The 115,343-nt window shown below is 43.7% G+C and carries 95 protein-coding genes and 5 pseudogenes (2 of these 100 cut by a window edge); 55 read left to right on the forward strand and 45 right to left on the reverse strand.

What is annotated here, in order from left to right:
* The 12 genes from betI to Q5H80_RS14685 all read left to right on the forward strand — a co-directional run.
* On the forward strand, positions 1-457 hold the 3' portion of the coding sequence (gene betI, locus Q5H80_RS14630) for a transcriptional regulator BetI (protein ID WP_102362853.1). 146 nt of this gene lie to the left of the window's left edge; 457 of the gene's 603 nt are visible here — the last part of the coding sequence; the start codon falls outside the window, past its left edge; its stop codon occupies positions 455-457.
* A 115-nt stretch (positions 458-572) separates the two neighbouring features.
* The gene (betB, locus tag Q5H80_RS14635; protein ID WP_304570171.1) at positions 573-2,033 is read left to right on the forward strand and encodes a betaine-aldehyde dehydrogenase; all 1,461 of its coding nucleotides are present in this window, start codon (positions 573-575) and stop codon (positions 2,031-2,033) included.
* 70 nt (positions 2,034-2,103) lie between these two features.
* Positions 2,104-3,816, forward strand: coding sequence for a choline dehydrogenase (betA, locus tag Q5H80_RS14640; protein WP_192891628.1), 1,713 nt, complete (start codon positions 2,104-2,106; stop codon positions 3,814-3,816).
* 143 nt (positions 3,817-3,959) lie between these two features.
* Entirely contained in the window at positions 3,960-4,931 is a 972-nt protein-coding gene (locus tag Q5H80_RS14645; RefSeq protein WP_304570172.1) for a choline ABC transporter substrate-binding protein, read from the forward strand.
* A 108-nt stretch (positions 4,932-5,039) separates the two neighbouring features.
* Entirely contained in the window at positions 5,040-5,882 is an 843-nt protein-coding gene (choW, locus tag Q5H80_RS14650; protein ID WP_012600072.1) for a choline ABC transporter permease subunit, read from the forward strand.
* A gap of 2 nt (positions 5,883-5,884) precedes the next feature.
* Positions 5,885-7,099, forward strand: a complete 1,215-nt coding sequence (choV, locus tag Q5H80_RS14655; protein ID WP_192891630.1) for a choline ABC transporter ATP-binding protein — start codon at positions 5,885-5,887, stop codon at positions 7,097-7,099.
* A 363-nt stretch (positions 7,100-7,462) separates the two neighbouring features.
* Positions 7,463-7,945, forward strand: coding sequence for a MarR family winged helix-turn-helix transcriptional regulator (locus Q5H80_RS14660; RefSeq protein ID WP_102458739.1), 483 nt, complete (start codon positions 7,463-7,465; stop codon positions 7,943-7,945).
* 436 nt (positions 7,946-8,381) lie between these two features.
* Positions 8,382-9,038, forward strand: a complete 657-nt coding sequence (locus tag Q5H80_RS14665) for a Qnr family pentapeptide repeat protein (protein WP_304570173.1) — start codon at positions 8,382-8,384, stop codon at positions 9,036-9,038.
* A gap of 235 nt (positions 9,039-9,273) precedes the next feature.
* Positions 9,274-9,534, forward strand: coding sequence for a DUF5062 family protein (locus Q5H80_RS14670; protein WP_009845972.1), 261 nt, complete (start codon positions 9,274-9,276; stop codon positions 9,532-9,534).
* Between the two features lie 469 nt (positions 9,535-10,003).
* Entirely contained in the window at positions 10,004-10,537 is a 534-nt protein-coding gene (ectA, locus tag Q5H80_RS14675) for a diaminobutyrate acetyltransferase (protein ID WP_012600076.1), read from the forward strand.
* A gap of 35 nt (positions 10,538-10,572) precedes the next feature.
* The gene (gene ectB, locus Q5H80_RS14680; RefSeq protein WP_304570174.1) at positions 10,573-11,838 is read left to right on the forward strand and encodes a diaminobutyrate--2-oxoglutarate transaminase; all 1,266 of its coding nucleotides are present in this window, start codon (positions 10,573-10,575) and stop codon (positions 11,836-11,838) included.
* A 13-nt stretch (positions 11,839-11,851) separates the two neighbouring features.
* Positions 11,852-12,238, forward strand: a complete 387-nt coding sequence (locus Q5H80_RS14685) for an ectoine synthase (RefSeq protein WP_009845969.1) — start codon at positions 11,852-11,854, stop codon at positions 12,236-12,238.
* Positions 12,239-12,446: 208 nt separating this feature from the next.
* Here Q5H80_RS14685 and Q5H80_RS14690 read toward each other — a convergent pair whose 3' ends face one another.
* Positions 12,447-14,009 (reverse strand): PAS domain-containing methyl-accepting chemotaxis protein, encoded by a 1,563-nt coding sequence (locus Q5H80_RS14690; protein ID WP_304570175.1) that lies wholly within the window; start codon positions 14,007-14,009, stop codon positions 12,447-12,449.
* A 464-nt stretch (positions 14,010-14,473) separates the two neighbouring features.
* Between Q5H80_RS14690 and Q5H80_RS14695 the strand changes: the two genes are divergently transcribed.
* Both Q5H80_RS14695 and Q5H80_RS14700 read left to right on the forward strand, forming a co-directional pair.
* Positions 14,474-15,097 (forward strand): HAD family phosphatase, encoded by a 624-nt coding sequence (locus tag Q5H80_RS14695; protein WP_304570176.1) that lies wholly within the window; start codon positions 14,474-14,476, stop codon positions 15,095-15,097.
* A 56-nt stretch (positions 15,098-15,153) separates the two neighbouring features.
* Positions 15,154-15,993, forward strand: coding sequence for a hypothetical protein (locus Q5H80_RS14700; RefSeq protein ID WP_304570177.1), 840 nt, complete (start codon positions 15,154-15,156; stop codon positions 15,991-15,993).
* A gap of 99 nt (positions 15,994-16,092) precedes the next feature.
* Here Q5H80_RS14700 and Q5H80_RS14705 read toward each other — a convergent pair whose 3' ends face one another.
* On the reverse strand, positions 16,093-16,668 hold the full coding sequence (locus Q5H80_RS14705) for a sugar O-acetyltransferase (RefSeq protein WP_304570178.1): 576 nt from the start codon (positions 16,666-16,668) through the stop codon (positions 16,093-16,095).
* Positions 16,669-16,823: 155 nt separating this feature from the next.
* Complete coding sequence (gene add, locus Q5H80_RS14710; RefSeq protein WP_304570179.1) at positions 16,824-17,822, reverse strand: adenosine deaminase; 999 nt, start codon at positions 17,820-17,822, stop codon at positions 16,824-16,826.
* 120 nt (positions 17,823-17,942) lie between these two features.
* Between add and Q5H80_RS14715 the strand changes: the two genes are divergently transcribed.
* Entirely contained in the window at positions 17,943-18,902 is a 960-nt protein-coding gene (locus tag Q5H80_RS14715; RefSeq protein ID WP_304570180.1) for a LysR substrate-binding domain-containing protein, read from the forward strand.
* Positions 18,903-19,000: 98 nt separating this feature from the next.
* Here Q5H80_RS14715 and Q5H80_RS14720 read toward each other — a convergent pair whose 3' ends face one another.
* Complete coding sequence (locus Q5H80_RS14720; RefSeq protein WP_304570181.1) at positions 19,001-19,792, reverse strand: helix-turn-helix domain-containing protein; 792 nt, start codon at positions 19,790-19,792, stop codon at positions 19,001-19,003.
* A 98-nt stretch (positions 19,793-19,890) separates the two neighbouring features.
* Between Q5H80_RS14720 and Q5H80_RS14725 the strand changes: the two genes are divergently transcribed.
* Positions 19,891-21,024 carry a multidrug effflux MFS transporter gene (locus Q5H80_RS14725; RefSeq protein WP_304570745.1) on the forward strand — a complete coding sequence of 378 codons (1,134 nt, stop codon included), beginning with the start codon at positions 19,891-19,893 and terminating at the stop codon, positions 21,022-21,024.
* A gap of 230 nt (positions 21,025-21,254) precedes the next feature.
* On the opposite strand, the gene Q5H80_RS14730 is transcribed toward Q5H80_RS14725, so the two are convergent.
* The 4 genes from Q5H80_RS14730 to Q5H80_RS14745 form a co-directional block, all read right to left on the reverse strand.
* The gene (locus Q5H80_RS14730; RefSeq protein WP_304570182.1) at positions 21,255-22,763 is read right to left on the reverse strand and encodes an SgrR family transcriptional regulator; all 1,509 of its coding nucleotides are present in this window, start codon (positions 22,761-22,763) and stop codon (positions 21,255-21,257) included.
* A 10-nt stretch (positions 22,764-22,773) separates the two neighbouring features.
* Entirely contained in the window at positions 22,774-23,784 is a 1,011-nt protein-coding gene (locus Q5H80_RS14735; RefSeq protein WP_304570183.1) for a Gfo/Idh/MocA family protein, read from the reverse strand.
* Positions 23,785-23,897: 113 nt separating this feature from the next.
* A complete protein-coding gene (locus Q5H80_RS14740) occupies positions 23,898-24,797 on the reverse strand; it encodes a homocysteine S-methyltransferase family protein (protein ID WP_304570184.1) in 900 nt (299 codons plus the stop codon).
* 108 nt (positions 24,798-24,905) lie between these two features.
* Positions 24,906-25,862 carry an integron integrase gene (locus Q5H80_RS14745; RefSeq protein WP_304570185.1) on the reverse strand — a complete coding sequence of 319 codons (957 nt, stop codon included), beginning with the start codon at positions 25,860-25,862 and terminating at the stop codon, positions 24,906-24,908.
* 337 nt (positions 25,863-26,199) lie between these two features.
* Here Q5H80_RS14745 and Q5H80_RS14750 point away from each other — a divergent pair, with 337 nt between their 5' ends.
* From Q5H80_RS14750 to Q5H80_RS14765, 4 genes are all read left to right on the forward strand, one after another.
* Entirely contained in the window at positions 26,200-26,535 is a 336-nt protein-coding gene (locus Q5H80_RS14750; protein WP_304570186.1) for a Rid family hydrolase, read from the forward strand.
* Positions 26,536-26,700: 165 nt separating this feature from the next.
* Positions 26,701-27,048: an Imm8 family immunity protein gene (locus tag Q5H80_RS14755; protein ID WP_304570187.1), complete on the forward strand. Its 348-nt coding sequence runs from the start codon at positions 26,701-26,703 to the stop codon at positions 27,046-27,048.
* Positions 27,049-27,170: 122 nt separating this feature from the next.
* Positions 27,171-27,896, forward strand: a complete 726-nt coding sequence (locus Q5H80_RS14760) for a DUF2971 domain-containing protein (protein WP_304570188.1) — start codon at positions 27,171-27,173, stop codon at positions 27,894-27,896.
* Positions 27,897-28,030: 134 nt separating this feature from the next.
* Positions 28,031-28,759, forward strand: coding sequence for a Cthe_2314 family HEPN domain-containing protein (locus Q5H80_RS14765; RefSeq protein WP_304570189.1), 729 nt, complete (start codon positions 28,031-28,033; stop codon positions 28,757-28,759).
* Between the two features lie 380 nt (positions 28,760-29,139).
* On the opposite strand, the gene Q5H80_RS14770 is transcribed toward Q5H80_RS14765, so the two are convergent.
* Positions 29,140-30,165: an IS110 family transposase gene (locus tag Q5H80_RS14770; protein WP_304570190.1), complete on the reverse strand. Its 1,026-nt coding sequence runs from the start codon at positions 30,163-30,165 to the stop codon at positions 29,140-29,142.
* A gap of 153 nt (positions 30,166-30,318) precedes the next feature.
* Between Q5H80_RS14770 and Q5H80_RS14775 the strand changes: the two genes are divergently transcribed.
* A complete protein-coding gene (locus tag Q5H80_RS14775; RefSeq protein WP_304570191.1) occupies positions 30,319-31,407 on the forward strand; it encodes an SEFIR domain-containing protein in 1,089 nt (362 codons plus the stop codon).
* A 169-nt stretch (positions 31,408-31,576) separates the two neighbouring features.
* On the opposite strand, the pseudogene Q5H80_RS14780 reads toward Q5H80_RS14775, so the two are convergent.
* Together Q5H80_RS14780 and Q5H80_RS14785 are read right to left on the reverse strand one after the other, a co-directional pair.
* A pseudogene (locus Q5H80_RS14780) lies at positions 31,577-32,079 on the reverse strand (transposase zinc-binding domain-containing protein); the annotation flags it as partial.
* 11 nt (positions 32,080-32,090) lie between these two features.
* Positions 32,091-32,252, reverse strand: a pseudogene (locus tag Q5H80_RS14785) (integrase); the annotation flags it as partial.
* A gap of 224 nt (positions 32,253-32,476) precedes the next feature.
* Between Q5H80_RS14785 and Q5H80_RS14790 the strand changes: the two are divergent.
* From Q5H80_RS14790 to Q5H80_RS14800, 3 genes are all read left to right on the forward strand, one after another.
* Entirely contained in the window at positions 32,477-33,133 is a 657-nt protein-coding gene (locus Q5H80_RS14790) for a hypothetical protein (RefSeq protein ID WP_304570192.1), read from the forward strand.
* A 118-nt stretch (positions 33,134-33,251) separates the two neighbouring features.
* Positions 33,252-33,686, forward strand: a complete 435-nt coding sequence (locus Q5H80_RS14795; protein ID WP_304570746.1) for a GNAT family N-acetyltransferase — start codon at positions 33,252-33,254, stop codon at positions 33,684-33,686.
* Between the two features lie 122 nt (positions 33,687-33,808).
* Positions 33,809-34,510: a lipoate--protein ligase gene (locus tag Q5H80_RS14800; protein ID WP_304570193.1), complete on the forward strand. Its 702-nt coding sequence runs from the start codon at positions 33,809-33,811 to the stop codon at positions 34,508-34,510.
* 190 nt (positions 34,511-34,700) lie between these two features.
* Here the strand turns inward: Q5H80_RS14800 and Q5H80_RS14805 are convergent, their stop codons facing one another.
* Positions 34,701-35,354: a YopT-type cysteine protease domain-containing protein gene (locus Q5H80_RS14805; protein ID WP_304570194.1), complete on the reverse strand. Its 654-nt coding sequence runs from the start codon at positions 35,352-35,354 to the stop codon at positions 34,701-34,703.
* Between the two features lie 509 nt (positions 35,355-35,863).
* Positions 35,864-37,936: an alkyl/aryl-sulfatase gene (locus Q5H80_RS14810; RefSeq protein ID WP_304570195.1), complete on the reverse strand. Its 2,073-nt coding sequence runs from the start codon at positions 37,934-37,936 to the stop codon at positions 35,864-35,866.
* A gap of 188 nt (positions 37,937-38,124) precedes the next feature.
* Between Q5H80_RS14810 and Q5H80_RS14815 the strand changes: the two genes are divergently transcribed.
* Positions 38,125-39,039, forward strand: a complete 915-nt coding sequence (locus Q5H80_RS14815; protein ID WP_304570196.1) for a LysR family transcriptional regulator — start codon at positions 38,125-38,127, stop codon at positions 39,037-39,039.
* Between the two features lie 88 nt (positions 39,040-39,127).
* On the opposite strand, the gene Q5H80_RS14820 is transcribed toward Q5H80_RS14815, so the two are convergent.
* Complete coding sequence (locus Q5H80_RS14820) at positions 39,128-40,015, reverse strand: DMT family transporter (RefSeq protein ID WP_304570197.1); 888 nt, start codon at positions 40,013-40,015, stop codon at positions 39,128-39,130.
* Positions 40,016-40,224: 209 nt separating this feature from the next.
* On the opposite strand from Q5H80_RS14820, the gene Q5H80_RS14825 reads away from it, so the two are divergent.
* From Q5H80_RS14825 to Q5H80_RS14855, 7 genes are all read left to right on the forward strand, one after another.
* A complete protein-coding gene (locus Q5H80_RS14825; RefSeq protein ID WP_304570198.1) occupies positions 40,225-40,614 on the forward strand; it encodes a VOC family protein in 390 nt (129 codons plus the stop codon).
* 51 nt (positions 40,615-40,665) lie between these two features.
* A complete protein-coding gene (locus Q5H80_RS14830; RefSeq protein ID WP_304570747.1) occupies positions 40,666-41,190 on the forward strand; it encodes a hypothetical protein in 525 nt (174 codons plus the stop codon).
* 170 nt (positions 41,191-41,360) lie between these two features.
* On the forward strand, positions 41,361-42,800 hold the full coding sequence (locus tag Q5H80_RS14835) for a 6-phospho-beta-glucosidase (protein WP_304570199.1): 1,440 nt from the start codon (positions 41,361-41,363) through the stop codon (positions 42,798-42,800).
* Positions 42,801-42,910: 110 nt separating this feature from the next.
* Positions 42,911-43,909: a LacI family DNA-binding transcriptional regulator gene (locus Q5H80_RS14840; RefSeq protein ID WP_304570200.1), complete on the forward strand. Its 999-nt coding sequence runs from the start codon at positions 42,911-42,913 to the stop codon at positions 43,907-43,909.
* 271 nt (positions 43,910-44,180) lie between these two features.
* Complete coding sequence (locus Q5H80_RS14845) at positions 44,181-44,741, forward strand: sugar O-acetyltransferase (protein WP_192891696.1); 561 nt, start codon at positions 44,181-44,183, stop codon at positions 44,739-44,741.
* A gap of 213 nt (positions 44,742-44,954) precedes the next feature.
* Positions 44,955-46,103 carry an S-(hydroxymethyl)glutathione dehydrogenase/class III alcohol dehydrogenase gene (locus tag Q5H80_RS14850; RefSeq protein WP_146491086.1) on the forward strand — a complete coding sequence of 383 codons (1,149 nt, stop codon included), beginning with the start codon at positions 44,955-44,957 and terminating at the stop codon, positions 46,101-46,103.
* 164 nt (positions 46,104-46,267) lie between these two features.
* Positions 46,268-47,551 carry a dicarboxylate/amino acid:cation symporter gene (locus Q5H80_RS14855; protein WP_304570201.1) on the forward strand — a complete coding sequence of 428 codons (1,284 nt, stop codon included), beginning with the start codon at positions 46,268-46,270 and terminating at the stop codon, positions 47,549-47,551.
* A gap of 43 nt (positions 47,552-47,594) precedes the next feature.
* On the opposite strand, the gene Q5H80_RS14860 is transcribed toward Q5H80_RS14855, so the two are convergent.
* Entirely contained in the window at positions 47,595-48,092 is a 498-nt protein-coding gene (locus Q5H80_RS14860; protein ID WP_304570202.1) for a hypothetical protein, read from the reverse strand.
* 135 nt (positions 48,093-48,227) lie between these two features.
* Complete coding sequence (locus Q5H80_RS14865; RefSeq protein ID WP_304570203.1) at positions 48,228-48,794, reverse strand: dihydrofolate reductase family protein; 567 nt, start codon at positions 48,792-48,794, stop codon at positions 48,228-48,230.
* Positions 48,795-48,854: 60 nt separating this feature from the next.
* On the opposite strand from Q5H80_RS14865, the gene Q5H80_RS14870 reads away from it, so the two are divergent.
* Both Q5H80_RS14870 and Q5H80_RS14875 read left to right on the forward strand, forming a co-directional pair.
* Positions 48,855-49,424 (forward strand): TetR/AcrR family transcriptional regulator, encoded by a 570-nt coding sequence (locus Q5H80_RS14870; protein WP_304570204.1) that lies wholly within the window; start codon positions 48,855-48,857, stop codon positions 49,422-49,424.
* 206 nt (positions 49,425-49,630) lie between these two features.
* Positions 49,631-51,163 (forward strand): phospholipase D family protein, encoded by a 1,533-nt coding sequence (locus Q5H80_RS14875; protein ID WP_304570205.1) that lies wholly within the window; start codon positions 49,631-49,633, stop codon positions 51,161-51,163.
* A 121-nt stretch (positions 51,164-51,284) separates the two neighbouring features.
* Here Q5H80_RS14875 and nfsA read toward each other — a convergent pair.
* Positions 51,285-51,927: pseudogene (gene nfsA / locus Q5H80_RS14880) on the reverse strand (oxygen-insensitive NADPH nitroreductase).
* A 163-nt stretch (positions 51,928-52,090) separates the two neighbouring features.
* On the opposite strand from nfsA, the pseudogene Q5H80_RS14885 reads away from it, so the two are divergent.
* Positions 52,091-52,222: pseudogene (locus Q5H80_RS14885) on the forward strand (NADH oxidase); the annotation flags it as partial.
* A gap of 187 nt (positions 52,223-52,409) precedes the next feature.
* On the opposite strand, the gene modA reads toward Q5H80_RS14885, so the two are convergent.
* Both modA and Q5H80_RS14895 read right to left on the reverse strand, forming a co-directional pair.
* On the reverse strand, positions 52,410-53,150 hold the full coding sequence (gene modA / locus Q5H80_RS14890; protein WP_304570206.1) for a molybdate ABC transporter substrate-binding protein: 741 nt from the start codon (positions 53,148-53,150) through the stop codon (positions 52,410-52,412).
* A gap of 9 nt (positions 53,151-53,159) precedes the next feature.
* Positions 53,160-53,459 (reverse strand): cupin domain-containing protein, encoded by a 300-nt coding sequence (locus tag Q5H80_RS14895; RefSeq protein ID WP_304570207.1) that lies wholly within the window; start codon positions 53,457-53,459, stop codon positions 53,160-53,162.
* A gap of 410 nt (positions 53,460-53,869) precedes the next feature.
* Here Q5H80_RS14895 and Q5H80_RS14900 point away from each other — a divergent pair, with 410 nt between their 5' ends.
* Positions 53,870-54,106 carry a YdcH family protein gene (locus Q5H80_RS14900; protein ID WP_304570208.1) on the forward strand — a complete coding sequence of 79 codons (237 nt, stop codon included), beginning with the start codon at positions 53,870-53,872 and terminating at the stop codon, positions 54,104-54,106.
* A gap of 226 nt (positions 54,107-54,332) precedes the next feature.
* On the opposite strand, the gene glpD is transcribed toward Q5H80_RS14900, so the two are convergent.
* From glpD to Q5H80_RS14925, 5 genes are all read right to left on the reverse strand, one after another.
* The gene (gene glpD / locus Q5H80_RS14905) at positions 54,333-55,892 is read right to left on the reverse strand and encodes a glycerol-3-phosphate dehydrogenase (protein WP_304570209.1); all 1,560 of its coding nucleotides are present in this window, start codon (positions 55,890-55,892) and stop codon (positions 54,333-54,335) included.
* Between the two features lie 268 nt (positions 55,893-56,160).
* Positions 56,161-56,946: a DeoR/GlpR family transcriptional regulator gene (locus Q5H80_RS14910; protein WP_304570210.1), complete on the reverse strand. Its 786-nt coding sequence runs from the start codon at positions 56,944-56,946 to the stop codon at positions 56,161-56,163.
* 275 nt (positions 56,947-57,221) lie between these two features.
* Positions 57,222-58,742 (reverse strand): glycerol kinase GlpK, encoded by a 1,521-nt coding sequence (gene glpK, locus Q5H80_RS14915; protein WP_017108454.1) that lies wholly within the window; start codon positions 58,740-58,742, stop codon positions 57,222-57,224.
* Between the two features lie 59 nt (positions 58,743-58,801).
* Positions 58,802-59,656: an MIP/aquaporin family protein gene (locus tag Q5H80_RS14920; RefSeq protein WP_304570213.1), complete on the reverse strand. Its 855-nt coding sequence runs from the start codon at positions 59,654-59,656 to the stop codon at positions 58,802-58,804.
* Between the two features lie 448 nt (positions 59,657-60,104).
* A complete protein-coding gene (locus Q5H80_RS14925) occupies positions 60,105-60,536 on the reverse strand; it encodes a PACE efflux transporter (protein ID WP_304570214.1) in 432 nt (143 codons plus the stop codon).
* 129 nt (positions 60,537-60,665) lie between these two features.
* On the opposite strand from Q5H80_RS14925, the gene Q5H80_RS14930 reads away from it, so the two are divergent.
* Entirely contained in the window at positions 60,666-61,553 is an 888-nt protein-coding gene (locus Q5H80_RS14930; RefSeq protein ID WP_304570215.1) for a LysR family transcriptional regulator, read from the forward strand.
* An 87-nt stretch (positions 61,554-61,640) separates the two neighbouring features.
* Here Q5H80_RS14930 and arsB read toward each other — a convergent pair whose 3' ends face one another.
* Both arsB and Q5H80_RS14940 read right to left on the reverse strand, forming a co-directional pair.
* Positions 61,641-62,696 carry an ACR3 family arsenite efflux transporter gene (arsB, locus tag Q5H80_RS14935; RefSeq protein WP_304570216.1) on the reverse strand — a complete coding sequence of 352 codons (1,056 nt, stop codon included), beginning with the start codon at positions 62,694-62,696 and terminating at the stop codon, positions 61,641-61,643.
* A gap of 102 nt (positions 62,697-62,798) precedes the next feature.
* A complete protein-coding gene (locus Q5H80_RS14940) occupies positions 62,799-63,140 on the reverse strand; it encodes a helix-turn-helix transcriptional regulator (protein WP_304570217.1) in 342 nt (113 codons plus the stop codon).
* A 355-nt stretch (positions 63,141-63,495) separates the two neighbouring features.
* Here Q5H80_RS14940 and Q5H80_RS14945 point away from each other — a divergent pair, with 355 nt between their 5' ends.
* The 4 genes from Q5H80_RS14945 (at position 63,496) to Q5H80_RS14960 (ending at position 68,048) form a co-directional block, all read left to right on the forward strand.
* Positions 63,496-64,293 (forward strand): Cof-type HAD-IIB family hydrolase, encoded by a 798-nt coding sequence (locus tag Q5H80_RS14945; RefSeq protein ID WP_304570218.1) that lies wholly within the window; start codon positions 63,496-63,498, stop codon positions 64,291-64,293.
* Positions 64,294-64,406: 113 nt separating this feature from the next.
* Positions 64,407-65,600 (forward strand): winged helix-turn-helix domain-containing protein, encoded by a 1,194-nt coding sequence (locus Q5H80_RS14950; RefSeq protein ID WP_304570748.1) that lies wholly within the window; start codon positions 64,407-64,409, stop codon positions 65,598-65,600.
* 252 nt (positions 65,601-65,852) lie between these two features.
* Positions 65,853-66,191 carry a Fis family transcriptional regulator gene (locus Q5H80_RS14955; protein ID WP_304570219.1) on the forward strand — a complete coding sequence of 113 codons (339 nt, stop codon included), beginning with the start codon at positions 65,853-65,855 and terminating at the stop codon, positions 66,189-66,191.
* Positions 66,192-66,494: 303 nt separating this feature from the next.
* Positions 66,495-68,048: a hypothetical protein gene (locus Q5H80_RS14960; RefSeq protein ID WP_304570220.1), complete on the forward strand. Its 1,554-nt coding sequence runs from the start codon at positions 66,495-66,497 to the stop codon at positions 68,046-68,048.
* Between the two features lie 380 nt (positions 68,049-68,428).
* On the opposite strand, the gene Q5H80_RS14965 is transcribed toward Q5H80_RS14960, so the two are convergent.
* On the reverse strand, positions 68,429-69,328 hold the full coding sequence (locus Q5H80_RS14965; RefSeq protein ID WP_304570221.1) for a GyrI-like domain-containing protein: 900 nt from the start codon (positions 69,326-69,328) through the stop codon (positions 68,429-68,431).
* A 409-nt stretch (positions 69,329-69,737) separates the two neighbouring features.
* Between Q5H80_RS14965 and Q5H80_RS14970 the strand changes: the two genes are divergently transcribed.
* The 4 genes from Q5H80_RS14970 to Q5H80_RS14985 all read left to right on the forward strand — a co-directional run bounded on the left by Q5H80_RS14970 (position 69,738) and on the right by Q5H80_RS14985 (position 76,010).
* Positions 69,738-71,969: a hypothetical protein gene (locus Q5H80_RS14970; RefSeq protein WP_304570222.1), complete on the forward strand. Its 2,232-nt coding sequence runs from the start codon at positions 69,738-69,740 to the stop codon at positions 71,967-71,969.
* A gap of 56 nt (positions 71,970-72,025) precedes the next feature.
* The gene (locus tag Q5H80_RS14975) at positions 72,026-73,210 is read left to right on the forward strand and encodes a glycerate kinase (RefSeq protein ID WP_304570223.1); all 1,185 of its coding nucleotides are present in this window, start codon (positions 72,026-72,028) and stop codon (positions 73,208-73,210) included.
* 198 nt (positions 73,211-73,408) lie between these two features.
* Positions 73,409-74,860, forward strand: a complete 1,452-nt coding sequence (locus Q5H80_RS14980; protein WP_304570224.1) for a catalase — start codon at positions 73,409-73,411, stop codon at positions 74,858-74,860.
* A gap of 277 nt (positions 74,861-75,137) precedes the next feature.
* On the forward strand, positions 75,138-76,010 hold the full coding sequence (locus tag Q5H80_RS14985; protein WP_304570225.1) for a patatin family protein: 873 nt from the start codon (positions 75,138-75,140) through the stop codon (positions 76,008-76,010).
* 146 nt (positions 76,011-76,156) lie between these two features.
* On the opposite strand, the gene Q5H80_RS14990 is transcribed toward Q5H80_RS14985, so the two are convergent.
* From Q5H80_RS14990 to Q5H80_RS15005, 4 genes are all read right to left on the reverse strand, one after another.
* Positions 76,157-77,152, reverse strand: a complete 996-nt coding sequence (locus Q5H80_RS14990; protein ID WP_304570226.1) for a 2-hydroxyacid dehydrogenase — start codon at positions 77,150-77,152, stop codon at positions 76,157-76,159.
* 227 nt (positions 77,153-77,379) lie between these two features.
* Positions 77,380-78,183: a ferredoxin--NADP reductase gene (locus Q5H80_RS14995; protein WP_304570749.1), complete on the reverse strand. Its 804-nt coding sequence runs from the start codon at positions 78,181-78,183 to the stop codon at positions 77,380-77,382.
* Between the two features lie 366 nt (positions 78,184-78,549).
* Positions 78,550-81,684: an efflux RND transporter permease subunit gene (locus tag Q5H80_RS15000; RefSeq protein ID WP_304570227.1), complete on the reverse strand. Its 3,135-nt coding sequence runs from the start codon at positions 81,682-81,684 to the stop codon at positions 78,550-78,552.
* 9 nt (positions 81,685-81,693) lie between these two features.
* Positions 81,694-82,476, reverse strand: a complete 783-nt coding sequence (locus Q5H80_RS15005; RefSeq protein ID WP_304570228.1) for an efflux RND transporter periplasmic adaptor subunit — start codon at positions 82,474-82,476, stop codon at positions 81,694-81,696.
* Positions 82,477-82,664: 188 nt separating this feature from the next.
* On the opposite strand from Q5H80_RS15005, the gene Q5H80_RS15010 reads away from it, so the two are divergent.
* From Q5H80_RS15010 to Q5H80_RS15020, 3 genes are all read left to right on the forward strand, one after another.
* Positions 82,665-83,345 (forward strand): response regulator transcription factor, encoded by a 681-nt coding sequence (locus tag Q5H80_RS15010; RefSeq protein WP_304570750.1) that lies wholly within the window; start codon positions 82,665-82,667, stop codon positions 83,343-83,345.
* A gap of 59 nt (positions 83,346-83,404) precedes the next feature.
* Positions 83,405-84,673, forward strand: a complete 1,269-nt coding sequence (locus tag Q5H80_RS15015) for a HAMP domain-containing sensor histidine kinase (RefSeq protein ID WP_304570229.1) — start codon at positions 83,405-83,407, stop codon at positions 84,671-84,673.
* A 195-nt stretch (positions 84,674-84,868) separates the two neighbouring features.
* Complete coding sequence (locus Q5H80_RS15020) at positions 84,869-85,774, forward strand: acyltransferase (RefSeq protein WP_304570230.1); 906 nt, start codon at positions 84,869-84,871, stop codon at positions 85,772-85,774.
* Between the two features lie 103 nt (positions 85,775-85,877).
* Here Q5H80_RS15020 and Q5H80_RS15025 read toward each other — a convergent pair whose 3' ends face one another.
* The 3 genes from Q5H80_RS15025 to glgX form a co-directional block, all read right to left on the reverse strand.
* Positions 85,878-86,621 (reverse strand): tRNA (adenine(22)-N(1))-methyltransferase TrmK, encoded by a 744-nt coding sequence (locus tag Q5H80_RS15025; protein WP_304570231.1) that lies wholly within the window; start codon positions 86,619-86,621, stop codon positions 85,878-85,880.
* A 153-nt stretch (positions 86,622-86,774) separates the two neighbouring features.
* Positions 86,775-88,517, reverse strand: a complete 1,743-nt coding sequence (locus Q5H80_RS15030) for a diguanylate cyclase domain-containing protein (protein ID WP_304570751.1) — start codon at positions 88,515-88,517, stop codon at positions 86,775-86,777.
* 252 nt (positions 88,518-88,769) lie between these two features.
* Positions 88,770-90,782: a glycogen debranching protein GlgX gene (glgX, locus tag Q5H80_RS15035; RefSeq protein ID WP_304570232.1), complete on the reverse strand. Its 2,013-nt coding sequence runs from the start codon at positions 90,780-90,782 to the stop codon at positions 88,770-88,772.
* A gap of 433 nt (positions 90,783-91,215) precedes the next feature.
* Between glgX and Q5H80_RS15040 the strand changes: the two genes are divergently transcribed.
* Both Q5H80_RS15040 and Q5H80_RS15045 read left to right on the forward strand, forming a co-directional pair.
* Positions 91,216-92,544, forward strand: coding sequence for a carbohydrate porin (locus Q5H80_RS15040; protein WP_304570233.1), 1,329 nt, complete (start codon positions 91,216-91,218; stop codon positions 92,542-92,544).
* 80 nt (positions 92,545-92,624) lie between these two features.
* Positions 92,625-93,509, forward strand: coding sequence for a MalM family protein (locus tag Q5H80_RS15045; RefSeq protein WP_304570234.1), 885 nt, complete (start codon positions 92,625-92,627; stop codon positions 93,507-93,509).
* A 298-nt stretch (positions 93,510-93,807) separates the two neighbouring features.
* On the opposite strand, the gene Q5H80_RS15050 is transcribed toward Q5H80_RS15045, so the two are convergent.
* The 3 genes from Q5H80_RS15050 to Q5H80_RS15060 form a co-directional block, all read right to left on the reverse strand.
* Positions 93,808-96,669, reverse strand: a complete 2,862-nt coding sequence (locus Q5H80_RS15050) for an amylo-alpha-1,6-glucosidase (RefSeq protein ID WP_304570235.1) — start codon at positions 96,667-96,669, stop codon at positions 93,808-93,810.
* Between the two features lie 31 nt (positions 96,670-96,700).
* Positions 96,701-97,879 (reverse strand): maltose/maltodextrin ABC transporter substrate-binding protein MalE, encoded by a 1,179-nt coding sequence (gene malE / locus Q5H80_RS15055; RefSeq protein WP_004732148.1) that lies wholly within the window; start codon positions 97,877-97,879, stop codon positions 96,701-96,703.
* Between the two features lie 366 nt (positions 97,880-98,245).
* Positions 98,246-99,877: an alpha-glucosidase gene (locus Q5H80_RS15060; RefSeq protein WP_304570236.1), complete on the reverse strand. Its 1,632-nt coding sequence runs from the start codon at positions 99,875-99,877 to the stop codon at positions 98,246-98,248.
* 194 nt (positions 99,878-100,071) lie between these two features.
* On the opposite strand from Q5H80_RS15060, the gene Q5H80_RS15065 reads away from it, so the two are divergent.
* Positions 100,072-100,989, forward strand: a complete 918-nt coding sequence (locus Q5H80_RS15065; protein ID WP_304570237.1) for a LysR family transcriptional regulator — start codon at positions 100,072-100,074, stop codon at positions 100,987-100,989.
* 129 nt (positions 100,990-101,118) lie between these two features.
* On the opposite strand, the gene Q5H80_RS15070 is transcribed toward Q5H80_RS15065, so the two are convergent.
* The 4 genes from Q5H80_RS15070 to pulA form a co-directional block, all read right to left on the reverse strand.
* Entirely contained in the window at positions 101,119-101,364 is a 246-nt protein-coding gene (locus Q5H80_RS15070; RefSeq protein WP_304570238.1) for a hypothetical protein, read from the reverse strand.
* Between the two features lie 293 nt (positions 101,365-101,657).
* On the reverse strand, positions 101,658-102,197 hold the full coding sequence (locus Q5H80_RS15075) for a hypothetical protein (RefSeq protein ID WP_304570239.1): 540 nt from the start codon (positions 102,195-102,197) through the stop codon (positions 101,658-101,660).
* 502 nt (positions 102,198-102,699) lie between these two features.
* On the reverse strand, positions 102,700-104,466 hold the full coding sequence (locus tag Q5H80_RS15080; protein ID WP_304570240.1) for an alpha-amylase family protein: 1,767 nt from the start codon (positions 104,464-104,466) through the stop codon (positions 102,700-102,702).
* 254 nt (positions 104,467-104,720) lie between these two features.
* Positions 104,721-108,434 carry a pullulanase-type alpha-1,6-glucosidase gene (gene pulA, locus Q5H80_RS15085; protein WP_304570242.1) on the reverse strand — a complete coding sequence of 1,238 codons (3,714 nt, stop codon included), beginning with the start codon at positions 108,432-108,434 and terminating at the stop codon, positions 104,721-104,723.
* Between the two features lie 378 nt (positions 108,435-108,812).
* On the opposite strand from pulA, the gene Q5H80_RS15090 reads away from it, so the two are divergent.
* Entirely contained in the window at positions 108,813-109,202 is a 390-nt protein-coding gene (locus Q5H80_RS15090; RefSeq protein WP_304570244.1) for a DUF1294 domain-containing protein, read from the forward strand.
* A gap of 52 nt (positions 109,203-109,254) precedes the next feature.
* Here Q5H80_RS15090 and Q5H80_RS15095 read toward each other — a convergent pair whose 3' ends face one another.
* Positions 109,255-109,839, reverse strand: a complete 585-nt coding sequence (locus Q5H80_RS15095) for a LysE family translocator (RefSeq protein ID WP_304570246.1) — start codon at positions 109,837-109,839, stop codon at positions 109,255-109,257.
* Between the two features lie 141 nt (positions 109,840-109,980).
* Here Q5H80_RS15095 and Q5H80_RS15100 point away from each other — a divergent pair, with 141 nt between their 5' ends.
* The 3 genes from Q5H80_RS15100 to Q5H80_RS15110 all read left to right on the forward strand — a co-directional run bounded on the left by Q5H80_RS15100 (position 109,981) and on the right by Q5H80_RS15110 (position 112,907).
* Complete coding sequence (locus Q5H80_RS15100) at positions 109,981-110,421, forward strand: Lrp/AsnC family transcriptional regulator (RefSeq protein WP_009845852.1); 441 nt, start codon at positions 109,981-109,983, stop codon at positions 110,419-110,421.
* 26 nt (positions 110,422-110,447) lie between these two features.
* Entirely contained in the window at positions 110,448-111,377 is a 930-nt protein-coding gene (locus Q5H80_RS15105; protein WP_304570250.1) for a LysR family transcriptional regulator, read from the forward strand.
* A 294-nt stretch (positions 111,378-111,671) separates the two neighbouring features.
* Complete coding sequence (locus Q5H80_RS15110; protein ID WP_304570752.1) at positions 111,672-112,907, forward strand: tetratricopeptide repeat protein; 1,236 nt, start codon at positions 111,672-111,674, stop codon at positions 112,905-112,907.
* Between the two features lie 121 nt (positions 112,908-113,028).
* Here the strand turns inward: Q5H80_RS15110 and Q5H80_RS15115 are convergent.
* From Q5H80_RS15115 to rsgA, 3 genes and pseudogenes are all read right to left on the reverse strand, one after another.
* Positions 113,029-113,209, reverse strand: a pseudogene (locus Q5H80_RS15115) (hypothetical protein); the annotation flags it as partial.
* 161 nt (positions 113,210-113,370) lie between these two features.
* Complete coding sequence (gene sstT / locus Q5H80_RS15120; RefSeq protein ID WP_304570251.1) at positions 113,371-114,588, reverse strand: serine/threonine transporter SstT; 1,218 nt, start codon at positions 114,586-114,588, stop codon at positions 113,371-113,373.
* A 389-nt stretch (positions 114,589-114,977) separates the two neighbouring features.
* Positions 114,978-115,343, reverse strand: partial view of a ribosome small subunit-dependent GTPase A gene (gene rsgA / locus Q5H80_RS15125; RefSeq protein ID WP_304570252.1) — the 3' portion only. It continues 699 nt past the right edge of the window; only the last 366 of its 1,065 coding nucleotides appear in the window; its start codon lies off the right edge, out of view; the stop codon is at positions 114,978-114,980.

A 115,343-nucleotide genomic window follows, 5' to 3' on the forward strand; every position in this document is an offset into this window, starting at 1 on the left:
TTTTGGTGGGAAACATGGCCTGCTTGAAGAGACCATGCGAGAAATACTGCGTCAACTTTCGAATACCGTAACAACAGAATTAAAAGCGCTCCCTGCTGATGCTCACCAGCAAAGGATCAACGCTATCATCAACGGTAATTTCGAAGGTTATCAAGCGGAAAATAAAGTGTCGAAAACATGGCTGGCATTCTGGTCTTATTCGATGCATGACGCTCAACTAAAGCGCCTGCAAAGGGTTAATGAAAAGCGTTTGATTTCTCATTTACTTATTGAATTAAAATCGATTTTTCAACCTGAGCAAGCGGAATTGATCGCACACGGCATTGCATCATTAATTGATGGGATCTGGCTCAGAGGGACGCTCAACCCTGAAGGCATTAACGCCGATAAAGCACGTGCAATCATCAATGACTACTTAGACAAGCAGCTTACGTTTTACTCGTGTCAGCGCGATTAATGACTCGTTAAAAATTTTAGTGAGTGAGCTCAAAGGCTCGCTCTCAACAACGATATGCATTCACAAATACATAGACCGATAGAGTCTAACAACAATAATTAAGTCAGAAGATCAAATGGAAATGAACTCGTTATACATCGATGGTAAAGCGGTTGACGCTACCTCAGGCGAAACTTTCGTCAGCATTAACCCTGCAAACGGCGAACCTATCGCAACGCTTGGCCAAGCTTCTTCAGCTGACGTTGAAAATGCGATTGAATCGGCGAAGCGCGGATTTGCGGTATGGTCAGCAATGACAGCCGTAGAGCGCAGCCGTATTCTTTTGAAGGCAGTAGAAATACTTAGAGCTCGAAATGAAGACCTTGCAAAGCTTGAGGTTGTTGATACGGGCAAGCCATTGCAAGAAGCGATTGAAGTGGATGTGGCGTCTGGCGCTGATGTTATTGAATATTTTGCTGGCTTGGCTCCAACGCTGCAAGGTGACCAACAGCCGCTCAGCGAATCTCAATTCTTCTACACACGCCGTGAACCGCTTGGCATCTGTGCAGGCATTGGCGCGTGGAACTACCCAATTCAAATCGCGATGTGGAAATCAGCTCCGGCACTTGCCGCGGGTAACTCGATGATCTTCAAACCGTCTGAAGAAACCCCTCTCACAGCTCTAAAGCTTGCAGAAATCTTTACCGAAGCTGGCCTTCCTGATGGCGTGTTCAACGTGGTTCAAGGTGACTACCGTGTTGGTCAAATGCTAACGGCGCACCCAGACATCGCTAAAGTTTCTTTCACGGGTGAAACCGGTACGGGTAAAGCCGTGATGGCTGACAGCGCTAAAACGCTGAAATCAGTCACTATGGAGCTAGGTGGCAAGTCACCAATGATCGTGTTTGATGATGCGAAATTGGATGATGCAGTTTCCGCTTCGATGGTCGCGAACTTCTACACTCAAGGCGAAGTATGTACCAATGGTACTCGTGTTTATGTACACGAAAATATTTATGACGCATTCATTGCCCAACTTAAAACACGTACTGAGAAACTGATCATTGGTAACCCAATGGATATGGAAACTCAGATCGGTGCGTTGATTTCTAAAGAACACCTTTCAAAAGTCCTTGAAGCGATTGAGCTAGCTAAACAGTCGGGTGCAACCCTGCTGACGGGCGGTTATCAAGTGACAGACAATGGCCTTGAAAACGGCAACTTTGTTATCCCAACCGTGTTTGTGGAATGCGAAGACCACATGCCTCACGTTCAACAAGAGATCTTTGGTCCTGTGATGTCGGTAATGAAGTTTACTGACGAAGACGATGTGATTCGTCGTGCTAACGATACTAAATACGGCCTTGCTGCTGGCGTATTCACGCAAAACCTTTCTCGCGCTCACCGTGTTATTCATCAAATGCAGGCGGGTATTTGTTGGGTTAATACATGGGGTGACTCACCTGCAGAAATGCCTGTTGGTGGCTACAAACTTTCAGGTGTTGGCCGTGAAAACGGACCAGAGACTCTACTTCACTATACGCAGACTAAGAGCATTCTTATTGAACTTGGCGACTACGCCAGCCCTTATGCCTAACGCGTAACACTCAATTCAAGAGACTGGCTTACGAGCGAGTCTCACTGACTCATCTCAGGGAAAAGATAACATGGAACAACGCTACGATTATATTATCGTCGGCGCGGGTTCGGCCGGCTGTGTGTTAGCGGATAGGCTAACGGAAAGCGGTGAACATAGCGTTTTATTACTGGAAGCGGGTGGTACGGATAAGAGCATTTTTATCCAAATGCCGACTGCGCTTTCTTACCCGATGAATACTGAAAAGTACGCTTGGCAATTTGAGACTCAACAAGAACCGGGTCTTGATGGACGTGAACTGCATTGCCCACGTGGCAAGGTGTTGGGTGGCAGCTCATCGATCAACGGCATGGTTTATGTTCGTGGCCATGCTTGTGACTTCGACCAATGGGAAGAAGAGGGCGCTGCTGGTTGGAATTACCAAGCTTGCTTGCCTTACTTCCGCCGTGCTGAATCATGGAATAAAGGTGGTGACGAATATCGTGGCGACAATGGCCCTGTAGGCACTTGTAACGGTAACGATATGGAGCTCAACCCCCTTTACCAAGCGTTCATCGATGCAGGTAAAGACGCAGGTTACCCAGAAACTCAAGACTACAACGGCTACCAACAAGAAGGCTTCGGCACCATGCACATGACGGTAGACAAGGGTGTTAGAGCCTCAACCTCTAACGCTTATCTACGCCGCGCATTGAAGCGTTCAAACCTTACCTTGAAAAAAGGCATCGTGGCACGTCGTTTCTTACTTGAGACACAAGACTCAACAGGTCAATCAGGCTTGAAAGCCGTTGGTGTCGAGTTTGAAAAGTCAGGCAATACCCAAGTTGCGGTAGCGAACAAAGAAGTGATCTCTTCTGCGGGTTCTATTGGTTCTGTTCAACTGCTGCAACTTTCTGGTATCGGCCCGAAAGCAGTGCTTGAAAAGGCGGGTGTTGAGCTTAAACACGAACTCAGTGGTGTCGGTGAAAACCTACAAGACCACCTAGAAGTGTACTTCCAATATCACTGTAACGAACCCATCACGCTTAACAGCAAGCTTGGTTTAGTCAGCAAGGGCATGATTGGCGCAGAGTGGATTCTGACTCGTAAAGGTTTGGGTGCCACTAACCACTTTGAATCGTGTGCGTTCATTCGTTCTCGAAAAGGATTGAAGTGGCCGAATATTCAATATCATTTCCTACCAGCAGCAATGCGTTACGACGGTCAAGCGGCCTTTGATGGCCATGGTTTCCAAGTACACGTTGGTCCGAACAAGCCAGAAAGTCGCGGTACGGTGGCGATCACTTCGGCGGATCCTCATGCCAAGCCAGAGATTATTTTCAATTACATCTCGACCGAGCAAGACCGCCAAGATTGGCGTGATTGCATTCGTCTGACGCGTGAGATCTTATCTCAACCTGCTATGGATGCTTACCGTGGTGAAGAGATTCAGCCAGGTCTGAGTGTAACTTCTGATGAAGCGATCGATGAATGGGTTAAGCAGAACGTTGAAAGTGCGTATCACCCTTCTTGCGGCTGCAAAATGGGCGCTGATGATGACCCAATGGCGGTACTTGATGAAGAGTGTCGTGTTCGTGGCATTGATAGCCTGCGCGTTGTCGACTCGTCTGTTTTCCCTGTTATTCCAAACGGCAACCTGAACGCACCCACCATCATGGTCGCTGAGCGTGCCTCGGATTTGATTCTGGGCAAGCCCGTTCTAAAAGAGCAAAACGTTCCTGTATGGATAGCCCCGGAATGGGAAGAGACGCAAAGAATCAATAAGCCAGTACGAGAAGCGTAAGCCTCTGTTATTAGCTAAAAAATAGAAAAAGTAGCAAAGAATAAAAACAACAAGTAACAAAACTAATTAGTCAAAAGTCAGAAGAACTGCTCTCTATCGGTGTTGATATCGAGCAGCAAAAGGAAAGATAAAAAGGAACCATTATGACGACTCTAAATATTCAGAACGTGACTACGAAAACGTTAACAGTATTAGCCATCAGTTCATTTGCATTTGGTGCTAATGCTTCTGTTGAACCACAACAATGTGAAAACGTACGCTTCGCTGATGTAGGTTGGACAGACATTACAGCGACAACGGCTGTCACTTCAGAGCTACTGAAAGGTCTAGGTTACAAAACTAAAACCGACCTACTTTCAGTTCCGGTCACTTACTCTTCGATGGCCAATGGCGACATTGATGTCTTCCTAGGTAACTGGATGCCAACAATGGAAGGCGATATCGCTAAGTACCGTGAAGCAGGAACGGTTGACACTGTGCGTGCCAACCTTGAAGGCGCAAAATACACGCTTGCTGTTCCTAAATACGTGTATGACGCAGGCGTAAAAACCTTCGCTGACCTTGCAAAAAATGCCGACAAATTTAAAGACCGCATCTACGGTATTGAGCCGGGCAACGATGGCAACCGTCTAATCCAGTCAATGATCGACTCAGACGCTTTTGGCTTGAAAGATTTCAGCTTAGTTGAATCAAGTGAAGCGGGCATGGTATCGCAAGTATCTCGCGCTGCTCGTCGTAGCCAGTGGATCGTTTATCTAGGTTGGGCACCGCACCCAATGAACAGCAACGTTGAGATGGAATACCTATCAGGTGGTGACGACTTCTTCGGCCCGAACTACGGCGGCGCGAATGTTTACACCAATGTTCGTTCAAACTACGTGTCTGAGTGTGCAAACGTCGGTCAACTTCTGCAAAACCTAGAGTTCACTCTAGAGATGGAAAACCAGTTGATGGAAGAGATTCTTAACCAAAAAGTGAAGCCAGAAAAAGCGGCGCAACAGTGGTTAAACGCTAACCCACAACAAGTTGAAGCTTGGTTAGACAACGTAAAAACGCATAAAGGTGAATCAGCGACGCAAGCGGTTACTGAATACCTAAAACAAGTTAAAGCTTAGTTTTACCTAGCTATCGATCTATTTATCAAAGCTCTATAAATAAAAAAGGTGGGCTTGCCAATTTATCGATTGGTTTGAAGTAGCCCACCCATAATAAAAGGCAATATTGTGAATTTTATTACGGAAAACAAAATCCCTGTTGGTCAATGGATGGAAGCGGGTGTTGATTGGTTAACGATCAATGCAGCAGGATTCTTTGACGCTATTTCGATTTTTTTAGAAACCGTCATTATGTTTTTAGTCGATGTATTTAAGTGGATGCCGCCGGCTTTACCAATCGTTATTACTGCGGCGATTGCATGGTATTTACACCGTAAACCCTCGCTTGTGATTTTCGTGGTTGCAGCCTTGCTAACCATTTTAAACCTTGGCTACTGGCAAGAAATGCTGGAAACCTTTGTCCTCGTGTTTGCAGCGACAACGATTTCCGTATTAATTGGAGTTCCAGTTGGCATTATGGCCGCGCATCGCCCTTGGTTATATACGGTGCTTAGACCCATCCTTGATTTAATGCAGACGGTTCCAACGTTTGTGTATCTGATTCCGACTTTGGTTTTATTCGGTTTAGGTATCGTTCCTGGCTTAATCTCGACCATCATATTCGCCATTGCCGCGCCAATTCGTTTGACCTACTTAGGCGTCACCAAAGTGCCTGAAGAGTTGATTGAAGCGGGTAAAGCTTTTGGTGCGAGCCGCATGAAATTGCTGATGAAGGTGGAATTACCGGCCGCTTTACCAAGCATTATGGCGGGTGTAACCCAATGTATTATGTTGTCGCTTTCGATGGTGGTTATCGCCGCTCTTGTCGGTGCTGATGGACTTGGTAAACCTGTTGTTCGCGCATTGAACACAGTGAACATCTCACAAGGTTTTGAAGCAGGATTGGCGATCGTATTAGTCGCTATCATTCTGGATCGCTTGTGCAAAACACCAAACCAGAAGGAAGCTTAATCATGTCTATCTCTCAGGAACAAAAGTCTATGGATGCGATTACCATTAAAAACCTCGATGTTGTGTTTGGTGATAAGCCGAAGCAAGCGCTTGAGCTGCTCGACCAAGGTAAAACTCGCCAAGAGATCATCGATGAAACTGGCCAAGTCGTTGGCGTAGATAATGTGTCGCTGACCGTTGAAGAAGGCGAGATTTGTGTGCTGATGGGCCTGTCAGGCTCAGGTAAATCTTCTTTATTGCGTGCGGTGAATGGCTTGAATGAGATCAGCCGTGGTTCATTGGCGATCAAAGATGGAGACAAGCTGGTTGATTTAGGAGAACAGTGCGACGAAGCGACCTTACGTCATCTTCGTACTCACCGTGTTTCGATGGTGTTCCAAAAATTTGCCCTAATGCCTTGGTTAAACGTGTTAGATAACGTGGCGTTTGGTCTTGAAATGCAAGGTGTAGCCAAAGATGTTCGTCGTGCTAAAGCGCGTGAACAGCTTGAAATGGTGGGTTTGGCAGAGTGGGAAACCAAGTATCCTCATGAGCTCTCTGGCGGTATGCAGCAACGTGTTGGTTTGGCGCGTGCATTCGCGATGGATACTGACATTCTTCTTATGGATGAACCGTTTTCAGCGCTTGATCCGCTGATTCGTGCGCAGTTGCAAGATGAGCTAATCTTATTGCAAAACAAGCTTAACAAAACGATTCTGTTCGTGAGTCATGATTTAGATGAAGCACTAAAGATAGGTAATAACATTGCTATCATGGAATCAGGCAAACTGATTCAACACGGTAAGCCTGAAGAGATCGTACTTACGCCAAAAACAGAATACGTGAAAGATTTTGTCGCACACACTAACCCGTTGAACGTACTCAAAGGTCGTTCGTTGATGCAGCCTCTGGATTCTTTGAAACAAGAAGATGAAAGTTGGAAGATCTGTGACTCTAAAGACTTATGGATTGAGCAGAATGAAGGTACTTTGTCTGTAAAAGGTGAATCGACTTTAGCGCTTGTTGAGTGGAACGAATCTGACGATTTAACGGCTATCAGCGCGTCAAGTGTTGTAGTGGCAAGTCCAGAGATCGGCATGCGCGATGCGATTAAACTGAAACAGCTAAGTAATCACCCAATTTTGCTGGTGGAAGACAATAAACTGGTCGGTATTTTGGATAACAGTGAATTTTATAATGCGCTTACTGGTAACTTTCAGATGAATACAGCCGCGTAAAATTTCGTTTTTCAGCTTAGCTATTGGGGCTGGTTTTTTATTGGGTGGAGAGGGTTAAGTCTCTCTACCACTATGATTATTAAAATATATTATTCTTTGAGTTTGTATTCTCTGACTCATTATTTTTGCCTTCATTGAAGCTTTCATTCCCCCTTCATTAAGCAAAAGTGCCGTACCACGCAAGTTTAGTGGTATAGAAAAGATTGAGAATAGTATTAACATCAGTACAATGCGGAAAAATCAATGAAGTAAATTATCAATTTACAGTGTAATTCGGGCGAACCCAAGCTGTTCAGTTTGGAAAATCTCATCGCCACGGCACTGTAAAGTCACTCACAGTATATTAGTACAAAGGTCTGCATCTTGGATAAACATGACGAAATCTTGGTCGCTATTCGCCAAATTATTCGCGCTATCGATTTACACTCGAAAAAGCTGAGTAAAGAGTATGGTTTGACGGGCCCTCAATTGATTTTAATGCGCGCAATCCAAGAGATGGGTAATGTGACGATCAAAGAATTGTCTAATCAAACTAATGTGAGTCAAGCTACCACAACCACGATCATCGATCGCTTGGAATTGAACGGCTATGTACAACGTGTTCGCAGCTCGTCAGATCGCCGCAAAGTACACGCAAACCTGACTGAAAAAGGTCAAGAGCTACTTAACAATGCGCCACCTCCGCTACAAGATAACTTCGTTAAAAAATTCCAAAATTTAGAAGCATGGGAGCAAAGCCTACTGCTTTCTTCGATGCAACGTGTGTCTGCAATGATGAACGCCGAAGACATCGACGCAGCCCCAGTTCTACAGCTTGAAGGCATTGCAAACGTAGCCAAGAGCTAACGTAGTTTTAAATTGTCTAGCTAAAAAAAGTTTAAAGAGTTATACAATGGTCGCATTAAGCGGCCATTTTTTGATCTCGGCCTCCCAACTTTTCTGACTTTACTAATAAAAACCATCTTTTAGTTGTAGCCTATCGATATAAACTAAGGTTTTCGAAAGACTAAGTATCAAGCGAAGGTATCTATATAGGCTATTGCATCAAGTTTATGCTGACATATGATGTTCTTCTCCTTGTGCCCCCCCCGCTTCTAAGCGACAAAACTTTTTTCAAGATAATCGCATGCCATAAAACGAAAAGAACAGCCTTAAATGGCTTGTTTGATACCTTAAAATGGCCAAATTAGGGTGTTTTAAGTTGCTGTTTTCGTTGGTTTTTAATTTGATGTTTTCTTAAGATCACAATGGTAGTCTTAGCTTGATTTCTTTAGGGGGCTAAATGGACACCAATAACAGCACTTATCATCAGCACAGTTTTGCTCAGCAAGATCTATCAGAGCTTACATTTACAGCCTGTACGTTTATCCGCTGTGATTTCAGACGTTCGAACTTGCGTGATGCAACGTTTATTAACTGTAAGTTTATTGAACAAGGCGATATTGAGGGATGCCACTTTGATATTGCCGATTTACGAGACGCAAGTTTCCAGAATTGCCAGTTGGCGATGGCGAACTTTAGTAATGCGAATTGCTATGGGATTGAGCTGCGTGAATGCGACTTAAAAGGAGCGAATTTTACTCGTGCTAACTTTGCCAATCAAGTAAGCAATAGGATGTACTTTTGCTCTGCGTATATTACAGGCTGTAACCTGTCATACGCGAACTTGGAGCAGGCCTGCTTGGAAAAGTGTGAGTTGTTTGAAAACCGCTGGATAGGGGCTTACCTCGGCGGTGCGTCACTGAAAGAGTCTGATCTCAGCCGAGGCGTGTTCTCGGAAGACGTATGGGGGCAATTCAGTATGCAGGGGGCTAACTTGTGTCATGCGGAATTAGAAGGGTTAGACCCTCGCAAAGTGGATACGACAGGGATTAAGATTGTCGCTTGGCAACAAGAACAGCTGCTTGAAACCATGGGTATTGTTGTGATGCCTGATTGATTGGTTTTCTAATTCTGCATATCACGCTGTAAAACTCGGTTGTCGTATCACTCGGTGTAATCAACCACAGCCGTTAGAAGAAAAGCCCAAAGCTAATAACTTTGGGCTTTTCCGTATCTGGAGTCCGTAACCTGCAATTTATCAAAGCGACTCCTCAAACTGAGAGCGAAATAATCTTGTGAGTCTTTCGGTTTGATATACTCAGTGTTCATTCGATTAAGATGATGGAGATGATATGTCGAAAACCGCGAAGATCATTAATGAAGATAAATTGCTTAAGAAAGCTCTGGAAGTCGGCTCTAAAATGGCAAAGTTACAAGGCTTTGATTTGCCACACTCATCTCAACCTATAAAAGTTAAGGCTGTGTACTTGTTTCTTGTTGGAGTTAATCAGATCACGCCTTTACCTGAAAGTAAGCTTGATGGCGCGAATATTAAGAAGCGTTTAGCACTATGGATCCACAAGGCTCTGCCTGATAATGATCCCCTGAAGTAATTCGCGATTAACTCAAGTGATTCGAATTTGTTTCTTTTGGTTTATTGCCAATTTATGTTTACTTGAAAAACCTAGCTATCTCACGCTAGGTTTTTTTGTTTTAGGTATCTGCGTTTCAATATTAGAGCCTAAGCCATCTCTTTTTAGAGCGTCACTGTTTACCTTATTTAGTATTGGAGTCGTCGATATTTTTGCTGATTCCTACCCTTCCTACTCAGGCACTTGAACGCTGTATTTTATGAATTGCACTAACGATTTTCTTTCGTCTATTCCCTTGAAGACTTTCAAATTTATACCGACCCAATAAATACATTAGAACTCAAAGTATTGTTTAATACATACAATACTTATGTAAGTGTGATCTGTGTCGCTAAAATTTGATTTTTAGCGCTAATATGTTGATCTTTGTGTGCGGGAAATGCTCATAATTAAAAGGAATTTAATTAGAGTTCAAAGGAAATGTCTCGGTATGATTACGTCAGCGCCTTGGATCTTGTATCCAGAGGTTGTAGAAAAAATGATTGAAAAATGGAATTTTCGTGAGCCAGAAGTTTCGGATGGCAACAATATTTATCAATTAATTTCAGAGTGCCCTCCATTAGATACTAACTCTTCATATTGCAATTTCTTGCAGTCTACTCACTTTAGTAAAACTTGTATTTTAGTGGAGCATGAAGGTGACCTTGCTGGCTTTATTTCTAGTTATCAAAAACCCAGTGAGCCCAATGTTCTCTTTATTTGGCAAGTGGCGGTGGCGCCTAAGTTTAGAGGCAATGCTTTAGCCTACAAGATGCTAAACACCTTACTTAAACGAGAGGGTTTAAAGAGCATTGAAGCGATAGAAACGACTATCACTAAATCAAACCAAGCGTCTTGGGCATTGTTCAAAAAGCTGGACGAAAAAAACGGTAACACCGGGAAAGTGACTACTTTCTTAGATGAAAATCTTCACTTTAACGGGCAGCACGATACCGAATACCTCTATCGAATCCTCCTTAAATAATCAAACACTTATAGGAATTAAATAACGGCATTATCATGGATATTTTTAAAAAGCAGGAATCTAACGTACGTTCATACTCGAATAGTTTTCCAGTTACTTTTAGTAAATCAAAAGGCTGCTGGCTTGAAACAAAACAAGGTGATCGTTACATTGATTTTCTTGCTGGAGCAGGATCTCTCAATTACGGTCACAACAATCCAATACTTAAGCAAGCCTTGCTTGATTACATTGAAATGGATGGGATTACGCACGGTTTAGATATGCATTCAGAAGCCAAAGCTGAATTCTTAGAAGCGCTTACTCGCTTAATTCTAGAACCAAGAGATCTCAATTATAAAGTTCAATTTACAGGCCCAACAGGAACTAATGCCGTTGAAGCCGCGATTAAATTGGCTAAAAAAGTGAAAGGCCGAAGCAGCATTGTAGCGTTTACCAATGGTTTTCATGGTTGTACTGCAGGTGCACTGGCTGCTACGGGTAACCAACATCATAGACAAGGCGCGGGTTCAAACCTTAACAACGTTACGCGCTTGCCATTTGAGGGTTATGCTGGCATTGATGGATTAAAATTGTTCGAAACGATGTTAGCTGATAATTCTGCCGGTATGGATAAGCCAGCAGCCGTCTTATTGGAAACGGTTCAAGGTGAAGGCGGATTGAATGTCGCTTCAAATGAGTGGCTACAGCGCTTAAGTAAAATTTGTAAAGCCCACGATATCTTACTTATTGTCGATGATATCCAAGCGGGTTGCGGTCGAACGGGTACGTTCTTTAGCTTTGAACCTTCAGGTATCAAGCCAGATATAGTCACGCTGTCTAAGTCGATAAGTGGTTATGGCTTACCGATGGCCGTCGTTTTATTAAAGCCTGAATTAGACAAATGGCAGCCGGGAGAGCACAACGGCACCTTCCGTGGTAATAACCATGCGTTCGTTACCGCTACGAAAGCGATAGAAATGTATTGGTCAAATAATGATTTTGAAAATCATATTCAACGTAGCTCAAGCATGGTCGATGATGTCATTCAACGCAATATCAAGCGTTTCCCAGAGCTATTCGTTCAACGTAAGGGACGTGGAATGATGATTGGCATTGAATGTAAAGATGGAAACACGGCTGACGAAATTGCCAAAACGTGTTTTGAAAACGGTATGGTCATTGAAACAGCTGGCCCTAACGATGAAATAGTGAAGTTCTTTTGCCCACTGACTATATCTGAATCGGAACTGATGCAAGGTTTAACCATCTTCGAAGATTCAGTAGAAATTGTAGCAACTAAGTATTTCAAGAAAGTATCGTAATAGGGACAGTAAAATGATTGTTAGAACACTTGATGAATGTCGCAATAGCGAAAGACGTATTGTTTCGGATAATTGGGAAAGTACTCGCATGTTGTTGAAAGATGACAACATGGGTTTTTCATTTCATATCACGACAATTTATGAAGCGACGGAAACACATATTCATTACCAAAACCATTTAGAATCAGTATATTGCATGAGTGGTGAAGGCGAAATTGAAGTGGTTGGGGGTGAGACTTATCCCATTAAACCTGGGACGCTTTATATCCTTGATAAGCACGATGAACACTATTTACGTGCGTATAAAAACAAAGAAATGGTTATGGCGTGTGTATTCAATCCGCCAATTACTGGCGCTGAAGTTCACGATGAAAACGGCGTTTATCCTCTGGTTGATTAACCGACTTTTTCTGGGGTGAAATCTCACCCCAATTTCCATTTATCTAGTCTTTATTGCTTCTCTATAACTAAGGTCTTTTATGACATTTACCGTAGAAAAAATCGGCTTTGTTCTCGGTGTTTTATATGAAAAACCTAGCGATTTACCTACTAGGCTTTTTATGGATGGAGCTAAATATAATAGAGTTGGGTTTTATTCTGAGTTGACGTTATTTGAGGCATCGGAACTGTGACACTAATTTTCCTTGTGAGCTTAAGTTACTGACTAACCTTTCACACTCATCGCGGGTATCTGAGGCCAAGATGGTTGTTGTAGCAGTGACCTCACTAATTGATTGTACACTTGAGTTCATGTCTTCTGTCACACAAGCCATTTCCTCTACAGCCGCTGCTATTTGAGTATTTCTGTCTGAAATATCACTGACTTGGTTAATAAGTGTTTTCAGCTTTTCGCCAGAAATATCAGCACTGCTGACACAAATTTCAGACAGTTGATTGCCTTCGCTCATCATTTGTACGGCTCTTTGAGTGCTGTCTTGGATGAGTGAGATAACGTTTTGGATCTCTTGTGTTGAACCTTGGCTTCGTTGCGCTAGCGTACGAACTTCATCCGCAACAACCGCGAAACCTCGTCCTTGCTCACCTGCACGTGCCGCTTCAATGGCTGCGTTGAGTGCTAACAAATTGGTTTGTTCTGCAATGCTTTGGATCACGGTTAAAGCGAGACCAATGGTTTTACCATGCTCTTCTAGCTGTGTAATGACATCTGAAGCTTCGCTTAATTGAGTCGATAAAGCATGGATTGAATCAACGGTTTGTTTTACGGAGTCCATTCCTTCTGTGGCGGCTATGTTTGCTTGATCTGTTACTTCAGAAGCACTTTGTGCATTATGCGCAATTTCATTTGCAGTCGAGTGCATTTGGTTAATTGCAGCTGCCACTTGCTCTGTTTCTAAGGTTTGCCCTTCAAGGTTAGTTGCTGTGGTATCGCAGTTCTCAGAAGACGATTGCGCAGCTTGGCTAATTTGACTGTTAGAATCTTGGATGCGACCCACAACGGCGTTGAGTTCAGATTGGCGCATTTTTAGCGCCAACTGTATTTCTGAAATATCATCTACACGTTGGTTATAAACCAGCTCCATTAAGGGGTTATTAAAGACCTTACGAGCTTCTTCAGATACTGCTTCTAAGCGACGAGTTAGGGCATAAATACTGGCAATAGAACTAAGTGACAGTAGCCATACACCAGATCCTGCTAGTACAAATAGATCGATAGCTGCTGAAATAGCGGCAAGCGGTAGAATTGTAGCCGCAGCACGCTGCCAGAGGCGGCTTCGCAGGCCCTTAAGTTGACGAGGGGTGTTACCGGCTTTTATCTGAGCGTAAATCTTTTCGGCATTTTTGACATGCTGACGATTCGGTGCCAAGCGAACTGATTGATACTCAATGGTCTCCCCGCCTTCAATAATAGGTGACGCAAATGCATCCACCCAGTAATGGTCACCATTTTTGCATTGATTTTTGACGATACCCATCCAAGACTTACCCTCTTTCAGGTGAGCCCACATGTCTTTAAAAGCTTCCGATGGCATATCTGGATGACGCACAATATTGTGTGGCTGTGTTTTGAGTTCTTCTAAGGTATAGCCCGCAACGTCACAAAAATCTCGACTTGCGTAAGTTATATGACTGCTTGGTTTGGTTACTGACAGTAGGTTGTAGCTGGCTGGGTAAGTAACTTCTTTCTGTGTGGCAGTTTGATTCTTTACCATAATGCAACCTTAATCTAACAGTTGTTGATGTTATTGTTAATTTCATTATGCATCGTTACTAATTAAATACTGTGATTGATATGTAATGCAATGTAACGTATGTAATGAATGTAGCTCATATGGAGCAGCGTAAGCTTTGGCTATTATGTACAAGCGATAAGGTACACACGTCTTAGTAAGAGAGAGGCAAAGTCAGTAAGGGATTTTATGTTTCAATAATGTAAATAAGGCTGAATTTTACTCCCGGCCATTTTATAGGAGTGTTAAAACGAGTCAGTAGGTCAAGCCCCCTTAATTGGATAAAGCGTACTTTCTATATGATGGTTTGTAGGACTTTTTTTGTGCCTGCTCGTGATATATTGTGATTTCAGTCCTCATTCTGTAAAACAAGGTTATGAACTTTGAGGTGCGGCATTTAATGTCGGTGTTGTTGTTATTTCACGCGAATAATTCAGGAGTAAGGTATGAGTTCTAATCAAATAAAAAATGTGGTGTTTGACGTCGGCAATGTGATTGTACGTTGGTCTCCGCTAGAAATTACTCGCCTGATTTTCGGGGAACTTGATGATCTGGAAACCCAAGCGCGTTCAATTTTCCAAAGTACGATTTGGTTGGATTTGAACAAAGGGTTCTTAACTGAAAATGAAGCCAAATTTCGCTACCAACAAGAGCTAGATTTATCTTCATTAGAGTGCGATCGCCTGTTCTACTACGTTAAGCAAACGCAGATCTTGCTGTACGGTTCTGTTGACCTCATCAAGCAAGTAAAACGAGCAGGTTATGCCGTGTATGCGTTAACCGATAACGTGGTTGAGATTGTTGAGTACCTAAAAGCCACCTACGAGTTTTGGCCACTGTTTGATGGAGCAACGGTATCGGCAGAGTCGGGTATGCTCAAGCCTCAACCTGAAATTTATCATGCTCTACTGTCTCAACATGATCTTGAGGCCTCAGAAACGGTGTTCATTGATGATATGCCTTACAACGTCGAAGGGGCGAAAGCTGTAGGTATTACCGGTATCCAGTTTAGTGATGTGTTTCAGTGTGAAAGAGAATTGCTTGCACTGGGCATTGATTTGAATCGTTAATGGATTTGATGATTTCGAGTTAACGATTTAACTCTTCAGTCTAAGGGATGAACAAGATGAAAAGATACTCAGTAAGATCAATGATCACTTTTTTGGTTCTCGCTTTATCTGGATTGGTTCTTATTATGGCTGCAATACTGAAGATGCAAGGTGAAGAACCCTGCCATAATTGCTACGAATCAGATAAAGGGCAGTTTAAGTATGTCCTTTATGATGGAACCTCACCTTCGATAATTCCAAGTATTCACAACGAGCTATTGCTCAAACAGGCTCCTTTGATGAAGAGCTTCGGCCTTGATTCAATACCGGTCATAACGGTGAGAGTATGGCAAAACCAAAAGGCGTACTTGGACGAACAAGAGCGCAGTATTGGGCTGCGATACGCGTTTTCTACAGGCTATATCGAGCCTAAAAGTAATGAAATTAGGCTGCTTTATTTTGGTGGTGAGATCCATAAAACTGCCTTGCATGAGTTTGTGCATTTACTGACTCTGCAAGTGAATTCTAATTTTGCGAATAATCCGCGTTGGTTGTGGGAAGCTATCGCTATCTACAAATCTGAAGATTATTGGTTTCACATTAATAACAGGACAGCCATCAGTCGCCGTTTCGATGGGCTAGCTCAGGATTTATACCATAACCCGAACAGTAGCTCGTCTGTTTATGAGCTTGGGTATACGGTCGGTGAGTTTATTGAACGTTCATGGGGAGAGGGGGCGTTTGTTGATCTCATTAAGAGCAATGGGGATCCATCACAGTTTACCGATCAGCCAATAGAATCGCTGTTTTATGATTGGGAACAATTCGTCAAAACCACGTATTTGAGCGGCCCGAAAAGTGAGTATGAAAAGGCCATGGAGCGAAATCCATTCGATAGAAGAGACACGGCTAACTAATCAAAAAAGAGGTGATGCTTCATATGAACATCGCCTCTTTTCTATTTGTTGTTCTAAGTGGCTTCATTCTACTGATACGCTTTATTCTTCTATTTAGCTTTATTGTTCAGTATTCAGATGTCGAATCAACTTGGCTGGTGTACCACCGTATAAGCAGTCTGGTGGTACATCACTGTTGACCACTGAGTTGGCTGCGATAACTGAGCGAGCCCCAATCGTCACGCCTTGGTTGATCACTGAGTTACCGCCAACCCACACATCATCTTCGATTGTTATTGGTAAACAGAAGGTTTCCCATTTACGGCGGCTAAGATAGTTAAGCGAGTGTGAAGGAGTATAGAATTGAGCGCTTGGTCCTATCAAAACATTGTTGCCGATTCTGATGTTCGCGCCATCGAGCATCACCACATTCATGTTGATGAAGGTATCGTTGCCAACCTCAATGGTTTTGCCAAACTCACAATGAAAAGGGGACTGGATTAAGCTGTTACTGCCGACTTTACCGAGTAGTTGTTCTTGAAGTGCGTGTTGTTGGTCTGAATTTTGATGGTTGTTTAAGGCCATTAGTGCCTTTCTGGCATTGGAACGCATGGTATCAATTTCTTGGTCAGCACCATCATACACTTGTCCAGATAGCATCTTTTCTAGTTCAGTTTTATCGTTTGTATTACTCATGCTTGCCCACTTTCCGAGAGTCTCGGTTTAAATGACGAATACTGCAAGATTAGCGATTTTTTGACATAAAAAAAGAGAAAAGCCTCAGCCTTTCTCTTCCGGTTTTTTGTCACTAAGTGAGCCTTGCTAAGTTTTACCAAGACAAGCTCTACAAATTAGATTTGCTCAACGAAACCCATTAGGTGCTGCTTCACTTCGTCTGACGCAAAAGCGCTTTCTACAGAGTATTTGTAGATCTCTGCGTAGTCTTCTTGTGTTAGGCCGAATGTTTCACACACACGCTTCACTTCGTTGGTCATGGTTGTGTTCGACACAGTACGGTTGTCTGTGTTGATCGTCACAACGATGCCGTCTTTCTTGAATTCAGCAATTGGGTGGTCGCTAAATTTGTGAATACACTTAGTTTGCACGTTACTTGTTGGGCAAGTTTCAAGCGCAACTTGCTTCTCTTTAACGATGTTGTACGCGTCCTCGTTACCTTGGATGTGAACACCGTGGCCGATACGTTCAGCGTCAAGCATTGTCACTGCATCGTAAACGTTTTGACCGTGCCATTGCTCGCCAGCGTGCACGGTAATGCGGTAGCCTTTTTCAAGAGCGTATTGCGTGTACTCAGGGAATTCAGCACAGAAGCCTGGTTTTTCACCGCCTGCGATATCAAACGCAACCACGCCTTTACCTAGGTAAGGTTGGCCTGCATCGATTACGTCTTTGATAGAATCTTTAGGGAACATACGAAGCACAGACATGATGTAGTTGCCTTTGATGTCGTATTTCTCTTCAGCGCGCTTCATGCCTTTTACTGCACTTGCAATGATCGTATCAAGAGACAGACCTTTATTTACGTGAAGAATCGGTGCAAAACGAACTTCTAGGTACTTAACGTTCTCTAATGCAGCGTCTTCGTAAAGCTCGAAAGAGATACGCTCAATCGCTTCTTCTGTCTGCATCACTTGTAGTGGCAGGCTGAAACAAGCCAAGTACTCATCTAGGTTTTTACAATCTTCTGGCACCGTTAGAGATTGAACAACCGCGTCGCGATCTTCAGGTAGTTCGATATTGTACTGTTTTGCTAAGCCAATAATCGTATCTGGGCGAACACTTCCGTCTAGGTGGCAGTGTAAATCAATCTTTGGTAGTGCTAGAAAATCCATGAGTATTCCTTAATTCTATTATTCTTTGAGTGTTTTAACTCACATGCGCTAAATTTACCAAGACAATGATATGATTTAAAGTGACAATTAATCATCATTAACCTGAATTTAGGGAATATCATGGTAGATGTTAAAAGCTTACTTAAATGCGATATGAATTTGCTGCTTTGCCTACACGTTCTGATTGAAGAACGAAGCGTGAGCAAAACCGCAGAGCGACTCTTTTTGAGCCAGTCTGCGGTAAGTAAACAGCTCACTAAACTCAGAGCTTTGTTTGATGATCCGTTGTTTGAGCGTGAATCAAAGGGTCTATTCCCAACACCCAAAGCACTTGCGTTAGCGCCTAAGATCCACCAAATTCTACTGCAGATCGAAAAGCTGACTGTTCCCGAAGTCTTCGACCCTAAAGACAGTGAGCGTACCTTTACTATAGACCTTGTCGAAACCGCGTACACGGCGATTTACCCGCATTTTATGCCTACGGCACTTGCAGATGCGCCTCACATCACTATCAACAGTTCAACGTGGAGCAGCGATAGCTTCAAGCGCTTACTGAAACGTGAAGTGGATTTTGGTATCGGTATCTTTGAGCTGGATGAGCGCGCTTCTACCCACGTCCAGTGTATTCCTGACGAGCTGGATTATGTGGAACTGTGCTTGGACTACTCGGTGTGTTTGATGCGAAATGACCACCCAGCTTTGCAAGAAGAGTGGAACCTCGACACCTTCTTGAAGTATCGACACATACAGTTGGTGACGGGCGGAGCAGGTGATTGGCTTCTAATGGAAGTGCTAAATTCCAAGCAATTGGAAATTAACAAAGCCGCTAACGTGTCTGACATCACCAGTGCCATTAAACTGTGTAAGCAGAGTGATCTGTTGATGTGTTACCCATACAACTCGGTACGCGATTACATTGATAGCGGAGAGTTGGTGATGAAGCCTGTCCCGGTTGATTTGGTGCCAGGAGGCTTGTTCCTGTTGTGGCATAAATACTTCGATTCAGAGCCGAGCCATAAGTGGCTCCGAGATTTGATAGTCAATAAGACCCAAGACACTCCTGATGTCAGTCACAACTAAAGCACTTGATTAGTTGAATACCTATTAAAAAACCAGAACGCATATTCTGGTTTTTTGTTTCTGAGATTAGAGGGAATATGTGAATTTTGGAGCGAGAGTTAAGTTCTTAACTTAGTGAAAGCCAACGGTGTTTGCCCTGTTTGTTGCTTAAAAAAGGCAATAAAGGCGCTATCTGAAGAGAATTCAAGACGATGGGCAACATCACTGACAGGTAAGTGTTGAGCGAGTCGCTCAATCGACTTAATGAGTCGCCATTGCTGACGCCAGTCTTGATAAGTCATTCCTGTTTCAGCCCTAAATAATCGCGTGATAGTTTTAGTGCTCGCCCCAACCGATTGAGCGAGTTCATTGAGTGGTGGAACCAAGAAATCTTCTCTTCCAACTTGCTCGCTAAAACGTTTTAATCGGCGATCTGTCGGCAGTGGCAATACCAAAGATTGCTGCTTCGCTTGATTGAATTCTTCCCAGAACAACGTACAAGTTGTGGTTGTTTTATTCATGGTGATATCCCAATCCCACAGCGCCATTTTGTTGATCAGTGCTTTCAATAAATCATCGACTTTGACTGTTGTGATTTCTGGCGGGCACTCGAACAGAGTGGTATCAAAATATAAAGAACGATAAGAGACCACATTGGTCATCTGCGCTCGGTGCGGCACGTGTGGCGGGATCCACACGGCTTTGGTCGGCGGTAAAATACACAGTGCATTGTCAAGCGTGAGCGTAATACAGCCGTATGGCGCGTAAAGAAGTTGCCCTTTATTATGCTGATGGATTCCAGAATCATGCTGTCCGAGATCTGCAGCAATCCCCACGACGTTTGCTTTGATGCCATTTGCATCAACGATTGAATCTACGTCAAATACGGTTGTTTCATTGATGAATGCCATCTGTCCCAATCTTGATGTTTTTGGTTTTAATGTTGTTAATGAGTCAAGGTTAGTTTCCACTAGACTGCCCGTCAAGTTGATTGATATTGGAATAAATGATGAAAACAAAACCTTCGCTATGGCAGATGATGGTGCTACTGATGTTTCCGCAAGTTGCAGAGACCATTTATAGCCCGGCTTTAGCTTCTATTTCGCAGTCTTTTGCTGTGACCAACGCTCAAGCCGCCCAAACCCTCTCGGTTTACTTTTCGGCGTTAGCGATTGGTGTGGTGGTATGGGGAATCTTGGCGGATAAGTGGGGTAGACGACCAATCATGCTGCTCGGGTTAACTATCTTTGCTTGTTCAGCAATAACGGCAATGCAAACCGAAAGCTTTACTGTTTTGATGTTGGCGAGAGCTACGAGTGCATTTGGTATCGCCGTTGGTTCTGTGGTGACACAAACCATGCTCCGTGATGTGTTTAGTGGTGATGAGCTTGCTAAGGTTTTTAGTTTTATGGGAATTGGACTATCGATCAGCCCTGTTGTCGGGATGCTCTTAGGTGGTCAGCTCGTTCATGTGGGCGGTCACCAAGCAGTATTCTCTGCGTTGTTTGCATTGGTCATGTTAGTGCTAATTTACAATGTAAAGATGCTTCCAGAAACTCAGCAGTCAAAACAGCCAATGCACCTTAAAGCGCTGGGTTTTAAGATGTTAAAAGATCGCCAAATTTGGACCTCTGCCATGCTGGTGGCGCTGTACAACATCGCGCTGTTTTCTTATTATCAATTAGGCGCTTTTACTTTTTCAGAACTTGGGCTCAGTGCAGAGATGTTTGGGTATAGCGGCGTTGTTTTGGGAGCAGGTACATTCCTAGGTAGCTACCTGAACAAGATACTATTAGACAAAGGTTTTTCTCAAAATACATTACTCAGCGTTGCCTGCGGTTTGTTGATGTTTGGCTCTTTGGGCGTGTTAGCGATGCAGCATCATATTGGGTTCTTGTTGCCAATGATGTTGGTGGTGATGGCGTTTGGTATCGCAATTCCTAACGTTTTAAGTCGTGCTTTGGTTAAGTACCGTTCACAAGCAGGCAGCGCTGGCGCGGTGTTAGGTTTGCTTTATTATTTGATGATTGGCTCTGGACTGGCCGTTGTTGGTATGGTGCAAAACTTAGGCGTGAGTTTGGTGTGTTGCGCGCTAATTGTGGCCGCTATTACTTTCACATCCAAGGTTAGAGCTCGCTGTTAGTATTGGCTCAACGTTCGGCTAATTGATGATTTTAATACACAATCCTGCTTTTTGACCGAAGCAGGTTTTTAGGTTTTTCTCTAGAAGAAAGATCATATTGTCGCGGTAATACAACCAGTCTCTGCAGAGCGTATTGGTAGTGGCTCAGATTCAAGTCACAGCTATGCGATCGTCGGCTAAGCTCTATTATGTGAAAGTAGGTAAGGCTAGCAAACTTGTCTAGCCATAAATCACAAATGGTTGGTCCATAATTCATCGAGCTCACACCAACCAAAACCATTTACTTGTGCGCCGTGTATCTTTTCAGAAACCTCTAAGTTGAATGCCTCATGCTTGAGCTCAACCATAACCCCAGAGTCATTCAAACAATGTCGAAGCGCCAATAGTGCATTCATCGCTAACTCAAAGTTTGGCTGGTTTCTTATTGAGGCTAAGCCTTGTTCGATTTTCTTTAGCATCTCAGCTGGCAGTGCTAAGTCCTCAAACGGGAAGCGAGTGAAAAAGCTTAACCACGAAGTGAAGGTGTCGTTCTCATCAATAATGCTGCATAGCGCGACGTCTTTGGTAGTTAGGTAGTGTCCATATTCCACGTTGGTTTTGTGGTCGCCAGACTTAGACAACTGCTCGAAAAGGGTTTGGCATTCAGAGGTGTCTTCAACGGTGAACTCACGATCTGTTTTGATCAACGCTGGGTTTTGAATTTTGAAAAACGTTGAGCCGAAATCCGGTTGAGAAGAATGGTCATCGCCCCGCACGGTGGTCGTCTTTTCGGGCAGTTTCACGCACACCTGATTTTGAGCGCAGGCTTTGCTCTGTGCCCATTCTGGATAGACCCACAACTCGACTCGATTGAGAATGGGCGCGCTATGTGAATACGCGCAATTACGGCTTAATCTCAACATCTTGCTTGAGAAGATGTCTAATGAGAACGCGCCAGAACCAATCAACCTATCAGTCGGTGATGAGGGATCAAATACGGAGGCTTCAACTCTGGAAAGTAAGCGCGGTAAATGCCAATCAGGTTGATTCAATTTTACGACAACCACATTACCTGCGGAGACAGAGACCTCATCAATATGCTGATAACAGCGACGCCATATTTTGCTTTGGCAGAGTGAGTTAAGGTTGCGCGCTATGTCTTGAGGTTCGAGTGTTCGACCGTTATGAAAGCGAACGCCATTGCGTATTTGAAAGTGCCACTGTGTCGCATCTTCATTTGGCTGCCAATGATAAGCCAGATCGCCGCTGAGTTTGCCGTGCTTAACTGAGGTTAAGCGTTGGCAAATTTGCATCACTAAGAAACGTTCGGTGCGCCTAAGTACACGTGGAGGGTGAAGAGCCTCGAGTTTTCGGTGAAAGGGGATGTACGCGATATTCTGCGCCGACAGATTGGTATTGCTTAGAAAGGCTTGCAACTCAGCGCCAGCATTGCGGTCGTTGAAGCTTAAGGTGCTAAACACCTGTTCTATATTACCCGCATCGGCTTGGGTTTGCGCGTATTGGTAACACGCCTCAATGGGCTCAATCAGACACGTGAGTTGTGCTTTCTTGCTACGGCCTGAGCTAGCTTGCCAATTAATCCAACCTTGTGTTGTCATCGCTTTGAGTAAGGTTTGAACGTGACGCTCACTCACGTGCAGCAGTGTGGCCAGTTGGTTGACCTGACAGTGTGATACTCCAGGCCCAAAAGCCTGAAATATCTTTTCATACAGTTCAAGCTTACGCTTAAGGTTGCCCAATTTGCTTTTCCTAACGACTAGGTCGAGTTAAATGTGGATAGCCAGAGTTAATCAGTGCTTTTTCCATCGTATCGAGAACTCGAGAGGTTATCTCTGAGTTTAGGATATCCGATTCAGTTTTTCCTTGAAGGACTAACTCTGAAAAATGGTCGATTTCAAACTCGAATCCATTCCCTGTCACTCGGTAGTTAATAGTCGACTTGTTGCCTTGATGTTCAATCTCAATAAAGGCCGGATTCCACCATTTTTCGTGAATGGTGATCTTGGTATCAGGCCCACTCAAGTGTGCTGATCGGGGAAGGTTCTGCACCGTTGATGCCGATATTTTTCCGTTCATATCACCAGAGAATGTAAAGCATGCATCGGTATCAACATTCGCCCCCTCATAAAGACACGACATCTTTACCTGAGGTTTTGAAGGGGTCACACCCAGTGTTCTGCACAGATCGTAAAAGAACCAAAGCCCATAGACCCCAACATCAAGCGTTGCTCCGCCTGACAAATCCGGATTGAAGATAAACAAATCGGGCTCATAGTCGTGATGGTTACCAAAGCTGGCTTCGATGGAATCTATCTGAATGTTGTTGTCGATCAAGAATGATTGGAGCTCACGATACGCGGGAAACACCACTGTTTTCATTGCTTCTAGCAACATCACACCATTTTGATTTGCGAGAGCTTTCATCTCCAGCCAATCACCAAGATTGGTGAAAGCTGGCTTCTCGACCAATACGTGCTTATTGTTCTTTAGAAATAGTTCGGCTAAAGGCTTGTGGTAAGGATGAACCGTAGCGATGTAAACCGCTTCAACACTTGGGTCATGCGCCATTTTTTCATAAGAGCCGTAAGCCTTGTGGCAACCAAACTTGTTGGCGAACGTCGCTGCGCGGGAGTGATCTCTTGCGGCAACGGCATACAGCTCACCACGCAGGCAGTGCTCTGTGACAGCTGTTGCGAATCGATTGGCGATATTGCCTAGCCCTGCGATACCCCATTTAATTTTACGTTGCGTGTCGCTCATCAGTTGCTCCAAATCGTTGTTTTGTATCAGTGTACTTAGAGACGCGACATACAAATAGAGAACAGATTTCTCAACCTGTTCTCTATTTATTTTATTCTAGTTGAAGATCTGGATCAGCTCTGTGTGGAGCGTTTCCAATCGGCTAGGGCTTGAATGTGTTTTGGTCCAATACCGCAACAACCACCGATAATATTCGCTCCCAGCGTGTGCCAGCGTTTTGCGTAAACTAAATAACCTTGGCCATCCAGTTCACGTATCTCTTGAAGCATGTCATTAGCTTCATGTTCGCTGCTGATAGGTGCAAAGTTGTTGGCGTAGACACCAATTTCTAAATCACTACCTAGTTCACCAATCACTTTCTTAGTATCGATAATGGCTTGATCCATCACTTCAGGCACTGAGCAGTTAAACATTATGCCTGTCGCGTTTGATTGGCAGGCAAGTTTGATGGCGTCTGTTACGCTTTCGCCAGAACGAATATTGGCAGAGTCGCCTTTGGTGTCTTCCAAACTGAATGCGTAGTAACAAGGTTTATCTGACAGCTTAAGAACCGCATGAATGGATTCGAATTCTTGCAGGCTACAGATGGTTTCTGCTATCCAAAGGTCGATGTTCGGGTCTTGGGCATCGTAAAGCGTTTGAATGATTGGCGCTGCCTCTTCAACCTTAAACAAGTCTGGTCGGTAGCTGCCAAATGGTGGTGGAATCGCGCCCGCCACTTTCACGGTGTGAGAAGCATTGTCAGCAACTGCTTTAGCTAGCTCACCAGATAGCGCTGCGAGCTCAAAACCTCGTTGCTCGAACAGCTCTTCACCCAAATGAAAAGGCACACACGCGTAGCTATTGGTGATCAGGATTTCAGCACCTGCATCGACAAAGTTTTGATGAGCTTGGCTAACAAAGTCGGGTGCTTCAATCAGCGCTTGAGCACTCCAAAGCGGTTGAGAAAATGGCGCGCCGATTTCTTTGAGTTCTCGGCCCATGCCACCATCAAGTATGGTTAGTGTTTTCATATTCAATACTATCTAAACAATTGCTGAAGTTCTGCCGCCACCATATCAGACAATTTTCTCAGACAGAAGCCATCAAGACAAGGTTCAGCTATCGATGAGGGAGTTTCGTTATAGGCCGTCTAGCGGGCTGATCGTGCCACTAAAGTGTTGCCCAATAACGTGAGTGTATATTTGAGTTGTCTTAACATCACTGTGCCCCAGTAGCTCTTGAACGGTTCTGATATCGGATCCTGACTTTAGAAGTTGCGTAGCAAAACTGTGCCTGAAAGTATGACAACTAACTCGCTTGTGGCGCAATTTATTAAAGCTAGTCGCTTTCTTCAGCGTTTTTCGGAGTACCGAATCATGCAGGTGGTGTCGGCATACGATCCCCGACTCTGGGTGTTGAGTGACGGATTTTGATGGGAATAGATACATCCAAGCAAGCTGCCGATAGGCACTAGGGTACTTTTTACCTAATCGATGAGGTAATGATGGCCCAAACCCATTTAAGTTATCTTTAGCAAGCTGCTCAGCAACTTGTGAAATTTTGTCTTGAATAGCCTCAGTGAGTGAAAAGCTTAAAATTGTTACTCGATCTTTATTTCCTTTGCCATCGTGGACAGTGATAGAACCTTGTTTTAGATCTATATCTTGCACTCGAAGTCTCAGGCATTCCGATACTCTCAAACCTGAACCATATAACAAGCGGAAAAACAGTTGATATTTAGGATCTATTGCATTGATCACTGAAATAGACTCGGCATGATTGAGTACGCTAGGTATTTTTCGAGACCGAGTCGCATAGCTGAACCCTAAATCTCCTAGTGGCTGTTTGATAAATTGATTGTATAAATAGGCTAGGGCATTGAGCGCTACCTTTTGAGTATTGATGGCTACTTTTTGTTGATTAGCTAAATGAGAAAGAAAGGAAACAACTTCAGTTGCATGCATCTGTTCAGGGTGTTTCATTTTATGAAAATGAATGTAGTATTTAATCCAATAACAGTAGGCTTTGATTGTCCTGCGACTATAGCCCCGCATCGTCATATGTTCGCAAATTTCCTGCATGAATTGACTCGCCATATATCCCCCTCCAAAAGACTGTACACACAAACAGTTTATTGCTTGTTGAATAATTAATGACTTAAAAAAGAGTGGTTTTTAACTCTGAATGAGCACGAATTGAATAGTAAATTGATATTAAGTTGTTGATTTACATTGGCATTTGCGGATGGTTAAGAATGATAACGAGCGTTACATCGGCGGCAATATGTGCTTGCACGTTTTCACACTGAATGTTGAGACCCGATTTTATATTAAATGCATAGCATTCAGTTGGTTATAAGCAACCTTTTTGATATATTAAGCGGATGAATTCGTGCTTGCACGATATTAAAATGTTATACATCAAGGAGTCGTTATGAGCCGTGTTCTAGTTCCGAGTACAAGTCCCTATGCTTCTAAATTAGGTTTTTCTCGAGCAGTTAAAGTTGGTAATTTTATTTCTGTTGGAGGTACCGCCCCTATTGATGACAATGGAAATACAGTTGGTGTTAATGATGCTTCAGCTCAAGCAAGACAATGTATAAAAACTATTGAGATTGCGCTTAAAGAGGCCGGTGCCACACTCAATGATGTTGTTCGAACTCGTATGCTACTTACTAATATTGATAACTGGAAAGAGGTCGCTGAGGTGAGAGTATTTCAAAGATATTCTTCCTGTCGATACAGTCATGGAGGTAAGCAAATTTATTAACCCAGAGTGGCTAATCGAAATAGAAGTTGATGCAGTAGTGCAATCTTGATGTATAACAAGCCACTCAAGCAGGACAAATAACAGTTGGTTTTGTTCGCTTCGCTCTCTATTATAACCAACTATCATTTGCCTCTTAGTGGGGCGTTATACGGTTAAGGAGTATTCATGATACCTATCATTATCAGTTTTGATTGCACAGATTATGATCCAATAGATTCATGGGTATTTCATGACCCAAGGCGTGTTGATTTTTGGGTAAACTTTGTTATTGGTCCTGATCAAAAAGGCGGAGACAGTTTTCAGTTGAATGTTTTAACAACTAAAATGGCTCAGTCTAAAAAACCGATAGCTAATACCATTATGTTAGATAGTTACAGTTGGAATGCTGTTCTTCTAAAAGTTAACGAAATTCTTAAGCAGTGCAGTGGTGAAAACTGGGATGTGGTTAGCTCCAAATTATCTAAACATATGGCTTGGGAGTTTGAGGACTATAAAGTGTATAAACCGATATGAAAACCGTATAACAAGTCAATTTAAACGGAACTAAAACAGTTGGCTAGGTTCCGCTTCGCTCCACATTATAGCCAACCATTTTAGTCCGCTTAATGTGGGCGTTAAATGTCTAGGTGGAAATAATGGCATATAGAGATACGTTGAATATTCCCGAAGATAAGTTAGACCGGGAGATTTTTAGGATTATGCCCATTGACAGGCTATTAGAGATTTTTACAGATAATAAGTTAACTCTTGTTAAGCCAAAGCTATGGGATGACCCTTTTGAGAATATGCTGCTAAACGGTTTCGCTAAAACCAGTGAAGGTGAACTCGTAGATTTTGTGCCTATGAGGGAATCTGTTTATGGACAATGCTGGACTTTGCATAGTGAAACAGACGCAATGTGGAGAATATATTCCCATGATAAGCAAGGTGCAAAAGTTAAAACGACAATTCGTAAACTGTTAGAAGCATTGCAATCGAAAAGTGGTCAATACGCTCGTATTCAATGCTTTATTGGTGAAGTGCAGTACGCTAAAACTCAAAAAGCACTTGTTGAAACTCTTCAGAATATAGACCTTTTTAATACAAGTGGTTCTGGTACACCTGAATCATTAATGCACAAAAGGAATGAGTTTAACCATGAGCGAGAGGTTCGCTTAATCTATACTGGTGGAGGTAAGTTAGACATCCATCAATTTAGTATCGACCCGCATGAACTCTTTGATGAAATTGTATTCGATCCAAGGATAAATGATCACTTGTTTGATGCTTATAAAACAGCACTTGAAGCAAAAAATTTTAAAAAGTCCATTCGAAAGTCTGTAATGTATAAGCCTCCTAAAGCGCTGATGGTCAACATTTAACAAACAATTCAAGCAGATTCGCACCGCTCGGCATTTTTAGTCTGTATCAGCTTAAGTGATTACGGCACAATGTTTAAGGTAGGTGGTAGCGTTGCTCACTACTTAATTGGGCGTTATATTTGTAGGAGAGTGCAGTGCACGAAATTGAAACTTTAGTCCTTTTGGATGAAGAAAGTCCGTTGATGAAAAACGATGGAATCAGAGTAGAAGAGGGAATCGTTGTTTCTTACTCTAATGATTTAGAGCGATATATTGTCTCTGTAGGAAAGGCGCTATCTTCTTTGTCCTCATCACTAGATAAGGCTTTACTTACCTTATCATTACTTGAATATCAGCACTTAGAGCAAATCACTTATGGCAACGATCAGGAAAAGAGTGCTTATATAGAGTTATTAATTGAAAATAGCATAATTCGTGTTCAGTCCATCTATGATCGTGTGCTAATTTTTACAAATCGCCTATTAGATTTGGGAATGAGTAATGAGTCTATTGGGCATAATGCCTTGGTCACGAATGACCATGTAAAAGCATATGGGCTAGACACAAAACTCAAAGCAGTTAATAGACTTTGTAATGAATATCGTAATATTAGAAATACTGTAATTCATCATGATCGTTTTAGTGATGAAGAACTAGACAGATTAACTATGGTTTTACAAGCTGAAAGCCTATCACAGCGAATTAAAGGGACTGGGGTTATTGACCCTGAGTTGCTCAATCAGGTTACAGAAAATTACCTAACCACTAAGCAAGAAGAACTGGTTGACTATTTATCTAAGATTCAAGGTAAAGTATCTGAATTATTAACTGAAGCCGTAAAGATTTACCCACATAAGAAAGATCAGCTGAGAAAACAAATATAACAAAGCATTTAAGAGTGATTCCCAACGCATGGCATTTTTCATTCCATCTTTGAGTGTGGTGTTTACGGTGGTATGGTTGGGTTTCGTGGTTGCGTTGCTCACACCTTAATGCGGCTACATGGATTCCCCCGGTTGTCAAACATCCGCTAAACTTATTTTGATGGGTTTTGGACTGCCGCTCTACATTCGGCCTACTTATCGACGATTCGCATACGTCGTGGCTCTGATGACTTGCGCGACTGCGGTGCCTTATTCGTTAGATGACATCTAGTGTGTCCGCCGCATTAACAGGCTCTCCGCAAGTGGTCTTAACCTATCTCCATCATTAGCGTCTGCAATGACCCGGTGGGTTTAACTCTTTATGCTGCTTAGTTTTTTACTTAAGCAGCATAGTTTTCGTATTCTGTTTGATTGTGTAAAAGCGACCATATAATTCGTGCGTTCTTCGCGGCAAGTGCCACTATTGCTCGGTTCATTCCTCTTCGTTCCAGAACGCCTCTGCACCACTGACTTAACTTATCTTGCTTGTCGCCAAGGTTGGCAATTACGGTCCTTGCGCCATGAACTAATAGTGTTCGTAAGTATTTATCGCCATGTTTGGTTATCCGACCTAAGCGTGGCTTTCCTCCCGTCGAATATTGTTTTGGTACGAGTCCTAGCCAAGCAGAGAAATCACGGCTTTTATCAAATTGAGAGCCGTTACCTATCGAAGCAAGTATCGCAGTAGCGGTTTGCGGTCCAATGCCCCGAACTTTCATCACTCGTTGAACATTAGTGCTGACCTTAGCAAAAGAGTCGAAGACTTGTTCAGTATCGGCGATACGTTGATTCAATTCTCCAAGGTGGTGATAAGCATCGGCTATCACCGTTCTTGCGAGGTGTGGCAGTTCATTTTCTACGTCTTCGAGCATTAAGGGAACCTGTTTCATCAATGAAGAGCGACCAACAGGAATGATTAATCCGAATTCAGAAAGCAGGGCACGCATGCGATTCATAAGCGCGGTGCGTTCACGAACCCAATGCTCTCTTATTCTATGTACCGATAGGATGGCTTGTTGCTCGGGGGATTTTATGGGCACAAAGCGAGTCGATGGACGCTGAACAGCTTCGCAGATAGCGACTGCATCATTAAGGTCGTTCTTCCCTTTAGTTCGATAAGGAACCACGTATTTAACAGCCATAATGCGGGTGTCGTGACCGAGTTTATTGAGTGTTCTTGCCCAATAATGTGCGCCACCACACGCTTCAACGCCTATACGCATGAGTGGCATATTTGCTATTGTAGTCAGTAGTTTAGAGCGGGTTACTGACTTATGAAGTAAGACTTTACCATTTTGGTCTACGGCATGAAGGCTAAAGTGGTTTTTAGCTAGGTCGATACCGCAGAAATAAGAATAATCAGACATGGTGCCTCCGGTGCAATTAAGTACCACATAAGTGTGGCAGACCCTCGGTAGGGGGAATCCATGTCATTCGTTATGTAATTTGTCAGCTCAGCCTGCTTTAAGGCATTGTTCTAACATGATATTCTTTCCCTTTATATTGTTGTGGTTAAGGTTATGACCAAGAAAGTTTTTATTAGCTATGCCCATGAGTCTGAAGAGCTGTCTGACTCTGTTCTTCAATTCTCGAACTATCTTCGTAGCCAAGGAATTGACTCTGAAATTGACCAATACGAAGAGTCACCACCAGAGGGATGGCCAAAATGGATGATGAGGCAAGTTCAAGAAGCTGACTTTGTCCTAGTTGTCTGCTCTCGATTATTCTATGAACGCGCTAATGATTTCTCAGGCAGCACTCAGGGCGGTGGTGTGAAATGGGAAACTAACCTAATTTTACAGCAACTTTATAATCTAAATACCAATAACACAAAGTTTATACCAATCGTTTTTGAACGAGCATCATTAGACTATATTCCATTGCCACTTCAGCCATACACGCATTATTGTGTAGCGGAAGAACAGTTCAAGTTAAAGCTCAAAGATCGAATTCTTGGTTTGTCAAAGTCAATTCGTCCAGCTCTCGGTGAGTCTTCTACTCAGACAGTCCAGCCTGAGCCATTAGAGCCGAAAGAGCGTAAATCTATGTTCATCAGTACGATCATTGATTTAGATTTATGGAATAAAGCTGGCTGGAAAGCAATGTCGACGATTGTTGATCCTGCGTTTCAATCTCCACCTGTACTTGGGTTTGTATTTGGTGATAATCAGGTTGGCAATACTATTTTTCATCGCCTCAAAAAACAGTTTGGCTACTCAGATCATAAAAATGAAATACGAGTTAGTGTTATTCATGGTATTTCAAAATCTAGACCTCAGGATTATAAAGTTCATTTTGGCTCAAACTGGGAGTCTATGTTTGAAAAGCTTGAGTCAGCGGGTTTAAGCCCTGATGAATCATTGATTATGTCATTAAGCCGCATTCATGAAATGAATCCAAAAAACGATACTAGTATGGCAATGTTCAAGAGTTCGTTTGAATATTTCAAAGAGTTTTATATTACAAATACCATAATGGATAAGAAAAATGGTCTGCAGCCTTCAAACCAAAATATGATCAAAATGACAAATATCCAATTCCGCACGAAAGATGAAGTATTGGCTGACGAGCATGACCCTGATGCAGTCGTGTTTAGTACAAAGAAATAAATTACATAACAAAGCGTTTAAGACAGATTCCCAACGCATGGCATTTTTCGTTCCATCGTTGGGTTTTGTGTTTAAGGTGGCATGGTTGGGTTCAGTGGTAGCGTTGCTCACTACTTAACGCGGCTACATGGATTCCCCCCAGGTTGTCAAACATCCGCTAAACTTATGTTGATGGGTTGTATTGGCCTGCCGCCACAATAATGTGCAGGTGTGGGTGCAAGTTTCGTTGCCTACTGTGGGTATGCAGCACAGCGGTAAAGCCCAATTTGCCTTGCGACTGCCGGTTGGTAAAGTCCTTTAATACCCCGACGCCACCTTAAACATACCGTTATATATCGCTTTAGGTTGATGCCTTGCTAAGACCTTTAGTTGATACGGTAAAGTGAAGGTCACCATGAAATAGTGAACAGGTAACTGCTTTTGCTGTTGACGTTGTAGCCAGTCAGAAGTGGTGCGTTGTTGGCATTGAGGGCAGTGTCGGTGACCAAAAGAAAGCGGTAATCGGTCGTCGTGATGACAGTGACTGCAGAACCATTGTGAGCGACCTTGTTGCTCTGTTTTGCAACGGAGCATCGCCCCAATAGCCCGATGCATATCGCCATTCATCTGCGCATAATAGTGACGCTTAAGCGCAGAGTGATGTTGGCGAAGCAGCTCAATAAAGGTACTCATGTAATGCTCCACGTTGAGTCTAATGTATCAACTAATTGATCGTAATGATCGGTGTTCCGACGAACCGCACGAGAATAGGCATCAATAGTTGCAGGGCGTTTACCTTGCAGCTTTAGGTTGGTAAGGTGTTGTTCATAAAGGGTGTTGTAGCGTTTTAAGTCATCGGGCTTCATGGGGTTACTCCTGTGAATGACCATCAAGATGATGGTGTTACAAGAGTATGGCTTGCACTCGTTTTACTCTGCCGCGCAGCGGCTTCGTTCAACAAATTGCTCAAGACGGACTGCTAACGCTTGGCAGTTTTAGTTCCAATTGGCTTTGTGTTTAAGGTGCGTTGCTTTAGCTTAGGTGTTCGTTATCAGCCATTTAGCAAGGCGTTAGCTAACAAGAGGTAACCTTGAAGTACATAGAAAGAAAATTAATTTGGGTACTGTTGGTAGTATCGACATTTTTGCTGTTTAAATCCTCAGATGAAAGTGTGGTTTCCTTAATTGAAGATACGGCACTAGCTCCAGCCTTCTATCAATTTACAAATGGGAATTCGATAATTTTTAACCTAAGTGTTGGTTACATAGTCAGTTTGATGTTTTACATCATAGTTGTGGTCATTCCTGAATATCGAGAAAAGCAAAGCTTAAAAAACGAGCTGGGACAGGCTGTTTCATTTGTATTCGAAGCATTTTTTCATGAACGGCGTGATCTAGGAATTATGTTTCATTGGAGCAAGCATATCGTTCATTGCAAGCCCATCGATGAGCATTTAAAAGTAATAGATAAGTTTAAATCAGATGCAAGTTATGAACGTTTGGATGCAGCAAAAGCAAATATGCTTGTTCAATCAGTTCATGAAGTTCTTCCAACTTTTGAACAACTCGTGCCTGTAGCTTTTCAAATTTCCCATCGCCATGCAATGCTTTGGTTGAGCATGACTAACTCGTTACGTCAGATAGCATCATTATACGAAACTCCTTTAGACGAACGAGATTGGGGCATTCTAGATCTCAACTTGGGAGAGTTTGTAGGGTATGTGTGTGAATTTTACGAAGTTAGCTAACAGATAAGGATTAAGGTGTTGCGTTACACTCGGCGGTTTTGGTTCAGAGTTCGGTGTACTTTGCTAGTTCGGTGGGGAACACCTTATTGCAGGCGTTATGCCTCAAGGAGGAAAAATGGTGCAAGGATACAGAATCAGCACAGATAAAAAACACCTCGACTTTGAGGTGATTTATGAATTTATTTCAGGAAGTTACTGGGCGTCTGGAATACCAAAGCACACCTTAGAAAAAGCCATTTCAAATTCCTTTTGCTTTGGTGTCTATGACAGTCATGATTCTCAAGTAGGCTTTGCTCGCCTGATAACAGATAAAGCGACGTTTGCTTACCTTGCTGATGTCTTCATAGTAGAAAATCACCGAGGCAAAGGTTTGAGTAAGTGGCTTGTTGAAAACATAGTGTCTCATCCGGATCTTCAAGGTTTAAGGCGTGTCGTATTAGCAACAAGAGATGCGCATGGTTTGTACGCACAATACGGTTTCCAACCTATTGAAAATCCAGAGATACTGATGCAAATCTGGCATCCAGATGTTTACTGTAAGTCAGAGGAATAACAAACGACTATAGTGCCATAACTAAATTTTGGTGCCGTTTCTATCTTATATAGATCTATCTATAATCAACCATGCCAGAACGTTAAATGGTAGGTTTCCACAACCTGTAGAGGAAAAGTGCATTGAAGTTAACGAATAAACTCGTACGTTACCCGCACATTGATGTTGATCGTGCGTTTCAAAAAGAAGCTGAATTATTACAGCAAATACAGGCGGGTGAGATTGGACAAGCCTTAATGCTTTGGCAAGCAAAAACGCCAACACTCGTTTTGCCTGCGGGTAAAAAGTGGCCAGTGACGGTAGAGTCTAGAAAGCAACTTGCGGCACAAGGCTGGCAACTCACCTCGCGAAAAACCGGTGGCGCTCCTGTTCCCCAACTGCCGGGGATCATTAACCTGTCGCACATTTACCATTGGCCTCGTGATGAAGCCTACAACATCCAAAAAGCCTATCGACATTTATGCGACGTCTTAACCCTGTTTTTTAAAGAGCTAGGTATCGGTGTGGATGTACACGCAACCCCCGGCTCTTATTGTGATGGCGACTACAACCTCAATATCAATAAACAAAAAGTAGTGGGTACTGCTCAGCGCGTATTGCTTAAACAAGGGGGCGGCCAAATCGTACTTTCGCAAGCTTGTATCTTGTTAGACGTCGACTTAGAGAACATCGTTGCGCCCGTAAATTTTTATAATCAAATTTGCGATAACCCAACCGTGGTGGATGCGCAGGTTCATACTCCGCTGTACGCTCATCTGAAAACCCTACCCAACGTAGACTCGCTCTTTCAGCAGTTAAGCCAAGCTTTCATCAAGTATGCGTAATGCTTTTTGGTTCTTAACTTGAGGGCTCTCTAACAATGAAGTATTCATAGATCGTTGAGCCATCTGGTTTGGCAGTAAGGCTCTTTAAAAAAGGCGGGCGAAATAGAGTCTGCTTGGTTTCATGGTTTTATCGCTAATAAGATCTGAATCTTTGGTTAATAACACTAAACCTTGGTGAATGTGAGCATTTTTAATTTGGACTTAATTGAACCATCTTTAGGTCTGAATATACGGTGGAAGAGTAGCCTTTTATACTTTTCCCTTGTGCGAGTCTACTTGCTTCTTTTGCAGCTTTGAAATAAGACGGTAGATGATGAGGGAGTAGTTCTTTGATTTCTCCAACATTAGGATCGTAAAAGTCGACCGTTGTACCATTTGATTTAATGGCAGTCGCATGACTTCCACTTGATACATAATAATAATGATTTTTCGTTAGAGCTTTACTGAGTGACTTATACGGGTATTGGAAGTTTTTTACCTTTCCCGTAAGTGTGCAAGTGCCTGTTAGTGCTTTTTGTAAATCCTTTTGCATCAAATGTGATTTAACGATCTCTTGGCCAAATGTTGTCTTGTCTTTTGAACCTAGTACAGTATAAATCTCCATACGATGCTTATCTAGGCTCTCAATAAAATCCATATTTTTAATATCATATTCTATCCATTTAATAGCTAAACCTGCACAAATACCATCCCCTAAAGCTTGGTAATCACCATCTTTTAGCGCCCATATAAATGAGTGTTGAGCTAAATTCCTAGTTTTACCTTGAGTTTTGTGTGATAGCTTTGCAAATTCTATTTTATATCTATTTACTGCTTCGATTAGAATTTGTTTAGATATTGGCATTTAATCTATCCTCGTTTTGAAAAAATACAAAACTAACTATTGTCTGTTAGGTTGAAATCCTAAGTTATTTTCACTTAACTTAGTTTGATTTCGAATTATTTGGTAACTGTTACTCTTTCTGGTGAGCATTATGGTTCTAATCTCTATCATATATCCCTCTCTATTAAATTACCAAAAGGGATCTTACAGATCGCAGTCGTAATGGAATTGAAACGAAAACGGCCCAATGTATTAGATGACAAAGCAAGAAAGCCCCGACTAAAAGGTAGGGGCTTGTTGTGTGTTCTTTATCGAACGTTTTTCTAGCTAACTGCTGTCGTTTTTATCTATTTATACCAATCACAGTAAGTAAGTGATCAAACATAGCGTAGGAAAAAAGCTTGAGAACGAGGCTGAATTTTTCGATAAGTAGTTATTCTACAATCAAAAATTCTAACGAAGTTATCGAGGTTTTTAACAAGCTAGGGTGACCAGTTATTTACTACGATTGGTATTAGTGTATCGGGCGTTTAATGCGCGTGCATAGCTGAATCTTGGTATAGCTCAGCATCCACTTCTTCGCCTTTGTTTGGACGAGGAACAATCTCAAAAGAGGTATCAGCTTCAGTCAATGAAGACAGCAGTTTGTTCAACGATGTTTTGTCTCCTTTCACGCCCGCTTGGCCATCTTCCAATAATTGGTTGAGTGTCGTTTTCTTCAGTACGATGTCTGATACATCTGATTTGTTGATGATCAGTGTTGTATCCGCATCTTGCAGCTCTGATACTTGGATGTTGTTCAGGTTGCCATTCGACATCTCTACGTAGTAGAACTCTTTCACATCAGGTAATTGGATATTCATGGTAAACGGCGTGTTTTGCGCCTTCAATGAATCCACTTTAACTGCTAAGTAATCCAGCAAGTTTTCGATGGTCATGTTCGCCAATACATCCGGAGAAGCCGTTTTTGGTGCGCCCGGTTGTGTGCCGATACGCAGTTCTTGAGCACCTGTTAGATAGATGTTTCTCCAGCCTGCGCCTTCTGATTGATAGCCTAGCTGTTCATAAGTATCGGCCAATAAACCACGAGCTTTTTTGTTCTCTGGTTCCGCTTGGACAACCTTGTTAAGTGCCGTTGCAACGAAGCGATATTCACCTTCTTGGAAATCTTGCTGAGCTTTTTCGATCACCGCGTCACTGCCACCCATGTATTCAACAAACTTAATTGATTCTGGGTGAATTGGTAGCGGGTTCAGATTTGCTGGGTTCATGTCGAAGTAACCAAGGTACATGTTGTACACCGCACGAGCATTGTGAGAGTAAGTACCGTGGTAACCATTGGTGTGCCAAGACTGTTGAATGCTGTCTGGCATGACTTTGTAGATCTCGTCGCCAATGTCTTGCAAAACGACACCATTGTTCGCTAGGCGAAGTGTTTGGTTATGAGTGAAACCGTAAGCATCACGTTGCATTTTTAGGTAGTCAGAGATCTCTTGTTCGCCCCAAATTGGCGATGAGTGAGAGGCAAATAGAACCTCGGTATCCTCACCCCAAGTGACCAACATCTCGTTGATTTTCTTAGACCATTTCAAGCCATCACGTACTTTTGCACCGCGCAATGTGTAGAGGTTGTGCATGCCTTGGTACGTTAGCTCACCAGTCCAAAGTGCTTTCATGCTCGGAATGTAGGTCACCATTTCTGATGCCGCTTCAGTGCCTGATGCATCCATGAATTGCATTTCTAGGCCGTCGATAACCAGCGTTTCAATTTCTTCGTTATGGTTAAGTTCGTAATCCGGCAATACGTAAGTGATGGTGCCTGTCGACAAGCCTTTCGCGAGTGCCGCATCCACAATACCGTGCTCATGACGATTCAGTGTTGCGCCATATTGATAAGCGGTTCGTCGAGACATCGCATTACCTGCCAGTACGTTTTCGTCGACGATTTCTTTAGTGATGTTTTTAGAACCGTACACTTTTACGTCTGGGTAAGCTTCTTTGATTGCTCGTGCACCGCCAAAGTGATCGGCATGTGAGTGTGAGTAAATCATCGCTACGACAGGTAAGTCGCCACCATCAGGCACGTTGTTCTTAAAGAACTTTAATGACTTAGCCGCGGATTCCTTTGTGAGAAGAACGTCGTAAGCAATCCAACCCGTGTCACTGCGGATGAAAGAAATAGACGCCAGATCAGCACCACGAACTTGATACACTTTGCCCGGGACAACTTCGTACAAACCTTCAGCTGCTTGGTTCAGCACGGCTTGACGCCAAAGTGAAGGGTTCACTGAATCGGGTGCTTGATCGGCATTGTTCACGCTAGGGTCGATGAAGTTGAAGCTGTTGCGAATAATATCGCCAGTTTCTTGATCAAAGCTCGCAATCAACCCTTTGTTGTTATTGTCGAACGCGCGAGTGTCTTCGAAGTTAAGTGTTTTCGCGAATTCTTGGTTTGCTTTCTTCGTCATCTCGGTCGCGTCTTTGCCACCCTGATCGCCGATTTCGCTAAAGTGTGCGTGGTCATGGTTAGCTGCAACAGCTGGGAACGCAAGAGAGATTGCTAGGAATAGTGATGCATTTTTGAAAGTGCGTGATGGAGTCATAGGTGCCTCTTCAATTCGGGATTTCGTTTCGTTGAGGGAATTATATGACTAAGACATATAGCAAAAAATAAAGTAAGCTTTAGTTAATACATCACGATTGGCTATGTATTGAGTCGTGCAATGGTTAGGGAACGAAGATAAAACCTGACCTATGATTGATTAGGACCACATTGACAGGGAGAGTAACGGTGAGCGACGTGGAAAAGTTGGATTTAAATCTACTGAGCGTGTTCTTAGAAGTGTATCGATTAAAGTCGATCACGCTTGCATCAGAATCACTTGGTATGACTCAACCTGGAGTCAGTGGCGCTTTGAAACGGCTGCAAGCACAATTGGGTACAGACCTTTTTATTCGAGAGGGTAGAGGTATAACGCCGACCAATGCAGCGATGCAGTTGGCGTTACGTGTAGAGCCCGCATTGGACGGGATAACCAACGCTGTCAGTACCTTAAAGCAGTTTGATAATCAGCAACATCATGTGTTTCGAATTCTGGTTAACGAGATCGGTTTAACTAAGCTTCAGCCCCTTGTAGAAAAGGATGATACGCTTGGTAATATCTCAATTGAATTCAATATGGTGCCAAGTAATGAAGAAGATCTTCTACAGAGTTTGAGCATGCAGCAAGCCGATTTAGCGATCGATATTCACTACCCACAAGTGAATGGTTATATGAACCAGCAAGTGATTGAAGATGAGCTCGTGTTGATCGCCAAGAAAGGGCATCCAAGGATTGATGGCTCGGTAACGGAAGAGCAGTATTATCATGAGAAACACATCACCTTCAGAATGCGTCGCTCTCACCTTTACACCGCGGATTACTTTACAACAAATCCGATACAGCAGCGAAAAGTCAGTTCCGAATGTGATTCATTGATGACGATGTGTGTGTTGGTCTCTGGCTCCGACTGTGTTGGTAGCACATCTAGAGGCTTTGCTAATCAATTTGCGGAGCGATTCCAACTGCAAGTGCTCGAGCAGCCTTTTGAGGTGTTGCCCGTCAAGCAGTATATGATTTGGCATAAACGAACAGACTTAAACCCCGCACATCAATGGTTAAGAACCAAGATTCAGCAATACATGACGAGCTCTCAAAGCTGTTAATGATTCAATGAAAAACGGCCTCTATTTGGAGGCCGTTTTTGTCTCTGTTACTTGAGGGTTTTAATTAGGTTTTTTGGATTCAATCAACTTATTGTGCGCGTTTCTTACGAGCGGCTTTAAGCATTTTCATTGGCGGCATTCCTGTCACCAACATGGTGCCAGTGATAACCAGAATTGAACCAACAATCGTATTGATGCCAATTGCTTCATCTAAGAATAAGTTGCCCCAGAGAATACCAAATACCGGAATGATGAAGGTCACGGACAGGGCTGAAGGTGCGCCGAGTTCAGAGACTAGATTGAAGTAAAGTAGATACGCTAACCCAGTACATACCGCGCCTAATAAGATAACCGACGTAGTGATCGTAACGTCGGGTGTTTCTCTCATCGGAATAAAGAATACAAATGGCAAAACCAGCAACACTGCAGCCCACATGCTGCCATGAGCATTGTTGAATGCCTCAACTTTAGGGGCTTGTTTGGTATAGTTTGACGCTATTCCGTAGCTAAAGGCCGCCATCACTGCTGCAAAGATAGGAAGCATAGCCTCACGGCCAATGTTCATCGCATCCCAACCGACTAACACGCCAACTCCCGTTACCCCAATCCCAAGTCCCAATAGAACTTTCGCCTCGAGTGCTGTTTTGGTCCATATCGCACCAATGATTGCCGCCCATATTGGCGCGGTAGAGTTTAAGATGGCGAGTGTCGAAGCGTTCAGTGTTTGAGCCGAATAAGCGAAAAGTAAAAAAGGAAGAGTGGTGTTAAACAGCCCTAGAATGAAGAAGTGTTTAGCGTGATCATGAAAAGAGAGCTTCTTTTTTAAATAGAAAGAAACTAAAAGCAGAGTAAGTGCTGCAAACAGAACTCGCGCTTCAATCAAGACTGCGGGCCCTAATGGATTGGCCGCCATTCTCATGAAAAGAAATGAGCCTCCCCATATAGCCGCAAGTAGTATCAGTTTTAAAAAGCTCACAGTTTGAATCTCAGATTGTGTAAAACACCGACTATGGATCAAAGCGATGTATTGCACAAATTTAGGTGTTAATACTGTGCAGCTAATTGTTGGTATTTTGATAATGGAACTGACCATTAAATAGGAACACTTTTGATGAATTATGTTCTGTTTATCCTTCCTTGTCTGACGAGTAATCTGGTGTCATGTGTAAACATTAGGTGATAAAAATGAAGATCGAACACATCGCAATTTGGACCAAACAACTCGAAGTGCTTAAACGCTTTTATGAAGATTACTTTGGTGCTACGTCTAACCAGAAATATCACAATCCAATTAAAGGGTTTTCTTCATACTTCCTCTCATTTGAAACTGGAAGCCGTTTAGAGATTATGGAAATGGGCTCTGTCCCTGAATCGAAAGACGATATCTATGACCAGTTCACAGGTTTCATTCATATGGCGGTTTCATTAGGCTCGGAACAAGCGGTTGATGAACTGACTCAACGTTTGGTTGAAAACGGTTATGAACGCTTAGATGGCCCAAGAAGAACAGGTGATGGCTATTATGAGAGTTGTGTACTCGATCCTGATGGTAATCGCTTGGAACTTACCGTCTAATGTAGAGACTTAATTGAGTTACTCATCTACTAACGGAACGGAGGTATGACAATGATGAAGCTTGCTGTGACTTTCCTTTTTAGTCTTGGGCTTATGGGATGTGCTACCTCAGAACTGGTGTATGAGCAGGAGACGGACTCGAAACTTGAACCATCACTGCCAATAGGCTACCTCGGTTTTAAAGCTCACCAAGAGTGGGCCATTCAATTTAACGACTGTACTGTCTATGATCTAACAGGCGCACAACCTTACCAGTGGTTTGATCGCATTTCCGCCTCTGTAAGCTGTTATACGTTTAAGCCAAACGATGCTATCGAGCCTCTGTTGGTTTACTCCGATGCTGATTTCAATAGTAATAAACTCACCCCGATTAATCGCTTTCAAGAGCTGCAAATATCAGAATCAGGCTGGGGCAGTTTTCCTGCCGTCTACGAGACCAACGGCACCAATTGGCTGAAAGTCAAAGAGGGTTGGATTCACCTCATACTAGCCGATCAGACTTTGGTTCAGTTCTATCCCGGAACTCAAGACCTATCTGGCAAATCGCAGCATGATCAGTATTTTGAAGGGCACTGATTGTAACGCTGACTTTTGATTAGTCTGTAGTTCGATCAGAAAAAGATCGTTTAGTTATTGCTGAAACCGGTTTCAATCTGTATCTTGGCTTTTATTGAAATCGGTTTCAGAGTTATGAGCGCAGCTCTAATCCTGATCTTTTTTGCGAATAACTTGTAGCGAGTAATGGTATGAACAACGAATTTCCGAACGATTTTTTGTGGGGTGGTGCGGTTGCAGCACATCAGTTAGAAGGCGGCTGGGATGCTAATGGTAAAGGTGTGAGTGTCGTTGATGTATTAACGGCAGGTGCGCATGGCGTGCAACGTCGAATCACCGATGGCGTGATCGACGGTGAAAACTACCCAAACCAAGTGGCGGTTGATTTCTACCATCGCTACAAAGAAGACATTAAGTTATTCGCTGAGATGGGCTTTAAGTGTTTCCGCACCAGCATCGCGTGGACGCGTATTTTCCCTAATGGCGATGAAGCCGAGCCGTGTGAAGCGGGTTTAGCGTTTTACGATGATCTGTTTGATGAGCTTCTAAAATACAATATTCAGCCAGTCGTGACGCTGAGCCACTTTGAAATGCCTTATCATCTAGCCAAAGAATACGGTGGCTGGATGAACCGTAAAGTGATCGACTTCTTTGTTAAGTACTCGACCATCGTGATGGAGCGTTACCAACACAAAGTGAAATACTGGATGACGTTTAACGAGATCAATAACCAGATGAACACCTCGGCGGATATCTTTGGCTGGTTGTGCTCTGGTGTGAAGTTCCCACAATGTGAAAAGCCGCAAGAGGCCATGTACCAAGCGGTTCATCACCAGTTTGTCGCCAGTGCGTTGGTGGTTAAGAAAGGTCACGAGATTAATCCAGACCTTCAGATCGGTGCGATGTGTGCGATGGTGCCTTTCTATCCTCGTTCTTCAAAACCAGAAGACATCATGGTGGCACAGCAAGCGATGCGTGATCGCTACTTCTTCTCGGATGTGATGGTTCGCGGTCACTACCCAAACTACGCAAAACGCGATTGGGCCATCAAAGGCTTCAGTATTGAAATGCAGCCTGAAGATGAACAAATCTTGAAAGAGGGTAAAGCGGATTACTTAGGCTTTAGCTACTACATGTCGAATACTCTGGACTCCTCTTCTCACCAATCAACAGAGGAAGCGATGGACGGCGGCCATGAAAACTCGGTTGATAACCCGTTCATCCAATCAAGTGATTGGGGCTGGCCTATTGATCCAACGGGTTTACGTTTCTGTTTAGCGTCTCTGTATGAGCGTTATGAAGTGCCGCTGTTCATCGTTGAGAATGGCTTTGGCGCTGTTGATTCGATTGAAGATGATGGCAGCATCAATGATGACTACCGCATCGCTTACCTTGGCGATCACATCAAAGAGATGAAAAAAGCGGTCGCAATTGATGGTGTAGATCTCATGGGTTACACCCCTTGGGGCTGTATTGATTTGGTGTCGTTCACCACCGGTGAGATGAAAAAGCGCTACGGATTCATTTACGTAGATAAGCACAATGACCAATCCGGCTCTTTAGAGCGCAAGCGCAAGAAGTCGTTCGAGTGGTATAAAGGCGTGATTGCATCTAACGGTGCCACTATTTAAAATGCCTCTTACTGCGTCGTTCTACGTAATATAAAGATACGCGCAATATGAATGAACATTAAATTAGTCGGCTTATGTCGGCTAATTTTTTATATGAGGAAAAGAAGCAAATGGTGACAATGCTTGATGTCGCGAACCGCGCAGGCGTATCTAAGTCGACGGTTTCTCGTGTCTTAAACGGCAAGAATATCGTACGCCCAGATGTGGTGAAAAAGGTATTTGATGCGATTCAAGAAACGGGCTATCGACCAAACCTGTTAGCTCAGCAATTGGCGACCAAGAAGACTAACTTTATCGGCTTTGTTATCACTAATGAGCTGTTCAATGGCCCTTACTTTTCTTCCTTGATGTATCACGCGGCTTCATACAGTGAAAAGTCGAATCACCAATTGGTGATCACCGATGGTAAACACAGTGCTGAAGATGAGCGAAAAGCGATCAACTTCCTACTCGATATGAAATGCGCGGGCATTATCATCTATCCGCAGTGTTTAGGTGAAAGCGAGATTGCTCAAATCATCGAAAGTACGAATACACCAATTTTGGTGCTCAATCGTGAAATGCCGTCGAAGCCCAATCACGCAATTACCACCGATCATTATCAAAGTGCTTGTTTGATGGTTGAACACATCATCGAGCAGGGGCATACAGACATTGCGGTGATTCGTGGTAAAGCGGGTTCTTCAACGGATGAACAACGTTACCAAGCTTATCAAGATGTGTTAACCAAGCACGGTATTGCAGTGAATGAACTTAATGTCGTTCAAGGCGACTGGACGATGGAGAGCGGTTACCGTGCCGCGCGAGCTTTAGTGGAAAGCAAAGCCAACTTCACTGCGATCTTGTCTGAAAACGATGACATGGCGATTGGCGCGATTAAGGCGTTAACAGAGCTGGGTTACTCATTGCCTCATGATGTTTCTATCGTTGGATTTGATAACAGTAAAGTCGGTGCGTTTCTAACGCCAAGCTTAACCTCTGTCAGCGTGCCATTAGAGCAAATGACGCAAAAGGCGATCCTGAAAATTGTCGGTGATACTGAGCAAGCTGAGGCATTAAGTACTACTGGCAGCTTGGTTATTCGCGACTCGGTAGCCCAGCGTATCTAAGCCGCGTGCAACGCACTGAATTAAACCGGCCTTTGCTTGATAGCAAAGGCTTTTTTATTGGCACTATCTATGTTTCTTGCTTGGTTTAGAAGCAATTTAAATTGGCCGAACACTACAAATCGTGACTGGTAGCGCATCTCCGAAATCCTCTTTAAACCGTGCTTATTGTGAGAGTTAAAGATATGCGATATTGCGTTCTTTGGTCGATGAATTGACCACTATTAGTTAAGTTATGTGAAAACGGTAAGTAGTGTGAAAATAGGTAAGTAACGTGAAAACAGAAAAACAAAAAATGCTAGCAGGTGAACCATATCAGGCTTGGGATGAAGAGCTTTATTCAGCTCGAATTGAGTGTCGTAAGGTACTCCAAAAACTCAACAACAGTATTCCTGATACGTCTGAATGGAAAGCGGCAACCCAAGAGCTCATTCCTGGCTGTGAAAATGCGCATTTGGAGCCACCATTTCGCTGTGATTACGGCTCAAACATCAAGTTGGGCAAGAACTTCTACGCTAACTTTAACTGCGTGATTTTGGATGTGGCTGAAGTCACCATTGGTGACAATGTGCTGCTTGGCCCTAATGTACAAATCCTTACAGCAGGCCATCCATTAGATGTGAAAGGCCGAGTTGAAGACGGCGTTGAGTTCGGTACGCCAATTACCATTGGCGACAATGTTTGGCTTGGTGGTGGTGTGATTATTTGCCCCGGTGTCACCATTGGTGAAAACAGCGTGATTGGCGCCGGAAGTGTCGTGACCAAAGACATCCCAGCCAATGTGGTTGCAGTGGGAAATCCATGTAAAGTGCTGAAATCGATCGAAAACGACTAAGCCTGCGAATACAACCATCACCTGCATCATAGGCACTCTCTATGTGCAGGTGATGAACGAACCTTTACAGTTTAATTGTTACTTGTGTGTAATAATCATTTCCAAAAATAGGGGATTATCAAAATTGGTATCCCTACCTATACTAGCCCCAACAAAACGAGAGAGCGATAACAAACAAGCTCAACGTTGACTGACTAATATAGGAAATATCACATGACTATCGAAATTAAACCTGGTCAAACTCATATCCAATCTAAAGCTATGGTTGCTTGGAAAGCTGGTGAGCCGCTAAAGCGTGAAACGGTTGACGTTGAACTGCCAAAGGCTGGCGAAGTACTTGTTCGTATCGTTGCTACTGGTGTTTGTCACACTGACGCGTTCACTCTTTCAGGTGACGATCCAGAAGGCATCTTCCCTTCTATCCTTGGTCACGAAGGTGGCGGCATCGTTGAAATGATTGGCGAAGGCGTAACAAGCGTTGAAGTTGGCGACCACGTTATCCCACTTTACACAGCTGAGTGTGGCGAATGTAAATTCTGTAAGTCTGGTAAAACTAACCTTTGTCAGGCGGTTCGTGAAACTCAAGGTAAAGGCCTAATGCCAGATGGCACAAGCCGTTTCTCTATTAACGGTGAGCCAATCTTCCACTACATGGGTTGCTCTACTTTCTCTGAGTATACGGTACTTCCAGAAATTTCATTAGCGAAAGTAAACAAAGAAGCACCTCTTGAAGAAGTTTGTCTTCTAGGTTGTGGCGTTACAACGGGTATGGGCGCTGTACTGAACACAGCTAAAGTTGAAAAAGGCGACACAGTTGCTGTATTCGGCCTAGGCGGTATCGGTCTTTCTGCAATCATCGGTGCTCGTATGGCTGGTGCAAGCAAAATCATCGGTGTTGATATCAACGAGAGCAAATTCGAGCTAGCAAAACAACTTGGCGCGACTGACTGCATCAATCCAATGAACTACGACAAGCCAATCCAAGACGTTATCGTTGAGATGACAGACGGTGGTGTTGATTACTCATTCGAATGTATCGGTAACGTAAACGTGATGCGTCAAGCACTAGAGTGCTGCCACAAAGGTTGGGGTGAATCAGTTGTGATTGGTGTTGCAGGTGCAGGCCAAGAGATCTCAACTCGTCCGTTCCAATTAGTAACTGGTCGTGTATGGCGTGGTTCTGCTTTTGGTGGTGTTAAAGGCCGCTCTGAGCTTCCAGAAATCGTAAACCGTTACATGGCGGGTGAGTTCGGGCTACAAGAGTTCATCACTCATACTATGGGTCTAGATGACGTAAACGAAGCATTCGAACTAATGCACAAAGGCGAGTCTATCCGTACTGTTCTACACATGGATAAATAGCCTTAAATCTTAAACCTCATCTGGTTTTAATAAAGTCCGTTAGATTGAATCTAGCGGACTTTATTTTTTCCTAGGCATGCTTTACCAAGGAATATTTTTATTAAAGGTTGTTCCCTTTAATAAAGGTATCTGAATTGTCCTACAGGGTTACTGGAACCGTCCTTATGTTGACCAAACTTCGCCACTCTCTACCCCTTCAACTGGTGCTAGCTGCATTGCTTGCTTGGTTTCTCGCACAACTTATTTCTCCAACATCTGATGTAACCCAGTCGGGTTGGTATCAGTTCTTAATGCTTGGCAAAACTACCTATATCGGCTTGCTAAAAATGGTCGTTGGGTTAGTGGTTTTATTCTCGCTATTGCAAGGTATAACAAGCATTGGCTCGATAACTCGATTGAAGAAAATTGGCCGCAATACGGTGCTTTTTTATAGCTTCACGACGTTGGTGGCCATTTCTTTAGGCTTGGGTGCTTCACTGCTGTTGCCTGCTTGGGAACCTTTAACCAGCGTTGCTACGATTGGAGACGATGTTCAGCTTATCAGCGAAGATGCGGCAGGAGGAGCTGCTATTGCTAGCAAGCTGTTTAGCATGGCATTAGTGAACCCGGTAGCGGCGTTAACCAACGGTAACTTGCTCGCGATTGTCGTGTTTTCATTTATGTTGGGTATTGCGCTACTTTCTTCATTGCCAGAAAAACACCCGATTTTTGAGGTGCTTAATGGCTTGAACAAGAGCATCAATACCATTGTTGGTTGGATCATTCGTTTAGCTCCGCTAGCGGTTTTCGCCATTGTCCTTGATTTTACCGTTCGTGGTGGTGAGTCACTGTTTGAGCAATTGGCACTGTTTGCTTTGCTCGTGTTTGTGCTGACTGTGATCCACGGTGCGATTGTCTTACCGACTATTGCGAAGGTGATGACTGGGATTCGTCTCAGCACACTATTCAAAGGTATCTCGGCACCGATGGCAATGGCGTTCGCAACGTCATCAAGCTCTGCTACCTTGCCACTGGCGATGCAGAGTGCGGAAGAAAAGCTCGGTGTATCGCAAAGTACAAGTAGCATGGTGTTACCGCTTGGCGCAGTGATGAACATGGATGGTACGGCACTTTTCGAAGGTGTTGCGGCAATCTTCTTAGCTCAACTGTTTGGTGTGGATCTCACGACTTCTGGTTTGGTGATGATCTTCATTATGGCTATGGTCTCTTCTGTGGGTGCTCCGGGTATGCCATCTGGATCTATGTCTGGCATGCAGCTGGTGTTATTGGCCGCCGGTATACCACTGGAAGCGATCGCGATTCTGCTCATTATTGAACGCCCATTAGATACATTCCGCACTGCGGTTAACGTAGAAGGTGACATGATTGCTGCACTGGTCGTGGATAAATGGCAGTCAAAGCAGAACTCGTCAGTAGACTTGGCTATGAGCAGTTCTCAAACATCGTAATGATCAGTAACAAGCCCGTTAACTTAATGGGCTTGTTACTGGGTTAAAACCCGCCCGCCCAAGCATCGAAGTCATCAATATTATCGAGTTCTTGTTGGCTTCTTGGGGCTGGGTAATAAGGCAGTGCTAACCTCACAACAGAAGGTAGTAGCTCCCATTCTGGCGTCATCTTCAGGCGCTTCAATTCATCATTAAGACGCACAAACATGTAGTAGCCATCGCTGTGGGTATTGGCGTAGCTTGCGATTGTGGCGATATCTCCAGAGGGCAATTTTACGTCTCGGCCTAGTGGGTAGAGTTGATGAAGCGCAAAGCTCACTTTTGGATCTTGTAGTTTGCCTTGTTTAAAGCGTTGCAGTCCAATGGCGGTTGAGGTCGTGCGCGGCTTCCAGCCTGTGAGGAACAAGCCACTCAAGCTATCTTGAAACGGCTTGCCCTTTCGATTGCCTTCATTACTAATGAATTGAACCGTCAGTTTGTCTCCCGACTCTTCCAGAATTTCTAAAAACTGTTCACCAGTGCGATCGACCAAAAGTTTCATAAGACATAAATACCATTAAGAATGAGATGCGATAAATGGTACTACTTTTGGGTAGTATTGTGTAGGCGCTATTGAATCGATACTGCGTGAACAATGTTTACGATGCTGATAGTTACATTAGCAATAAGTAAATGCTTAGCGCTTACGTAAGTAGTGAGTGGTTACGATCTCATCAAGGTAAGTCGTGACACTTTTCAGCGTAAAGTCGAGAGGAGAGACTAGTTCACCAAATAGCGGAGAACCACCACCAAGAACAATAGGGATCGACGAGATAATCAGTTCATCAACCAGGTCTTCTTTCAGGAAGTTTTGAATGGTCACACCGCCATCAATATACAGATTGTTAAGGCCTTTGCTGTTTAGGTCTTCGACGATCTGAGTGAGCTCACCCTTTATCAAGAACACTTTACCTTCGAGTTCCTTAGGCACTTCCGTCAACGTATTACTCAAAACATAAACAGGTTTTGTGTAAGGCCAATCAATACCGAAGCTCAACACCATATCCATTGTGTTTCGGCCCATAACCAAAGCATCAATATGATCGATATGGGCGTTGTACCCCATGTCATCACCCTCTGGATTTGGGATTGCTTGTAGCCAATCTAGACCACCTTTTTTGTCTGCAATGTAACCATCAAGACTCGCACCGATAAAGACAATATTTGACATTGTTAACTCCGAAATTGAACTGGAACTTGGCATTCACGCTGAATTAAATTAAGATATTCTACAGTGTAGAAATTAAGTTTAAGAGGTGATGATATGGCTGTCAAGGATCAGAAGCGAGGTCGACCAAAGAGTGGATCAAGACAACTGAGTGCCGAAAAGATCTTAGATACGGCAAAGGGCATGATGCGCGAAGGCGGTAAAGTTCCGAGTATCAGAGGGTTAGCCACAGAGCTCGGCGTGGATGCGATGGCGATATACCATTACTTCAAAAACAAAAATGATCTCTTGGAATCGATCACTGTCTCTTTAGTCGGTGAAGTGGCACTGCCTGAGCTAAACCAAGTGTGGCAAGAGAATCTTTATCAGCTTAGCGTGAGTTACTTGTCGGTGTTGAATGACTACCGTGGGCTGCTAGAAACTCTACTAACGATGAAATCGCTTGGGCCTGTTGAGGTCTTTAGCGAGCGCTTTGAAGCGGTGTTGAGTCCGCTTAATCTCACATCGGAGCAAACCGAAGACGCCCTTCATTTGCTGGTGGACTATCTGCATGGCTATGCGCTAGCACTGAACTGCAACTCAGATAGAACGGAAATTACGGTTGAAATGGTTAGAAAGCCTTTAGGACTTTATTGCTTGGCTATCGAGCAACTGAAGTCATCGTGATTTGGCAGCAAAGATTGATGTTCGAATAAGGGACTTTGGTGATGTGTTGCTCATGATGAGGTGGTGATGTTTTATTTATACTGGATAATTACCTATAAATTTCCGAATTTAGCAGTAATAATCTATGGATAGACCTGAATAGCTTGTGAGTCGAAAGCTGTTAGGACAACTCTCAAAGACGTCATCGTGAAAAGGAAGTCAGATACATGCCTGTGCTCCAACGCATCAGTTTAACCTTAATTTTAGTCGCTATTCTTGGCGGCTGCTCTTCATTACCAGAAGGCATTGATCACCCTGTCGAACCGTACACCTCTTATGGACCAAGCACTTTGTCGGTTTTAGCGGATGAATATCAACCACAAGCATCAGAGCAGGCCACTACAGCTGTTCGTCTGCAAGAATCCGGTTGGGATGCGTTAGCTCAGCGATTAGCGTTGGTTGAAAGTGCAGAGCACACCATCGACATTCAATACTACATCTGGAACTCTGATGAATCGGGCAGATACCTAGCCAGCCGTTTGTTGGCGGCGGCTGATCGCGGCGTTAAGGTTCGAGTAATGCTAGACGACATCAACCTTAACGAGCGTGAAAGCTTATTATCGGCACTCGACGCTCACCCGAATGTCGAGATTCGAATCTTCAATCCAACACCAACGCGCCGTGGTTTTAGTAAATGGTTGAGCTTTGTCGGTGACTTTTCTCGCTTAAATCGCCGCATGCACAATAAGTCGTTTACCGTAGATGGTACCTTGTCTGTGGTTGGTGGGCGTAATATCGGTGACGAATACTTCGATCTTTCTGAAGAGATCAACTTCCGAGATCGTGATGTATTGGTGATGGGCACAGTTGTTACTACGATACAAACAAGCTTTATTGAATACTGGAACAGCCAATGGTCTTATCCAGTCGATATGTTGGGTGACGAAGAACAAACGGATCTCTCGGCGATTGATGATATAACCGTTCCACAATACAAAAACTACCCAGAGTTACCACTAAGTCGTGAAGCGGCCAATGGCTTGTTGAAAGAGGTTCTTGACGAGATGACTTGGGTTAATGCCAGTTTCGCTTATGATCGCCCTGTGCCTGTTGACTCAGATAATACCGATCAACCGAAAGCGACCGCGGTTCTGTTAGGACAGCTAGCAAGTGAATCTAAACAAGAGATCTTGTTGGAATCGGCTTACCTTGTATTCGATGACGGTCAGCTTGAAGAATGGCAGGTATTGAACAATAAGGGCGTTGAAATAAAAGCACTGACTAACTCAATGGCGTCAAATGACTTGGTTACTAACCACTCAGCCTATGCGGGCAGACGCTACGACATGTTGGATCATGGCATCGACTTGTTTGAGCTAAAACCAGATTCCAAGTTGTGTGAAGTATCTACCCAAGACGTGTCGAAGTGTGCCCCTGAGACTGCTTATGGCCTGCATGCTAAATCTGTCGTATTTGACCGCAGTATTGCGAGTATTGGCTCGTTTAACTTCAACCTGCGTTCAACCTACCTAAACACTGAATCGGTATTGATCATCGACAACAAAGCGATTGCTGAAACGTTGGCCTACACCATTGAGCAAGCGATGAGTGAAGATAATAGTTGGCGCTTGGAACTTGAAGACGGCGATGTGTATTGGTATTCAGGTGAGCAAAGTTGGGACAGCGAACCTGAAACGGGTAAGTGGGAACGAATGCAGTCAGGCTTCCTACAGCTTCTCCCGATAGAGAAGTATCTATAAGAGAATCAAAATCCTAGAAAAGAAAAATGTCAGCGCATAATACGCTGACATTTTTGTTTGTGATGACGAAAACGGAGCTCGTTCATCGGGATCTCTTTCTGTCTTTAGAGCTGCTCTAGCTTTATCGCTTAGCCAGCTGTTTACTGTTCAGATAAGGCAGAATATGTGGGCGAGATTCACCAGAAAGCTTTTGAGTGATCTGCTGTGACCAGCTGCTTTGCTTTTGATTACTTGAGCGGTTTGCATAGTAGCTTTGCATTGAATCGTCGTAGCGAGCAATTTCATCTAGGCTCAACGGCTGGTATTGGTTTTCGTGCATCACCACATGAGCAGGAAGGCGAGGTTTGATTTCTGGCTGTTGTGCTGGATGACCTAAACACATACCAAATAGTACAGCCGTGTGTTGTGGAAGTTCCAGTAGCTCATCGACTTGCTGAGTACTGTTACGCAGGCCACCAATGTACACGCCACCTAAGCCTAATGATTCCGCAGCCAGCATGCAGTTTTGCGCCATGATGCCCGAATCGACAGCGCCAATCAGGGTCAGTTCAGTAAAGTCGGTTTTCACTTCAGGGTTGATCTGAGCATGGCGTTGGTAGTCGATACAGAACACCAAAAACTCAGCCGCGTTCTCTACGTAAGCTTGATGATGAAGCCGCGAGGCCAGATTGAATAATCACATCAAGTTGTGCTTTTTCAATCGGTTGATTTGTATATTGACGAATGGAGCGATGCCCCAGAATAGTTTCAATCGTGCTGTTCATAACTCTCAGGCAATCCTTGTGGTGATGATGTAGAGAATCACAATAGCGACAATTACTATGGGCGTAAAGGGTGTTAGAGCCTTTCTTGTTCGCGTAATTCAGTCGTGCCAGAACCGTTTTTTGAGAATCGATTAATACCAACAGTTGTACGGTTTTTTAGTGGGTTTGGGATGAACATAAGATGTGGCGCATTGCTTCTGGCAAGAACGCTGATCCTAAATTAAGCGCATTAGGTGTGGTGTTAAAAACAATTCTCAGCGTCGGCTGGCACGCTTTCAAAAAGCGAAGAGCATAAGCAGTAGTGAACTTTTAAAGCAGAACTTTGAGGAATTTAAGTTCTGCTTTTTTCTTAATCTGATCAGTCAGCACAGGTTGAAAGGGCGGATTTTAGCCCAACCTGTCGTTGGGCTAATTTTTAGATTTGACGTTGGCTTGGTAATAAAGCTCGCCGTGGTCAATTTTCTTCATCGTATCCAGTCAAGTTACTTGAAACCATAACTCTCTATGATTCTCTGTGCCTTATCTGTTTTAAGAAACTCAATAAACCCATCAACAGTAGCTGTTTCGGTAATCTGAGCAAGTGGATAAGTAATCGGAGAGTGCATCGAGTCATCGAAGTTATGCGCAATTCTAACTTTATGACTAGCCATTGCATCCGTTTTGTAAACCATACCTAGTGGTGACTCTGCCAACTCAACTAGGACAAGAGCTACGCGAACATTTTTTGTGGGTGCAAGTTCGGTTTTGAGCTGCTCCCACACATTTAAGCTTTTTAGCGTTTCTTTTGAGTAAATGCCAGCAGGCACAGTATCAGGTTGACCGATCGCTAAACGTGAACCATTCAGGGCATTTATCCATTCAGTGCTATTAGTAACATTAAACTTAATGTTTGATGTTTTAGGTGTCACTAAAACAAGACTATTGCTCGCGAACTTAACTACGTTATTTTGTTTTATATGCTCACTTTTAACTAGGTGTTCTACCCATTTTTTGTTCGCTGAAATGAATACATCAGCAGGGGCACCTTGCTCTATTTGTCGAGCGAGCGATGATGACCCCCCAAATACGTTAATTATGTTCACGCCTGTTTGCTTGGTGTAGCTTTCAGATAATTCTGTAATAGCATTGGTCATTGATGAAGCGGCGTAAACTCTAATTTTTTCAGAGGCATTTACAGTAAATGATAAAGAGGCAGCCAGTATCAAAGTTGAAATTTTTTTCATGTAATAACCTTAGTTTTTTGTATTAATTTTGTCGTCGTGATACCAAAGGAAACCCTTCAAAATAGCTCCCTCAATAGGCTCCATCCAATGAAGAGTTCGTGGTGGGATTGTTACCAAATCACCAGCTCGAATAGGAATAATGTTTTCATTGTAATAAACGGTGCCTTCACCTTCTAAAACAAAGAATGATTCAAATTCCTTGTGTTTATGGTTACGTCCACTTTTTTCAAAAATTAGAAACTCAATAGTTGGCTTACCGTTGTTTTCTAATATAGTTTGCATGTTGCCAAATGATGTTTGTCTCAACATAGCGGTTCCTGATTGCTATTCGTTCAACTACTCAGTTACTTTTTCAGTATCTTTAACTTCAACTTTGCTATTTTCATCCAATTATCAATGGTTTAAGTGTTTTCTTCGAGTGTTGCTTGGAACCCATTTAGTTGGATTGGAGCACGTTGACACGTGGATTGTATCATTCAGAATATTTATGAAAGTAAGCTACTGTAAGTGAATATCGAAATATGGATGCTCTAAAGGAGTCGGTATGAAGTTGGCTAATTCAAGAGCCATGATGAAACTAATTTCTGTGCCTATTGTTGTTTTAATTATGTACTACGCTGTGTGCTAGATCCCATTTGTTATCTCTGCCAGTTGCTATGGTAATCAGAGAACATGTTTGAAATTTAATTCAATCACTTTACTCAACTTAAGAGGTTTCTATGCTAGGTGAAAATCACTCTCTTGTTCATGAATTTCCTGAAATGAAAGACAAAATTGCTGAGCTTGCTAAAACTGACGATGGCTTTGCTGAAGATATGAAGACATACGACAACCTTGATAAAGAGATTCGTAAGCTAGAGCTGAAAGATTCACCCATTGATGACGGCTCGATGCACCAATTGAAACATGAACGTTCTGAGCTTAAAGATTCACTGCATGCTCGTTTAACGGGTTAGTTAGCTTGTAACTTAGCTGATTAGCTAAGTTAAATCGTTAGATCGCTAAACGGTTACTGCAGATTGAGACAATAAAAACTCCTTCGGGAGTTTTTTGTTTTTGACTTCCCCATTTTTTATCTGAGCGCATAAGTTTGGGGTTTCTTTGGATATAAAAAAGCTTAGCGCGGGGGACGCTAAGCTTCGTGGTTAAGTATGCTCTTGAACTATGTTTAGGCTAGTGGATTTAGCCTACTTGAGAAAAGCTCACTACCTTGCTTTGTAGTTTCTCTTTCAGGTAATCCGTTACTGCTTGCTGCTCTGATTCACTCATGTACAGGCCAAGTTTGGTTCTGCGCCACAAGATGTCTTCGTCTGTCATCGCCATCTCTTCATTGATCAAGTAATCGATTTCAACTTGATAAACGCCATGGGCTTCGCTTGAAAATGGGATGCCAAGGTCAGCTTCGCAATTTGCGCCTTCCAGTAGCTTCCACGTGTAAGTTCCAAATTGAGTCACGTAACGAAGTAATAGCGCTTCAGGTGCCCAAGGGTATTTAGTGTGGATCATCTTCGCAAGCTGCTCTCTGCTGCAGCTGAAGTTACCACCTGGAAGCGTGTCGTTAGCTGTCCAAGGCGCACCCATGTTAGTTAGGTGTGGTTCCAGCTTCTTAAGTGCTGCTTCGCCGAGTTTACGGTAAGTGGTTAGCTTGCCACCGAAGACCGAAAGTAGTGGTGCTTGATCAAGCTCAGCATCTAATTCCAACGTGTAGTCACGAGTGATTGCTTGTGGTGAATCCGATTCGTCGTCACAAAGCGGTCTTACGCCACTGTATGTCCAAACCACATCTTCACGGCCAAGCTGTTTAACAAAGTGTTGGTTAACGATATCAATCAAGTAATCCACTTCGACATCATCAATGGCAACTTCGCGCGGGTCGCCTTTGTATTCAAGGTCAGTGGTACCGATGATCGAGAACTTATCTAGGTAAGGGATCATGAACACAATGCGATTGTCTTTGTTTTGCAGAATGTACGCTTGTGGTTCGTCATGAATGCGTGGCACAACAATGTGTGAGCCTTTGATAAGACGAATGTTACGAGGCGAAGCCTGCTCTAATCCATCATCAAAGAACTGTTTAACCCAAGGGCCCGCAGCGTTAACAAGCGCTTTTGCTTTGCGTTCAAAGCGTTGGTTTGTTATCACATCAAGGATCGTCACATGCCAAATGCCACCTTCACGGTGCGCTTTTTCAACACGGCAGTAGTTACGTACTTCAGCGTTGTTTTCTTTTGCTGCCAAAACGTTGAGCAATACCATTCGCGCATCATCAACCCAGCAATCTGAGTATTCGAAACCTGTCTTCATTTCTGGCTTCAGTAAACCTGATTTAGCCAAGTTCACCGTTTTACTTCCAGGAAGAGTGGTGCGCTTACCCAAGTTATCGTAAAGGAATAGGCCACAGCGAATCATCCAAGCTGGGCGTAAAAATGGTCGATGAGGTAAACGGAAACGCATTGGTTGAGCAACATGAGGTGCTTTTCTTAACAAGACTTCACGTTCCGCGAGTGCTTCCGAAACCAAACGAAACTCGTAATGTTCGAGATAGCGTAGGCCTCCGTGGATAAGCTTTGAGCTGGCAGATGAAGTTGCAGAAGCAAAATCATTTGCTTCGTATAAGCCAACGTTGAGACCACGACCAGCTGCATCTGCCGCGATGCCTGCACCATTGATGCCGCCGCCAATCACGATCAAGTCTAAAGTGGAAGATGTACTGTTGTTTGAATTATTTTGTTGAGCACTCATGATTTTGACCTCTTTCTGAGCGAACGAGCATTTTAGAACATAAGTGAATCCTATATTAACTTTCGTTTGCGGTCATTTATTATTTTCGTTTATGCGCGTTTTATGTGATTTGCGCATAAAAAAACCTCTGCTTATAAAGCAGAGGTTCAAAAAAGTCTAATTCGAGCATAGAAGCGACAGTGGTAGTGAGCAAGTTTTACTTTTTTAACTTTTCTATAAAGAATCGTGATTCATTTAAGAAAGTGGCTCACTAAGCACTTATGTTGAGTTATTCGCTCACAGGGCTAGCGGTATCAATCACTTCTAATGGTATTGCGGAATCTCTAAGGATGTTCAGAATCTCTTCTGGTGGCTGTTTGTTGGTAAACACCATATGCGCCTGGGAGATATTACCGAGCTTAACCATCGCGTTACGTCCAAACTTAGTGTGGTCGACGGCTAAGAAGATGCTGCGACTGTTTTCGATGATGGCTTGTTTCACACGAACTTCGTGGTAATCAAAGTCGAGTAGTGAGCCATCAAAGTCGATGCCACTGATGCCTAGAATGCCGAAGTCTAGACGGAATTGTTTTACGAAATCGAGTGTCGCTTCACCGACAATGCCACCATCGCGGTTACGTACTTCACCGCCCGCCAAGATAACTTTGATCTCTGGGTTCGGCAGAAGGATACTCGCAACGTTAATGTTGTTGGTGACAACTCTTAACTGTTTGTGGTTTTTGTTGAGCGCGCGGGCAACCGATTCTGGCGTAGTGCCGATATCAACGAACAGGGTTGCACCATCTGGGATGTGCTTAACCAGTTCGTCAGCGATCACGTCTTTTTCGTTGAAGTTAAGCGCTTTACGCGTGTTATACGAGGTGTTTTCTGAGCTTAAAGGAATGGTTGCACCACCATGATAGCGACGAATTTTGTTGCTATCGGCAAGTTCATTGAGATCTCGTCTGATGGTTTGTGGGCTGACATCGAACTTTTCAACGAGCTCTTCGGTACTCACATATCCTTGTGTTTTAACCAGGTCTACAATCTGCTGGTGTCTTGGTATCTGCTTCACTTAACTTACCACTCCCTGCACGCCAAAGGCTCTAGCGCGTCAAAATCGAAAATATAAACTCGCGCTATTGTGCTCGAATTGACGAAGAGAGAGAAGTAATGATGGTAAGGAATCATGTCTAAACCGCAAAAACGGTGCTCGTAACGTAAAATTTGAGCCTGAAACGCAAAAAAGAGCACAAAATAGTGCTCTTTTTAGTTTCGTTTACTGAGGTTCGAACAATCCAATCGACAAGAAAGTAATTATTCGAACTCCTCTGTTAACTCACGCTTAGATTACTCTTCGTCGTCATCGTGCAGTTCAGACCAAACCTGTGCACACTTGATCGCACGCTTCCAACCTTTGTAACGGCGGTTACGCTTCTCTTCGTCGTGGTGTGGCATGAACGTGCGGTTAAGAACGGCTTTGTCTTGAAGCTCGTCAATGCTGTCCCAGAAACCAACCGCAAGGCCAGCAAGGTAAGCGGCACCCAAAGCCGTAACTTCCGTTACTTCAGGGCGGTGAACTTCAGTATCAAGCACGTCTGATTGGAATTGCATTAGGAAGTTATTCGCTACTGCGCCGCCATCAACACGTAGTTTCGCTAGCTTGATGCCAGAGTCAGCTTGCATTGCGTCTAGTACGTCACGAGTTTGGTAAGCAATACCTTCCAGTGTTGCGCGGATGATGTGGTTAGAGTTAACACCACGAGTCAGGCCAACAATCGTACCGCGAGCGTAAGCATCCCAGTATGGTGCGCCTAAACCAGTAAACGCAGGTACTACGTAAACACCGTTCGAAGAATCTACTTTTGTTGCGAAGTACTCCGAGTCTTCAGCGCCAGCCAGTAGCTTCATCTCATCACGTAGCCATTGGATTGATGCGCCGCCCATGAATACTGCACCTTCAAGTGCGTATGCAGGTTCGCCTTTAGGACCACACGCTAGCGTAGTCAGTAGGCCATTCTTTGAGGTTACTTTCTCTTGGCCTGTGTTCATCAGTAGGAAACAGCCTGTGCCGTAAGTGTTTTTCGCTTGGCCTGCTTCTACACACATTTGACCGTATAGTGCAGCTTGTTGGTCACCCGCAATACCAGCGATTGGGATACGCGTACCGCCTTTACCACCAAGGTTCGTTTGACCGTATACCTCAGAAGAGCGCTTCACTTCAGGCATCATGACTGCTGGAATACCCATTTCATCAAGTAGCTTTTGATCCCAGCATAGGTCGTTGATGTTGAACAACATAGTACGTGACGCGTTAGTGTAATCCGTAACGTGAACACGTCCTTGAGTCATTTTCCAAACCAACCAAGTATCGACCGTACCGAACAGTAGTTTGCCAGCTTCAGCGTCTTCGCGAGCGCCTTCAACGTTGTCTAGAATCCATTTTACTTTGGTACCTGAGAAATACGGGTCAAGGACTAAGCCTGTATTGTCACGTACGTAGTCTTCTAGGCCACGTGCTTTAAGGTCTTCACAGATGTCGGCAGTTCGGCGACACTGCCATACGATTGCGTTGTAAACCGGTTTGCCAGTTTCTTTGTTCCAAACAATGGTGGTTTCACGTTGGTTAGTGATACCGATACCCGCTAGCTCGTCGCTGCGAATGCCTGCTTTAGCAAGTGCTTCAACCAATGTAGAGCTTTGAGTCGCCCAGATTTCCATTGGATCATGCTCAACCCAACCCGCTTTCGGGTAAATCTGAGTGAATTCTCTTTGAGAAGAGCTAACGATGTTTGCATCGTGGTCGAGGATTACAGCGCGAGAACTTGTGGTGCCTTGGTCTAGGGCAACAATGTATTTTTGCTCGGTCATGGTAAGAATCCTTTTTCTTTCGTTATTTATATTTTAGTAAATGTAAGGTCGCTTAGGGATTAAGCTTGAGCTTGTTCAGCTTCTTCTTCTGTTTCACATTGGTTTGGAATTGTGCAGCCTTGGCCTTCTACTGGTAGGTAAGCACCGATAACACGTGGGTACAACCAACCACCAAAACACGCACCAGCAATTGGAGCAAGAATTGGAACGATGAAGTAAGGAATATCACGAGCACCGCTTAGTGCGAAATCCCAACCTGCAAAGTAAGCAAAAAGTTTTGGCCCGAAGTCACGAGCAGGATTCATTGCAAAGCCAGTCAGTGGACCTAAAGAACCACCAATTACTGCGATAAGAATACCGATCAGTAGAGGATTCATTGCACCGCGAGATGCGCCGTTGTTCTCATCACCTAACGCTAAGATAGCGAACATCAAAACAGCAGTAATCACAAATTCCACAGCAAAAGCGCCAAAGAAAGAAAGTGAAGCATGTGGGTATGTTGAGAAAATACCTGCTGTTGATAATGCGTCTTGGCTGCTACGAACGAAGTTATGCGCAATTTCGTAATCAGTAAATAGGTTGCTGTACAGGCTGTAAACCAATGCTGCAGAGCAGAATGCGCCAAGCAGTTGCGAAATGATGTAAGGCACAACTTTCGCTTTATCAAAACCATGGAACATGGCCAGTGCGATGGTTACCGCCGGGTTAATGTGTGCGCCAGAAACGCCGGCAGTACAGTAAATTGCGATGGCTACGCCGAAGCCCCAGATGATGCTGACTTCCCATTGTCCGAATGTTGCACCGGTTAGTACCAATGCTGCCACACAGCCAACGCCAAAGAATATGAGTAATCCTGTACCGATAAATTCAGCCAAGCATTGCCCAAATAAAGAAGGGTGTTTGTTTGTTGTCATGTTCGAGTCCTTGTTAGTTTTGCTTATCTAGCACGTGTATTGTGCATATATTTGCGAACTCGAAAACAAACGAACATTAAAAGTGAGCGTTTGAGCATAAAATTGTTAATCAAAGTCACTTGAAATGTTAATCCGAACACTTTTGTTCGAAAAAGAAGCTCGCATGAACGTCATTACTCGAATTGATAGGCTCCGAAGTCGCTCAAACTACCTGTATGTAAATGAATGCACAACTGGTACGAGGAGTTTGTGTTTGGATTTGTGATGCTACTTCGTGAGTGGTGGATTATTAGACTTGCTTGAGAGGGGCTATGTGATGTTCTTGCTATGTTAGAAGGGAGTTAATAAATGAACTTATATGCATAAATGAATAAACTGCCAACTATGTTGTTGTTTGGCAGTTTTAATTTGGGTGTTTGTTCTTGTTATAAGTTACGAACTTACAACTCTAAACCAGGGCTGCAACTTTTCCTCTCGCAACTAACTGAGCTCGGATCGAGTCATACGCCCAGTTGAACGCAATCGCGTAAAGTACGAAGAAAATCACTAGGCCGATGTCCATGATCAGAACGGTTAGGAAGTCGAGTTGTAGAACCCACATCAAGACAGGTAGAGTTACTGTCATCAAGCCAAGTTCAAAACCTAATCCGTGCAGAACGCGTGTTTTTTTGGTTCTTTTGCTTCGATCTGCTCCGTAAATTTTGTCGTAGCCATAGTTGTAAACGTAGTTCCACGCCATCGCTATCAATGATATTGCGAGCGCTAAGCCTGCCATTTCACCTGCGCCGTTTCCTGTAATATAGGTTGCAAGCCCAGCCATTAAAACCAAAGCAACCAATTCAAATAGCACCATGTGCAACATGCGTTCTTTATGTGACATTTTTCTAACTCTCTTTCCGATTAAATAGCCGCTGATAGGCTAATGACTTGCCTAGATAATATCTATTTAAGTGATAATATAAAGATAGTTAGCATCACATATGGTGATGGTAAGGTTGGGAGACACCGAATGTACAACATAGAACAGCTGAAGATGTTTGTGTATGCCGTTGAATTAGGGTCATTTTCTGCCAGTGCTCGCGAGTTAGGTAAGGTGCAGTCGGCGGTGAGCCAAGGTATCAGTAATCTTGAAATAGATTTTAATGTTGAGCTTTTTGATCGTTCGACTCGAAAGCCTTCTCTAACCAAAGCAGGCGAGCAGTTATTTAAACAGGTGAAAGCAATCGTACTTCAGGTTGAAGATCTCAATGCTTCCGTTAGTGCGATAGGAACTGGCGAAGAAGGGATTATCAAAATCGCATTGGATGATTCCTTGTTGGTCCCCAATCTATCCAGAATCCTAAGTGAATTCAGTCAGTATTTCCCTGCTACTGAGGTTGAGTTGATTGCTTGTACCACAACAGAGGTCAATCCCTTCGTGGTTGACGAGAAAGCAGACCTTGGTTTGATGTTCACCAACTTGGCTTTTGATGTCGGTTCTGAACCTTGCTTTATTGGGCACTTACCGTTTGTTGCTGTGTGTCATCCAACCCATACTCTTGCAAAAACGGGTGTAGCGAAATTGTCGGATTTGCTGCCACATCGTCAGCTCATGCTGAGAGGCGATAAAGGTAAGATGATGGATCAATTTCCACTCATTGCGGGCAAGGTATGGTGGTCAAATAGCTTTATTGTTATCAAAGAGATGGTACTCGGCAGTGATATTGGCTGGGCATACTTACCTAAGCACCTCGTCGAAGAGGAGTTGAATAAGCAGCGTTTAGTGGAGATTAATGTCTCATTCGATCACAAAACATGGTCGCCGCCCGTTGATATTGTTTTGTCTAAAACACGATCGAAAGGACCTGCATTGCTTTGGCTTGAACAAGCATTGAAAGGCCTATTAGACGAAACATAAGCTGGATGAGACTTAAATTGGATGAATCTGAATAAAGAAAAGGCTCACAAAGTAATTTGTGAGCCTTTCTGTTTAAAGTAGCGAGTTCTAGTTCGCAGATTTCACTGTGAGACCGTTGTAGTACTTGTCTTTCATCTTAAGTGCCACGTTCACTAGGTAAATCAGCACGGGCACTTCAATTAGTGGGCCGATAATGCCTGCAAACGCTTGGTCTGAGTTAATACCGAATACTGAGATGGCAACGGCAATCGCTAGCTCGAAGTTGTTACCTGTCGCTGTGAATGCAATTGATGCGTTCTTGTCGTATTCAATACCCATCTTCTTACCAATGAAGAAGCTGATGAAGAACATCGCTGTGAAGTAGATAGTCAGTGGAACAGCAATCAACAATACGTCCATTGGCAGCTCAACAATCATCTCGCCTTTTAGGCTGAACATCAGAACGATAGTGGCCAGTAGTGCAATCAGTGTAATTGGAGAGATGCGTGGAATAAACACATCGTTGTACCACTGCTCGCCTTTCATCGATACAAGGATCTTACGGCTTAAGAAGCCCGCTAGGAATGGAATACCTAGGTAGATAAGTACACTGTGTGCAATATCGATCATCGAGATATCAACCAACATGCCTTCGTAACCAAACACTGGCGGAAGAACGCTGATGAATAGCCACGCCATAAAGCTGTAGCTCACCACTTGGAATGCACTGTTTAGAGCAACCAATGCCGCGCCGTACTCTTTGTTACCGCCGCCAATATCGTTCCAAACTAGAACCATTGCCACACAACGAGCAAGACCAATCAGAATCACACCGACCATGTAACCTGGGTGATCACCCAAGAACGTCAGTGCCAATACGAACATTAGGATAGGGCCAACCAACCAGTTCATGATCAGAGATAGTTTGATGGCTTTCTTATCTTTGACCACAGTGCCCAATAGGTTGTAGTTAACCTTAGCCAAAGGTGGATACATCATTAAGATAAGGCCAATCGCAAGTGGAATATTGGTTGTGCCAACAGACATTGATTCGTTCCACTGTTCGATTTGTGGGAACAAGGTGCCAAGCAATACACCAAGGCCCATGGCGATAAAAATCCACAGCGTTAAGTAACGATCTAGAAAACCTAATTTTGGCTTCATGATATTTTCTCTTTGGTTGGTATCGCCAATCGTCGAATGGCGATATTTAAAAGCAAAAAATACGCTTAGTTTATTGTGTTCGACAAACTAAGCGTGATAAATCTATTTTAATATGGTGTTGATAAGCGTCTCAAATTGCTGAATATTATCTCGATTAATGCGGTAGCACATCTTCGGTGGTATCGATTCAGCAGTGATGAAGCCTGAGGTTTTCAAGATTCTGAGGTGCTCTGATACGGTTGATTGCGCCAAACCTAATTCGCTAACCAAGTCACTGTTCAAACAACCTCCCGATTTTTCTAAAGCGGACAAGATACTAAGTATACGAATTCTCGCTGGATGAGCGAGTGCTTTTGCTAACGCAGCCATCTCTTTTTCTGCTTCAGTATTACTTGGCGGAAGAGGTAGAGAACAGCTATCTGTTGCTTGGCATGTTGCAGTCATACTTAGGTGGCTCACTTACTACTAATCGTTAAAAGACGATTGATAGTAAGCCTATTTCTTTTAGCGGTCAACGCGAAATTTAAAAGTCGGCTTAAACGGCATCTCAGATCAGTGGTTTTAGTTAAGCTTGATATTCGATTCTTATCTATTTTTACCTTCTTATTGCGCATAAACAAGATCTTAGATTTAAACAAAGAAATCGACCGAAAAGCATTGCATTCACTGGCTACTCTAGCGATATAATCGAACGCAGAACCGTTACACAAGATAACGAAAAATCATAATTTTCTATTTAATTTTCATACCAATCACAGTTATTTACTACGATTGGTATTACTTATAGGTAAGCCCTGAAATGCCACAACAGAACATCAAATTTATCGCTGCTGATATGGACGGCACTCTACTTAATGAACACGGAAAGTTAGACCCAGAATTTTTCAATCTTTATGAGCGCTTAGAAGCTCAAGACATTATTTTTGCTGCGGCATCGGGTCGTCAGTACTACAGCTTGATGGAGACTTTTGCCCCACTTAAAGATCGCATGATGTTCGTTGCTGAAAACGGCACATTAGTGATGCATAAAGGACAAGAGCTATACAGCTGCTTACTTGATACTGATGCCATCAAAGAGATCATTAAAGAAGCTCGTGCTATTGAAGGCGCGCATGTGGTGCTATGTGGTAAGAAATCGGCATACATTGAAACCAAAGATGAGCGTGCTTTAGCGGAGATCTCTAAGTACTACCATCGCCGTGCGCAAGTAGAAGACTTACTGGCGGTAGAAGACGATTTCATCAAGGTGGCTATCTGTCACTTCGATGGTTCACAAGAGAAAGTGAACCCAACTATTGATGCCAAATTCGGTGAGAACTACCAAGTGGTGGTCAGTGCAAAAATTTGGTTGGATGTGATGAACGCAGAGGCATCAAAAGGTGCGGCGATTAAGCACCTGCAAAACACACTCGGCTTCACTTACGAACAGACCATGAGTTTTGGTGACTACCTGAATGACTTGGAAATGCTTAAAGAGAGCTACCACTCTTACGCGATGGAAAACGCACATCCTAAGCTGAAAGAGACCGCTCGTTTTGGCGCGCCAAGTAACGTTGATGCAGGTGTGTTCCAAGTGCTAGAGAAGCTGCTAGCGTAATTCTTTTATGCTTTACTAAGATTTATTGAAAGTCTGCTCATCAATATAGGGTTCCATTTTTACTGCTGGTACGCCTAATTAATGGCATTTGGAATAAACAGAACTTGAATTGCATAGAATCACTTTCACTCGCCCAAGCGCAAAAAATTGTACTGCTTTCGCAAAAATTGCCACCCAAAAAGCAACGTAATGGGGGCGCTTTGGCGAACACGCTGTCTGCGATTGAAAACCTTGGCTATGTGCAAATTGATACTATCTCTGTGATTCAGCGAGCCCACCATCATACGTTGTGGAATCGAAATCAAGACTACCAACTGAATCATCTTGATAGGTTGTTAGAGCGTCGAGAGGTGTTTGAGTATTGGTCGCACGCTGCCGCTTATCTGCCTATGCGTGATTATCGTTTCAGCCTGCATCGAAAGAACGGGTTTGCGAGCGGTAAGCTTAAGCATTGGTATAAAAAAGATGACGCACTGATGGCGCATGTTCTCAAACGTATTGAGAGCGAAGGGCCATTAATGGCGAAAGACTTTGAAGGGGATAGACCAAACCCCGGCGGGTGGGGTGGAAAACCGGCCAAACAGGCACTCGAAATCTTGTTCATGCAAGGTGACTTAATGGTGCCGAGCCGAGTGAACTTTCATAAGGTGTATGACCTAACCGAGCGAGTCTTGCCGAGTGGCATTGATACCTCTGAACCAACGGAACAAGAGTATATTGAGCATCTGATCACGCGTTATTTAGAAGCGAACGGTGTGGGAATTGCGTCGGAAATGAGCTACCTCCTTAAGAACACCAAACCATTGATACAGAAGGCACTCCAGCAGATGCTTGAAGACAAACAAGTGGTGAAGGTGGATGTTCAAGGCTCTGATTACTACGTGTTGCCCGATGCTTTTGAACTGTTGAATCAACCTCTTTCTAGAACCAAGTTAAAGATACTGTCTCCGTTTGATAACCTGTTGATTCAACGAAAGCGAATGCAATCATTGTTCAACTTTGATTATCTTCTTGAGTGTTATGTACCTGAAGCTAAGCGTCAGTTTGGTTATTTTAGCTTACCGATTCTGTGGCAAGGTGAGCTGGTGGCACGAATGGATTGTAAAGTTGATAGGAAGAGTGGTTTGCTCAATATTCATAACTTGGTTGTGGAAGCACGAATTAAGAACCATGAGTCGCTGGTTCATGCTTTATGCGATGAGCTAAAACACTTCATGGTGTTCAACCAATGTGATGAGATGATCGTCCATAACACCACACCTTCTGATCTTGGTAAGCGCTTGATGAGCCATTGGCAAGCGGGTTAGTGTTCTTTTCTATTCAGAAGCACTTTCTCACATAGAGTCTCTATCGTAACTTATAACCTTGGTCGCAACTTAGAACCATGGTCGTTACTTAGGTAGTTCGTTGTTGCCCAATATAACATCTATCCAATACCTCACCTCTAGTGCTTCCCACAAATACTTTGCATTTGAAACAGCCACAGTGTCCAATGTCGGTTAAGGAAATATTGATCGAAAAACCTTATTTTTTAAGGTGTTAAATAGGAGCTTTGCTTCATGCGCAAATCAGATAAGAAGATCGAAAATCAAATCAGAGACGTGTTAACGGACGTTTGTGAAGATACGTTGAAAAGCTACGATGGTTTTCTTTGGGTGACTCACTCGGTCAACTTCTCTTCATTCCCGCAAAGTTTGAAAATCGTCTGCGTATTCGATACCAATCAGGATAGAACGAATTTTCTAAATGGCGAAGGTCAGCAGAGTGTCTCTGTTGCTATCCAAAAGGCGTTTAGTCAGGTTGGGATTACATTGAAGAATATCGATAAGCACGTCAGTTTCGATACACAAGAAAATTGCGACCGCGACCATCAAGGGAGGTGGAACAAGAGGTTGTAAATAGCCTAGGAGGGCGTTGACCTTACTGTTTAGGTAATGTGATGGGGAAGTCGAATTAAATTTTCCTAATCGATAGGGAAAGAGCCGGGATTAATGGATTGGGATTAATCTAATGTTAAAAATATTTAGTTTTTAAGCGTATGAGTTAACCCTATTTTGGTGTAAATATAATTGAGATGAATGGGTGTCACGTATATAAGTATCGCTAATTGAAATGAAAGTATTTTTATGATTAATAGATGAAAATACAATCAGTTGCTTCTTATGTGTGTGTAGGTGCATTTATATTTCAATGGTGTTTAAATGAACAAAAATAAAATTACCCTAACAATCCTTGCAATTTTACCTTTGCTTTCTGCATGTGGTAGCGATAGTAAGAGTACTGCCGCTACGACCCCTACGCCGGCACCAACCCCTGGGTTTACCTTGCCAAATGAATCGAGTTTGATTACCAATTACAATGTCGATAGTGCTTTTAATACGGTATTTCCAAGTAACTATCAGATAGCAAAAGATGCGGGCTTTGATTATTTTATTAAAATACCATTACGCTCAGATCCAAGTATTAGTATTACCATTCTCGCGACCAAAGGTAGTGATGAGGATCTGCGTCAAGCCATTGGTGTATGGACTTCTCTTTTATCCGAAAATGGAGCGAATACGGAGCTGACTAAACTGGATGTTTTTAAAACAATGAGTAAGCGTCAGGCTACGTTGTTTATGGCTAAAACGGAAGGTGATGTCGGTAATATTCAGCAAGAGCTACTGAGGTTGTTGAAAGTTCGTGAGCCTAAACTTGCTTCTGCTACGGCTGACAACTATCTAAAGTTGATAGCTTTAGATAATGATTTATTCAAAAAATATGGTTGGTTTGTACATAGCCAAGCGCTTGGTTATAACGAAACGATATACGTTGGTGAGCCTGAGTATTTCACTGGTCCTGCTAGTACAAGAGATGCTTCAATAGAGGAAATTCTTCATATAACTCAAGCTCAAGGAATTGCACCTTTAACCGGAGATGGTAGTAAAGGCGGACTACAAAAGAGAATAACTGAACATAGCTTGAGTATCTTCAAAGATTATCGGTATGACAGCGTAAAAGGCCTATATGTTTACGAGGATAAAGATCCTAGCAAAGATTATGTAGCTCGTAGTTCTATCTGGAGCCCACAAGCAAGTGGTGCGACTTTCGATGAAAAACGTGAAGAGCAATGGGATGGCGACTGGGGCGGTGATGATATAGGTAAAGACCTAGGAATGCCTGAACAATATAAGATGGGGCAAACTTTTTCTCATGAGTATTTTGCTGCACTAGTCGACACGTATTACGGACTGTACGGTGGGTTTAAAACTGAGTTTGGAGGAATGGATAACTACCGTTACGTTACCCGAGAAACTTTGCCTAGTGATAGTACTGGTTTTGCTATCGTCAAAGAATTTTTGCCTGAATATCATCAATATACGGCAAGGATTGATAGTGCAAAGGTCAATACGTATTTAAAAGCGAATCCGTCGTTAAATAATACATTTAAGATCCAAATTTCTTCTGATGATAAAGAAAAGTACACCTTTAAATCTCAATATATTAAAAATTTGAAAATCGTAGGTTCTGAGGCTTTAGATATACTTGGTAATTCACAGAATAATTATTTTGAGGGGAATTCTGCTAACAACACTTTCGATGGATCTGATGGTACCGATGTATTGAAGATAAATGGTAACAAAAACGATTATTCGATTGAAAATCTGGCTGGTGGTGTGACACAAATTTCTGGTAAATCGATTGGAACGGACAAGATTACCAATGTGGAATACATTAAATTTAACGATGAGGTTGTTAAGGTAGACAAAATCTAGCTAAAGCGACTCAAGCACCTAAATATATCCCTTCTATTTATTCCGTTGAAAACCACTTACATCCGTAGGTGGTTTTTATCGATTTTATACTGACACAGTAAGCCTAATCCGCGCTCATTTGGTTTTTATAACGACCAACATAATCATTTCGTCCCGAACTCAAGTGGCCTTAGGGTTGAAGCCGTCATTTCCCCCTTAAGCTGGCGGTAGTTTCAGGTTGTCTTCGTTCCCAACATGAGAAACACTAAGGAAAAAAATTATTGCGCCCTACTTGTTTCCAGCAAAGGATTCTAATGTCTATGAAAGATTGTTCTTACGGTATTAAGATAATGTAGATGGTCGCGAGAAGAGTTAAAGCCTACACATGGTAGGCTTTGTGACTATTTGATAGCCGTACAGAAACTTACGTCTGAATGTTGAGTTTGCGGATCATAGCTGTGGTAAAGCTCAAAGCAAGGGCGGTCTTCGGTTGCTATGCCGGACTCTATGACCTTACTCATCAGGTCGTCCCAAGCTTTAGCGTATTGGTTTGGCTCGGTGATTGTTTGTCGCATCACTGCATATTGTCCGCCAGGAAAATCTTTCAATTCGATCCCATTTGGTACTTCAGTATCGTCTGAAACCATCAAACAGATGTCAGTACGGCATTTATCGTTCGGCGTGATTTCTGGATTGTCATGATAGATAAAGATGCAGCTGTTATCTGCTAATCCTTTCATTTCGGCCCATTGATAAAGACGACCGCTTGGTTCTTCATAACCCTGTCCATAGGGGCCTGTCACTCGTACATACGCTAGTTTTGACGGTTCGAATTGTTTCGTTTTCATTGTCCTACTCCATGTTGTTGGTTCGGAGTCAGTATATGAATTGCTTGCGGTTGCTGCGTTTCCATTCTTGCGCAACGTGTGTCCAATCTTGCTATTTCGCGTCAACTCAGAAAACGCTTGGTAATCTTCACAATCACGAAATGCCGTAGGAGTTACTCCAAAGTGCTGTTTGAATGCTTTGGCCAAGCTTTGCGAGGACGAGAAACCATATTCCAGTGCGATATTCAGGACTGGTTGCTTGGATTTGAAAAGATCATCAGCTGCGGATTCAAGCCTCAGTCGCCTGATGAAATCCGCAAGTGTCTCGCCTTGAATAGCCTTAAAAGTGCGATGAAAATGGTAAGGTGAAAAATTGGCTAACGCCGCGACTTCTATTAGGTTGAGTGGCTCGTTAAAGTGCTTCTCTAAATAGCGGACAACCGGAATCAGCCGCTTATGATAGTCAACGTACATTACTTTATTTACCACTCTCTATTGTCATCGTTCTTGTTTAGATCACCGAGACTAGCTGATCTAAGTTGAGTTTCAATAGAGGGGCCTTGAAACTGAGATTAGATGCGTAAATCCAATCATCTCGTTATGTTTCTCTATCTACTAACGCGATTATTTAACCTCAAAATCAGGTCGTATTTGTATTGAAGTCGTCATTTCCCCCTTAAGCTGGCGGTAGTTTCAGAGCGTCTTCATTCGGGTATTCGATGGCACACTTAAATGCTCGTCGAACCGGGTGGCTTAACGCTTGAACTATGAACTTTTCTAGACGATACTTTTTTCTTACATTGCTCCCTAATTTGACGCGTAATATGTTGATTCTAAATGAGGTATTTTGAGTGACAATAGTATCGATTAGGAAGTTTGACTCATGAAAACCTACATTTCTGGGCTGCTCGCACTCATTCCTTCATATTTAATCACCGGCTATTCTTTTGCTGTTGGTACAGCGATTGTACTGCCAGGGCAACATGAATCCGGCGCTGATCTTTCGGGCTCCCCAATGTCTGCGAATGCTGTCATTGATTGGGAAATTGCGAACAGTGACCTCGTATTTGGCTCTTATGCAGATAAAACCGACAATAAGCGAACTACGACAATTGGGTATATGTATAACCAAAAATTGGAGCTCAATTCTGGTTGGTTGGAGAACGACCTTCGTAATAACGCAGAATTACATGGCGTTAATTTTGAAGACTTCTTTCTCCATTTTTCTGAAGATACAGTGCTCGCAGAAGTTGATAACACCCACGGTGAAAATACTCTCTTAAGTGGAAAGCCTATGATCTTGGGCTATACAGCCAGTGAAGATCATGCGGGCTTTTGGCTGTATCAAGAGCCTCCTTGGGATGCCGATGTGTTTGAGAATTTCGAACAGGGCGGGGCTTTGTATGTCTATCATGCTGAACAGTTTGAAAGGCTGATACTGAAGTTCTCTCAGTTTGCATCTGGCGGTCAGTTTTGGCTTGAATATCCAACCCAAACGGATGCTCATGGGCAAGTTTTACAATGGTCTGTGTTGGACTTAAAGAAAGATAAAACCCTTAACATGCGGAAAGACGAAACTGTGTTGTGGGATGTTCCTGCTGATTGGGTCAGGGTAACCACACACGATGGGAGCGGTGCGAGTTATGGTGGGGGACCATATTTTGGGTCGACTTTTGTGCGTGATGCTGGACGTTTGTATGTGGTGAGAATCCGTTGGCAAAGTGAGAACGCTGACGACAGGCCGCGTTTAAAAGAAGTAAAACTCAAAAACAGCTTTCCGACCGTCAAGTTAACCGACGCTCCGACCACAACTCCGGATGGCAATGCTATCAGCCAATGGCGAAAAGTTCGTGGCTTTGACGTGTCTGCAGACCTGAATGGCGATAACTACTTGTCGTCAAGCGAGTATCGAAATCGAACCAATGAGAAGGCAACAGCGCGTTTTCGTTGGGAATCAAGAGTGGTGCCATTTGGTCGAATGTGGAGCACGAATTCATCTTGGTCGTTAACGAACGTCGCAAACGCGGATTATTTATCAGCTATTCATTGGTACTATAAGCAAAGCTGGACAAGCCAAGGTTTGAATGGTGCGTACAACGACGACACAAATAAGCTTATTGGTTCGAACCAGTTCTATGTTCACTCTGGCGGACATGTTCAAGAGTTAGGAGCTGTTGCGGGTTCGAATCAAGCGGATGATCTCTACAAACAACAATTTTCAGCGTTTCTCAAAAATCTATCTGCTTTAGAAAGTGATGCGTCTATTGGATTGAACCTCGGAACTGCGAACTTGCTAGGGCGAAATGGACAGTCTCATCTTAGCGAGGCCGGGTCTTTGTATCTGAGAGAGCACTACATTTTTCCGTCTACTGGGTTTAGTGGTTACTCGGGGATCTCTAAGTTCTGGGATAATTCTGCGCTCGCCTATAATGGACAAAGAGTTATTTTTCACGCGACAACGCGTTACGGGCGAGTCCAGTATCTTGGCAATAGTGAAGATAATTGGAAGAAAGACCAATACTCGACCTTAGCTATTTATCACCTTAATCGACACGCTCAACATAGCTATTTTAATCAGTGGAACAATGGTTACGTCTATGGAAGTGGTAACACGACTGCAGACACTTTCTGGCAAAGTGGTGTCCCTAAAAATATCGCTTATCAACCTAGTTCGTTATTAGCCGTTGATTTGGGAGAGCCGAGTCATCAGGTCCTACAGGGATTTGAGCCAATTCCTTTGATGCTATCGACATCGACACCTCAGCTCGCTGATTACACCATCGTTGGTGATTCATCGATGAGTGAAGTGGTGCATGCTGATCTGCCCAATGGTATGACTCATGTTCTACCGACGTTCACGTACTTTATGTATCAATCTAAAAATCAGGTGGCCGCTGGCGGCCCTGAAGATATGGTGCTAGCGAGAGAGTTCAGCAATGGTCGTGTGTTGTACCGCACGGATTTCCACGGTAAGAATTCGAGCTTTTATGAGGCAGAGAAGCTGATGATTGTATTGGGCGTGCCGATGAAGCCTGTCGATGAAAACGGCAACATCGGAGAGTATGTGACTGAAATTCATATTGGTGGTTATGAAGGGCTGTTCTTGCTTTATTAGAGCAAATAGAATGAAAATCAACTGACAAAATTTAATATTCTTTTGGAACTCTCAGTATGAAAATTGTTATTGCACCAGACTCGTTTAAAGAATCTTTATCTGCTGTATCGGTGGCGGCGTGCATTGAAAAGGGCTTTCGTGAAATCTTTCCTGACGCTGAATACGTGACCTTACCTTTAGCTGACGGAGGTGAAGGAACGGTAGATGTTTTGCTGCAAGGCTTGGCAGGGCAAAAGCGAGCACATCAAGTTGAAGGGCCATTGGGAAAATTGGTTAATGCTGAATGGGCGATGCTTGAACCATCGGAGCATAACCAGAACAAAACGGCATTGATTGAAATAGCTGCAGCATCGGGCTTGGATTTATTGAAACCAGAACAGCGTGATCCGTTGATTGCTTCGTCTTTTGGAACAGGACAGCTGATTTTGGAAGCGATAGAGCAGGGCGCTCAAACGATTATTCTTGGATTGGGTGGCAGTGCGACCAACGATGGCGGTGCGGGTATCGTTCAAGCTCTAGGTGGGCGCTTGTTAGATAGTAAAGGGCAAGATAGCAATGGACAAGAGCTTGGCCGAGGTGGTGCTGCATTAGCGGATTTAGCTTCTATTGATCTTACTGGCGTAGATTTTCGCTGCGCTGATGTCGATTTGATTTTGGCGTGTGATGTTGATAATCCATTGTGTGGTGATAAAGGTGCCAGCCATATATTTGGTCCACAAAAAGGCGCGACACCGCAACAAGTCTTGTTGCTGGATAAAGCGCTTGAGAATTTTGCTCAAGTTGCAGAAATGCAAGGTTGTGTCGGTGGCGATGAGCCTGTTTACAAGCGCGTGGGTTATGGCGCAGCTGGTGGCACGCCGATGGGACTTGGTTTGTTATTTAATATCCAAATTAAACCCGGCATTGAGATGGTGCTCGATGTTTTACAAGCTGATGATCTATTGAAAGGTGCCGACTTGGTGATTACTGGCGAAGGGCAAATGGACAACCAAACTCTGCAAGGCAAAACACCTTACGGCATTGCTAAGCGAGCAAGCCTCCAAGGTATTCCCACCATAGGAATTGCAGGATCTTTAGGTACTGAAGTCGAAGCCTTATATGATGAAATGAGCAGCTTGTTTGGAACTGTACGTTCTCCTCAACCACTCAATCAGGTACTGCAAGAAGCTGAACTAAACCTTACCAGAACGGCGAGAAATATCGCTGCGACTCTGAAAGTAGGTCATGCGATATTGAAATAAAGTGATGTTTGACAATTGGTTACTTAACATCATGGTTCGATAGGTTTTATAGATAGCAACGATAAATATAAACGATTATATTTTATTCCAGCTCAGGTCTATTCTTTACCCATAGTAATTTAGTGGTTTTAAATAGTGAACCCTCTTAAATTTAAGATGTGGCAACGATGTGACATCTTTAACCCTAAGGAATAGACCATGAGTAAAAAACTGACCACAGCTTCGGGTTGTCCTGTCGCTCATAACCAGAATGTTCAAACCGCGGGCAAACGTGGCCCTCAACTGCTTCAAGATGTTTGGTTTTTAGAAAAGATGGCGCATTTTGACCGCGAAGTGATTCCAGAGCGTCGTATGCACGCGAAAGGTTCTGGTGCTTACGGTACTTTTACCGTTACACACGACATCACCAAATACACTAAGGCCAAATTGTTCTCTGAAGTAGGCAAAAAAACCGATTTGTTCGCTCGTTTTACGACAGTGGCAGGTGAGCGCGGTGCAGCTGATGCTGAGCGTGATATCCGTGGCTTTGCATTGAAGTTTTATACTGAAGAAGGCAACTGGGATATGGTGGGTAACAACACGCCAGTATTCTTCCTTCGTGACCCCCTTAAATTCCCAGATCTAAACCATGCGGTGAAACGAGATCCTCGCACTAATATGCGCAGTGCTAAAAACAACTGGGATTTCTGGACTTCTCTACCTGAAGCGCTACACCAAATCACCATCGTGATGAGTGACCGTGGTATTCCTGCTACTTACCGCCACATGCACGGTTTTGGTAGCCACACGTTCAGCTTTATTAATGCAGACAACGAACGTTTCTGGGTGAAATTCCACTTCAAATCTCAGCAAGGTATTAAAAACCTGTCTGATGCAGAAGCCGGGCAATTAATCGGTAATGATCGTGAAAGCCACCAACGCGACTTGTTAGACAGTATCGACAACCAAGACTTCCCTAAATGGACGTTGAAAGTGCAAGTGATGCCAGAAGCGGATGCAGCGAAAGTGCCGTACAACCCGTTCGATCTTACTAAGATCTGGCCACACGCAGATTACCCATTAATTGAAGTGGGCGAGTTTGAATTGAACCGAAACCCGCAAAACTTCTTCGCTGAAGTAGAGCAGTCGGCATTCAACCCGGCGAACGTGGTTCCGGGTATTAGCTTCTCACCAGACAAAATGCTGCAAGGTCGCCTGTTTGCTTACGGTGATGCGCAGCGCTACCGTTTGGGTGTTAACCATCAGCATATCCCAGTGAACGCACCTCGTTGCCCTGTACACAGCTACCACCGTGATGGAGCAATGCGTGTTGATGGTAACTTTGGTAGCACACTAGGCTATGAGCCAAACAATGAAGGCCAATGGGCAGAGCAACCAGACTTTGCAGAACCAGCATTGAACCTAGATGGTGCGGCAGCGCACTGGGATCACCGCGAAGATGAAGATTACTTCTCACAACCGGGTGATCTGTTCCGTCTGATGACACCAGAAAAACAAGCGATTCTGTTTGATAACACAGCGCGTAACCTAGGCGGTGTGCCTAAAGAGATTCAACTGCGTCACCTAAGACACTGTTACAAAGCCGATCCAGCTTACGGCGAGGGCATTGGTAAACTGCTTGAAATCGATGTAAGTGAATTTAAGTCGTAATCAATAAACTCGTTTAAATAGTCAGAAGGCCGCTGAGTTAATCACTCTGCGGCCTTTTTGATCATTCTATGTATCAAGTTAGGTGTGTTCCGTGAAGTGTATTAGGTGAGATGTATTGATTGATATCCTATTAGGTGAGCCATACCAACTGTTTGAAATTAAGCACCATTTTTATTGATAGTTTTTGCCTATCAAATTAATAAACTCATCCCATTATATTTAGTTAGGGTAACGGATTATCCTACGGCTATCAGTTTATAAAGTAGAAGAGTTTGAGATGAGTAAGAGCGCATTAATCGTTGAAGGTGGAGCAATGAGAGGTATTTTTGCTGCCGGAGTGTTGGACGCCTTTATGCGAGATGATTTCCGTCCTTATGATTTTGCTATTGGCGTATCTGCGGGTGTGTCGAATCTGGTTGGTTACTTATCTCAAGCGCCAAAACGCAGCTACAACGTGATTACGACCATGGCGACCGATAAGACGTTCTTTAACCCAGCTCGCTTTGCTAAAGGTGGCAACTTGGTGGACGTAAAGTGGCTGTGGGATGAATCTAATCATCGTTATCCACTCGATTGTGGTGTGCTGTTCTCAAGTGTTCCACTGCTTGCTGCTGTGACTAACGTCGATACCGGCAATGCCGATTATTATCACATCAAGCCAGAAAACCTTTCTAACGTGGTGGAAGCTACCACCGCTTTACCTATCGCTTATCGTGAAACGCCGTGTTTCTCTGGTGGCTGTTACACCGATGGGGGCGTGGCGGATTCGATTCCGGTTCGCGAAGCCTATCGTCGCGGTGCTCGTGATATTACGGTGATTCTTTCTCACCCATTAAGCTACCGAATGAAACCGCAGAAGTATCAGTGGATGCTGAAAAAGCTGCTAAAGAAATTCCCTAATATTGCAGAGTCGATGGCGGTGCGTGCCGAAAACTATAACCAGTCTTTGGAGTTCATTCGTAATCCACCAAAAGATGCGACCATCAAGGTGATTGCGCCACCAGAAGCGTTCGCAGTGAAGCGTTTAACTATGGATCAAACGGTCTTGAATGCAGGTTATGAGATGGGTGTGAAAGCAGGGGAAGAGCACCTTGCCATTAGAAACGGTGTCTATGGCTTAGATACCGAAGATTGTCATTTCTGCGTTTAGAACTGTTTTTGAATATGGGGTAAACGAGAAGCCACGCTGTTCACTTAGGACTAGCGTGGCTTGATATTTTAGAAAACGATCTTTTATTAAAAAACCTGTTACTAAAACGATCTGTTATCAAAGCAGTTTGTTATTAATTCAGCCCGTTATTCGACTAATTCGTTGCCGCTGGTGTTGCCAGTAAAGAAGGCATCAACACTGGTTAGCGTTGTATTGGCAATGTTGAACAGAGCATCTTTAGTTAAGAAAGCTTGGTGACCTGTGAACAACACGTTGTGACAAGCTGATAGGCGACGGAATACGTCATCTACAATCACATCGTTAGATTTGTCTTGGAAGAACAGCTCTTTCTCGTTGTCGTAGACATCAAGGCCAAGCGCACCAATCTTGCTTTGTTTGAGCGCTTCAATTGCGGCTGTTGAATCAAGCAGTTCACCGCGACTGGTGTTGACGATCATCACACCATCTTTCATTTTGCCAAATGCTGTTGCATCCAACAGGTGGTAGTTCTCCTTGCTCATTGGACAGTGTAGAGAAATTACGTCAGATTCTTGATAAAGCTCGTCGAGTTCTACGTATTTAGCGCCCAGTTCTTTTGCCAATGGGTTAGGGTATGGGTCGTAGCACAAGATGTTCATGCCTAAACCTTTCAGAATACGCATGGTCGCTAGGCCAATTTTTCCAGAGCCGATCACACCAACGGTTTTACCGTGGAAGTTAAAGCCAACTAGCCCCTCAAGGGAGAAGTTCGCATCACGAGTACGTTGGTATGCCTTGTGTAGTTTACGGTTCAAACACATCATCATGCCAACCGTGTGCTCTGCTACCGATTCTGGTGAATAAGCTGGAACACGCACCACTTGCAGGCCAAGCTCTTTAGCTGCATCTAGGTCGACTTTATCAAAACCTGCACAGCGCATCGCAATAAGCTTAGTGCCGCCTTGCGCTAGAATCTCTAGCACATCTCGCGATAGGTCGTCGTTTACAAATGCACAAACCACTTCGTTGTCGTGCGCCATTTTTGCTGTTGTTGTAGTGAGTCGAAAATCGTGAAAATGAAATTCAGCGTTGAGTTCGCCTTTTGCAAGTTCAAATGATTTTTCGTCGTATGATTTTGAGCTAAAAAAAGCAATGTTGAGCATGGCTTCCTCTCTTACCTAAAATATAAATAATCCACCTATTCATTATCTGAAACGGGATTAAAACTAATAACTTTGTTCAGTGTGCTAGAGTTTTTTTCTCTTGTCTATCACCATTAGTCATTGTAATTACTATGGTTATTTTTTCTTTTATTGGCAACCGCCAGCTCAACAACAAGTCCGTCTAACGAACTATTTAGCTTTGTTTGCGAGCGCTAGATGGTTAATGATTACCAATAGTTCTCACTACTAAATTGACCAGGCTTCTTGCGTAAGTGTTTTTGTAATCCCAACGATATTAGTGCTTCGCTCGTGTCTCGAACCATTTGGGGATTACCGCAAAGATAGAAGAAACTATGTCTTTGGTTGATAGCGAGAGACGAGGCTCGTTCAAGGTCGCCTCCAAGTAACAAGCTTGGGATTCGTCCGCGCAAAGTTCCGGTGACTGATTCTCTAGAAATAATTGGCACATACTTAAGTTTCCCCTGAAAGTGTTCAACGAGTTGATTGATTCGATCTTGATACGTGAGGTCTTGTTCTGTTCTTACTGCGTGAACCAGTACAAGGTTGTTGAATGAGGCGGCTTTTTCCGAAGCCAATCCATTCTGTTGTTGTATCTGCATGCTTTCGAGCATTGAGATAAACGGGCCAACCGCAGTTCCGGTTGAAAGCATCCAGAGATCGTTGGCGATCTCCGGGATCTCATCTAGTGTCATAAATCCGCTTGGGTCTTTGCCGACAAAGATGTCATCGCCTACCTGCAACTTGTGAAGTTGAGGCGAAAGCTGACCGTTCTGATCCTTAATAATCAAAAACTCCAGATGTTGATGACCTTGTTCGTGCTCTGGCGCATTCACCATGGAATAAGCGCGTCTAATGAATTCGTCCTCGCTATTTAGTAAGCCAAGTTTCGTGAATTGACCTGCCTGATAAGGAGAAACAGGAGCACTGACTTGCAGCGAGAACAGCTGATCTGTCCATTGTTTTTTATGTAAGACTTTGCCGGTTACCAAACCATGAGGAATATCGGTCATATCATCACCTTTACGTAGAGAAGTTATCTCATTAAGGATACTCAACTATTTACACTTTGGAGTTGCATGTACCATGCCACCAATGAGAATGCTTATCAATAGTGATGAGCTGGTGGAAATTAACTTAAATGATGTCAAATAGACTTTAGTTTGTTGAGTCTAAATGACATGTAAGAGTTGTTTTTTTTGTGCTGCATGCGAAAGTATGAAAGTGAGTCGTGGAGAGTAAGAAAGGTGGGTCGTGATAAATAAAAAAGAGCGCCATTACTTTAATTGCTTCAAAGTAGTGGCGCCCAAGGCAGTAAAATAAAATGGTGTAGATTCAGTGCCGCGCTATTTGCTCAGGGCGGCTTAATTAAGAGTAAGTTAAGACTCTTTAGGTTGTGATTTTGCGAAACATAAGCCGCATAAACTAGGGATAACGAATAGGACGATTGGCAGTGAGAACAATAATCCGTAACCTAACGTTAATGACATTGGCCCCATGTAAACATCGGTACCCCCTAAGCCGTAAGCCAATGGTAGCAAGCCCACCACCGTTGTGATTGAGGTCAGTAAGATCGGTCGTAAACGGCTTACTGATGCCTCTATGATGGCCTCTATTACTGGATGGCCTTCCGCTCTTAACTCATTAATACGATTGATTAGCACCAGTGAGTTATTGACCACCACGCCAGTCATACCAAGCACGCCGATTAAGGCAAACATCGACAAAGCTTGCATGTGAACTACTAGAGCCATCAATGCAGCAATGACCGCAAACGGAATCACCGCCATAACCAGTAAAGGTTGAACCAGTGAGTTGAACATAACTGCTAGTACAAAGTAGATCGCTATCATTGCTGCTGGGAACGCGACCAAAAAACCGCTCATGGTTTCATTGGTGCTTTCTGCCTCACCACCAATATCGATACTGACATTTTGTGCATATTGACCTTGAAGTTCACTCAACATTTGATCCGACAGAACAACGGAGCTGACCGTGTCATCGGTGATCTGCGCCGTAACCGTGACTTCACGTTCTGCGTTGTAGTGTTTAATCAAACGTGGTGCTTCAATTTGCTTGACCTTCGCCAAGCGGCTAAGAGGCACTTGGCGACCATCAGGGGTGAAGATCTTAGTGGTAGCCAAACGTTGGATATCACGGTATTCCTTTTCCAGAATGACTCGAATATCGACCTCTTGATCGCCTAGCCATGTTGATGTCACAGACTCGCCCTCAAAGGCTAAGCGCAGTGTGGTGGCCAAATCTGACACCGTCAGGTTGTATTTTGCTAACCATTCGTATTGAGGAACAATACTCAGTTGAGGATCTTTCAAGGCCTCATTATTGGTCACGCCAGCGATACCATGCTGTGTCGATAGCCATTCGCTTGCGATAGTGACGGCATGGTTACGTTCTTGTTCAGTACCACCTAATACTCGCATTTCAATGGGTTCGCCCGGAGGAGGTCCGCCGGCATCGACAGAGAATTTAACGAACATGTCTTGTTGAAGATCTGCAAGCTGCGTATTCAAGTCGACAATGATTTGGTCAGCGGTACGTGCTCGTTGCTCGTAACTCGTGAGTATTAACAAGCCCGTACTAACGGGTGACGCATAACTGAGGTTGTAAGATACCCTCTCATTACTTGGTAATGCGGCTATTGCTTCTTCTATCGCTAAATGCGCATCACGTACTTTATCTAATGGTGTGCCAGGGTCGACCTCGGTATAAATGTCGATGTACTTGGCGGCTTCCGCTGGGAAAATATCGAGCTTAAGTGTAGTAACCAAGCCCGCAGACAAAGCACTGGCAACTAAGGCTCCTGCAATCACAGATTTCTTATATTGAATGCTATTTGTAAGCCACGCTTTATAGGTACGACTGACATTCGAAAAACGGTTTTTCTCTGAAGAATTATGGTTGTCGTTTTTGCTTTTCTTAGATTCTAGAGCACCGCTTAAATGGGCTGGAAGCGTGAATGTACATTCTGCCAATGAAAACAGTAACGCAGCGATGACGGTAATTGGGATAACCACGACCACTTTACCCATGGTTCCCGGAATAAAGAACATCGGAATGAACACGAGTGCTGTGGTGGTTAAGCTCGCGATAATTGGTTTAATCACTCTCTGGGTGCCTGAAATGGCGGCTTGCAGAGCGGTCTTACCTTGTTCTTTTTCTTGATAGATACTTTCAGCGACGATCACCGAGTCATCAACGATTATGCCGATCACCAGCAATAAAGCGGCGAGGGTAATACTATCGAGGTTGAGCCCAACAGCTGGCAATACAATCATCACACCCAATATACAAAACGGGATCGACATAGAAACCCAGAAGGCGACCTGACGCTTCAATATCAGACTAAGTACGGCTAACACAAGCACCAAGCCAATGGCACCGTTGGTCGATACAATTGAAAATTTGTCATTCATATCGTCGGCGAGGTTCAAGCCGTATTGGAAGTGGTATTGACCATCAACCTTAGCCTGTTCTTTTTCCAATAGCGCTTTTACGTTGTCTACAGTGGCTATGATGTCGGCACTGGCACTGTTGGTTATCGAAAACAGTACTGCTTCTTCACCATTGATTACGCCAAGCTGTGATGCTCTCGCAAATGTATCTTCAACAGTAGCGACGTCAGAAACCTTGATGACTGAGCCATTGGGCAGCGCTTTGATGACGATATCTGCAATTTCTTGAGCACTATGCACTTGAGTCATGGTGACAATCTTTTGTTCATTGACCCAAGATTCGACTACGCCTCCTGATTGAGAAAGGTTACGTCGATTAATTGCTTGGCTAACCTCGTCAAAAGTTAATTGGTAACGGCTGATTTTTTCTGGTGCGATTTCCACCCAAAACTCACGCTCGTTGTATCCAGACAAGCTCACGCTACTCACACCTGCAACGGCGTTAACTCGTTTCTCTAGTTGATATGCGTATTGCTGAAGGTTTTGCGCTTGTGCACTGTTCTCTAGTTCTAAGCCCTTTAACACCAAGCTCTCTGACATTAAGCTCTCAGAACTTGAGCTCTCTATCTCAAGGTTAGCACCGTCATTTTTTGCTGCGGCATTGAGGCTGACCCCAAAGGTGAGAACTTCAAAAGAAGATGTCTGTTTTTGAGTGACCACAGGTGGCGCAGTGATATCTTTGGGTAAATTACTGACGCGATCGACAGCCTGCTGAATATCTCGCAGAACCTTTGCGGCATCTTCCCCCGGCAGTAGTTCTGCCTCTATGTAGGAGATGCCATCACTGGATTGAGAGGAAAAGTAATTCAGCCCCTGTACGCTGCGCAGTTCTTTCTCGATGGGGTTGGTGATATTGAGTTCAATGTCTTGCGCTGTTGCGCCCGGATAGGAAGTTTCTATCTCGACCGTTTCAAAAGCAACATCCGGATATTCTTGTAACTTAAGGGTATACATTGAAGCGGCGCCGAGCATCAGTACCATGATAGTGACGATTCGAGCCAGAAAGCTGCGCTGCGCAAAATAAGCGATAATTGATGGCATAAGTGATTCCTATTGATTCAACGCGAATGCAGTAACCTTGGTCGATGCATGAATCGACATCCCAGGTTTGAGTGCGTGATCGGGATTACTGATGTCAATTTCTACTGGGTAGGCCATCGTTTGGCTATCCACTTCCACACCGATGCGATTAATTGTGGCAATGACTTTGGCTGCTGGATTAGCCTCAGCCCATAGCTCGATGGATTGCCCAACATTAAGGTCATTGATGTCGTATTCGCTAGCAAGCAAACGCACCGTTAAGGTGTCGATATTCACTAGCTTGTAGAGTGGGTCGCCTTGATTTACCCAAGCGCCATTTTCTGCACTTCGGCTTACCACAAAGCCCTCGATGTCTGATGTGATAGAGGTGTCGGCTAAGTCTTGTTTTGCATTGCTCAATTCAATTTTTGCGAGTGTGAGTTTTGCTTTAGCACTCAAATAGTCGGCATTGGCGATGTCGAGTTCATTCTGAGAGAGACTATTTTTCTGGCGAAGTTCAACATAACGTTGGTATACAGATTGTTTGAGCTGCAAGTCGGCTTGAGCCAAAGCGAGGTTTGCCGTTTGGGTTGCAACAGCTAGGTCGAAGTCTTGTGTTTTTACTGCTGCAATCAATTGTCCTTTCTTAACGCTGTCTCCAGAGTCTAGATTTGCAACTTGTACGACTCCACTGACTTCGGCTACGACGTTGAGTGGTGATTTGCTGACGGTTTGTCCAATAAGATCAATAGCGTATGCTGATGGTATGGCTACCGCATAAGTTAAAAGGCAAGCAAGTAGTATTGGTTTCATAATCAATTCCCGATGTTTCAATAGGGATAGTATGAAATGGTCAATGTCGAGTTTATGTCAAAATGGATGTGAAAGAGTGATGATCAATGTCGAATTTCATTGGTGTAGCTTATCGTTAAATTCGACATTAATTCGACCTAGGCTCATTATGATCTCAGTAGTGTGAATCGCAATAGAGCGAGTAGATGATGCTGTCAGGTAAACAAATTTTAATCGTTGAAGATAATGACGAGTTGCAGGGTATTTTGGCCGACTTTTTAGAAGTGAAGGGTGCAGAGGTCGATTTCGCTGACAATGGTGAGCTAGGCTTGAAGCTGGCGCTAGAAAATGAGTTTGATGCCATTATTCTCGATGTGATGATGCCAAAGAAAGATGGCATGCAGGTAGCTAAAGAGTTACGCGAGAACGGATGCAGTACACCAGTATTGATGCTTACGGCCTTAAACGGGCAAGAAGATTTGTTGAAAGGTTTCGAGAATGGCGTCGATGATTTTGTCAGTAAACCTTTTAACTTCCCGGAGCTCGAAGTTCGACTTAGTGCCCTGATTAAGCGTTATAGAGGAAAGGTAACAGCAGGCAAGTTAACGTTTGGCGATCTTGAAGTTGATGAAAAAACGAAAGCAGTTACTCGTGCAGGGAAAAGGCTGATCACGACACCTATCATGTATCAAATACTGCACGCACTGGTCAAAGCCCAAGGAGAGGTGGTCTCTCGTGATGCATTGATTCATCTTTTATGGGGGGAAGATATCCCCGATAAGGATGTGTTGCGTAGCCACATTTATCTACTGAGGAATACTGTGGATAAATCATTTGAGCATTCAATGCTCAAAACGGTACCCAAGTTTGGCTATCGTCTTGAAAAGTAGCACGATATCTTTATTGCAATGAACTCTGCATTACTCAGTCAAATAAGGTTGTGAATTCGATGAGATGGTTTAACAAGCCCAAAACGAACAATATTGCTCAAGTAAAAAGACGCTTGATCACCACCTTTGCCAAAATTGCTTTGTCTACATCCTTTATTGTGTTTCTCGCGTTCTCATTTCGTCTCGTGATTGCTGAAGATACTCAAATTGAATTACACCTTAAATCTTTCGAACGTATTGCTATAAAGCACTATGAGTTGGTGCAAGATCCAGTTGCTCAAATGAGCACTTCTGTTACGGCTTACTTTAACCCTGAATACCTACCTGAGGTACTTCAAGCCGATCTACCATACTCAGAAGGGCAGGTAACTCGGTATCGGAAATATTCTGATCAAGGCATCTTGATCTACTACGTCAATTTTGAATTCAAAGGTCATACAGTTCCGCTTTACCTTACGATAGGCGTGCGTTCTATTGATTTTGGTGACGATAACTGGGATGCATTGATGGCTATCTCGATGTTGCTCGTATTGTTTCTGGTTTTGATACTGAATTTTTCGGTTAAGCGAATGTTTGATGGTTTGATGAGGCCCGTGACGGAACTGAGCGAACAGCTCAACTCTGGCGTTAACCAAACATTTTCAGTATCAAAGCATAGTATTGATGAACTTAAGCAACTCACCAATGAACTCAATCAATACAAGCAGATGCGGGAACGAGTGTCTAAACAGGAGATGATGTTTGCTAAGTACGCCAGTCATGAGCTAAAAACCCCGATAGCGATTGTGCTTGGTGCGGCTAACCTGCAAGCGATGAAAGACGATCCTGAATTTCAAACTAAACAACGAGAGCGAATTCTAATCGCAGCGGAAAACATGCAAGCCACCGTGGAAATTTTGCTCAACATTGTGAAACAAGAAAACGCGAACGTGGTGACAGAGATGTGGCGCGTCGATGAAAATCAACTCAAAATCTCGGAGTTCATTAAGAATCTGAATCCTGAGGTAAATTTCGAGTTGAACGTTTCTGAATCGGCTCAGGTTAACTTCCCTGTAGCAGTACTTAATATGATACTCAAGAACTTAGTGAGCAACGCAATCCGCTTTACTGAGAAAGGTTACATCAAGATCAGTATCCGTTCTGACGAGATCTCTGTTGAAGATTCAGGTTCAGGGCTAATGCAGACCAATGAAACAGAGCATGGGTTGGGTTTGTTAATCGTGAAGCGTTTGTGTCGTGCTTATGGTTGGGAATTTGAACTAAAGGATAATAGTAATCAAGGTTGCACTGCTCGTCTATTTCTAGAGATGTATGTACAAGATAAATAATCATTGGGAAAGTAATGGTTGCCAAATATTTCTTTAATATGTTGTTATGACTGCTCGTACCTGCATTTTGCACTCTAATTATCTGCATTAATAAACCATAGTGGCTTAACCCGTAGGGCATTCAACCAATTACTAAAGAGAATATTTTATAGATGAGTATAATGGCGGCTTTCGATCTCAATATAGCCGTGTTTTATGCTTGATAACCTTCGTATGGTGTTGAACGTATTGTTCGTGACCATCAATACCGCAATGACTGCGTTTACTGTGAGCTTCTTTGGCCTCATCAAACTGATTCTTCCAATCTCTACTGTTCAAAAGTCATGTACTCGTTTAGCGAATTTCACGTTTTGGTGTTGGGCGTCGCTCAATCTTTGGATGTTGAACGTGAATAACGATATTGAGTGGCAAGTGGAAGGTGGGGACGACATCTCGACCAAGCAATGGTATTTGATGATGTCGAATCACCTCAGCTGGGCAGATATCGTGATCTTGTCTTCGGTCTTGAAAGACAAGATGCCGATGACCAAGTTTTTCCTTAAGCATGAATTGCTGTACGTTCCTTTTGTTGGTTTGGCTTGTTGGGGCTTGGATATGCCTTTTATGAGACGTCACTCGCGTGAGTTCTTGCTGCGCAACCCAGATCGTCGCAATGATGACTTTGATGCAATTAATAAGGCATGTACTAAGTTCAAATGGGCACCGACAACCTTGGTGAATTTTGTGGAAGGGACTCGTACAAACCACGAGAAATTGGCGACAGCGAAAACACCGTATCGACACCTACTTAAGCCAAAAACAGGTGGGGTGGCATTTGCTCTATCGGCAATGGGCCCGATCTTAGATGGTATCGTGGATGTCACACTGGCTTATCCAGAAAATCAGGTTTCTCCGTTTGAAGACATGCTGAAAGGTAAAATGACCAAGGTGGTGGTGCGTATTAAACTGCACCCAATGGATGAGAACGTGAACGGTAATTACTTTGAAGATAAAGCGTTTAAACGTCGTTTCCACAGTTGGTTGAATAGTACATGGAAAGAGAAAGATGACTTTCTTGATACGGTATACATTGATACGGATTCTGGAAAAGAAGAACGGTAAGTTTAACCCAAACCGATAGCATCAAAAAAGCCGATAGTTCACTGAACTATCGGCTTTTTCATTGAATCAGATTGATAAGTTATAAAGTAAGTACTTGCTGCCGTCAAATCGCTTGGTAAGCCTCAATGATGTGCTTAACCTCACTGGTTTTGCCTTGCTTCTCTTGTCCTTGATGGATGCGCAAGTAGTGCTGCAATGTTTTGGCTTTGTATTGCTGTGATATTTGCTTTTGTTGTTCACAGTTCGGAGTCCAGATCTTGTCACCGACGCTTGATATCTCAGTTACCGTTCGGTTATTGCCGTTTTCACCTTGATTTTTGTCGCTTTCACCTTGGTTATTGCTGACCAATAAAATCTCGTAGTAACGACGGTTCTCTTCAATTAACACTTCATCAATTAGGCCGAAATTGAGCGCCTTTAAATGATTTCTTAGATCGAACTGCTGATGAACCGGGCAAAGCAAAAAATCGATCGCTTTATCTGGATGCTTGCAATGAATATCGTCGACGAGCTTTTGTGTTAGGTCGCCTCCCACACCCGCAATAATGACTAGATGTCTGCCAGTGTGCTTTTCCAATGGAATCGCTGCGACATCCAAGCAGTAGACTTGCCATTGGCTGGTAATCGCTTGTTGGTCTGAATTATCTTGGGGAAAGTAACGAGTTAGTTTGCCTTCCAGTTCATTCATCAGAGAAGGGACAATATCGACAAAATGAATCTGCGGTGCTTTGTGGTCAGATAATAGCTGAACACCCAAGAAGCCGTGATCACAACAACAGTCCCAAATGTGTTGATAGTCATTGCTGACAAGGGAGTGGAGAGTTTGCAGTCGGTTACTTAGCTTCATAAGGCTCGTGTCGTTAGAAAAGGGTATTGTTGTATCGAACGCGCATTGTAATGACTTTCCATAAAAACAAAAGCACCTAGGGGATTAATCCTAGGTGCTTTTTTGTTATCGGTATCGTACCAATCGGTGTGATACGAGCGTGTTAGCTAATGTCTACGACGCTTTGGCAACGGCTCTGATGTGGCCTTCCACTCGATTTTTTCCAAGTTGTAGTGCGATTAACTTTGCTTGTTCCGCAAGGGCTAAAGCAGAGTCTGTTTCGCCTTCTATTTGCGAAAACCCGACGCTGATACTAAGTGACAATGTGATATCCGGAGTAACTATGGTTTTCTCGGCGATGCTGACTCGACATTGTTCCAATTGGTGCTTGGCATCTTTCGCATCATTCGCTTTGAATAAAACGGCGAACTCCTTGTCCCCAACTCGAGCAAGGCAAAGTCCTTTTGGCTTAGGGAAGTAAGAACGCATCGCTTCTGCGGCAAGCTTTATCATCTTGTCGCCAATCGCTTCACCGTAAGCTCGATTTACGTGGTCAAAGTTATCGATGTCGAGCAGAGCTACATAGATATCGGGTTCGCATGCGTAGTTGTCGATCGCGATGTTGAAACTACTTTTGTTGTCTAACTGAGTCATGAGATCCTTACTACTTAATTGATGGTGGAGCAGTAAGTTAGACAATGAGACTTCGGTGTAATCTTTGATCATTCGTAAAATACTTTGGCTGATCGGCAGGGGCGCATTGACGTAAATCACCGCGATTAGCTGGTTACGAGAGTGCAAAGGGATACAGTAGTGGCGTTGGAGTAATTTGAGTTTACGTGCCAATGGATCCGCGTATTTGCTGTTTCGATAAGCCATGGTCTCGGGAGCAAATCGCTCAGCAAGGGCTTTGTCAGAATGTACCGTTGATTTGTTTCCATGATAATCGATGGTACTGAATGAATGGCTCTCTGCTTGATAAAGGCAGAATTGAATGCCTTTTTGATAGGTAAAGCTATTGAATATGGCTTTTAACTCTCGTTTAAAGCTGGCGAGATCATCAACTTTATTCAGTTGAGATAACGATATGTTCAAGCGGTGAGCCAGGTAGTGCGCGCCAATCCATAATAGAAGCAGTGACCCGAGTACCACGCCAGTTAGCGTAAATTGGTGTGAGCTGGTGAGTATGTCGTGACGATCTGTGCCCGAGACGAATACCCAGTTTAAGCTGTTGTCAGCATCAAATACCGTTATTTTGAAGTTATCTTGATAGTAGTACTCGTGTTGGCCGACGGTCTCACCTTGCGAGAGCTGGTGGCTGATGCCTGCATGATAGCTGATGGATTTGGAGCCAATGCGTTTCGGATCAGGATGGAAAACCAATCGTTCGGTTGCTCGATCAACCACAAATACATAGCCACGGTCTAATGTTTTTAAGTCTCTCAAACCTTGCGTGGTATGCAAAAGGTCAAACTCAATCCATATTTCTTTGTTCAACGTTTCCGTCGTGTGTTTGATCGCGAAAACCCAACGACCATCGGGTTTTTGATAGGTAGAAGAGATGTAAAAACCTTCTACAACACTATCTATTGAATTCCACTGGATGGCGTCGATCTGCTCATTAGAAAGAGGCAGGCCACGAGTTGAAATATATTGTTGGGATTGAGGCTGGTATTGAACAATATCGGAGAAGTTAGGTGTTCTCTTAAGAATATTGTCACTGATGTCTCTGAATTTTTGTTCACCGACTGGGCCTGATGTAGACAAGCTTAAACTGGTTTCCAAAAAATAGAGTTTGCCGAATGTGGCTTCGATGTTGGAATTGATGATGGAACTTGCGATACGAATATTTGAAAGTGATTGTTCGGTTGCTGTCGTTTCTACTTTTTCAAGTTGAGCAGCAGCAAGATAGAGCATCCCTCCAGTTAATAAAATAATGTATGGTTTAAAAAGCCGAATTAATGTTTTAGGTAAAGCCATGATATCCAAAGACGTTATAGATTCATTTTTATAGTACGGCCATACTAAACAGTTTTCGTAATCACATCAATGCAAAATGTTCCATATAAAAAATTGAGTTTGTGACGTTCAGCTAATAAAAAAGCCAGTCATAAACATAACTGGCTTCTATGGCTTCGCGCATTCTATTAAGCTGGTTTGGCTTTTACCCTAAACCGAATCAGTCTTGTCTGGAGATGAGTTTGTTTTAGCTATTAGCTTATTTTGAGTAGGAGAATAGTGCAAAATCGCCATTGAAACGGGAGATAACAGCATTTCACCTTCGGCATGACCCGGTTTCACGTTTCGCAAGTTGGTATCACAGATGGTTACCCAGTCTTGCTTACGGTCGCTCGGTAAAGAAAATCGAGCAGGTGCGTTGGTTTGGTTGATCAGATAAATCAACTCGTCGCCATCTTTACCTATGCCTAAATGTAAGGCTACGGAGCTTAAACGGTTCCAATCATCATGTTCCATGAGTGTGCCATCAACACGGCTCCAGAATATACGGTTAGAGTTACGTTTATCGCCACTGAACGCTTTGATAAACGGCACCATGTATCGCTGACGTGCGGAGATCATCTCAGATAACCAAGCCTTGAAGTAAGCCTTACGCTCGGAATCTTCCCAGTTGAGCCAGCTGGTGACGCCGTCTTGGCAGTACGCGTTGTTGTTGCCATTTTGAGTATGAGATAACACATCGGCCGTCAAAATATGCGGAATACCGAATGCAAATAACAGGCTTGCCATGAAGTTACGCTTTTGCTTTTCACGTGTTGCGATAACCAAAAGGTTTTCTGTGTTGCCTTCTACACCATAGTTTTCAGATCGATTATCACCGTGTCCATCACGGTTGTTCTCACCATTTTCTTCATTGTGCTTATGTTTATAAGAAACAAGATCTTGCATGGTGAAACCATCATGATAGGTGATGTAGTTGACGGTTAATTTGTACGGCCAGTGTGCGGCACTGTAGATGTCACGTGAGCCCATTAAGCGAGTCGCAAACTCTTTCAGGTAGCCTTGATCACCGCGCCAGAAGCTACGAGTGATGTCTCGTAGTTTGTCGTTACACTCATTCCACCCCAACGGAAAATTGCCAACTTGGTAGCCATTTGGTCCGATATCCCATGGTTCTGCTATTAACTTGGTTTCTTTCAATGCCGGATCTTGGGCAACAGCTTTGAAGAAAGCAGCCTCAGGATTGTAGTTATCGCCTTCGCGCCCCAGTGTTGCTGCTAGGTCAAAGCGGAAGCCGTCGACTTGGAACTCACTCACCCAGTAGCGCAGTGTATCCATGACTAAGTTAAGTGCTGGTTGATGGGTGAGGTCGACCGTATTACCACAACCTGTGAAGTTCGCGTAATGACAGCCATGCTTAATGTAGTAGCGACTATCGAGTGCTTTTAGGTTGAAGGTTGTGCCGCCTTCCCCGCCTTCTGCTGTGTGGTTGTAGACGACATCGAGAATGACTTCGATACCGTTGCGATGCAGTTCTCGAATTGCGGTTTTGAGTTCAGTAACGGCGTCTTTCTCTGCGTAGCGTGGGTCTGGCACCATAAACAAATATGGATTGTAACCCCAATAATTCACTTTCCCCATATCCAATAGGTGGGGTTCATGCATACATGCAGCAATAGGTAAAAGTTGTAGAGAATTGATGTTTTGCTGTTTGTAGAATGCAAGCATTTCGGGGCTAACTAACCCCAAGTAACGGCCTTTTGTATTAGCCTCGACTTCTGGGTGAAGTTGAGATAGGCCTTTAACATGGGTTTCGAAAAGAACGGTCTCTTCGCGGCTAATACGCGGCTTTTCGACATCTTGCCAATCGAACGTGTCATCAACCACGATGCATTTTGCCATCGAAAAGCTTTTTTCATTGGTATATGGCGTTGCGTAATCGAGCGGTTCGCTTATTGCTTTAGCGTAAGGGTCGGAAAGTAAGATCGGGCCATTATCAGTTTCAGCAATGAAACCGTATTTTTGCCCGGCTTTAATACCATCAACAAATACATATCTGATATCAGCGTATTCATTTTCCAATTTATAAGTGGTGAACTCATCGTTCTCGTCAAAAAGAGCGAGAGAGAGGGATTTACAGTCAGGAGAATAAATTGAGAAGTTGCAGCCAGTGTTACCTAGCGTTGCGCCTAGTGGATAAGGGCGAGCGAGCGTTCTAGTCATTGCTTGATTTCTTGTTCGTTTATCAACATCAGTGAACTATTAGTAAAAGGCTTTGTCCCATTAAGGTCAAGCAACTTCAGAGAATAAATTTTGTTGAAAAATAATTCATCGATGAAGTTCAAATTATATATTTGAAGTGGATCTCAATTAAGGTGAATAATTAGATCTGTGTGCTGTCTACTCCTCCTAGATTAAGTGATCCAACCCTGTAAAATACCATTCTGTATAAATTCTACTCCCTTCTCATCCCCCTTGATTTAGTTCGGGGTGGAGGAAGTCAAACTTGTCATCCTCTCTTAATATTGACTCCGTTGAAACGAATCAGGGGAAACCCTAAACCTCTCTATCTTACGCCCACCATTACTGCCTTTGGTTGTCGCAAGAGAGCAAAAATATAAAACCTAAAAATAAATCGTCCTTAATGGAGTTAAGAATGAAAAAAGTAAGTTTGATTGCTGCTGCAGTGGCTTCTGCACTTGTCGCTGGTTCAGCGTTCGCAGAAAGTGAAGTTGCACTTGATGTAACAAGTGGTGACTCTTCAATGGAAGTAGAGGTGAAAAACCCTACTGACGTTATCACTGATGGTTGGGAAGTTCATGGTTACATGTCTTCTAACGTTCGTGTTGTCGACGGTAAAACAGTAGACACTGAATTCGGTAAGCCAGATTACAAAACAGCGGGTACTCACGGTAAGAGTACTAACCAAGTTGAATTTGTAGTTAAGAAGCACTCTGAATACCAAAATGGTGTGTGGGCTGATTATGTTCTTCGTACTGAATATGGTAATGGTAATTCTTACGCGTATTCATCTTCGGGCAGCCAAAAAGCCAACACTACTGCACAATTTGAAGTGAAAGAAGCCTTCGTTGAGCTAGGTGGCATTCTTGGTGAAGAGACTTCTATTTGGGGTGGTCAACGTTTCCTAAACCGTGCAGCAGGTATCTTGTCTGGTGAGTTCTGGAAACAATCATCTGGTATTGGTGCTGGTATTCAAACTAAGTTAGGTGGCAATACTGCTGGTATCGCATACGTAATGGCTGATCCAGACGCTGGTTCGGCAAAGCCTGGTGCTGAGCGTACGACAGCGTCTTCTATCGACTTATATTACTACGGCGTAGATGCAGGTATTGGTTCTCTAGATTTCGATTTGAAATACGGTCAAAAAGTGGTGAACGGCGGCGAAGATGAAGACGGCATCGGTGCAGCTGTAACACTAAACACAAGCTACTACGGCCTAGACGGTTGGACTCAAAATGCTATTGCTTACGGTTCAGGCGTAATGCAAAACCGTGGCGTAAACTTCGGTGGTTGGTCTGGCGGTAATGACGATGCAGAGTCTCTATTCTTGACTTCTTACGGTGTACTAAACATCTCGGAAAAATGGCAGCTTGGTACAGAAGCGACATACATCACAGCTCTTGACGAACTTTGGGGCGCTAAAGGCCTAACTCGTTATATTGTTGCTGCCCGTCCTTCTTACAAACTGAACGACAACATTCGTTTAGAAGCTACAGCTTCTTATGCGCATGAAGAAGGTGATGAAGGTTACTGGGGACGTTCTGGTGATGATGTAGAGAGCGATATTCTTAACTTAGAAATTGCAACAGCATTTACAGCGAACTCAGACTACTTCGGTCGCCCACAAGTTAAGCCTTACATCAGCTACATTAAAGCTGATGATGAAGCAAGTGCTAAACAAATTGGTATCGATAACGGTAAAGACCAATTTGTATTCGGTGTGCACACTGAAATTTGGTTCTAAACCATTTACAGTATAAGGCAGCCATTGGCTGCCTTTTTCCGTTTTCCCCCCAACAACAACCAATAGTAAGAGAGATTACAATGACAAATAAAAGCTCTATGTTAGCCGTGGTACTAGGTGCCTTGCTAAGCGGTTGTGCTTCCGATGCTCAGGTTCAAACTAAACTCGATGCACCTACCAATGCAGAAGTATGCTGCAGCGATTTTTCGCAGTACCCATACGCACAATTGAATGATAATGAAGATTTAAAATTTGATATCGACCTGGGATCACCCGTCGGTACATTTACAACAGGTAATAGCCACTTTGCAGCGTTCAAGTTCAGCGAGCGCTCAGGGGAGATGGTCGTTAAGCTATCGAGCTTGATGATCGATGATTCAGTTTTTGCTCCAGAAGCCATGCTTCTAGATGAAAACTTTAAGCCAGTGCAAACATTGAAGTTTGAAGACTTTAAGGTTCAGGCATCCGACGCTTTTACTCGTACGAGTTACATTGAGCGCTTGCGTATTGATGCGAGTAAGACACCTTATATTGTTATCTACACGCCTGCTGATGAGCTTGGCAACAGGGTGAAAGTTGATCACCCGGCGAAGGTGCGAGCCAAAGAATTTGGTGAAGTGATGCCTATGGTCACCGATCCGGTATACACGAATCAATTAGGTGGTCGTTTAGAGTTAGAAATTAAAACTTTAAAACTTCGCCCTTACCGAGCTAAACCTGCCGTAGCGCCAGTCGCTGCTGTTGCGGCTCCTGCCATTCTGGCAACGACTACAGCTGTAGCACCGAAGAAAGCAGACACGCAGATTCGTGTTCAACAAGAGACAAAAGACTTCTATTTATCCGCTATACAAAATGCGGTGAAGTCAGGTGATATACCGAAAGCTTTAGGTTTGTTAGATGAAGCGAAGGCGCTTAATGTTGAAGGTGCACAAGAAGCTTTTGTGCGAGCTGTTAACGCAAAATAGCTTAACAGCTAAGTAGCTTAGATAGAACGCTCCTTTAAAGGGGCGTTTTTTGTATCCAATGACCATATATATGGGCACGAATGAAGCTCGTGAAGATATAAGCGTAGATTTTTCTGATGTCTATCTTAGTGATTCCAGAGAAATAAATACGTTACTCACTAAAAAGTCGAACGTGGCGCTGTTTTATTAAGAAGGCCTAACTCCGTTTTGTCTTCGTAAACGGTGTATTAGGCCTTTTTCTATCGCTTTATACGCTCAAAGCTCAATAGCTCAATAGCTCAATAACTCCACAGCCACGCTAGTCTTTGGCTGCTGACAATTTTTGCTTATTGCGTTTATTCAACAAGTAGTCCTTGCTCATCAAGCTGTTGTGTTGCCTTGCAAAGTCGGGCTTGGCAAACTGTAAATCGCGTAAGATGGCGTTATTTGGCTTTGGCTGAATCTCAAACTGCGCTTGTTTGTCGTTAGCCGTGACCTGTTGTTGGTGACTGTCGATCATGATCTCCAACGATTGTGTTAATGGTGTCGAGATGACGGCAACAGACTCATGGTTTATGTCTAGCGTAAGCACCAATGTGATTTCGGGACTTACCGTATCTTCTCGATTTGACTGAATCTTGTAGCGAGAAATACCACGCTCAGATTCAAATGACAGTCGTAGCTGGTTTCCTTGACCAAAAGGCAACGAAGCCACTAATTCGCTCCAACAACTTGGGAAATTTGGTGTTAGGTGTATCTGATTGTCCAATAAGCGTGGGCAATATCCCAAATAGTCCTGTTGCGCGTTACGAGCGTATTCTGAAACAGACCAGGCCTGAGCAAACGTCCCTGATTCTACAAGGTCGCGGTCACTTTCTTGAAAAGCATCCAAATTCTCACTCATTGTCCCTCTACAGCCTTGTGTAAGGATCTGTTTTGCCAAGTTTTTGGATAGTTGGTAACTGAGATCTTGCTGCTTAAACTTATTGAGCGCCGTAATGGTAAAGCCCGCATTCCACCCCCAGATCGTCCCGTTGTGATAAGCCGCGTCCTTGTGGTACATAGCTTGATTGTCGTGATAAGGATGAAAATCGACATGCTCTTGTTGTAACGAGCAGATGCCCCATGGGAACAATAGCGTTTCTACCGCGTTCTTGACGATGTATTGCTCTCTTTCACTCTGATTAAGCGGACTTTTCTGAGGAATTGAAATCGTCATCAACTGATTCGGGCGCACGCTATAATCAGGCACATCGCCTTGCGATAAATGATCGGCTAAGCGATGGTTTTTATCATCCCAAAACTTAGTGGCGAAATTCTCTTTCACTTTTCCGGCTTGGATTGTCCAGCTCTTTTCTGATTCAGGGTCGCCAACCAGATTAGCGAGTTGAATCGCGCAGTTTAGGCTTTCAAACCACAAAGCCTGGATGTCATTGGCTTTAGGCCCGCGAGGAGACCAAGGTGTCTTCCCATCAATTTTTGCATCCATCCACGTATCAGGGTGGCGATGTGCCATCAAGCTATCTTTATTCAAATAGTCTTCATTTAAGCAATCTTTATTCAAGTAGTGTTTTTCGACACCCGTGATGAAACGCTTGATAGTGGGATAAATGGCCTTAGCGAACGCCACATCGCCAGAGTAGTTGATGTACTCAAGGGCTTCACGAATCATCCAAGGAGTACCATCGGTGGTGTTATAAATGATGTTCGTTTTACTGGTTACTCGGTTCGGTATTCGCCCGTAATTCGCGGAATTTTCGTCGAGCATCTGCATGGACGCAAAGTTTTCAATGATCTCTTTTGCTTCACTAAACAGCCCATTGACCAAGCTTGTGCCCGACAAGGCGATAAAGGTATCGCGACCCCAACAGTCCTTAAACCAAGGTAAGCCAGCCCATATGCCCGTGCCGAACTCATGACTTACAAAGGTACGGCTTGCAAGGCGCGACCACATAACCGCTTGGTTGTATTCAAGGTCGTTGGTCCACAAATAATTATTGGTTAAGAACTCATAAATCCGCTGTTGGTGAAGAACGTGTTCGTTATTTTTGACCGCTTGATTAACCAATGAACTAGCGGCTTTAAGGGTTTCAGCAAAGCCGAGGTAGACGATGAGTTCAGTTTGGTTATCTGACGTCGTGAGCATGAGTTTTGCGTTGCTCTCTGAGAGCTGAACTAGGTCGCGAAGTTCAGGGTGAGCATTTAGCGAGATCTCTCGTGCATGTACAGGATGATTGCTTGCGATGGCGACAAATCTTGGGCAGCCATCTGGGCAAACTTGAGGGCTGAGTTCTATGACGATATTTGAGTCTGAAATGTGAACTTTAGAGTGAGTCGTCGGTACGTTGAGTTCTGGAATTAGGCTTAAAGCGCTCGGTTTGTTGGACGAAACCGTAAGCGATACAAGTCTAGAACCTTGAATCAGGCTCAGCGACTCTCGACTATTCTCATAATGATGTTCAATACCATAAGGCGTCAGGCTGGCACGCTTAGCCTCTAACTTGTTATTGAGCTTGCCGTCGATATAGCTGGCGAAGGTTCCCAGTATCCAACCTTGGTGGTGACGATACTTACCACCGTTTACATAGCTATAGGTTGCTCCATGATAGTAACCATCGACATTATCCCCGAACACAAACGGGAATGACCGTGTCTCTGAGATGGTGAGCTTTTGGAATAGTTGGTCATGTGGCATTGCAAATTCAGGGTGTTGCCAGAGAGGCAGCGTCTCCTCTGTCTCAACCGCTATCAGACGTGTGTTAACAGGCTCTCGTTGAGGTGTTGATAGATCATTGTATTCCCCCTTGGTTACAGTGATCGTTGGCGTCGAAGAGCCGAATTGAACCTTCAAGGAGTATTGACCAGCGACAGCAGGAGAGAGCAGCAGATCATTGCCAATACCTTGTGTGTTGATAAGCGGCATTGCTTGTTCGAATTCGCAGAGTGTGGCTTCACTTTCATGCCCTGAAAGCGTCCATTGTTTGGTGCCATCTAAATCCGAAATTTTGAAGCGATAAAGGTCGGTAGATAAGCATAGGTTTGCTCGATAGGAGCCGTCTTGCTCTTTGAACAATGGGGTGTCTAACCCCCAACCATTGAACGTACCTTTTAGGTAAAGAGTAGGGATTTGCATAGCGAGTTGATTTCCAAAACAAAAAAGGCACAGCATGCGCTGTGCCAAAGGACAATAGGATATTAATATGAGGAAAGGGTTATTTGGTAATTTGTTTCGCTGCTGTGTCTAGCGCTTCTCTAACGGTTTGCTTACCCTGCATCGCGTTATCGATAGCCGCACCTTCAGCGAACCAGTAAGCCGTCATTTGCGGAATATTTGGCATGATTTCGCCGTTTTCAGCATTCGTCATGGTTGATTTGATGCGATCATCGCTCTCAAGAATTTTTTGGAATGATTTTAGTGTCACCGCGCCAAGAGGCTTGTCATCATTCATGGTTTTCAGAGCGTCGTCTTGGAATAGGTAGTTTTCTAAGAACTCGACAGCAAGATCAGTATTTGGACTCGCAGCATTGATACCCGCACTTAGGATTCCAACAAATGGGTTACCTTTACCGCCATTTAATGTCGGCAGTTCCGCAACACCATAATTAACACCAAGCTTGTCTAAGTTACCCCAAGACCAAGGGCCATTGATGGTCATTGCCACATTGCCATTGGTGAATTCTGCTTCTGCGACTGAGTAATCCATGTTCGGGTTAACTACCCCTTGGTTTACCATATCAACTAAGAATTGAAGGCCGCGAACACCCGCTGCATTGTTAACACCTGTGCTTTTTGCGTCATAGCCTGTTGCTGTTTTTTCAAACGCGAAGGCACCACCGGCAGAGATCATCGGCCATGTGAAGTACGCATTTTTCACATCCCACATGATGGCTTTTTTGTTTTGCTTAGCCATCTCTTTCTGAATGGCAGCAAGCTCTTCCCATGTTTTTGGTGGGTTTGGAAGTAGGTCTTTGTTGTAGATTAGAGAAGGTGCTTCGATTGCTAGAGGGTAGCCCACAACTTTACCGTTGACTGTCACCGCATCCCAACTGAAGTCGACAAGCTTTTCTTTGAATTCTTTACTTGGATTAAGCTCGTGAAGTAGGCCTGATTCTGCGTAGCCACCAAAACGGTCGTGTGCCCAGAAAATGATGTCAGGGCCGCCGCCTGTTGCTGCGTGTTGTTGGAATTTAGCTTCCAGTGAGTCTGGGTACTGAACGTTAATTTTTACACCGGTATCTTCTTCGAATTGTTTACCAATTTCAGCAAGACCGGCATAACTTTTATCGCCATTGATCCAGATTGTGATTTCACCTTCTTCCATAGCAAAAGCCGGTGCATTGAAAAGAGCAGCAAGGGTACAAATAGACAGTGTTTTCAATAGAGGTTTCATAGTTTCATTCCATATTCAGAAGGTTATCCATAACGATAATCACTTCTATCAGTTCTTATTATCTGAGAGTGATTTTAGCGATTTCCTCTCTTCTTGAGAAATAGGTAAACAGGTGGGAGATATAGTAAAAATCTATATCATTATGGTGAGCCTAGTATTTTGGAGGCAGCAAGCAGCTTTTGTGATGTTGAACATGAAAAGAAATGTGAAGACGGGCTCAAACTATTTTTGGGTGATGAAAGCCATCCAAAAATAAGCGCTAGGTTGCTTAGGTTAAGATGTGAAATGTTGGAGAGAATCGATGGCTTTGGTCAATAAAAAAGGCAAGGAGAACCTTGCCTTTGGTGGGTTGAATTTAACGTATGATTACAATTTTACAGCAAATGATTCATACGGTGCCAGTTCAAGCTTGGCTGACAACTCAGTGACCGTTTGATAGTTATTGATCAGACAATCAAGCGTCTGAGTTTGGTATTGTTCAGGCATATCCAGTGTCAGGTTGTCGTTTGAGAAATTACAAACTACAAACAGCTTTTCGCCATCCAGTTCTCTCACGTAAGCAAATACTTGGTCATGTTCTTTAAAAACAGGAATGAATGAACCGTAAACAATCGCTGGGTGAGCTTTTCGTAACTCTATCAATGTCTTGTAATGATAAAATATGGAACTTGGATCAGCCAACGCACTTTCGACGTTGATCTCTGGGTAGTTTGGGTTCAGCTCAATCCAAGGTGTTCCGTCAGAGAAGCCTGCATTAGTTTGGTTGTTCCAGTGCATTGGTGTTCTAGCGTTGTCACGGCTGTTCTCGTGAATGGCGTCCATCATGTGTTCATGAGTGACACCCGATTCCGTTTTTACTTTATAGAAATTGTGCGTTTCAATATCTTTATATTGGTCTAGGTTGTCAAAAGCGACATTGGTCATTCCAATCTCTTCACCTTGATAAATGTAAGGTGTGCCTTTTAAGAAGTGCAAACAGGTCGCCAGCATTTTTGCTGACTCAACTCGGAAATGTTTGTCATCACCGTATTTTGAAACCAAACGTGGTAAATCGTGGTTATTCCAGAATAGGGAATTCCAGCCACCATCGGCCAGCTCAAGCTGCCACTTGGTCAGAACATTTTTGAACTCTCGAAGATCAAGCGGAATAGGGTTCCATTTGTCACCGTTTTCCCATGTCAGGGTAATGTGCTCAAATTGGAATACCATAGAAAGTTCATTTCTATCTTGTCCACTGTATAGCTTGGCTATTTCTGGTGTCGCGCCCCAAGTTTCTCCTACGGTTAACAAATCCTTGTTCCCAAAGGTCGCCTGGTTCATTTGTTGTAATAGCTTGTGCAGCCTTGGCCCGTTCCCAGTGATTCTTTTATCGATTTCTTTACCGATAAGATCAATAACATCTAAGCGGAAGCCGCCGATGCCAAGGTCAATCCACCAGTTCATCATAGTATGAACTTCTTCTTGAACCTTCGGGTTTTCCCAGTTCAAATCGGGCTGACGTTTCGAAAATAGATGGAAGTAATATTGCTGTGTGAGTTCATCCCACTGCCAAGCGCTTCCGCCAAAGATAGAGCCTTGGTCATCCGGTGCACTGCCATCCGGTTTAGCATCGCGCCAAATGTAATAGTCTCGATACGGATTGCCTTTTGAAGAGCGTGCTTGTTCAAACCAACGGTGCTCATCTGACGTATGGTTTACCACGAGGTCCATAACAATCTTAATGTCACGTTTCTTCGCTTCGTCCATCAGGCGTTTCATCTCTTCCATCGTGCCAAACTCTTCAGCAATCGCTTGGTAGTCGGAGATGTCGTAGCCATTATCGTCCATTGGAGATTGATAAACAGGAGAGAGCCAAATGACATTAATGCCCAGTTCTTTGAGGTAATCGAGTTTGCTGATGATTCCATTTAGGTCACCGATACCGTCATTATTCGAGTCTAAAAAGCTACGCGGGTAAATTTGGTAGACCACTGCGTCATGCCACCATTTCTGTTCCATCTCAATGTCCAATTAATAAGTTAATTGACCCTACTATAGTGATTTCATCTTACACTGGGAAATAGCATTACTAATGCTCTCTATAGAAAAATCCTATATCATGAGAGCTATCCACTGCGCACTGTGTTCAGTGGTTTAATTTGTTGAATTTCTAACCTCGCATTTTGTGATCGAATGCAAACTAAGAGAATCCTATGAACAAGCTATACCGATACTTTCTGATGGTAGCGCATACAGGCAGCATTAAAGGTGCAGCAGAAAAGCTGAATATTAGCCAACCCTCCTTGACCGCTGCGATCAAGAAATTAGAGAGTGATGTTGGTGTGGCTATTTTTACTCGCAAGTCAAAAGGCGTTGAGCTTACCGAGTACGGATTGTTGTTTCGGGAGTTTGCACAAGAGCAGCAAGAAAAGCATCTGTCTTTAATGCATCGCTTTACCGACATGCAGCAGCGCCAATCAGGTAAATTGAAGCTCGGCACTGGGGAAGCTTGGTGGGAACAATTTGTTTGCAAGGCGGTGGATGAATACAAGCAACAAGAACAAATGGGCTCGCTACATTTAGAGTTCGGTAACAACTTGTCTTTGATGCACCACTTGGTTCAAGGTGATATCGACTTGTTTGTTGGCCATGAAATCTACGGGCTGCATGAGAGATGCAAAGTAACGTTTTATCCACTCTTTCAAGACAAAGAAGCGGTGTTTGTTCGAGCCAACCATCCATTGTTAACGAAGAAACACTTAGACTCGAGTTTGTTAAGGCGTGAGACATTAGCGTTTCCAATACTTCAAGTGACCCCCGATCACTCTCGACATAATTCTGTACTGTCTGATCACGTAAATTCACAGCCTGGCGGGCGTGATACTGAGGTGGTTGGGCGAGATGTCTATGATGTTGACTCTCTTTTTGCGAGTTTAGATATGTTAAGAATGTCTGATGCTGTCATGCCATACAGCCATAAAATGTGTGACTGGATGAAAGATAAAGGCTTCGAAACCTTACTGATTGATGATTCTAAGCTCGGAAACGTTGGCCTTTACGCGAAACAGGGAGCGGAAGACCTCAAGATTAAGACGTTCATTGAGATCTTACAAAAAGCCAACTTTGATTAAGCTAGAAGCCAGAAAGTGCGGAGAAAGTAGGGACGCGCAGTGGCGTTAAGGCGATTAGCATCATCGTGTGCTGCTCAGGGCAGCTAATCTATTGGTTACTGAACGTGATAGGCCGCTCTAGCCATTCGCTTACTCTTTGGTCTGGTGACCTGTTTTCTTCGCAAACTTTTGCATCGCTTCAGCAAAGGTTGTTGCCCCACCTTTGGTTTGTACCTGTACTACCTTATACCCCAATTTTTCTAGCGCTTGGCGCTCTGCTAAAACAGCGTCATCGTCTTGCTGGCTGCCCTGTGCTGGCTGATGAAGGTAACACCCTTCGAGTTGACCATCTTCGACCAGTTGGTGGTGTTTCAGTGCATTGATATCAAAATTCATAATCAGTCTTTTCGTGTAAATGGGGAATACCTTTGGCAAAGCCCGCAAGTATCTATAATTCGATTGTTTGTACCATAAGGCATTTTAACCATAAAAAGCGAATGGAAAAACAGTAAACCAGTGGAATGTAATCGGGAGCGGTTAATCTTAGAAAGGGAGTGAGGTAACAGAGATCGTGCTGGCTCGTTTTTGGACAAAGGCGAGTCAGGCGCTTTATTAATTTAGCGACTAATGAATAACTTTAAATATGGAAAATCCAAGCGCTACTGAGAATTTAGTAGTTGATGGGACACCTATGCCACTAAGTAAAGCTTAACCATAAAATCCTCTAAATCTTTTGCAACAACATCCAACATTTTCTTTTCGGATTGCTGAAGAACTACCGCATGATAAGAAAACTTATTGCGCAATTGTTGGTAGTTCAATTGATAGCTTTTCCCGCTCAATATTGTTTCAATCGGATTACCGTATCCTTTGAAAAAGCCGAGCAGACCAGACCTTTGGTCTAAGCTAATCTTCATAGATGCCGCAACATTTACAACATCCTGATAATCATCACAAAACTGTCGTAGTAGAGTTTGATAGTCAGATTGACATGTATGAAACCCGCTATCTAAGGCTATGGTTGTTTTCAATTCATTGATTTGCTCAAAGATCGAAGACAAACTTAGATAAAGAGTTGATACATCTATCTGAGCAATTTGTCCCACATTCCGCTTATAGTAGCGCTCGTTTAAGTCAAAGTTTTTTGTAGGTTTTTTAGTTTCCTCAACAATCTTCATCATCAAGTTCTTGAACAAGCTCAATACATCGTTTGGATCGCTCAACTCCATTTCCCCCACCCAGCCAAAACTTTACATACATAGTGAAACATTAGATAAATTTGGTCAAATAGGAATGACTACGAATGTTACGAATAAAAGATCTAAGCAGATAAGGGGCAAAGATAAGTCAGACGAGAGTTGACTGAACTGGAGATAGACAGATGAGCGTTATCGTTGGTGGCGATATTATTGTCCTTACTCCGCTGAAAAGGCAAATAAACAAGCTGTTTGGACGTCATTTTGGCGTAATTTAATAAATATAGTAGTGAGCGCATGGGCGCTTATGTAAATTACAGGAGTATTTAACATGATCATATACATACCATTGAACGCAAGTGAGGCCCCACAGAGCACAAAGGATGCTCGGTTGGTATTTTATACCCAGAGTATCGCAGTGTTTATTTTGCAATAACTCAGAGCGCACATTAGTGCGCTCCTATCCGAAGACGACGTTAAGTTCTTTTTCCTCTTATTTAACGCCGTCATAGTCAGTTACTTTTTGAATGGTCGGTTAGAGGGGTAACACCCAAGCGAAAGCGGCTAGGGGTTTTAATTCTGCACAGAAGTAACCGACACCGTTTTCCACATACAGCGTCTGTTGTTGGACGCCTTCAATATGTTGTTTGAGCGTATAGCTTCCGTCAGCAATGCCTAGTTTTTGAATAACCTCTGCCGTCACCTTCAACTGGATGTGGTCCGTTTTGCTTTGGCTGAAGTTAGCCGCGGCGATAACCAGTTCTTGATTATCAAAACGCAAGAAAGCATAAACAGAATCACTTAGCTGATTGGGCTGGTGTAAATCTTGGTACGCTCCGGTCATTGATGAATGGTTCAATGAAAACGTCATCACTTGTTGGTAGAAGAGTCTGAGCTGCTTTTCATCATCGTTGAGCTGCCCACCATCGAACTTTCCTCCGTTCATCCATTTTTGATGTTGAGGAACACCGATGTAGTCAAATATAGACGTGCGAGAAGGTTGCCCAAAGCCTGCGTTCTCTGCGCCCGGTTCGCCGACTTCTTGTCCGAAGTAAATCATGGTGGGAGAGCTACTTAATAGCGCACTGACTAACATGGCTGGTTTGGCGATGTGTGGGTTACCAACAAACTCAGGAGACGCGACACGCTGCTCATCGTGGTTGTCTAAGAAGTGCATCATGTGGTGTTCGATGTCCATCATTTGATGTTGGATCTCAGGGATGATTGCCGTTGAAGCCTTACCTTGCATGATTGCTTTTAGGCCGTCGTAAAGATCGACTTTGTCATACAGGTAGTCCATTTTACCCAAGCGAATGTAATCACGATAAAGGTCCGGTTGATACACTTCCGCCATCAAAAAGGCGTCTTGATTCTTTACTTTGATTGATGAATTGAGATAGCTCCAGAATTCGACCGGTACCATCTCTGCCATATCGTAGCGAAATCCATCGACGCCTTTTTCTAACCAATATAAGGCGATGTCTCGAAACTTAATCCATGAATCCGGCACATCAACTTGCTGCCAGAAATGGTAGTGGGCGAGGTGATCACGCATCGCATAATCATTCTGTAACTTGGGGAAGTCTTTTGAACCGTCTGGTCGCACGCCATAGTTAATCTTTACGGTTTCATACCAATCGTCGAAGTTAGGTTTGCTCAAGCGCGATCCGTTTCCTGTCCATTTGGCCGGGGATTCAAGAAACGGTGAGGCTAAATTCGGGTGTTGTTCGCCACCAAGAGGAATGAACGCAGGTTCGATCTCGGGCAGTTCAAATGTGCTGTCAGGAATGTAATAGAAGTTATTGTTGCGATGATACTCAACCGTCGTGTCATCTTGATCTCCAAAGTCACGTACGCCCTCTGGGTTATTCAAGCCTTGGTAATTACGGGCAATGTGGTTAGGGACGATATCAATGATGACTTTCAAACCATTGTCATGGCTTCTTTTGATCAAGGCTTCGAATTCCTGTAAACGCTGCTCTGGGTTGTCAGCAAGATCTGGGTTTACTGAGTAGTAATCTTTGACGGCATAAGGTGAGCCAGCCCGTCCTTTTACAACGCTCGGATGGTCGTCTGAGATGCCGATGTGCTTGTAGTCGTTGATCACAGCATGATTTGGTACTCCGGTGTACCAAATATGAGTGATGCCGAGTTCTCTAATTTCTGTCAGCGCTTTATTGGTGAAGTCACTGAACTTGCCCACGCCATTTTGTTCAATGGTTCCCCAAGGTGTGTTCTGTGTATTCTGATTGCCGAACAAACGGGTAAAAACTTGATAGATTGAATGTTTCTTGTTGTACATACTTATATTCCATCTCGAGAAGTGGAGCTGTAGGGCTTTGTCGTTGAAGCTGTGTTAGACGTTATATTCGATATAGAAGTTATCGTTAGGAGGCTAGCTTAATCAGAATGCGGCTTTATCCTCCTTGGATAAGAAATTCGGGGCGTAGTTGCTGTTGTATGTGAGCGGCTGCTCAAAAAAGGGGAGGTTAATACCTCCCCTCGCTCCCCCCAAACAAAACAAATTCGTCTGGGATGATTATGTGAATGTGAAGCTTATTGTTTCGTCACAGATACCACAGCTTTTTCTGCGCTGTTATTGAGTTGATGAATCGCATTCAGTGTGAATGTGTAGTTGCCGGCTTCGGTTACATTCAACTTACAGTCGCCTTCGCTGCCAATGTTGATCGAGCCCTGAGCTAGGTCGACGGAGTTACAGCCAAAGTTTGGTGTTTTCCATTCGGCATCTGCAAACTTGAAGCCGTACTCACCCACAGCCAAAGCGCCACTAACAGAGTAAACGCCGTTACCAACGAAGCTCATCGTCCAAGCGTCCGTCGGGTTCCATCCGTTCATTGCACCACGTACATAGACGGTCGTTTTGCCATATGGCGGAATCTTAGATACGTCCTTTTGTGAGTTATCAACCGATAATCCAGCACCTTGTGATGCGCCTTGAGTTTGCACAAATACCGCGGTGGTTAATGGCGGAACGGTGAAGGTCTCAGCGGAAAAGGTGGCGCCTTTCACGATGTCATCGGCAGAGTTCTGCTGAATGGTATGGAGTGTAAAGCCCGTCGCTCCCGTGATCTTGAATGATTGAGATTTACTCGTTGAGTTTATAACAACCACAATGGCATCAGCGGTTGGATCTAGGTCTTTGCCCGTGGAGATTCCGTCATCAATAGACATCACGATCAGACCTTCGATTTGATCTTTGCCCACATTGCGGAAATCGACACGCTTCATGACTTCTTCTGCTGTGTCTAAGCGGAACAGTTCACTTGAGCTGCGGATTTTTAACAGTTCTAGGAATTGCTGCTTGGTTAGGTCAATGTCCTCTTTTACTGGTTTAGCTGTGCTGTCGGCAATTATGGTTTTGATGAGTTCCCAGTTGGCGCCATCTTTGTCTTTTCGGGGTAAGCCAACATTCCAGTTATTGTCAGTACCATCAAACATCACCCGGTTGTACCAATCGCCAGAGTCGTAAGAATCACGCTGCATCGATTTAGAACGTAACAGTTCAGACCCCATGTGGATGAATGGAATGCCTTGGCCCAACATTACCGTAGAGAGTGATACCGACTGCATGCGCGCGCGTTCTGCAGAGCTTGTACCTTCGGCGATTTTGTAAGCGTTGTTATCCCAAAGAGTTTGGTTATCGTGCTTGGAAACGTAAGAGATGTTCTCTGATGGCATTTTGGTGTAGCCGGCCGGTGCACCGTTGTAGTCGACGTTTTTACCCAGTTTGGTATCGCCTTTGTAATCCAGTAATACGTATTCGGCTAAGTTCCCCGCCATGCCTAAGCGCACGAGATCTTGGTTGTGTAAACGACCGTTGACTGAATCTTGATCAACCTTGGTCTCTTCGTTGGCAAACGCGGCGTTACCGAAGCCTTGGTTAAAACGAAGTGGGTGCTTACCTTCTGAATCGACACCGCCATCAAACGGGCTACCGCCTCGTACTGCATCACGCAAACGGTCAGAGAAGGTGCCAATTTCGGTGCCTGCCATGTTGATCTGGTTGGCTTGCTCGAAGCGAGCGTTGTTTGCTACTTCGCCAAAGTCCCAACCTTCGCCATAGAACAGGGTATTTGGGTCGATCTTGCGCACTTCTTTCAATGCCTCGACCATCACGCTTTTTGGCTGGTGGCCCATTAAATCAAAGCGGAAACCATCAACCTGATAGTCGTCAGCCCATACTTTGAGTGAGTCGACCATCAACTTACCCATCATTAGGTTTTCAGTTGCGGTGTTGTCACAACACGTTGAGCTTTCCACGCCACCTGTGTTCACATTCAGGCGGTGATAATACCCAGGGACGATCTTATCCAGTACTGACTTATCGTTCACGCCAGACGCATTGGTATGGTTATAAACCACGTCCATGATCAGTTTAAGATCCATGTCGTGCGCAGCTTTAACCATTTGACGGAATTCAAGAATACGCTTTGAACCGTTAGGATCTGTCGCGTAACTTCCCTCTGGAACTGTGTAATGAAATGGGTCGTAGCCCCAGTTGAAACTATCTAGCATACGCAGATCGTTCATTAGAGCTTGGGCATCGCCTGTTGAAGAGTTATAGCTGTTGAGTACGGTTTCGATGGTTTTGTTTTCATCTTCGGTGCCACATAAAGTAGCGGTTGGTTTTACGTTACAGAGTTTGCCGATAGTGTCGGTGATATCCACGCGGCTCGCGTCATCTTCATTGATGGTGGCGATATCGAATGCAGGTAAGATATGAAGTGTGGTTAAACCAGCATCTTTCAGAGCTTTCAAGTGTTTTACTGACTCACGATCGGCTTCTGTTAGCGCGAGGTACTTGCCGTTTAAGCTTGCTGTACCTAACTTATCACTGAAGCTAAAGTCACGAAGGTGTGATTCGTACAGTACGTGGTCTTCGTCTTTCTTCACCGTTGGGCGCTTATATCCAGTCCAACCTTGTGGCATCAGTGTTACTTCATCAAGGTCAATCACTTGAGAGTATGCTGAATTCTTCGACAAGCCGAGTGAGTATGGGTCGGTCACAAGGCGAGTTTCGATATTGCCTGTGGTTGGGTGATAAACCTTCACTTGGTAACGGTAATAACTGTTCACTGCGTTAGAAATTGAATCCGTTGCCCAAATGCCTGTTTCCAAGCTTTCCGTCATTGGGATCACTTTAGAACTTTGTCGGTCTTCGCTGTAGAGGACGAGTTCAACATCTTGCGCGGTAGGGGCCCAAAGTTTGAAGGTCGTCGTGCTGCCTTCCACAATCGCCCCCAGTGTTTCTCCCATTGCGTTACCGGCCTCTTCGTTGGCAAACACAGCATCAAGTACGCCGGGCTTTTGAACTTCAGTTGAAGAGATAACGTCGCCATTCGCATTATACGCAACAACAACGATCTGAGATTTCAAGATGGTGCGCAGTGTGCTGTCGTCAACATCGATTGATAAAGCGGGTAGGCTTGCTAGGTGACGGAAACGTTCTTTTAATGTAGAGGATAGCTTGCCATCTTTTTTGAGTTCAACGGCCTGCCCACCGACGATTGCCTTATCATCGTTTATCGTGATGCTGTTATCGAGCGCGTAGAACAACTTGAGAGAGTCGGCACCGTCTGCTGCTTCCCAAGCGATCGTCTTTGAGTCCAACCAATGTGCCTTCTGGCCATCAATCTTAACTGGGCGTTCTGAAATCGGCTCGTAGTACAGCGCGCTGCTGCCATGGAAACCGAATACAGATTGAGATTGACTCAGTTTGGTGAGATCAATTTTCGAGTTGGCGCTGCCAAACGCCTTATCGCCGCCATTATGCAAGATGAAGTTGATGCACTTATGAGGGTCGGATGCATCTGGGTCGACTTTCAATACGTAGTAGGCGCCATAGGTATCATTGATGCCCTTGAATTCATAAGGTACATCCCAGTCAGTCCCATTGTCACCTAGTCCCATGCCGACTAAGTCAGTGCTCGTACAACCTTCGCCATTCCAAAGGTGAAGCCCCCAACCGTCGTAGGCCGAGCCAGAAGCGCGAGCCGCTGCAACATCACGTTTGTAATAAATAACAACTTCGTTTTCAGCGGCTTTATATAGACTTGTGCTGTCAGAGTTTGTCTTGCTAGTGTCGCTTCCACAGCCTGCTATCAAGGTCGCGGTGACGAGAGGCAATATTGCCTTGGCTAAAGCTGAACGTTTGAAGCTGTTTGTTTGCGCAATATTGAAGCTCTTTGTTTTTGCAATATTGAAGGTACTTTGTAGAATCTCGTGTTTATTGGTATTTATTTCGTTCACGTTTTGATATCCATATTTTTTACGAAGATGAATATCCTAGGCTTAACGATGCTCCACTATTTGTGACGCTTATGTATTAAGTTATTTTTTAATCCGTAAAAATAGGAAACCTAGTGTCGATGTCACGATTTGTGGTGGTTAACGCGCTTTTTTATTGGTTCAATAGCTCATAAAATACAGTTGGTTAGCCATAGGCGTAGAAGATAGGAGTAGTCGCTAGGGGTGATAACTACGCCTTATTTATGTGAGCTTAGTAGCAGTTCACTCGCAGGTTGTTTTTCCCATCAAAAAAAGTTTGTACTCATTCGCCTCTAATAGCTTTAGTGAGTCTTTAATGTGGAATGGTGACGCTATGTTGTTCATTATCCAAAGGAGTTGATGTTGTCTTCATCTATTCAAATCGCTATTACTTATCTGGTATTGGTAGCGGTATCTGCGTTGTTTTCAGAAAGTTCAAAAGCGCTCTTGGTGTGGTATTTAGTTATCGGAACAGTGACGTTTTTTGTGTACGCGAAGGACAAGAGAGCGGCAATCAATGGTAATTGGCGTGTACCAGAAAAAACTCTGCATATTTTTTCTGTTGCTGGTGGTTGGTTAGGGGCGTTAATTGCTCAAGATAAACTGCGTCATAAAACGCAGAAGCAACCATTTAGATTTGTATTTTTCGTGACGGTGTCACTTAATGTTGTAGCTTTTGTCTGGACGTTAACGCCGAGCGGGCAGGCGACATTTGGTCGTTGGGTTAGTGAGATTATTGGATACTTGTAATGAAATTGATGGCTAGTACTCACTTACTAACCATCATAGAGAAGCTATCTGGTTACAACATCGGAATCGTTGAGGCTAACAGCAAACCTGCCATACCGTAGTTGAAGCTTTTGATGCGGATTGGCGTTGTTAGCCAATGTTGCAGTTGCTTGCCTGCCGCTGTCCAGAATGTCACAGAAGGCAAGTTGGCTAGCGTGAAGATACTGGCGATGACTGCAAGCTCCCACCATGAACTGCCGCTGCTATAGACTGAAATAGCCGTCAGCGCCATCGACCAACCTTTAGGGTTGACCCACTGAAAACTCGCTGCGCCAATGAAAGTCATGGGCTTGTAAGCCTCGTTATTTTTGGCTTTGCCGCTCAATGCTATCTTGATCGCAAGGTACACGAGGTAAGTAAGACTTAGGTATTTCAAGATTTTGTGAGAGACCGGATAGGCGTTAAAAATCCCCATTAAGCCGAAGCCAACCAGCAGCAACATGGCTGCAAACCCCAGAGCAACGCCAAGCATGTGCGGAATGGTACGAGCAAAGCCAACATTGGCTCCTGATGTCATGAGCATGATGTTATTTGGACCTGGTGTGAAGGTCGAGACAAACGCAAACAAGGCAAGTGCGCTAAGTTGTTCTAAAGGCATTGTGATTCTCCAGCAGTAAAATGAACGAAGTGACTGACCGGTCATGACTTTCACGTGTTGAGAAACATAGTAGGTGGAAAGTCAGGCAATTATGTGCTTTTATTTCCTCAATTATCACTTAATGCACAATAATAAGTACTTATGGATAGATTTGACGAAAGGATATTGCAAGAGCTTAAATTGGACGGCAGAATCTCCAACATTGAGCTTTCAGAACGTATAGGATTGTCGGCTTCAGCGACCTTAAGGCGAGTACAGGATCTCGAGCGTAAAGGGATCATTCAAGGTTACCGTGCGGTTCTGGATAATGGCCTGATGGGCGTTGGCTTTATAGCTTATGTTTCGATTGGCTTGTCGAGCCATAGCAAAGCGGCTCAGCTAGAGTTTGAACAGCACGTCAGTATGGAAAAAGAGGTAGTGGAGTGCCACAACATTACTGGTGCCAACGAGTACTTGCTAAGGGTAGAAACAAAAGATCTACCTGGCTATAAGAAGTTTCATGCCGATGTGCTTGGGGAATGTGCTCAGGTGCAATCGATTACGACTATGGTTGTGATGGACACCCCCAAAGATGAACGTTAGTCGAGTTTTATTGTAGGAGAGGCGCAGTGCCAAATACTAATCAGTTGTTGTTGTTCTTAGATGTGGTTCAAGAAGGGTCGTTTACCAAAGCGGCAACTTTACACGATATGGACAACTCATCGCTCTCTAAACAGATCAAAAAGCTTGAGCAAGATTTAGGTGTTCAGTTGCTCAACCGATCTACTCGTTCGTTCTCATTGACGTCGGCAGGGGAAGATATTTTAGCGCAAACCTATGTGTTGAAAGACACGATCAGTCAGATCCAAGGCATTGCAGATTCATACCAGTCTGAACCCAAAGGTGTGCTGCGAATTACTTCACCGATCTATTTTGGCCAGCAATACTTGCAACCTATTATTACTCAGTTCATGAGGAAGTATCCGGATGTTCAGATCGTACTTTCACTAGACGATAAGATCGCCAACATCATTGCCGGGCAGTTTGATATTGCATTTCGCTTCAGTAAGCTGGTTGAATCCAACTTGATTGCCAAGAAGATTGCCGACAGCAACTTCATGCTCGTTGCATCGAACGACTTTGTGAAAGAGCACGGTGAGCCAAAGACGCCACAAGATTTGCTCTCCTTACCTGCGGTTATCTATACCAATGGTGATATGACGGTCGATCACCTGCGGATCAGTGAAGAGCCGCATGGCAACACTTTCCAAAGCTTGACGATTCGTGGCAACTATAAGGTGAGTGATGTTCGCACTATGGTGTCTTGCGTAAAAGATGGCTTAGGTTATGGCTTCCTTGACCAATCAAACTTGTATGCCTCAATGAAAGAACTAGGCTTGGTTACGTTACTTCCTGATTATGCAATCTCGACGGTTGATACGGCGATCTACGCTGTGTATCCGCATCGTAAGCAGACCAAATTGGTGAAAGAGTTCATCACTACAGTTCAAGACTATATTGGCTCTCCGACCATTTGGGAGAAGATGCAGCAAGATTAGCTATGTCGCTATGCCATCAGTCGATCGATATGGTAGATAATATAGGTAAAGCCCCTAGACTTATGAATAAAAAGGGAGCGGGATCACAGCATTAATGGAGTGCCGACGGATAGATACCAGTAGGCTTTTTATCGTTATGTATTCCTGAGATACTGAACAAAATTCATTTTAGGGCGGAACGTTTTAATAACTGCGCTTTTCCCTGTCATTCAAACATACTGCTCGCTATAGGTTGATTGCTTTCCTGTGTAGGGTGCTATTAGCCGAGTTAGGATAAAATATTTTATGAGTACAATGGGAATCGCAATTGGTGCGACCGCTCTTTCGTTAATACTTATTGCTGTTTGGTTGGTCTCTTTGTCGCTAAGAAAAAAGCGCTTGGAACAAGAACGTAAAGCTCGCGCTGTCGCTTACCGAAAAGCGATTGAAAAAGCACGTATCCAAGAGCAAAAAGATCGTCAATTTAAGGCTGAAACTGGGCATGTGCCGTCGATTCTGTATTTGGCGAAAGAGGCCGAACGAGTCAATCTTAAGGAAGCTCTGTATTGGTACGACAAAGCCGCCCATTTAGACAATGTCAACGGCATGTACGGCATTGTTCGCCTGAGTATGAAGTGCAAAGAAGACCTAATTTTAAGAGAAAAGGCCAATTTTTGGCAGCTAGCGATATCAGCACTGGATAATGACCCGCTTGCAAAATTCGAGGTGGGTAAAGCACTCGTGTTTGGTCGCGGAGTTGAGAAAAACCTCCCGAAAGGCAGCGCCTATATTGAAGAGTCTGCAGCTAGTGGTAACACCGAAGCGATGCTTTTTATGGGGGATTGGTGCTTAGATAGAGAGAACCCAGATTATTCTCCAGAAAGCTCTTTCATGTGGTACAGAAAAGCGGCTGAAAAGAATAACCTAGACGGAAAAATCAAATTGGGTATGAGCTATTTGAACGGTGTTGGCGTTGTCGCTAATCATCGTGAAGCGGTTTACTGGTTTGAAACGGCAGCCGAAAAAAACTGTGCAGAAGCGATGTTTAGAGCCGGTGAGGCGTGGATTGACCATGGTGAACACGGTAATGCTATCGCTTATATCTGGTTATTCTTGTCGGCTCATTTTGGCTATGCGGATGCGAGATATTTGAGGGATAAAGTTGGGGGTGATCTTGGGGTTGATGCTGTCGTGGGATTACAGGCTCTGACTAAGCCGATAATGACTAAGCTGACGCAAGAAGCAATCACCAAGCACTCTATCGTTAAAGCACTCAACAAGCTCTACAAACGCGATATCCCAGTGCATAAGAAAGTGAAAGAAGCTTCTGACGAAGAGAGTGATGAGTTAGGTGTCGATAAGGCGGATTTGGATACTGAAGCCTCAAGTGCTCAAGGTTCAAATGCCAATAATCACCAACAGGCGGCTGAAAACCTTGATGGTGACAAGGCAAGCGTGAATCGAGCATCACAAGATAAGCAAGCTAACTCTAATAGCGGTTCTTTGGATTTTAGCCAACCGGCAGTCGAGTCTAATTGGAAGAGCAATTAGTAAACCGTGTTTATGAGTTCTTACCTGTATTCTGAACATGACTGAAACGAGTAGTTCTACAATTTAAAAAATCCAACGATGTTATATGAGTGTAGATGTTATAACAGACTGTATTAAGCCGCTAAGGTGATCCGTTATTTATACGGTAGGTATTATACCAATCGTAGTAAATAACTGGCCACCCTAGCTTGCTAAAACGCTCGATAACTGCGTTAGTATTTTTGACTGTAGAATAACTACTTATCGAAACTTCTTGTCGAAAAGATCAGCCTTGTTCTCAAGCCTTTTCCCTGCGCTATTTTTGAACACTTACTTACTGTGATTGGTATTATTGACTGCGGCGGGTAAAGCACTTAAACAAAAAAAGGGAAGCATCAGCTTCCCTTTTTGTTTATGTACGATTTGCTTTTTAGAGCTTAGAGCTTAGAGCTCAGAACTGTTTAGGTTCAGAGCAGCTAAAGGCTTATTGCTCTTTGTTTTGCTCGGCTTTACATACAGCAGCAGTGAACACTACGTCAGTTGAGCTGTTGAGCGCTGTTTCAGCAGAATCTTGAATCACACCGATAATGAAACCAACCGCTACAACCTGCATCGCTACATCGTTTGAGATGCCGAATAGGCCACAAGCTAGCGGGATAAGCAGTAGTGAACCGCCAGCAACACCCGATGCGCCACATGCTGATACAGCAGCAACAAGGCTTAGTAGAATCGCAGTGAAGATATCAATCTCAATACCCATAGTGTGTACAGCAGCAAGCGTTAACACAGTGATGGTGATTGCAGCGCCTGCCATGTTGATCGTTGCGCCTAGAGGAATCGATACAGAGTAAGTATCTTCGTCTAGTTTTAGCTTCTTACAAAGGTTCATGTTCACTGGGATGTTTGCAGCGCTTGAACGAGTGAAGAATGCCGTTACACCAGATTCACGAATACATTGCAGTACGAGTGGGTATGGGTTTTGTTTTGTTTTAATAAATACAAGCAGTGGGTTAACTACAAGTGCGATGATCAGCATTGAGCTTAGTAGTACTGCTAGAAGTTGACCGTAGCTTGCCAGTGCATCGAAGCCTGTTGTTGCGAATGTTGCAGAAACAAGACCGAAGATACCGAATGGCGCAAGACGAATAATGAAGCGAACAATGTGTGAAACACTGTGGCTTAGGTCTTCGAAAACCGCTTTGGTTGTTGCAGATGCGTGGTGCAGTGCAAGACCAAGACCGATTGCCCAAGCTAGAATACCGATGTAGTTCGCGTTCATTAGTGCGCTAACTGGGTTGTCTACAAGCTTGAATAGAAGCGTATGAAGAACTTCCGCAATACCTTGAGGAGGGTTAGCACCTTCAGCGCCAGCAACCAGTGTCAAAGTGGTTGGGAACATGAAGCTCAGTACTACAGCAGTCAGTGCTGCAGAGAACGTACCAATCAGGTAAAGCACAATGATTGGACGCATATGAGTATGCTGACCTTTCTTTTGGTTTGCGATAGAAGCTGCAACAAGAATGAATACTAAAATTGGGGCAACAGCTTTCAGAGCACCAACAAACAGGCTACCTAATAGGCCTGCATCTTGAGCTGCTGAAGGAGAAACCATGGCGAGAACGACACCGAAAACAATACCAGCAAGGATCTGTAGAACGAGATTTCCACGAGCGATGCGGGCGAGCATGTTGTTATTTTGCATAAAATACCTGCAATTGTTAATTTATTATAGTGATGTATCTTTTTATGAAGTTGTACCAAATCCAACTATACACTAGCGGAATTGGCGGTCATATTAGCGGGATCTAAGAGGGTGTCTAGGGATAGTTTACTTTTAGGGTTATTGTTTGCGCTATGTGGTGTTTTTAGAGCTAAATGTTAAATAAATGTATTTTGATTGAGCTATAAATCTGCTGATTCTCATTTGATAGATTCAAAACACTGCAAATGTAGAAATGTAAACGGCTATAGGAAAGAACATTGTGTGCATAAATAACCACACCATTATCAAATTGAAACAAAAAGCCCCACGTCTTTAACAAGGTGGGGCTTAGTTGTTTAAATAAAGCTTATTGTGATTACCCCAAGGGTTTAGTCAGAAGCTTTTTTAATGTTGCGGCTTTCTGATTGCACGGTTTTGTACATCTTGGAAAGCTGCTTACTGTTCGCGCGTTGCTCTGCCAATGAGGTGCCATTTCTGGCTTGCTCTCTCAATAACTTTTGATAGTTAGTAAATCGTCTTTCAGACAAATCACCACTTTCAATCGCCTTGCGTATCTTGCACCCCGGTTCTGATTCATGATGACAATCAGAGAATCGGCAATGCATGGCTAACTCTTCGACGTCAGAAAAGGTTTCACTCACGCCTTCAGCGCAGTCAGCAAGTTGTAGCTCTCGCATTCCTGGAGTATCGAGTAGTAAGCCGCCCGATGTTAGCAAGTGGAGCGATCGTGATGT

The sequence above is a fragment of the Vibrio sp. SNU_ST1 genome (assembly GCF_030563405.1).
GTDB lineage: Bacteria > Pseudomonadota > Gammaproteobacteria > Enterobacterales > Vibrionaceae > Vibrio.

Coding starts and splice junctions, on each gene's coding strand:
- ectA (WP_012600076.1), top strand. CDS start 10,004: ATGATTACGTCAGCGCCTTGGATCTTGTATCCAGAGGTTGTAGAAAAA.
- Q5H80_RS15100 (WP_009845852.1), top strand. CDS start 109,981: ATGGATAGATTTGACGAAAGGATATTGCAAGAGCTTAAATTGGACGGC.
- Q5H80_RS14715 (WP_304570180.1), top strand. CDS start 17,943: ATGGTAGATGTTAAAAGCTTACTTAAATGCGATATGAATTTGCTGCTT.
- Q5H80_RS15110 (WP_304570752.1), top strand. CDS start 111,672: ATGGGAATCGCAATTGGTGCGACCGCTCTTTCGTTAATACTTATTGCT.
- glpK (WP_017108454.1), bottom strand. CDS start 58,742: ATGACCGAGCAAAAATACATTGTTGCCCTAGACCAAGGCACCACAAGT.
- Q5H80_RS14960 (WP_304570220.1), top strand. CDS start 66,495: ATGAACAAAAATAAAATTACCCTAACAATCCTTGCAATTTTACCTTTG.
- Q5H80_RS14760 (WP_304570188.1), top strand. CDS start 27,171: ATGGCATATAGAGATACGTTGAATATTCCCGAAGATAAGTTAGACCGG.
- Q5H80_RS14990 (WP_304570226.1), bottom strand. CDS start 77,152: ATGCTCAACATTGCTTTTTTTAGCTCAAAATCATACGACGAAAAATCA.
- Q5H80_RS15010 (WP_304570750.1), top strand. CDS start 82,665: ATGCTGTCAGGTAAACAAATTTTAATCGTTGAAGATAATGACGAGTTG.
- choV (WP_192891630.1), top strand. CDS start 5,885: ATGTCTATCTCTCAGGAACAAAAGTCTATGGATGCGATTACCATTAAA.
- Q5H80_RS14665 (WP_304570173.1), top strand. CDS start 8,382: ATGGACACCAATAACAGCACTTATCATCAGCACAGTTTTGCTCAGCAA.
- Q5H80_RS15025 (WP_304570231.1), bottom strand. CDS start 86,621: ATGAAGCTAAGTAACCGACTGCAAACTCTCCACTCCCTTGTCAGCAAT.
- arsB (WP_304570216.1), bottom strand. CDS start 62,696: ATGAAGCCAAAATTAGGTTTTCTAGATCGTTACTTAACGCTGTGGATT.
- Q5H80_RS14735 (WP_304570183.1), bottom strand. CDS start 23,784: ATGAGCGACACGCAACGTAAAATTAAATGGGGTATCGCAGGGCTAGGC.
- Q5H80_RS14970 (WP_304570222.1), top strand. CDS start 69,738: ATGAAAACCTACATTTCTGGGCTGCTCGCACTCATTCCTTCATATTTA.
- Q5H80_RS14860 (WP_304570202.1), bottom strand. CDS start 48,092: ATGAAACTTTTGGTCGATCGCACTGGTGAACAGTTTTTAGAAATTCTG.
- Q5H80_RS14770 (WP_304570190.1), bottom strand. CDS start 30,165: ATGTCTGATTATTCTTATTTCTGCGGTATCGACCTAGCTAAAAACCAC.
- Q5H80_RS14810 (WP_304570195.1), bottom strand. CDS start 37,936: ATGACTCCATCACGCACTTTCAAAAATGCATCACTATTCCTAGCAATC.
- Q5H80_RS14825 (WP_304570198.1), top strand. CDS start 40,225: ATGAAGATCGAACACATCGCAATTTGGACCAAACAACTCGAAGTGCTT.
- Q5H80_RS14830 (WP_304570747.1), top strand. CDS start 40,666: ATGATGAAGCTTGCTGTGACTTTCCTTTTTAGTCTTGGGCTTATGGGA.
- Q5H80_RS14695 (WP_304570176.1), top strand. CDS start 14,474: ATGAGTTCTAATCAAATAAAAAATGTGGTGTTTGACGTCGGCAATGTG.
- Q5H80_RS14930 (WP_304570215.1), top strand. CDS start 60,666: ATGTACAACATAGAACAGCTGAAGATGTTTGTGTATGCCGTTGAATTA.
- Q5H80_RS14940 (WP_304570217.1), bottom strand. CDS start 63,140: ATGACTGCAACATGCCAAGCAACAGATAGCTGTTCTCTACCTCTTCCG.
- Q5H80_RS14685 (WP_009845969.1), top strand. CDS start 11,852: ATGATTGTTAGAACACTTGATGAATGTCGCAATAGCGAAAGACGTATT.
- Q5H80_RS15040 (WP_304570233.1), top strand. CDS start 91,216: ATGAAAAAAGTAAGTTTGATTGCTGCTGCAGTGGCTTCTGCACTTGTC.
- Q5H80_RS14745 (WP_304570185.1), bottom strand. CDS start 25,862: ATGGCGAGTCAATTCATGCAGGAAATTTGCGAACATATGACGATGCGG.
- Q5H80_RS14705 (WP_304570178.1), bottom strand. CDS start 16,668: ATGAGTAATACAAACGATAAAACTGAACTAGAAAAGATGCTATCTGGA.
- Q5H80_RS15090 (WP_304570244.1), top strand. CDS start 108,813: ATGTTGTCTTCATCTATTCAAATCGCTATTACTTATCTGGTATTGGTA.
- Q5H80_RS14805 (WP_304570194.1), bottom strand. CDS start 35,354: ATGCCAATATCTAAACAAATTCTAATCGAAGCAGTAAATAGATATAAA.
- Q5H80_RS14775 (WP_304570191.1), top strand. CDS start 30,319: ATGACCAAGAAAGTTTTTATTAGCTATGCCCATGAGTCTGAAGAGCTG.
- Q5H80_RS14700 (WP_304570177.1), top strand. CDS start 15,154: ATGAAAAGATACTCAGTAAGATCAATGATCACTTTTTTGGTTCTCGCT.
- Q5H80_RS14750 (WP_304570186.1), top strand. CDS start 26,200: ATGAGCCGTGTTCTAGTTCCGAGTACAAGTCCCTATGCTTCTAAATTA.
- Q5H80_RS15075 (WP_304570239.1), bottom strand. CDS start 102,197: ATGGAGTTGAGCGATCCAAACGATGTATTGAGCTTGTTCAAGAACTTG.
- Q5H80_RS14995 (WP_304570749.1), bottom strand. CDS start 78,183: ATGACCGATATTCCTCATGGTTTGGTAACCGGCAAAGTCTTACATAAA.
- Q5H80_RS14955 (WP_304570219.1), top strand. CDS start 65,853: ATGCGCAAATCAGATAAGAAGATCGAAAATCAAATCAGAGACGTGTTA.
- Q5H80_RS15015 (WP_304570229.1), top strand. CDS start 83,405: ATGAGATGGTTTAACAAGCCCAAAACGAACAATATTGCTCAAGTAAAA.
- add (WP_304570179.1), bottom strand. CDS start 17,822: ATGGATTTTCTAGCACTACCAAAGATTGATTTACACTGCCACCTAGAC.
- Q5H80_RS14875 (WP_304570205.1), top strand. CDS start 49,631: ATGCCTGTGCTCCAACGCATCAGTTTAACCTTAATTTTAGTCGCTATT.
- ectB (WP_304570174.1), top strand. CDS start 10,573: ATGGATATTTTTAAAAAGCAGGAATCTAACGTACGTTCATACTCGAAT.
- Q5H80_RS14645 (WP_304570172.1), top strand. CDS start 3,960: ATGACGACTCTAAATATTCAGAACGTGACTACGAAAACGTTAACAGTA.
- sstT (WP_304570251.1), bottom strand. CDS start 114,588: ATGCAAAATAACAACATGCTCGCCCGCATCGCTCGTGGAAATCTCGTT.
- Q5H80_RS14840 (WP_304570200.1), top strand. CDS start 42,911: ATGGTGACAATGCTTGATGTCGCGAACCGCGCAGGCGTATCTAAGTCG.
- Q5H80_RS14670 (WP_009845972.1), top strand. CDS start 9,274: ATGTCGAAAACCGCGAAGATCATTAATGAAGATAAATTGCTTAAGAAA.
- modA (WP_304570206.1), bottom strand. CDS start 53,150: ATGAAAAAAATTTCAACTTTGATACTGGCTGCCTCTTTATCATTTACT.
- Q5H80_RS15045 (WP_304570234.1), top strand. CDS start 92,625: ATGACAAATAAAAGCTCTATGTTAGCCGTGGTACTAGGTGCCTTGCTA.
- Q5H80_RS14900 (WP_304570208.1), top strand. CDS start 53,870: ATGCTAGGTGAAAATCACTCTCTTGTTCATGAATTTCCTGAAATGAAA.
- Q5H80_RS14740 (WP_304570184.1), bottom strand. CDS start 24,797: ATGAAAACACTAACCATACTTGATGGTGGCATGGGCCGAGAACTCAAA.
- Q5H80_RS15060 (WP_304570236.1), bottom strand. CDS start 99,877: ATGGAACAGAAATGGTGGCATGACGCAGTGGTCTACCAAATTTACCCG.
- Q5H80_RS14850 (WP_146491086.1), top strand. CDS start 44,955: ATGACTATCGAAATTAAACCTGGTCAAACTCATATCCAATCTAAAGCT.
- Q5H80_RS14920 (WP_304570213.1), bottom strand. CDS start 59,656: ATGACAACAAACAAACACCCTTCTTTATTTGGGCAATGCTTGGCTGAA.
- Q5H80_RS15065 (WP_304570237.1), top strand. CDS start 100,072: ATGAACAAGCTATACCGATACTTTCTGATGGTAGCGCATACAGGCAGC.
- glgX (WP_304570232.1), bottom strand. CDS start 90,782: ATGACTAGAACGCTCGCTCGCCCTTATCCACTAGGCGCAACGCTAGGT.
- malE (WP_004732148.1), bottom strand. CDS start 97,879: ATGAAACCTCTATTGAAAACACTGTCTATTTGTACCCTTGCTGCTCTT.
- Q5H80_RS14945 (WP_304570218.1), top strand. CDS start 63,496: ATGCCACAACAGAACATCAAATTTATCGCTGCTGATATGGACGGCACT.
- Q5H80_RS15020 (WP_304570230.1), top strand. CDS start 84,869: ATGCTTGATAACCTTCGTATGGTGTTGAACGTATTGTTCGTGACCATC.
- Q5H80_RS14925 (WP_304570214.1), bottom strand. CDS start 60,536: ATGTCACATAAAGAACGCATGTTGCACATGGTGCTATTTGAATTGGTT.
- Q5H80_RS14980 (WP_304570224.1), top strand. CDS start 73,409: ATGAGTAAAAAACTGACCACAGCTTCGGGTTGTCCTGTCGCTCATAAC.
- Q5H80_RS14865 (WP_304570203.1), bottom strand. CDS start 48,794: ATGCCAAGTTCCAGTTCAATTTCGGAGTTAACAATGTCAAATATTGTC.
- Q5H80_RS14975 (WP_304570223.1), top strand. CDS start 72,026: ATGAAAATTGTTATTGCACCAGACTCGTTTAAAGAATCTTTATCTGCT.
- Q5H80_RS14755 (WP_304570187.1), top strand. CDS start 26,701: ATGATACCTATCATTATCAGTTTTGATTGCACAGATTATGATCCAATA.
- Q5H80_RS14895 (WP_304570207.1), bottom strand. CDS start 53,459: ATGTTGAGACAAACATCATTTGGCAACATGCAAACTATATTAGAAAAC.
- Q5H80_RS14725 (WP_304570745.1), top strand. CDS start 19,891: ATGAAAACAAAACCTTCGCTATGGCAGATGATGGTGCTACTGATGTTT.
- Q5H80_RS14855 (WP_304570201.1), top strand. CDS start 46,268: ATGTTGACCAAACTTCGCCACTCTCTACCCCTTCAACTGGTGCTAGCT.
- Q5H80_RS15005 (WP_304570228.1), bottom strand. CDS start 82,476: ATGAAACCAATACTACTTGCTTGCCTTTTAACTTATGCGGTAGCCATA.
- Q5H80_RS14965 (WP_304570221.1), bottom strand. CDS start 69,328: ATGTACGTTGACTATCATAAGCGGCTGATTCCGGTTGTCCGCTATTTA.
- Q5H80_RS14870 (WP_304570204.1), top strand. CDS start 48,855: ATGGCTGTCAAGGATCAGAAGCGAGGTCGACCAAAGAGTGGATCAAGA.
- Q5H80_RS15095 (WP_304570246.1), bottom strand. CDS start 109,839: ATGCCTTTAGAACAACTTAGCGCACTTGCCTTGTTTGCGTTTGTCTCG.
- Q5H80_RS14720 (WP_304570181.1), bottom strand. CDS start 19,792: ATGGCATTCATCAATGAAACAACCGTATTTGACGTAGATTCAATCGTT.
- Q5H80_RS14835 (WP_304570199.1), top strand. CDS start 41,361: ATGAACAACGAATTTCCGAACGATTTTTTGTGGGGTGGTGCGGTTGCA.
- Q5H80_RS15080 (WP_304570240.1), bottom strand. CDS start 104,466: ATGTACAACAAGAAACATTCAATCTATCAAGTTTTTACCCGTTTGTTC.
- Q5H80_RS14690 (WP_304570175.1), bottom strand. CDS start 14,009: ATGGTAAAGAATCAAACTGCCACACAGAAAGAAGTTACTTACCCAGCC.
- Q5H80_RS14985 (WP_304570225.1), top strand. CDS start 75,138: ATGAGTAAGAGCGCATTAATCGTTGAAGGTGGAGCAATGAGAGGTATT.
- Q5H80_RS15030 (WP_304570751.1), bottom strand. CDS start 88,517: ATGCTCTATCTTGCTGCTGCTCAACTTGAAAAAGTAGAAACGACAGCA.
- betB (WP_304570171.1), top strand. CDS start 573: ATGGAAATGAACTCGTTATACATCGATGGTAAAGCGGTTGACGCTACC.
- Q5H80_RS15000 (WP_304570227.1), bottom strand. CDS start 81,684: ATGCCATCAATTATCGCTTATTTTGCGCAGCGCAGCTTTCTGGCTCGA.
- betA (WP_192891628.1), top strand. CDS start 2,104: ATGGAACAACGCTACGATTATATTATCGTCGGCGCGGGTTCGGCCGGC.
- Q5H80_RS15070 (WP_304570238.1), bottom strand. CDS start 101,364: ATGAATTTTGATATCAATGCACTGAAACACCACCAACTGGTCGAAGAT.
- glpD (WP_304570209.1), bottom strand. CDS start 55,892: ATGAGTGCTCAACAAAATAATTCAAACAACAGTACATCTTCCACTTTA.